Raw genomic sequence first — 115343 nt, 5'->3', positions numbered from 1 at the left:
CATTCCTCTTGACTGTAAGGGTCAATTTTACCAGAAACATCACCACTAAATCTATCATCAAATCTAGCACAGTGAAGCTTAAAAATACTGTGTCTTTCTCCATAATTAGGCAAGTCTACTTTATAAATGTAGTCAAATCTTCCTGCCCTAGTTAATTCTGGTGGTAGCCATTCTAAGCGGTTGACACTAGCAATTACAATTACATCACTGGTACGTTCTTGCATCCAAGTGAGTAACTGTCCTGCTAACCTTTTAGCTATATCATCATCTCCGGCAAATCCCTTATCAAAGTCATCAAAATAAATAACAACTTCATTCAAACAGTCTACTAAATTTAGTAATTGTTTTAGTCTTCTTTGAGCTTCATTACCATAGCTTCTCAAATTACCCCAATCTACTAAAATCAAGGGAACACCTAAAATCTGGGAACATACTTTAGCAGAATGTGATTTACCCGTACCTGGAGGACCTACCAGCATTATACCTTTAGGAACTTTGAGTTTGTAGGCTTTGGCAAGGGGGCTAAATAATCTTTTGAATTTCTTAAAAGCCTCCTGCATCAAATCTAATCCTCCCAAGGGAACTTGGGGAGTAGGAATAAACTCAATTCCATAAAGTCTGTTGAGCAAATTAATTTTATATTGGAGTAGTTGTTTAGCTATTGTTTCTGCACTTTTATCATGAGAATGAATTGATTTTAGCCCTTTAATTAAGTCGGAAATATATAGTCCAATCCCGCTACGGACAATTGTAGTTTTATCCATTTCGCTCAAAGTTGATGGTAAAATTCCCTCTTCTTCCTCATTAAGACTTGTAGTAATTTCTGAGATATTAGGCAATTCTTGAGTAACTACAGGGATTTGAGCAGCAAGTTCTGGGTGTAAGTTAGCTTGAGAACCTAAAAGAATAGCGCATTTGATTTTACCAACAGTAGTTTGGGAGAAGGAAAGATTGAGCAACTTTGATTTCACCCATTCAGATATTAAGAAAAACTGCGTTTCTTGGGCTACATTAGCACTAATCCAAGGGTACAGATTCTCAATAATTAATACTCCTTCTCCCTGAAAACATTCCCAAAATTTCAAAATACTAAATTGGTTTTTTACTTCCTTTATTGGTCTCGGAGTATATTCATCAAAATCTTTAAAAGTTAGATGCACATTATCAAAGCATTCAATTTCCTTAATTATCTCTTGTCCTAAATTCCATAGATAGCACTTAATGCCTATTTTTGAGCAATACTGGCAAAGAGAGCGGAGCATTCGATATCTTTCTTGTACAGGAGATTCACAAATAATCACAGGCTCTCCTGTGGTGATGAAGTTAGTCAGTTTTGCTAAGAATAAGGATACCATATTATTATATCCACAAGCTTTTTATAGGATTAGTACCGCAGTGCGAAAGTCAAAATGAATACGGCATTGAGCTTTTCAGTTATCTGAAGTTCACTTGTGCCGTGCTGTACTAGATTTATACCAATTCTGTATGATTATTGAATCTTTGAAAATCCAGATTAGCCAAAAATTTGGCTGACATTGATGAGAGTTTAAGCATACTTACAGCGTACTTAGGAGGTACAAACTGAGAATCAAAACTCAAGCAGCAACGGTGTTTCACCTCCTGCCTTCTGCTGTAACAAGATTTAAATCTGATTTGTATAGCCAAATTCTAATGATAATTTGAGGTTTTAGCTAGGATTAAACTATGTAATTTCTTTCTATCAAATGATAGATGCAGAATGTAAATAAAAATAGATTAAGTTACAGATTTAGAGTAAGAAGAGTGTCTTTAAAATAGGATTATAATCAATACTTTTCTGATTAGTCCACAATTTACAAAAAGGCAGGAGTTAAGAGGCAGGGGGCAGAAGGTTATGAGTATCAATTAAAACTTTAGTTCTGGGTTTAAAGCCCAGTTTAAAGAAAGAATTATACCGAGGCGCGCAGCGCAAAGGAATTATAACTTTTCCCCCTTAATCAAAAGGTATTGGAAGTGTTGTTACTTATACGCAACAATGGTGACTAAATCAGTTCCAGTTTATCCTATTATTTTAATTCCCATCTTCGCTGATACTAAAAATCTCTCTCCTTGTATTAAACCGAATGGTAGTGGTAGCGTGACTGTGGGTGCTGCTGAAGAACGGTTTGGACAAGTGCTAAAATATTATTTTGGTGATTGGGTGCATTCCCAACAAGAAATGCTACCAAGTGGTCATGATCGTCCTTACACCGCAGATTTTGTAATTGTAGAGCCAACAAGTGAGCTATATCTTGATATTGAAGTGGATGAAAGCCATTGTTTTTCTACAGGAGAACCAACACATTTTATTGGCGATGATGATTATAGGAATAAGTGTTTTGTGGATGCTGGATGGGTAATAATTAGGTTTGCAGAGGAACAAGTAGTTAGTCAGCCACAACGCTGTTGTCGCTTTATTGGTAATGTGGTAGCAAAGTTAAGTGGAAATGAATCATTGAGTTACCAGTTTACAGATGTTCCACAACTGACTCCTGTTAAGCAATGGTCAAAGAGAGAAGCAACTTCGTTGAAAAAGAAGAAGTATCGCCAAGCCTACTTGTCAGCTACACCATAAAAATAGCACCGAAGATCACAATCCCCAAATATTCCTGGATCAACAAATGTGATCCATGGATCACAAAATGCAGTTGAAACCTCCGATAACACCTGCGTTCGATGTAAGAAAATCCTTCAAAAGGGTTAGAGGCTTGTAGGAAGAGAGACTGTATTCTCAATAATTAAGATTTATTGAGAATGACTGGAAAACCGGGCTAGATTAAAGTAAATTTTTATAACAGAATCTAAATTTATATTACGAATACTATTTGAATAAGCCGATTCAACTTCAGGGGGAATTCGTTGATGTCGCGCAGCTTGCTGACGGTGAGCGATCGCACCGCCTCCTATAATTTATTTTGCACGACTACTAGGAAAACTAAAAGATTTTTCCGAAATCAAACGATGCCACAGTTCAGGGCGAGGTTTAGAAAAAAACAACTTTAGCCCTGTATTTAAAATTAATCCTCCCAAGCAAGCAAATACAAAAACTTGCGCTTCTTCTCGGTAACTTCGCCACCAAAGTAATAAGACAGTAATACCTGCAACTATAACCACTGTACTAGGATTACCAAGATTTGTCAGAAACAGCATCAAATTATCTAAATTTGGATTGGCAAACTGATGTAGCCATAACAAAAAAGTAGTATCAAAAGCAAAAGTATCTCCCTCCAAAACCTCTTCAGCCAATTTTGCTAAAACAAAAAGAATGAGCAGACAACTAGCAAGTCCAACAATCCCAATTGTGGCAATTAAGGGAGCTAAACGAGGATGTATATAACGCAACCATAAATTATAAATTTGTCGAAGCATAATTTAATATTATTCATCGTTTATAAAAAATACCTAAGTTTAATAAGGCATCATTATTGTTATCTCTAGTTAATCTTGTCGCTCAATCGGTAGTAACGCTGGTTTTTTCTGTTTAAGGCTTAAGTAAATAACCAAACTCGTAATTATAGATAAAAAAAGCATACTAGTTCCAACTGTACCAAAACCAAAGCCTCCATTTGTATTAGGTTGAGATAGTAAATCGCCCAGAGATGCCCCTAGAGGACGAGTCAAGATGTAAGCTAACCAAAATGCTAAAATTGTATTCAACTGGAAGTAATAATAGGCGATAGCTATGATGGCAATTGCAGCGCCAAATATTAGTGTTGATTGTGTATAACCTAATTTCCAAAACTCTGCTAACAGGTCTCCTGTTGCAGTGCCTAAAGCAAATGTAAACAAAACAGCTACCCAATAGAAAAGCTCTCTTTTCATGGTATTGATGGAGTGCATGGCTAATGTTTTTTCATTTGAATACCAAAGCGCAAAAATTACTAATAAGCAAATGCTAAAAATCACAGTCGTTGTAACTAAACTTACTCCAAACTCATCTACTAATCTATCAGTAATGAGTGTGCCGACAATGCTTATTAAAACAACCACAAACCAAAAACTTGCTGGAACATAGCGTTTAATCTTAAATTGATTCAACAGTGCAATTAGTAAAATCGCACTCATAATATAGGATGTCATTCCTAAACCAAGATTCAAAGTTGCTGATAGAAAATCTGCGGCGGTTTCACCTACGGTGGTTGCTAAAACCTTAATAATCCAGAAGTTAATTGTCACTGCTGGAACTCTATTTAATATCTTTTGCATGATCTTTCTCTTTCTTTATTTGTCTGTAAAAGTGAGATTACATCACATCTTCAAATTAGCTGTATTCTCAAAAACTACTGAGTAATTATACTTTAGACGGTAAAAGTCAAGAAATAGTCAAGATTTGATTGAAACCGGAATTTTTTCTGAAAAAAGCATTTAAAATAGCTAAAATATTTAGTTAAATATCAATACCTTTGCCAATTTTTCAAATATAGGGCTGAAACCCAATAAAATCGTTACGATATCAATAGGGTTTCAGGTTTTTGGCAACGGTATTGAAATATATTTGATATTTAATTTATTAAACTCAACCCAAATCTTGACTATTTCTGAATTTTTATTATCTATTGTGAAAATATAAACCGAGAACTACAGGGATTTAATAAGTATGAAAACTTCAACAAAAATTATTTTAGCAGTAGCTTGTGTAGGTGCTTTAGGATTTGCTGGATTGTCGAGAGTTGTATCTGCGAAACAACCACAATCTTCAGTAGAAATTGCCAGTCAACATCATAATACTATCCAAGTTGCTGAAGCCAGTAATGGTGAAAAAAATGATGATGTACAAGACGCTGCAAAATTGCAACCACTAGCTAAAATTACAGCCAAACAAGCACAGCAAGCTGCTGAAGCTTCTGTGGGAGGTAAAGTAAAAAGTGTCAAACTGGAAAACGAAGATGGTAGTCTAATTTATGCTGTAGAAATTGGTCAGCAAGAAGTTACAGTTGATGCTGGCAATGGTAAAGTTCTTTATACTGAAGATGCCAATCAAAAAGATGAGAAAAATGAAGCTACTCATCCAAAAAGCAGTATTCAAGTTAAAGATAATGACCGCGAAACCAATGATGATGGTAAGTAATTAATAGTCAGGAAGTTGGTAAACGGACAATAAAACAACTACCAACTTCTAATTGACTGGTGACATTAATTAAGCCACCATGATTTTGAGCAATAGCAACAGCTATAGACAGTCCTAAACCAGAACCACCTGACCAATAAGAACGAGACTGATCTGCTCGCCAAAACCGCTCAAAAACCTTATCTATATCCTCTGGTGCAATTCCTACACCTGTATCTTTTACTTTAACGTAAATCTGGGAATTGACACGATTAGCTTGAATTTCTACTGTGCCTCCTAACGGTGTGTAATAGATGGCGTTTTCAACTAAATTAGTAAAGAGTCGCGTTAATTGGACTGAATCACCTATTAACTGAAGATTTCCCACTAATTGAGATGTAAAATTAATTTTTTTAGCTGCAAATTGGGGTTTATATAGTTGGATTAAATTCTCTAATATTGGTGTTATATTAATAATATCTGGATGCTGATTGGGAATTTTATCGGTGCGTGCCAATAATAGTAAATCTTCTGTTAGACGAGTCATTTGGTTAGTTGCACTGACTATCGCTTGAAACTTTTCTGCATCTTTGGGACTTATTTCTTCTGGATATTCTAGCGGTAACTCAGCATTAATTTTAATCGCCATTAATGGACTACGTAGTTCATGGGAAGCATCAGCCGTAAACTGTTTGAGTCTTTGAAAACTATCCTCAATTGGTTGCATTGCTTGACGAGTTAGAAAAATTCCGCTAATACTACTAAGAACTAACGTGATAATAATTCCACCACCCAATCCCCAATCTAGTTTTTCGAGAGTTTCATGAAATTCTTCTAAAGATTGACTCACCCTCACATATCCAACTACTTCACCATGATCATTTTTGATGATTGGTACAGTCACTGCTTGGATGGGAATTTTACCATTCTGAACTTGTATAATCTTGTTAGGTAAAAAAGGTAAGGTTAAGACAGTTTTTCCTTGTTGAGTAATCAAATTTCCTTGACTATCAAACCACTGTAATGCTTGATGATAAGCAATCAAGTCTTGGGGATGAAAGTCACTTTCAACTGCAAGATGACCTTTTTCAAACTCTACATTTGCAACCGCAACTTTGCCTATGGCTGTGAGTTTATCTGTTATTTGTGCAGTCAAACTGCGAGTAAAAGCAACTCGAACTGCGATTGCAAATATTCCTAAAAGAGATGCGAACACCAGCAAGTAAGACAACAATAAACGATATCGAATTTTTTGAAACACATTTTTACGGCTATCAAATTATTAGTTATTAGCTGATAACAATTTTATGTGAGTTTGCACATAAACCCTATCCAAGTTGAGAACTTGAGTTTTTTAAGAGGGAACAGGGAAGAGTATAGGATTTGCGAATCAAACCCGATCAAAAAAACTATGGGTTTCAAAGTAGACGTGGTTTAATTATGAAATCCATTAATTAATCAGTTTTTATCTGCTTTTATTTTCGGTCAATTCTTTTTTAAATCCTCTTCTATGTAACTTCATATTTATTTGGGATGACAGATTGTCTGCTGTACATATAAATCAGTATTCAAATGTTTATTTGAATTTTGATTATTTTACTTATGTCCTAGACGATAACCAATACCATAAACATTTTCAATCAAGTCCTCTGAACTTCCAGAAGCTCTAAGTTTATTCCGCAAATTTGTAATATGAGTTTTTATACTTCCTTCTCCTGAAGATTTGTCAAATTCCCAGAGTTTGTCAAGGATTGTCGAACGAGTCACAATTCGATTTGGATTTCTCAAAAAATATTCTAATATCATGTATTCTTTAGGAGTTAACGATAGCATACTCCCCGCATAAGTAACCTGTTGGGTTGTGGGATCTAGTTGTAAATCACCGTGAATTAAAATTGGTGCGCGAACATCTGGACTTCTTCGGGCTAAAGCCCTGATGCGGGCTGCTAACTCTTTTAATTCAAATGGCTTAACTAAGTAATCATCAGCACCAGCATCAAGTCCAATAATCTTATCGTCTGTTGTATCTCGTGCTGTCAGCATGAATATTATGACATTAGATGCAGCAGCACGTAACCGCTGACACAAAGTGATTCCATCTAATTTAGGCAGCATTAAATCCAATAAAATTAACTCATATAATCCTGACACAGACCATTCCCACCCCTCAATTCCATCGGTTGTTATATCTACAATATGGTGTTGTCGTTTTAAATACTCAGCTAAAGGTTTAGCAATGCGCTCGTCATCTTCAATTATCAAAATTCTCATAGACCCTACGCTTATGCTGCTAGTAGTTTTTACGAAAAATCGTCGTTTCCAACACGGTGATGCCTATTAAGTAGGTGAACAGAAAAATTTAAAGGTATGTAAAGAAAACTCAAACTCTTTCCCCCTGCTCCCATGCCTTATCCCAAGAAGAATTATTTACGTTCACCTACTTACCCAACCAGATTTACCACGCTGCTGTTAACGAAGATCCCTTGCTGGTGGGACATCAACCAAACGAACTTGATTCTCCTTAACTACTACCGTCAGCAGCGGCAAGGAACGCCTAGCCGGACCATGAACGACTTTACCCTGAAAATCGTATTGAGAACCATGACAAGGACAAATAAAGTGATTCTCCTGGGGATGCCACTTCACAGTACATCCTAAATGGGTACAAATCGGACGGATGGCGTACTCAGCAATTTTGGGTCCATCTTTAATGATCAAATAATCAACACTGCCATCTGGCAATCCCTTGACGGGAATGGGAATTCCGGGGGTAGCAGTTGTTAGCAATGTATTAACCTGAATCGCTTTGCCATTGATATCCAGTCCCTCAACTCCAGGAAGGTAATTTTGACAACGGGAATTGTAGGGGAACAATGAGCAAAGGGTTTCTAAGTCTACCTCACGACTTTGGCTGGCTTGGGGAAACAGATATCCAATGACTACTGAGGTGAAGCTACTTCCCACCATATAGAGCAAAAAATTCCGTCGCGTTTTTTTACCAGATGGAATTTTGCCATTACCAGGATTTGTTTCTTCCATAACGAGAGCAACACTATCTTCAATAAACTTTAATGCTACTGCCAAATCTCTCGAGACAACCAAATAATCCCCACCGGAAATTTGCCTCCGCCCCGCTTGCTTTGTCGCCCAAAAACAACAACTAAAGTTTAATAAAGCTATCGTTAACGGTTGACAGTACTCATATCAGGGTAGCGTTCGCCTGCTGCTATACCCTTGGGTGCTACACTTTCTAGGCGATTCAATTCTTCTGGGGTGAGAATAATCTCCACTGCGGCAACGTTTTCTTCTAAATAAGTCCGGCGCTTCGTACCAGGAATAGGAACAATATCTTCTCCTTGAGCCAAAAGCCATGCTAAAGCCAGTTGACTAGGAGTTACACCTTTTTCAGTAGCAATTACCTTCACCTGTTCCACTAATTGCAGATTCTTGTCGAAATTTTCACCTTGAAAGCGGGGAGATTTTCGGCGATAGTCATCAGCCGCAAGGTCATCAGGACTAGTGATTGCACCTGATAAAAAACCACGTCCTAGAGGACTGTAGGGAACAAACCCAATTCCCAACTCCCGCACAGTGGGTAAAATTTTATCCTCTGGGTCACGGTTCCAGAGCGAGTATTCTGTTTGCAATGCTGTAATTGGGTAAACAGCATTTGCACGACGAATTGTGGACGGAGCCGCTTCTGACATCCCAATGTAACGCACCTTACCCTGCTGCACTAATTCTGCCATTGCACCAATGGTGTCTTCAATCGGCACAGTGGGGTCAACCCGATGCTGATAGTAGAGGTCAATCACTTCCACCCCCAGCCGTTTTAAAGAAGCATCACAGCAGGAGTGGACATACTCTGGTTTACCGTTGACACCCAGAAAACTGCCATCTTCACCTCGCATATTGCCAAACTTTGTTGCCAGAATAACCTGCTCTCGGTGGTCTTTGATGGCTTTACCAACTAACTGCTCATTAGTAAATGGTCCATACATATCTGCGGTGTCGAGAAAATTAACCCCAAGTTCCAAAGCGCGGTGCAGGGTAGCTACTGCTTCTTGCTCATCACGTCCGCTATAGAACTCAGACATTCCCATACAACCAAGTCCCAGTGCTGAAACAAGCAATCCTTGTTTACCAAGTTTTCTAGTTTTCATCTTTCTTTCACGATATACTCCCCCCTCAGCGTAGCGGATGTGATGTGCATTTGCGTCGCTTTTAAGGTAGTGAAATACTGAACGAAAAAATGGGATTTTCAATAAGAGGTAAGGGTGTGAGGTGAACTCTAAACATCCGGAGCATAAATGCTATGAGCGCGGGAGTCAACCCACAAAGAAACACATACCGCCAAGATGTAGACGGATTTCCTGCTAACAACACACCCGCAATTTGTGAATTCACAAATGTGGCTAAAAATAAGCCCATCGGTGCGGAAGTATACAGCAATGCTCCAGCTTCAACACGCGATCGCTCTGGCATCACTTCTGCCACCATCGATGCACCAGCTGCCCATTCGCCGCCAATGCCTAAACTAGCAATAACGCGGAAAAACACTAAAACTTCCATATTTGGTGCAAAGGCACAAAAAAATGTCCCTAAGGCATAAAGTAACATTGTGATCAATAAAGTTTTTGTGCGTCCGATGCGATCGCACACATAGCCAAACCGATTAGCAAAATCGAGGTTAATAATCCTGTCCAGTATAGAGTCGCGGCTTTTGCTTCAACAGAGCCAATGGTCAATTTCAATAATGTCGGTACACAGTTCGGTGCTACATATTTAGCCGTTCTCCTGTTGCGTGGAGTGGAGCGGAGCGTCTCGTAGAGAAACCCCTCCAGGACGCTTGTACTCCGCCCCAGTTCAAGCTCCCCCGTAACCGCACGCACCAGATCGTTTTTGGTGCGTTAACCATATTGCACCGCCAAATTTATTCAAAATTCAAATGTCCACAAATTGTGGACATTTTGCCAACGAGCGAACGCCAAGTTAGACATGAAGTTCCCTGCATATCCACGGAAGGGTAGAATAAAATAAAAGCTTCCTGAAAGAGTCCTTCCAGGAAGCTAGATGTTAGTTGTTATGTGATGGTTATTTCTTTCATGGATATCACTAATGTTGAGGTTAGCCCGGTAGAAATTCTCCCTCCCTCCTCCAGTAAAGTTGTATCTCGTGATACTGCTCAACCTGTGACCGCCGAATTAGTAGAGTCGGTAATTCGTCAATATTATTACCGCACACCTGCTGTAGCAAATGATGAGGAGTTGATCTTGGCTTGGGCAGGGTCGCAAAATCGAGAACAAACTAAGCGAAAATACTATCGCTTTGGTCAAAAATTACTCGCTTGGTTGGAAAATCAAGGTGTACGGGATTTGAGATTAGTTCAGCCACCAAAGTTACTGGAATTTATCGCTAGTTGGGGTGAGGTTTCCCCTTATACTAAATCTAACCAGGTGCTAATGTTGCGATCTCTTTGGAGTTATGGGCATGGGGAGAATGTTGGCTATTTTTTACGGAATATCGCCAGTACCATAAATTACGATAATTTCAGTGACTTACCGAAGGCAGAGCGTTATCTCGAAGATTGGGAGATGGCGCAGTTGGCTGATGTTGCCCAGCGATTGGGGGAACAGCACTGGCTAGTTTTTTCTTTGCTTTTTTATAGTGGGATGCGGGTGGGTGAAGTGGGTCGGGTGACGGTTCCTGGTGATAAGCCGGGTCAACCCAAGGAAGATTATCCGGGTTTATATTGGCACAACTTTAAATGGCAGCCCGACCCGATACCGTCAGATAGGTATAGGGGATATTACACAATTAAGTTTCGGGGGAAGGGGGGGAAGTACCGGGAGATTGGTTTGGACCACCAGACTTCGCTGATATTTAAGAAGTACCGAGGGATGGCAGGTGAGAAGATGCCAGTGTTTCCGAATCTGTCACCTGACCCGAAAAAACGGGGTTTGCCATTGAGTGACCGAGCGATTAAAAGGTTAATTCAGGATATATCTTATGTGGCGAAGGTGAAGTTTTCTTGCCACTGGTTACGCCATTCCCACGCGTCGCGGGCGGTGGATAGTAAATCACTGTTTGAGGTGCAAGACCAGTTGGGGCATAGTAAGAGTGATACGACTAAGACCTATGTTCGTTCTAAAAAGGATGCGGGAACGGGGACTGTGTTGCCGAGGTTTTGAGAAGAAATGTGCGCCATGGCGCACAAAGAGGAAAAGGGGCAGGGAGCGGGGAGATGGATTGTTGATTATAGTTACTAGAATGCCTAATACTTGGTTGTAGGTTCTATAAAGTTCTCTACCTGTATCAACTTCTAAATAACCACATTTCACAGCAAAAGTAAGCCAAGTCTGAGTTTCTGCTGCTTCTGCTTCTACATCATTCAACTTAGCAATAAAAGCAGCCTCATAACGACGTTTTCTCCATGCTTCTGCCAGATTTGCACAGACAGACGGTGATGATCTACGAATTTGATCTGTCAATGAATACTTCTCTTCAACAGGAAACTTTTTAGATAATTCAAAAATTTTCATGGCAACATCTAAAGCCATTTTATATACTTCCAAGTCTTCATGACTTTTACTTTTAATAGGCTCTCTTTCCATTCCCCCTGCTCCCTGCCTTGCCATAACGACAATTTTTAACGCCTACCTACTTAAAACCCTTGTAGCAAACGTTGAATAGAAATTAAAATTTCTGGAAATGCTAACGGAGATATTTCACCTAAAGTCAAGGTTAATTCTTGGGAGTAATCACCATTTATTGGCTCTCTAAACACTTTTACTTGTTGATTCTTTAAATCTACTACCCAATATTCAGGAATTGATGCAGCAGCATAGGTTTTGCGTTTTACATCTAAATCTTTATTCAGGGTAGTTTTAGAATATTCGATTAACCAAAATATATTTTCAGGATAAGGATGGCGACTGCGATAAATAGCACGCTGTGGTTCAAAAGAGTGCTAAATCTGGTTCTGGTTCTGAATTACTTTCACCAATAGTAATAGGTTTTGCATCTCTTACCAATGCTTTTGAACCGAGTAATTCCCGCAAATACTCAGCAGAGTCAGTATTAATTTGTGCGTGTTCTGGTCCTTCCGGTGCCATGTTGATAATTTCTCCATTTAGTAGTTCAACCTGACGACTAGCTAAAAAGCCAATTTCAATCATGCGATGATAGTCGTCTAAACTCCATTTAGCAGTAGTAACTGTCATGGTGAGTTTTCCTTGCATCCAGGGTGATGATTTTCATTTTAAGCTCAAAATTCAATACAAAGATGAGATATTCTGACTAAGTAGGTAGGCTCAAATAAACCTAACTATGTAACGAAATGTAAAATGCTCGAAACCGTTGCGATTGCTTCACTTCGCTCCTTTCGCAATGACATAGTTATAAATTTTCCCACCCACCTACTTACTGAATCTTGAATTCTCTTTCTTTGATGAGGAATTTACATCTAATCTTCAGTTTTTCAACTTCTAGCTGAACCTTGATTGCTGAATGCAGAAGCTAAAAATTAAATCACAAAAAAATGTTGTTGTTTATTTTATAATAATATAATATCACAATCCTAAAGTTTAATTTAATCATGGTGTACCAAAAGCACTGGAAAGAATTAGCTAAAAACATTAAAGAAAAAGCTGATTGGTCTTGTCAAAAATGCGGTCGTGTTTGCTTACGTCCTGGTGAAAAACCACCTGACAATATTAAACCCCGTGCCTATAACCTGCAAGTGCATCACCACAATATGAATCCTGCCGATAACAGGGTTGAGAACCTGATCCCGGTCTGTTCTGGATGCCACCTTAATTATCATCGTGGTGGTAAGGGTAATGTTTCTGTTGGTCAATTATCTCTATTTGATCTGTCAAAATTTTAGATTTTATTCATTGGAGATGTAGATATTTTCTTGAAGAGAAATGGAAAAACAAGATACACAATTATTTATCTGTATTTATCTGCATCAAAAATAGTTAAACTAGGAAGAAATCCATAAAATTATTTTGACAGAAGGGTTTAACCTCCTCCTGTCAAAATAATTCTTAATTAGTTGGCAACACTGGTTATTTCTTGTTATTTAATCAGGATTTGTCTGATCAAAATACTCATGAACTCCCCAACATTACCAGTGGGTATAGGTTCACTCCAATCTCCAACATCTGCATAACCAATTACCTGTAAATGATGAATTGTACTGGTAACAGTTCTCTTTGAACCAATTAATAAATGCTTTAATGGTTCTCTGTTACTGGGTTGTTCTTTGACTACTGTGGTGTCATTAGCACTGGCGAGAAAATTTTGGATTTGTGTCATGATTGATTTACCTGTAAGGGTTAAGGCGATTTACCTACCTGTCAAGATTCACAAAGTGCAGCGTAGGTGTCGCCTTATTTTTATTTTATATGTAGATGTGTAAGTGTGTATATGGTGTTGCCCATAAATTTGTAAAGTGTGGAGGTATTGATGTGTGTATAGCCAGTGGTAAGACCAAGAAAAGCTGAGAAAGACAAATATGGTGAACCAAAGCAGAGGTATCAGATCATGCTAACTGAGACTGCTTCCACAGAACTTGATAGGGTATCCGAGAAATTAGGCATTACTAGAAGTGAGTTAGTTGAACAGGTAATTAGACAGGGTTTATTGGAATTAGTAAAAATAGATATAACAGAGGATTAATAGACTGTGAACAATTATTGTTAGCATTTGTTAGTAAAATACTAGCTAGTTACTAACCTCCTACTGCCGAACTGGATAATACAACCCATCTTCTGCCTGAAATTTCCAGCCCAACCCACTAGGATCTCGATTCCTAGACCAGCTGATAAATTCCTGTTCAGTTTTGGTCTCCCGTTCATTAATTAAACTCTGCGGTGTCATCCCCAATCTCTGTGCTAAATTTTCATTGGGGAAGGAGTTGATTTCTACAGCTTGTTGATACTGGTATGGATACGCTGAACTCCGAGGTCTAGAGTTACTGTATCTACCAGAAGCTATAGCCCGTTCAATCTTTTCTAAGTGCTTGGCAATAGTTTCTAGTTTAGTGGACAGCTGTTCGTCTTGCTGGCAAAGGTGTGTTTCCAGTTGCCCCAATTTCTCCTCCACCTCCTGTAACTCGGTGGTTGCTTCCAGTTTAGCACTGCTATCAAACTGCGAAATCAATTCCTGTAACCCTTGCAGTAACGCCGTTGTGTGACCATCACGGTGAATTTTTGAGAGTTTTTGTACTATAGGAATTAGTACATTAGGCACGCGGATCATTTGGCTGGGTGGGGTCTTGTTATTCATGGTGATATCAGTTGTGATATCAAGAATTTTATAATGAAAGTTTCTTTGCTGTGTCGGTTCGCAGACAAAGTGAAAATGTCGCAGACTAAATGAAAATTTGTTGCAGACAAAGTGAAAATGGGAGCTTGTAAAGTTCACTCAATTTTATATAAAGCAAGGAAGACTTTGGCAATCGGGGTAAGAAGGATTACCAGTATTGGATCAAAGAAAGTCATTGGGAAATTCCCTTCAATGAAAATGAACACCATGATCTGGTGGGAATCATAAATCGAACGAGACTATATCTATTTACTGGAGATTGACCCCAACGTCCAGTTCTACAAAGGCCAGCCCTTCAATTGTGGGTTCAGAAGATGTTGAGAATTTTTGAAATTAGCTATAAAACAATTGTATGGACTAAAAATAAGTCTCAAACTAATGAATCGAGATGCACTGGTAGTAGGAATTAATCAGTATCCTTTCTTAAAAGATACTCCAACAAGCAAAGCGAAACATCTTTTTACCCCTGCTAACGATGCCGAAGCGATCGCGCAACGTTTAGAAGAATATGGTGATTTTCGCGTGCGGCGACTGCCAGAAACGATTCAGGGTGAACAGCGTCGAGTCACATCTGATGGTTTGGTCAAATCTGAGACTTTAGAAGATGCGATCGTTCAGTTATTCAACCCAGTGGGCGAAAATATTCCAGAAACAGCGCTGTTATATTTTATTGGTCATGGTTTACGCAAAAATCGCGGCGGGATAACTGAAGGTTTTTTGGCTGCCAGCGATGTCGATCCGCGAAAAAATCAGTGGGGTGTTTCTTTGCGATGGTTGCGAGAACTGTTGCAAAAAAGTCCAGTCAAGCAGCAAATAGTTTGGCTAGATTGCTGTTACAGTGGTGAACTCTTCAATTTTGCCCAAGCAGATTTAGGGACATCACTACAAGAACAAACGCGGTTTTTTATTGCTGCATCGAGAGAATTTGAACTAGCTGAGGAAGATATTGATGGTAAGCATGGGGTATTTTCCAAAGCACTTTGGCAAGGATTAGATCCCAGACAACAGCCAGATGGTTTAGTTAACAATGACAAATTGATTGAGTATATTGCTCAAACCCTGAAAGATATTCCCCAACAGCCGATATGGTATAACCCCAATCAAGAAATTATTCTCACTGGTGAACAGGAAGATGTTCTGATCGATATCCCAGATGGAGTTTGTCCTTACAAAGGGTTACGCTTTTTTGAAGTTGCAGATGCTGATTATTTTTATGGGCGAGAACTATTAACCCAAAAGCTAATTCAAAGTATTCAAGTGGGGAAGGGAAATTTTTTAGCCGTATTGGGGGTATCGGGGAGTGGTAAATCTTCTCTGTTGCGGGCGGGGTTGATTTACCAATTACAGCAACAGCGGCGATTACCGGGAACAGAGGAATGGAAAATTCGGATTTTTACTCCCGGAGAACAACCTTTGATAAGTTTAGCGACGGCTTTTTTGGATGAGTCAGTCACAGATATCCAGCGTGCAGAACAGTTGAAAATAGCCGAAGATGCAATAAATGAAGGAGCAACAGGACTAGCAAGATTAATTAAAGCATCGCGATCGCCCCGCACTCTATTAATTGTCGATCAGTTTGAAGAGATTTTTACAGTGTGTCAAAATCCCAGCGATCGCCAGCAGTTTATCGCTAGTTTATTAGGGGCGCTGGAACATACAGCAGATAAATTCTGCCTCATATTTGCCATGCGTGATGATTTTTTAGGTAAGTGTGCGGCATATCATGAACTGGCTGATTTAATAGAAAGCAATTTAGTCATGGTAACTCCTATGTCTGTGGAAGAGTTACAGCGAGCAATTCGCGAACCAGCCGCAAAATTAGGGCGGAAGATTGAAGAGAATTTAATCAATGCTATTCTCCAAGATTTAGGAATTGCAGTAGAACAACCTACCCAAGAAGCCGAACCGGGAATGCTGCCTTTGTTGTCTTATACTTTAGAGCAGCTTTGGCAACGGCAAACATTAAATTGGTTGAAGCTAGACAGTTATCACCAATTAGGTGGGGTGCGAAAAACCCTAGAGAATTTGGCAGAACAAACTTACAAAAAATTTTCAGTTGAAGAACAAAAAATAGCAGACCTGATTTTTATTAATTTGACTCAGTTAGGGGAAGGGACACCAGATACGCGCAAGCAAGTTCCGCAGCGAGATTTAGTTTTTTTGAATAAATCGGCACAGTTGGTAGAGCAAGTAATTCAAAAACTGGCAGAGGAAAAGTTAATCGTCACGAGCGAACAACGCAGAGGTAAAGAGAAGGTGGCGGTAGTAGATGTGGCTCATGAAGCTTTGATTCGCCATTGGTCAAGGTTGCAAGAGTTGCTGGATAATAATCGAGAGGCGATTAGAACTGAGCGCAGAATTACGGCGGCGGCTGAGGAATGGCGAGATAAAGGGAAGGTTAATGGATATCTGCTTGTAGGGTTGAGGCTAGAGGAAGCTGAGGAGTTTTTGCAAGAGCAAGTTGATATTATACCGCTGTCAGGTTTGAGTTGTGAGTTAATAGAGGCTAGTCAGAAAGAGCGCGATCGCCTTAAAAAAGAAGAGAAAGAACGTATACAGCGAGAGTTAGAACAAGCAAGAAAAGCACGAAAATCTGCTCAGGTTACTATATTTACTGTAGTTGCTGCACTAATTGGTATCCTAATTTCTGGAACATTTGCTTGGCAGGAGCAGCAGCAGTCTTTAAAAACTATTGAAAAGGTTTCAATTAATAGTGATATAACTGCACCAGAGATTCTAATATACTTACCTAAAGTTCTTTTAATTGCAGACAATCGCCAGAATGAAAACATGGTAAATGGAATCCGAAATAAAGAAAAAATATTTGAATCAATCGCCTTATATCGGAAAGTTTTAACAGAAATTAATAAGCTACAAAGGCAGATTATAGAAACTCCGAAAATGTTTATAAATATTCAAAAAGATAAACTAAAAATTATAGAAATTAAAGCGAATGCCGAAAAATCTCTAATAAAAATACTTCATGAAGAACGATTACCCCATATTGAAGCTGACTTCAAAAAATATGGAGTAGGAAAACTCAAAAATAACTCTGAAGTAAGAGATTATGAAAACCAATATACAGAGGGTGCTCTGAGAACAACATATAAAATCATAGTACGTGAAACTGGAGCAGATTTAAATAATACTGGTTTAATAGAAAATCAAGAAGAAGCAGAGTTAATGCCTTGCGAAACTCTCAGAGAAATTGAAGCTTTATGGCGTAAATTAACAAACAATAAGTGTGGTTGGTATGGAGCAGAAAATAAATATGAAGAACCTGCCTGTGATGAACTTCAAAAAAATACTCTAACTTTTTTATTATTTGATTCTCCTGCTGAGATTGCAATTAGTCGTCTTGATGATTGTAAAATAGCTTCAAACCCAACACGTAACAACCCTTAGATTTGTAAAATTGCCTGAGACTTAAATTGGTAAGACAATGCAATGAAGAAAACATATCAACCCTATTGCCTCAACCGTACTGTTACAATAATACTTACTCCATTATGGATTCTGGTAATGGTTATTCAAAGTGGTGATGCCAGAATTCCTGATGCTGCCCTTATTACTAAAGTTGAGGGTAGAACTAATTCTCGAAGAGAATCTTTGCGTTTCAGGCGTGAAAATGAGCGTACACAACCTGTTGTAGCTGGAACAACGCGGCTGGAAAAGTATAGAGATGCACTGATAGTACCATCTGGCGAGCGCTTTGCTACGTTAAGTTTTATGTTTAGTAATAAACAGAAGGTTTTGGAACATGGAGGATTGATAGCAAGAACTGTCCCACAGCCTACTGTGGCTGAATATAAATTGCCATGTAGAGCTATGGGCGGTACTATTACTTTTGGTTGGCGGAAAGCAGATGACCGTTCCAGAGCCTGTGAGCATGGTGTACGAGTTGCAATAAGTAAAAATGCGAAAACCCTATTGCCTTCTTTAAACTTTTTTAGTTCTGTTAAATCATTAAACTTAGCTCAATCTTATCCTGAGTCAGTTTTATATTGTGGTGCTAGATCAAGATATAGTTCGCTGCTAACAGAATCAGGTGTTTTAGATGATAGCTGTCAGGAAGTTGTACAAAAGTGTGCAATATCAAGCCTTGGTGACGACTGCTTTCTTGTAAGTATGGGTGAGTGGAATATTGACGAGCCAGATTTAAATCTGTCTTTCGTCTGTACTCAAGGGCCTTTCAATCGCCAGACTAATGGCTCACTTATGGATACGTTATTGTCTGAGTTGACACAACAGGTTATATCTAAAAACTTAACTGGCTGTGCAGTAAATGTTTACACACCCCTAGAAGAAATCATAATACCAGGTAATGAACAAACCCTGATCCGAACAACTGATTCTGGTAGTGGCGTTATTGTCGATGTTTTACTTGGATCTGTCATTATTAGATCGATCAATGGGTTTCTGGGAATACCCATAAAAGCTGGACAAAGATATTCTTTCCCTAACAATACAACTACTTCCATAGACTCTAGGCAGATTGCGCGATCACAAGATGTTCAAAACTTCTTAGACCCCAAACAAACAATTTCTCCTAACCTTCCTCCGAAAGTTGCTGAAGATATGGCTGCCCAAATAGCTGACCACCGAATTGCCTTGGGTTTGCAACCAATAGCTCCACTATCAAGCTACTATCTACGAGTAATCAGTGGCAGTGGGTCAATTACCAGCAGCAACACTCCTGCCGTTTCTCTAGGAACCAGTGTCAATCGAGTTGTTGGAGGTTATAACCCATCTACTCGTGAACTCATACTAGATATTGCAGGTAGACAGGTAGGGATAGCTTTGGATGCTCTTTTGAATGAAAAAGTACCTATTAAATTCAAAGTCATTGGAGTAAAACCAAGAATAAGACAAGAACCAACTGTCTCACAATTTCCAAAGCTAGTACAAAACATTTTAGAAATATTAGAAGTTAAAGGCGAAGGAACATTAAGAAAGCAAGGCAATCAAATTCGAGGCAATTTTACTGTTCGAGGAAACTCCTTAGCAGGCCAATTTCTTATCAAAGACAACGATTCAGACTTTGAGGAGTCCTCTCCATCTAGGAAAGGGACAGGATTAGCAAGCGGTCAGTTTGTTCTTAATGTACAAATTGGTACTTCCGCTAATATACCTGTGAAACGTTTCTAACGTTCCTTGATAGAATTGGAAAAGATAATTAAAATATACAAACTTACTCTTTCTTCTCATCTCCCATTGGTAAATTACTGAAACTACGACTGGCTACATCTGTACTTAATCCCCAAAGTACCAATCCCAAGTAATCAGAAAAAGGGTCAGCGCCAAAAGTTGCACCCTTTTCTACATACAAAGCGCGAATTCCTACTACTGATAAGCCAAACAACAAAGCGAAAGATAAAAGTGGTCGGACAATCCAGAAAGTTGCTTCTGCTTGTAATTCACTGGATACTCCAGATAGAAAAATGAGCGATCGCCTCAACTGCACTACCCACATTGGCAAAACTGGTACTTTCCCAGCCTCAAATTGGATAGCACGGTTTACCGCAGCTACAGCTTCTCCAGCTTCTTGAGATGTTGCTGTCATCGTAGTATTAGGCTCATTGTCTGCACCCATCATTGTGTTACCCAACTTGATCGTTTCTGACTGTATTTCTTGTAGTAGAGTTTTAGCTTGCTCCAGTCTTTGCCCTTGTTCATCCGGCCACAATGCAATTAGCGATCGCGCTGCACCAATTTTTTGCAGTATCCCCTTCTCCCCCCAACCTTGGGATGCTCTTTTTTCTCTGTCAACTTTTGCTCCATTGTGCGTAAACTTCTCAAGCAGTTAAGACGGCCAGCGATCGCACCTAACTCTGCCTTAACCGTTTCCAAATCCATCTGATAAACTAACTTGCGGACTTGTTGCACCATTGGAGTGAGAATTTTCTCGTCTTCTGGGTCAGTTTCAGCAATCTCTCGTTGCAACTCATTCAATTTACCCAAAGCATCAGATTGGGGAATCCCCTTGGACTGCATATACTTCAGCAATCTGCCTAAAGCAATACCCACCAGTAAAACTAACAGTGGTAGAAAAGGCCCCGTACGCATACTTAAATCAATGGGAATTAACAGCCGTTCTTCCCTCCCCTCCAGAGTCAGATAAACTGCTCCTGTATAATGGTCAGGAGGAATATGCGATCGCTTCCAACTCAAAGGCAAACTGACAATCTTATTGGCAGCTAAGACTTGCGGGTTAGGTGCTACTACTTCTTTAGTAATTTGGTAGCCAGTTTTTTTACCCTCTAAAACTACCTCAGCACTACTAAGAGATACAGGTGCTAGCACTGGATTATCCAAAAGGAGTTGCCGTTGCTCCTGAAAAGCACTAGCTGGAAGTAAAAGATGAGCTAAACCACAATCGATACTGCACTGAACTAACTGAAGTTGTAGTTGTTTAGCACCTCCTAATGGCTCTACAGCTGGTTTAGCTTTTGCTATTACAGTTAAGGGAATGACCAATGCTTGCGATCGCTTTTGACCTGGTAACAGTAATTCAATCTCACCCTCATAGGTTCCAGGCAGTTGAACGCCATTCACCTTGACCTGAAAATCCTTTGGCACCTCAGCAGAAAGTAGAGACTTACTCGTCAACTCAACTTTTTCCCGACTAATTATTTCATCTCCTTCCTTACGTTTCAAATCCGAAGCTAGAAACGTAAAATTTGGGATATCACCATCAGCAGCAGTTAATCGCAGATTTCCAATGAAGTTATTTTCATTACCCAACCAAGCCGTTATTTTTAAAGGTTTATCCTTAGCATCTACTTGAATTCCTACCTTAGTCTGAGCTAAAGCCGAGGTAGGAAAAACCAGCAACATCAACAGAGTAGTAGCAGTAATCCAGCGTTTCATTATCAGTATTAAAATAAATCTATTAATGGGCAACAGCACAAGCTAAAGCAATTTCGTGAGGTGCATACAGAGAATATACTAAACCCAAGGGATTTAAATTATTCCGTAGTATTTCCCTCCGTACTGTTAGCATAGCTTGTCCCAAAGGTTCTCCCTGAAATAATTTTGTCAATAAGGCAAAGGCATAAGGTTCAGCAAACATTTCTGGAACTGGACACTCAGTACCAATCACACCACTAGCACCAGCTGCTCGAAAATCATTGATTAAGCTAATATAACTTTCTGGGTTGTAATCCCCTGTCGCGCAACCATTGAGTAATACTAATGGGTGATGAGGCCAATTTAGCTCGCAAGCATCCAGAAAGAGACTATCAATTTCTTGATTACTGAGTTTAAGATAAGGTCTGTTACTAGATTCATCTACCCCACCATGACAGTAAAAGTAAACCAAATCTAGTTTAGGACTATGTTCTGCCCAAATATACTCAAGCACAGAAGTTTCTTCAGCTATGAGAATTTCCACTTTACCAATCTGTTGAATTTTATCTAAATGGTCTTGCCATAAACTAAAATCACGCCACACATTAAAATTAATAGATAAAGTTTCCTCATTGGAAATTTGCCGTACTAATGTTAGAAATTGTGGTAGTTCATTAGTTGTCCAGGCAGGTAATTGCTCGATAGCATAACGATAACCCCAAAAAGCATGAGGGCAAACAATCTTAGTATCACTTTTTAAAGGACACCCAGTACAATCTAGATCATGCTCTAGAAAATGGTTGCAGATACCACGAACACTGCTAATAGTGGTAAGCTTGCGTTCATATAGCAATGCCCAAGGAATTGTTAAATTTCCTGAAACTGGATTAACTTGGATCACTGTACCAGGTTGCAAAACTGCTCGTAACTTTTCTCCCTGATCTTCTCCTAAAGTCTGACTTTTATTTTCCGGCAGTATGGCACGATAAAGGTTGCGTCCAGCACCTGCTAGTTTAGGCAACCAGGTATTTAGTAGTTCTATATCTCCCTGACTTTTCCACATATACCCCTCATCACTAGAGGCAAGTAACTTTAGTTGTAGACGAACTGCGGCGATCGCTTCCCCTAGTGCAGCAGGTTGTAAGATGGTATCATAGAAAGCAATCTCTTTATTGCCCTGAGTGCGATCGAGAAAGCGGAAATCAACACTACCATCACGCTGATCCCTTTCTACATTTACAGTTAGAACTCTTTCTGGTAATAATGCTAATTGCTGATTTGTGAGTAAGTTAGTAGTCGTAAAATTAATGTGAGCAGTTTGAGGTGGACGCAGAGATTCTGGAATTTCTGACCCAGCAGCAGCGATAATTAGGACTGTGATTTGCTTAGATTGGAGGAGATAGCCGCGATAGCACAACTCCACTTGGATATAACCGCGACCTTCAAGTAAATTAGGTTTGACAGTAAATTTGATGCTATTGGAAGCACCAATACGGGGTAAAGTTAACTGTTTTACGGGAGTATCTATACTGAAATCCTGTTCTTTAGCAGTCACAACTACATCAAGAGATAATGTTTCTTGGTCATGCCAAACTTGAGCTAAAACATCGTCAGGGAAAAGGGTTGAATCTGTATCTATGCCTTTTTTTTCTGGACTGATATCAACTAATAAAGTATAAACCTGTCCGTGAATCAGAGGTTCAATTGGTGGAATGATCGTGCGGTTACTAGGATTACCAAAGTAAGTATTAAAATAACGGTAATTTTGTATATAGTCAGAAAGAGGCTCTAAAACTGAACTTACTTGCTTAACTGTTTGGTCTTGGTTTTTAGTAGTCAGGATAGCACTAGTAAACTCAATAACCTGATTAGTTTGGCTATAAGTTATATTCTTGGGCTGACCATTAAAGGTTACAACTTCTCTGGTCTCTGCTTGAGAAAATTCTGCAACTAAATCATCAGAGCTAGGTAATAACTCTAGTGGTAACACACCTTCTAGGGCATCTAGTTTAGCTTTGTTAGATAGATAAAGATGATGCAACGTAGTATTTGCCTCAATCATCGTCATTAGTTCTTCTTCAGTAGAATCCCAGTAATCGGGGATAGCCAATTGTGCCCCTATACCTTGTAAAAGTTCCTGTTCGTCTCTGTTCAAAGGAACTTTCAGTTCTTTCAGAGCAAGCAACAGAGCTAGTAAAGTTTTAGTAATGGAAGAATTCATTCAGCTAGATATTTTGTATTATTGTATTAATATAGACATATTTTTTATGAAAAGAGAAGCACTGGTGGTAGGTATTAACCAATACCCATTTTTAAAGGATACGCCTAAAAGTAGAGCTAAACACCTGAAAACACCTGCTGCTGATGCAGAAGCAATAGGACAACTTCTAGAGCAATATGGAGAATTTCAGGTACAGAGACTACCTGTAATTAATCAAGCTGACAAGCTGCAAGTTAATCCGCAGGATCTCGTCAAATTAGAAGAATTGAAGCAGGCAATCACTGAATTATTTCACCCGCAAAGCCCTCATATACCCGATACAGCAGTGCTGTTTTTCGCAGGGCATGGTCTGCGGAGAAGTGGCGATGGAGTCACAGAGGGTTTTTTGGCAACAAGCGATACTCTTCCTAGTAGGGATAGGTGGGGTTTATCTCTTCAATGGTTGCGCCAAATATTACATAATAGTCCAGTACGGCAACAAATTGTTTGGCTCGATTGCTGTCACAGTGGTGAATTGCTGAATTTTGCTAAAACGGATTTAGGGGAGTATGAGAAGGGACGGAATAGATGTTTTATTGTTGCCTCAAGGGATTTCCAAGTTGCTTACCAACAAGCAGAAGGAGAGCATGGGGTTCTCAGTGGTGCTTTGCTGCAAGGACTTGACCCTACACTACAACCAGATAAATGGGTAACTAACTATACTCTAGTTGATTTTGTTAAACAGGCTTTAAAAGATGCCCCTCAGCATCCGGTTTGCACGAATTCAGGCGGTCAAATTATCCTGACGGGCGAACAGTCAATTAGTTCTAGTACTTGTCCTTACAAAGGATTAGCTTACTTTGACTTTAACGACGAAGATCCACAATATTTTTATGGTCGTACAGTTCTGACAAACCAGCTCTTAGAGCAAGTGCTGGAGAGTAATTTCCTGGCTGTGTTGGGCGCATCAGGAAGTGGGAAGTCTTCAGTTGTTAGAGCCGGACTACTGCATCAGCTAAAGCTAGGTGAAAAAATACCCGGTAGCGATCGCTGGAAAATCTATCCAGCGTTTACCCCAGGAGAACATCCACTCAAGAGCTTAGAGGAAGTAATTGCGGTAAAAGCTGATCAATTAGAGCCTATCATCAAGGCCGCAGCTGCTGAACGCGTGGTGCTGGTGGTAGATCAGTTTGAGGAAGTGTTTACCGAGTGTCGGGGCAGTAAAGATAAAGAGGATGAACGGCAGAGGTTTTTTGAATACCTGATGAGTGCGGTTAAGAACCTGGGCAATAAACTCTGCCTGGTGGTGGTGATGCGATCAGATTTTTTTGGCAAATGTACTGAACAAGAATATGCAGGATTAGTTCAACAGATCGAGCAGAATTTAGTAACAGTAATGCCAATGAGTAAGGGGGAGTTAAGGGAGGTGATTCTTAAACCTGCTGAAAAAGTGGGTCTGGAAGTTGAGCGTGAGTTAGTCGCTCAAATGGTAGATGATGTTGCAGGTTCTTCTGGCGATTTGCCCTTGTTACAGTACACGCTAACGGAACTATGGCAACACAAAACCCTGAATCGACTAGTGTTGTCAGAATATACCCGCTTGGGTGGGGTGAAGAAAGCACTGGAAAAGCACGCTAATCAGGTTTATCACTCCCTCAAAACTGATGAAGAAAAACTAGCAGTCAAGCGAATATTTCTATCTCTAACCTACCTTGGAGAAGGGGTTGAAGATACTCGTAAGCAAGTTCGTCAACATGACTTGGTAACTTCCCAACAATCCCAAGAGTTAGTAGACCAGGTGGTTAAGCATCTGGCAACAGCTAAGTTAGTCGTTACAACAGAGCAAGAAGTTAACGGAGAAAAAGTTGCAGTTGTTAACATTACCCACGAAGCTCTAATCCGAAATTGGGATTTGTTTAGTTTGTGGTTGAAAGAAAACCGAGAAGCTATGGTAACACAGCAACCAATTCAGGAAGCTGCTAAGGCATGGCGAGATAATAAAAAGCGTGGGGAATCTGCTTATTTACTGCAAGGTGCAAGATTAGTAGCAGCGAATAATTATATCAAGCAATACAGCAATAGTTTTCCTTTGTCGCTACTGGCTCAGGAATTTTTCCAGAAAAGTCTTAAACATAGACGAAATAACCGAATTCGTTTGCTTAGTACTATTACTGGAGTAATTGTGTCTTTATTAGGAGTAACTAGCTGGGCTTTGGTAGAAAGTGAAAAGTTTCAGTTAAGATCTGATATCACATCTTCAGAAATACTTTTGAACTCAGGGAAGGAGCTGGATGCACTAATGCAATCTATCAAAACAGGAAGGCGGCTTAAGCAACCTATTGGAGCAATTGTAACCAATTCTGAAATCCGAAATGAGGTTGCAATAACTCTTCTGAAAGCTATTACTGAAGTTAGAGAACAAAACCGTTTGCAAGGACATCGCGATCACGTAACTAGCGTCAACTTTAGCCCCAATGGAAAGGTAATTATAACAGCAAGTAAGGATGGAACAATAAAACTATGGAACTCTGAAGGAAAACTTGTTAAAAATTTAGAAAATTCTAATCTGTCTGTCCATAGCGTAGCCTTTAGTCCAGATAGCCAACTTATTGCTTCATCTCATACGGGAGATGTTGTGAAACTTTGGACATACGATGGAATTTTAATCAATACCATTGTTGATGAAGATATCCAGAATAGGCTGACCCAAAATGCGTTGTTTAGCCAAGTAAGCTTTAGTCCAAATGGACAAACTATTATACATGGGAAAAGTGACGGAAAAGTAGTTTTCTTGAGCCGAAGTGGTATTCGACTAAAGACGTTACGTGCACATACAAGTGCCATCAACGATATAAAATTTAGTCCGGATGGACAGATAATTGCTACGGCAAGTACAGACCGAACAGTTAAACTTTGGAGTCGTGATGGCAAGCTAATTAAGATAGTAGCATTTAGCGAATCTATTCCTGATATATCCGTCAATGGTGTTAATAGTGTCAGTTTTAGCCCAGATAGCCAGATAATGGTTGCCGCTGTAGGAAGAGCAGTAACCCTGTGGCAACGTGATGGAAAATTTATAAAAACCTTTATCCCTCCAAGCTTTAGCAAAAGTAATGGAGAAGTTCCTGCTAAAGGTGGCTACTTTGTGAGCGATGCAAAATTTAGTCCAGATGGAAAAACTATTGCTACTGCTAGTTGGGATGGTGAAATCAATCTCTGGAGTCGAAATGGTATCTGGATTAGAAACCTTAAAGGACACAGTTTTACTGTTAGCCAGGTCAGCTTCAGTCCTGATGGGAAAACATTAGCTTCTGCTAGTGCTGACACAACAGTGAAACTTTGGAATCTGGGCGAGCGAGGATTTACAACTCTCAAAGGACATACAAGTTCAGTTATTAGCGTAACATTTAGTCCAGATAGAAAGATGATTGCATCGCTTGGTACTGATAAGATTGTGAGACTTTGGAGTTCCGAGGGAAGACCACTCAAAGTTCTATCAATTCCTCAAAAGCCTACAGAGATAGTAGGAATAGGAGGATCTGTAAGGTTTAGCCCAGATGGTCAGACTCTTGCGGCTAGTATGGACAAAACAATAAGGCTTTGGAATCGTAGTGGAAAGTTTCTCAAGACTCTGGAATCTCAACCCACTCAATTTATATCTAATAACAAGATACCTGAGTCCTATAGTGTGAAATTTAATCGAGATGGAACTCTGATTGCCTCGGGAAATGGCTTAGGGCTAGTAGCCCTAAGAAACCAAGATGGTAGAGTTCTTAATTACTTCGCCGTAGGTAATGTTATAGTTAATGACTTAGCTTTTGGTCAAGATGATAAAACTCTAATTACATCTGGATCGCGGTTAGCTCCAGATACTCCGAATACGGTATTTATTGATCCCTATACTCTGAAACCTGCAAACATTGAACGTTTCATTCAAATCCTATCTTTAAATAAACCTTTAATCGAGTGCAATTCAATTTCACAGCAACAGCAGACAGACAAGAATATAAATATTATCTCTGTTTATCCTCTTGAAAAAACATCATCTCAATCGAAATGCTCCATTGCAGTTGCGTCATCGCAAACACATAAAGGTTCAATCTTTGATTTGAGTTTAAGTCCAAATGGTGAGAAAATCGCTTCAGCTAGTTCTGACAAAACTGTAAAAATTTGGAGCAAGAACGGTACGCTTCTTAAAACTCTAACTGACTATAGCGATCCTGTTCTAGGTGTTAGTTTTAGTCCAGATGGGAAAAAAGTTGTTACTGTAAATCCAGATGGAATTAAAATTTGGAATTTGTCAGGGAGATTATTAACTTCATTTGGAGGAAAGGAAAAAATTTCAGGCTTGGGTATTAGGTTAGGGGAAGATAATAAAACGAAAAGTTTGGTAGTTACAAAAATGTTTAAAAATGCACCTGCTTCAAGAGCAGGCGTAAAAAAAGGTGATCTGATTTTAGCAATTGATGGAAAGTCAACTGTAGGAATGAGTTCAGATGAAGGTACTAGTTTTATTCGAGGCGACTCAGGCTCACAAGTTATTTTAAAGGTTTCTCATCAGGGAAAACCTGCTGTTGATATTCCTATAATCCGACAGGAATTTGACAGAGCTATTCCGTACAGAAGTGTAAGTTTTAGCCCAGATTCTCAACTTATTGCTGTAGGTGGTAAAGATATCATTCAGATTTGGACTCCTAATGGAAATCTACTAAAAAGTTTTCAAGGGCATCAAGATTTAGTTACCAGTATAAGTTTTAGCCCAGATGGTCAACTCCTAGCTTCAGCTAGTTTTGATAAAACTGTTAAGCTCTGGAGTCGTGATGGCAAGTTAATCACTACCCTTAAAGGACATAGTAACCAGGTTAACGATGTGGCTTTTAGCCCAGATGGTCAACTCCTCACTTCAGCCAGTTCTGACAAAACCGTTAAACTCTGGAGTCGCGATGGCAAACTCCTTAAAACATTTGATGAAATTTCTTTCTTCCGTCGGTTTGATTTTGTTCCCCCACTGAACGGAGTCAACTTTAGCCCAGATGGTCAAATTATTGCTGCTTCTGGTAGAGATGGAAGTATAAAACTATGGAGCAAAGATGGAACTTTTTTGAAAACTATTCAAGATGGTTCTCTAGAAAATAGAGTAGACACTATAAGTGTAATGGCATATTCATCTGATATGAGTTTTAGTCCTGATGGGACTGTGATAGCTGCTACTGAGCATGACAATACCATAAAGCTTTATACGAAAGATGGTAAACTTCTGGCGAAGCTTCAAGACCATACTGGTCATGTCAACAGTGTAAGCTTCAGTCCCGATGGCCAATTGATTGCTACAGCAAGTACTGACAATACAGTAAAACTTTGGAATATTGATGGTACACTGCTCCAAACCCTTAGAGGACATAATGATGATGTTTATAGTGTAACTTTTAGTCCTAACAGTCAACTAATTGCTACCGCTAGTCGAGACAAAACCATTAAGCTCTGGAGTCGTAATGGTAGAGAAATCAAAACGCTATTGGGACAAGACTTTTTCTTTAATGTTAGTTTCAGTCCTGATGGGAAAAAACTAGCAACAGCTAGTAAGGATCAAACAGTAAAAATATGGACTCTGGATGTAGATATTTTGTTATCACAAGGTTGCTATTTTCTACACGACTACCTGAAGAATAACCCAAACATCAGGGAGAGCGATCGCCGTATATGCGATAGTATAAGCTCTTCTCATTCATAACTGTGGTTGAGAACTTGAGGGGGCGACAAGCAAGGTGAAACCATTATATGGAAAGGGTTTGAGGTGATAAACCCTCTAAAAAAAGTTGGTGCTTATTGACAATGATGTGAGGTTATTAAGCAGCTATCTAGAAGGTGCAGTTTGATGGTAAAAAAGAATGGTCTCGTCAAAATAACAAGACCAAATAAACAAATGTTACCATCATTTTATCAATAAATCCTCGAAAAATACCTGAATAATAGACAGTTAATCACCCTGAAAATGTTGGTGTGGGTGCTTCAAACACAGAAAGAAGTGAGAATAGAAAGATTAGCAGCTAATCTACCGTTACCAATACAAGAAAATAGCCGTCGTCGCCATATACAAAGATTTTTGAACTCTAAACAATTGAGTGTAGTACTGCTATGGTTTCCAATCATTACAGCAATTTTAGCAAGATTATTTAAACCGCTCTCCCAATTGGTAATTGCTATAGACAGAACGCAATGGAAAAACAATAATATTTTGATGGCAAGTGTCATTTATCAAAAAAGAGCGTTACCAATATATTGGTGTCTGCTAGATAAAGAAGGTTGCAGTAACTTCCAAGAACAACAAAAAGTATTACGTCCGGTAATCCGGTTATTGAAAAATTATCAATTAGTCATCATTGGCGATAGAGAATTTCATGGTGGTGAATTAAGGAAATGGTTACAATATCAGGGGTTGAAGTATATCTTCAGACAGAAAAAAGATACGACATTTCGAGAAAAAAGACACTCATTTCAACCTTTAAGTTCAATTCCAAGTTACCCTGGAGGTCGGAGATTTTATGAAAATATTCATCTCACACAGGAGAAAGGTTTTGGCAGTTGTAATTTAGCCGTTTATTGGAAACGAAAATATCGTGGTAAGCCTGAAATTGAACCTTGGTATTTATCAACCAATCTCACTGATATCTCCACGACTATCAAAATATATGGTCAACGTTTTGGGATTGAAGCTATGTTTAAAGACTGTAAAACTGGAGGTTATAATTTAGAAGGTTCTCAAGCTTCTCCCGATAGACTTGTCCGTTTAATTTTATTGATTGCTTTGGCAAGGACTTCTGCATGGTTACAAGGTCAAAAAACTCAATCTCAAAGACAACAATCTTATATTTGTCGGATGAGTGAAAACAAAAGAACCAGAAGAAGACATAGTGCTTTTTGGATAGGGCTATACCCGCATTTCTCACAAACAATGCGATCGCAATCTATCTAACCCTTATAGAGAAACGGTTTCGGGCATTTTTCACGGAGTTGATTTTTGATGCAGTGTGAAAACCCATAATCCATATTTTATAAGGGTTTGAAGATTTTGGTGAGAAAGCAGATACACCAGAAGTTCTCGCGGCTCTTGATGTAATTGAAGAATGTGATGGTAATTTAGAAGATGCAGCAGAAAGTATAGCAATTATAAATGGAATAGAAGTAAACAAAAGTTCTAGAAAAAATTTGTTAGAAATTTCAGCTCAAAAATTACTTAATTTTATCTCTGACGAAGAAATGGAGGAATTATTTACTGGTTTGTCAGCCGCTGGAGTTGCTTCTTTAGCATCTCTGGGTAATATTCCTGCGGCACTAGCAGTTCCAGTTTGTATCTATATTCTTAAAATAGGATTACACACATTTCGCAAGTCTCAAACTGAGCAAGAATATAAGCAACTAGATAAAAATGAAAGTCAAGAAAAATTGTTTTGAATGAGAATTTATCAAATCTATATAAACCCTATATTGCAGTCACAATCTCTGCAATGAGAGGCTGATATTGAGAACTTGAAAAGGGGCAAAAATCATCTGGATTATCAACGCTCATCTTACACAACAAGCGAAATTGCAACGGAGTTGAAGCTTTATTAACACGCTCTACCCGCACATCTAAGTTAGAATTTTGTCGAAGCAACTCAAAAACTTCTGCAAGCAAGTATCGCGGACAATAACCAATAATATAATGGTCTTTGGTATTTAAAATTAAAGCCTGAGAATCGTAGGAATTTTGGAACTCGTGAGCTAACCATAACTTTTCCCCAAATACAAGCTGATTAATCCGCTCAATGGCACTGCTTGGCAAATGTCGCAACCCATGCGAGAAAAAGTAAAGATGGTATTGTCCTTGTTCATCCACTTCTGGACAAGAAAAAACGGCGAGTGTATCTGTTTCTCGTTCGCCACCACTGCGGGCTAAAATTGTAATTGGGTCATTTTCATCATTCGTAATATTGAGCCATTCAATAAAACTTGAATAATCGGGACGCGATCGCGACATTAACCGATTAGCAAATACTGGAAATAACTGAGTTGATGTATAGATTTCATCTAAGCGTGGAAAAGACGACAAAGCTTTAAAAGCAGATTTCTCTTCAGCCTCTTTTACACCTTGGGTATAGACAAATTGATAGATACCTTGGTCAAATGTTAACCGACCAATGGGGAACCAAAAGCGACTAATAGGGTCTTGCCAAGCTAGAAATAATGTTTTCGTTGTCTTCAAGATAGTGTTTCCCTCAAGGTAAGTAGCCTGTGTTTGTTGATTTCCAGAATGGACTGAGCAAAATTACTTGCGTCGGGAGAGATGCGCGAGCGGTTAATGCGATTAAAAATCTCTAAAATATTTGCTTTGGAAATATTTTCAAGTTGCACCAACCACACACAAGCTGCTTCGGGATAGCGATTAGCAACGAGTGAGAACACATCAAAAGTTTTAAGAGTCTTTCTATCCCACATTCCGCAGATGTGACCCAGATAATTGATATTTTTGAAAAACCCCCGACAGAAAAATTTTCTTGACCTCATTTTCTGCTTGAATTTAACTATGAACTATTTCTATTGCTTTCATCTCTGGTTCTATTTCTAATTTATTCTCTCCTGTTTCTTGCTTGGTTTCATCTATTTCTTCGATCTCTTTTTTGTATTCTCCTTCTACACTCATTGAAGTCCCATCTAAATGAATACTATTCATTTCTACTTGGAATTTATGGGCTGCTTTTATCGCTACTGCTGTAAATATTTTTGTTGTTCCTACTTGATGATACTTGTCTAGTTCTCTTCCTAGTTTGTCATCATTTAGATGCTCTGCTAATACTCCTTCTCCTATTAGATGTTCTGTTGCTTTTCCTACAAAATATTCTTCAAATAGATATAATGGGGCGCTTAAAAACCCTAATCCATTCAATATCATTGCTTTCATGACTTGTCCCGGTGTGAGAATTTCTTTTATCCCACATTCCGCACTTCAAAAAGTAGCATAAGTAAACTACATTAAGAGTCAATTAAAACTTATGATTTTTAGAATCAAGTATCAATGAAAAATAAAATTACGAACGCAAGGAATTAAGCTTTTATTGGGTTTAAAAAGCTATTGCAACAACAATATTTAATTTGATGTGTGAATCAATTATCAAAAAATTAACCGATAAAACCGTAAAACCAGAGAAAAAACTAAGATAATAAATAATATTTTTGACAAGCAGTAGGTAGGAATTGCAAGATATGACAATGGGAATCCGTTAAATTAAGAATTCCTTGAACTCCTTGTATCATTAGAAGATGAATACCTTGAAAGCATTGAAATACCCACCTTAATGTGGGAGATTCTGTTGGTTTATTCAGTTGATTTTTAACTGTTGCTTTTTGTGCCTTCAATGACATTCTTAGTTGTCTTTGCCCTAAATTATAAACTAAGAGACATAGTGCCATTAACATCATCATTGTCTCGACTCTTTCGGGATTTTTCACAAACAGACTATCAGCGAAAAACAACGGGTCTTTGATAAATCTAAATCCTCTTTCTGTGGATTGTTGTTCTTTGTATATTTTGAGGATTTCTACTGGTTCTAACTCTTGAGTATCCAAAATATTGGTTGCTAAAATAAATCTGCCACAAGAGTTTTGTTGTTGTGTAATTAAATCCTGATTTTCTCTTAATTTACATCTCACTTTATAGACTACTGTTTTTCCTTTATTTAACGTCTCGGTAATTTCCCAGTCTGACATTTGATGTAAGGATTCAGGTGGTGGGGTATTGACAAGTGTGATATGGGAGGCAGAAGATAGCAATTATGGAAAAAGACCTGCCCCCAAAACTAGACAGTGAGACATTGAGACAGTTGGCAACAGAACAACTGGTAGAGATAATTATTGGGCAGGCAAAAGCGATAGAGCAGTTGAAAGCCAGAGTTATAGAACTAGAACAGGAAATAAAGAAACTCAAGGTCAGTAGAGATTTAGATAGCACAATATCATCAAAACCACCGTCAGGAGACATCCTCAAAAAAACCGAGAACAAACAAGAAGAGAAAGCACAACAGAGGGAGACACCAAAACGGAAACCAGGAGGACAACCAGGGCATCCGGGAAAAACGAGAAAGGGGTTCGGGAGAGTAGATAGGTTTGAGATCCTACGACCACAAGCGTGTGGATGCTGTGGTCAGAGGGAATTGTTTGGTGAACCAATAAAAATCGAAACACAACAAGTAGCACAGTTGGTGGAGAGGCCAATTGAAATAGTAGAATATCGAAGATATAGCTGTATTTGCAGTGAATGTGGGGAAAAACAAACAGCAGACTGGTCTCCAGAGATAGTACCAGGGCAAGATATAGGAATCAGACTGCAAGCTTTTTTAGGATGGCTAAATAATTACGGGCATTTACCATATCAAAAACAACAAGAACTGTTGTGGGAACTGGGTCAAATAGAAATTGGGGTGGGAACATTAGTAGCTACGCATGAACGAATAGATGGTGCAGTGGCTCAAAGTATTGATAGCCTCAAACATTGGATAAAACAAACCCAGCCCAATATCCATGCGGATGAAACACCCTGGGTAGTCAAAGGGGTGAAAGAATGGTTATGGATCTTTGCCAATACTGACTTCGCTCTATTTCATGCAGCTGATACCCGTTCTCGTGCTGAATTAGAATCTATCCTGGGTTCAAGCTATGAGGGTGTACTCAGTTCTGATGATTTTAGTGCCTATAATGGTTATAAGGTCATTGCTCAACAGAAATGTCAAGCACATTTACGCCGTCACTTCAAGAAACTAATCAAGATTCCTGGCTTAAATAACCAAGAAATTGGGACAAAATTCATCGACCTGATAGATGAAGGTTTTAAAAACTACGCTTTATTCCAACAAACCCAAAACCTTGATGAATTCTTGAGTTGGGCATCCGAGTTTAAACCAAAAGTGGAATCTGCTATTCATTCATGGTTTGATAAAGCTGGAGGGGAAGCCGGTAAACTTTTACGCTCCTTGCGGAACAAAGCTCATCAGTGGTGGTATTTTTTAGACCACCCGGACATACCGCCTGATAATAATTTAGCTGAACGAACGTTACGTTTAGCAGTCACAAAACGAAAAGTTAGTGGCGGTTCTCGTTCTATGGAGCGGTTTCAAGATACTGCTAATTTGTTGACGGTTATTCAAACTTGTCGTCGTCAAGGACTTTCTGTGATTGAGTTTTTTGACCAAGCTATTAAAGCAATGGTTAACCCTGTTGTGCCTGCCCCTTCTTTAATTCCTCAAATTTAGACCTGAATCCTTACCATTTGATGATATTTTAATTTGGCTGTTATTTCTGTGATTTTCAATTCAGCTAAAGATTTATCGGCAAATTCCTCCTGTTCTAATTTAGCTACTTGTTTGTTAGCCTTTAAGAACTCTTCTTGGATTTTTTTGGCTAGTTTATTTAAGTCTGCTTTTTTTCTCTCGACACTTTCTACCAATAACCATCTTTGCTCTATTCCTGCATAAGATACTTTTTCTTCAAGATAGCTATATCCTTTGATTTCACTGGCTTTCAGTTCTTTACTTATAAAGGCTTTCACTAAGTTTTTGGCTTTCTTAATGGATAACGGTACTCGACTTATCCATTTCATGTTCAACATTAATTTTAAATTATTTTCGCTATATAATGCACTGTCAGCTACCATGATACTTTCAAAATCTATTTGCTTGGAATATTCTACTAATATGTGAGCGAATACTGCTTTATCTGATTCGTTTCCTGATGCTCCTCTGAAGAATAATGGTATATCTCCATCACTACTTACTATTAAATCTAATATACATTGCTTTAAATCGGGTCTATGGTCACGAGAATATCCTTGTGTGATTATAATCGGATTTTCTCGGTTTATTCCTAGTTCTTGCTCTAGATTATTCAGGCTATTTTTATAATCTCCATGTAAATGTAATGAGGTTGAGTCTAAATGGGAATATCTCGTTCTAATTTCGTATTTCTTTACCACTTCCAAGGCAATTATCAGAAATAATTTTGTTAATCCATATTTATATAGCTTATCCATGACTCTGCCTATTTTATCGTCATTTAAGTCTTCTGCTTTTATTCCTGCTCCTATTAAATTTTCTATGGCTTTATCTTTAAAAAATTCTGGGAATAAATATAATGGTCTTGATACAAATCCTAGTCCATTGAGAATAATTGCTTTGACTATTTCTCCTGTGTTTACTTTTTCTCTACTATCTATTGACAATATCTCATTGATTTTTTCTACTATTCCTATCTCATCTATTATTCCTGCTATTATTCCTAAATGATCTATGTTTTTACTTTCCAACTCTTCTTTTTGGCTATTCATATTATGAAGGCATTTTTATTTAATTCAGCTCCATTTTCTCATTTTTTTTCCTGAATTTATTACCAATGCCTTATGAATTTCAATTTAGTAGCTCAATGGAACTTAATGTCTATATTTTTACTATATTAATTACGTATTTACTACAAAATGTATCCGTTACTTATACTACTTGTATTTGTACTACAAATTGAAGTGCGGAATGTGGGTTTTATTTTTATTCCCACCATTTTATTCACCTCTTCTACCAATTCCATCTCATCTATTATTCCCGCTACTATTCCTAAATGGTCTATATTTAGAGTTTGCATCGCAACTTGAGCCTCTTTCATGGTTTTTAACCTCTCTATTTGACGCTTATTATTTTAACAAATAAAAGCCCGAAATCTTTGCTAGGCAATCTTTTCAGGCTTTTATTTCTCTCAATTTTTAATTCCTAATTTTGCTTTCGTATCTGCGGAATGTGGGTTCTATTATCAACACTGCCATAAAACGCTGAGAAACATTTGTTTGCATAAGCCTCAACTGAGCGTTTCTGTCTTTGAGAGTCAGAGAGGTCGCGTCCTAAACTTGAAGCATGGTCGTAAGTAGGTGCTAGGTGTTCCGTTTCTTCTGAAGTCGATGCTGTTTTCATTCGGACAATCCCCCAGTTTTCGTGATGGCGATCGCCGTTACCAATCCACGCATCTAGCAGAAGATAGCCAACAAACACATCTACTGCTGTTTAGATACCAAAGGGCGGTGTCCAATCAATGGGTAAATTTACAGATTCGCCTGCGATCGCCCTCAGCACTACATCTATTGTATGTTGAGAAACGCCGTAAGTCTCAAATGCCGGGTAGTTCGGCACAATTGAGGAAAGAAGCTCGTTACCATGAACAAGCGTCCCCCCTTGTGTTAAAAAGTTGGGTGAGACTACACCGCGATCGCCTTCCCAAGTTGAAGCCAATTCATAAACAGCATGGGGAAGTCCCAATAGTTCGCATAATTCTGATGCGACTTTTTCTGCCCAGTCTTCCCCCAGGTTTTCTCGGCTTTGCTTATAAAGACAACAACCAAGTTCTTCGTGGTAAAACCAAAACTTATATTTGCTACCTAAAGTTTCATTTGAGGACGCTTCATAAGCTTTTTGTGTAACAAGTAAAATTGGAAATTCCCAGGTCATAAATTGAAGATATCGCAGGCTACCATCTGAAAAAAATAATGCTACATTTTCCTATCTAACCGGGTCAAAGAGTTTTACTTCCGCTTGATACGCAATCCTTAAACCAAATCATTAAGCCTCTGTAAAAACTCTCCCCACCCACAACCAGCAAAATCTGACCTCTCGTAAAACTGACAATAACCTCTCACTGGCGAATAAATCGATAGCCCTTTCACACGTTCAAATCTCACCCCTGAAGTCACATTTGCCAAAATTAACTGCGGCTCAACTTCAACAATCATCAAGTCTATCACTTCATCAATAACCTGGGTTAATTCATCACTATCCCCAGCATATTTATCCCGTAAAACTTTCAAAAAGTCATACAAATCTACAAAGTCACTATCCTTAAAACGCACCGCTTTACGTTGAGCATGATACAGCGCTTTCTCAGTATAAATATCTTCTTCTACCACCAATTGACGTAAAACAGCCGCCAATCTTCCCAAAGCCTCAGCTAGTTTCTCAACCATTCTCAAATTTGTAGCTGATTGAGTAATTTGAGTGACACTGCCCCGCGATTCTCCCTCATAGTAACGCCCGTACTCCTGTACAATTAACTTTGCCAATACTTCCGATGTCATTTCTGGATGGGCGGTTAAATTCTGCAAAATTGCTGTATAGGGATAACCTGTTAGGGGTTCTACCTCTTGGGATGCAACCATATAATTAGCATTTGTTCGCAACTGGTAAGCCACTTCCACCATGCCCATTAAACAGGCATCCATGCCAATTAAGCTAACTTTTTTACCCGTAATCGCTTCTGCTTCCTGAAAAGCCTGCTGAAGTTTGGCATTATCCAGGAAGTCTAAAGACGAATCATCAAAAGCGATCGCCCGCGAATCTTCATCATCTAGTTGCAGCACTTCCGTAATTGAGGAAAGGAAGAAAGCACGAGACAATTGCCGATGATTTCGGGTAAGCGATCGCACTTCATCCTGACTCGCTTGAATTTCCACACCACGCAATCGCGCAAAAGCATAGATGTCATCTTCTTTCCAACCAGTACCGTGATTCCACAAAATCACCGCGTAGTTTTCTGCGGGATAATTTTCAATTCCCCAAACAATAAAATCCCGTAATGCACGAGGATCGCCCGTATTCTGCTCTGGGATATTCTCAATTTGCCTGGGTTCTTCTGAAGGGCGGATATATATACGGTATGTGTGTTCGCGGTCAGATAAAGTATCAAACTGCACCAAAACAGCCACATCTGGAGTAGACCCCACAGCTTCCATCTCTGCAATGTCTTGATAGCCTTGCGCCTCCATCGGAGCCATCAGGCGTTTACCTTGAAGTTGCTCGAAAACCTTGCCGTTGTCTCCGGCCATGTAGACCATCATAGTCCAGCGACGATTATTTTGAGTCATGTTTCAACATTCTGCATTTAGAGTTCTTCTTTTTATACAAATCTCTCGCTGCGATTACCGCAAATTCCACAAACTATTAGTTGATGATTTTGCTTTTGAGTTCGGTAAGTAGTTCCTCTGCTTGGTTAACGTTGCGGCTATTAATAGCGGCTTTCAAGTTGTCTAAAGTTTCTAACAGTGGATTGTCAGATGTTTTATCTTGATTAATCACACGTTGCAGTCGGATTATTTCTTCTTCTAACTGAAAAATCCGATTGGTAACAGCGTCTTCATTTTCATGCACTTTCGCTTCTTCAAGTTTCTGGTCTACCTCTTGTTGAGTCAAGCGATAAAAGCGGTCAAATGTCTTCTCTACAGGTTGTCCATCGGTGGTGATATCTTCCGCCAAAACATGGAGAATGCCATCATGGTCAACTTTGAACATACAATTAACCCGAACTTCCCCAGCCGGACGAGTAGTTGCTAGGTTAAGAACCACTTCACCAATAAATTCATTGTCCCCTGCAACTGGTCGTTCACCTTGATAAATGCGGAAGCGGATACTTTCTTGTCCGTCGCGCTGAGTAGTAAAAGCTGGGAACCCTTGCGCCACTTGGTAACTGGTATCGGTTCATTGGCACAAATAATCGCATCCATCTTGCTGTTAGCTAACTCAATTCCCAAAGACAAGGGTGTTATGTCCCAGAGTTTCACCTCCTCCCGAAGATAACCACATAATCTTGCCCCCTGAACCGCCGCACCTCTAGCTACAGCTTCATCTGGATTTACAGAGTCGTTGATTGTCCAACCGTAGCGATCGCGCAGTGCTTCCTTAATAGCGGGTAATCTGGTTTGTCCACCAACTAACAATACTTGATCGATGTCTGAGGCTTCTAACTTTGCTTCTTTCAAAGTTGCATCGCAGATATCTAAGGTGCGGTTGATAAAAGGTTGCACAAGTTTTTCTAACTCAATACGAGTTAATGTTGCTTCTAGCCCCAAATACTGTTTTTTTACAGCAAAAAGATTTGGAATGCTAATTTGATACTCTGTGGCTTGAGTCAGGGCAATTTTGGCAATTTCTGCTGTTTTTCTGAATTGGGAACGCAAGCTATTATCTTCTGCAATAGGTAAATCTACATCATGCTGCTGCTTGAACGCTTTCTTCATCCAACTCATAATTGCTAAATCTAAATCATCGCCACCTAAATGGGTATCGCCACTGGTAGCCTTTACCCGAAACAAACCATGTTCAATTCTCAGAATTGAGATATCGAATGTACCACCACCCAAGTCATAAACCGCGACTGTTTGGGGTTCTGTACCCAAGCCAAACGCTAAGGCCGCAGCCGTTGGTTCATTAATTATTCGACGAACCCGTAACCCAGCTAATTCTCCGGCTTCTTTCGTAGCCTGACGCTGAGATTCACTAAAATAAGCTGGAACAGTAATGACAGCTTGGGATATTGTTTTACCCAAAGTTGCTTCAGCATCTTCTTTCAGCTTACGCAGTACTTCGGCAGAAATCTGTGGAGGTGTAAAAATTTCTTCACCAATACGAACAGCAACTTTGCTCTGCTGCATTTCTGCAATAGTGTAAGTAACTTGGGTTTGGTCGATGCGTACCCGTTCGTCACGAAAGGTACAGCCCATGAAGCGTTTTACAGAGTAGATGACTTGACTGGGGTGAGTGGTGATGAAACCCAAGGCTGATTTACCAACAATGGGTTGATTTGTTTGGCTATCGAACATCACAACAGAGGGAGTGAGGCGATCGCCTTCTGAGTTGGACAAAACTCTCGCCTGTCCTGTGTCTGGTTCCCAAATTGCGATCGCTGAATTGGTTGTCCCTAAATCAATCCCTAAAATATCTACCTCACTCACCGTCTACTCCCCTTTCAATTTTAGATTTTTTAATATGTGTAGCAACTTAAACCAGAAGGTGTACCTACCCATAATTTAGTCTCTTTATCTTTACCAGTGCTGATGGTAAGTGCTATAACTCGATTTGCCCCTAACCCACTATTATGGATGTTAAATTCGTTGATTTTCCAGCTATTAGCCTGACTTAGCAGACAAAATAATCCTCTATCTGTCCCAACCCATAAACTGCTATTGTTCCTATCCCATACCAAGGCTGTTATGACTCGGTTCTCAAGCTCAGGTATTGGTTCCCAGTTGTCAATATTGCCTATGTATAATCCCTGACTTGTACCCACCCAAACCTGTTCGGACTCATCTTTATTAATTGCTAGTAGCGATCGCACATCTGCACTGCCTAAGTTACCAGTAATTGGAGTCAGTCGTTTTGTATCAGCTTTATATAACAACAATCCTGCCGAAGTACCTAGCCAAACATGGTCTGTGACAGATTGGGCAATTGCTTGCAGCCATCCCCTCACAGGCAGTTCATTGTTAGAAATTAGTTGTACCCAAGCTGAATCTTTGTACTGATAAAGACCATCTAACCCAATTGCCCAGTAGCGATCGCTTCCAGCAGTTAGGGTTAAAATTGGCTCAGAAATATTGGGCGCGGTTCGCAGGTCGTTCTGCTGTTTTAAGCTATGTAAACCACTACTCCAACTCGCAACCCAAACAGTTTCTTGGTCTTGGCTGGTGATGATAGCGCGGATATCTTGACTAGCAAGTTGTCCATAGCGCCGCCAACTTTCGGTAAATAAGTCATAACGAAATAAACCCTGTGCTGTTCCAATCCATAAAATAGAACGGTCTGCAAATTGCTGCACTGACAGTGCTTGCACTAAACTGCTGAAAGTGGGTGGAGATTTTTCGCGGGAAGCTAACCCAATGACATCGGGGGGATTGTCCGTTAAGTGCAAAAGTATTTGTTTGTTCTCTCCACGCAATAGTCCATCATGAGTGCCAATCCATACTTGATTATCACTACCTGCTAGCAAGCTGGTAATATGTGCATTAAATCGATTTCCTGTCAAGGGTTTCCAAGCTGTTTCTGTTGCTAAACCCACCTGTCCGCCACAGGTTGCCCAAACTCCTTGCGGATGGGGAGCTAGGGCAGTAACTTCACCAGGATATGTAGTATCAATTTTGTGCGATTTGTTCGTTGTTAGGTCAATGCGTACCAGTCCGCGAAAAGTTCCCAACCACAGGTTTTCACCTTGACGAGCTAGCGTGAGAACATCCGGTTGCACGCTGTCGCTAGTACGTATCCAACTAGCATTTTTGTAATTATAAACGCCTTGAGCATTGCACAGCCAAATATCATTTTCGTTGGCAATTGCGATCGCTCTTGGAGGAAACCCAGCAGAAGGTAATTCGATAGAGGGTTTGCGGTCTGGAGTGTTGATAGCATAAATACCGCTAGCAGTTCCAGCCCAAAGTTTACCAGTAGAGTCCAAGGTCAAACAACTTACCTTTACCTCGCCCAGGATGCGGTAAGGTCGCCAAGTATCATTTTTTAGATAATAAATTCCAAATTGTTCGTGAGCAGCCCAAACTTGACCCATACCATCTACGGCAACTGCTAATACTGAGTTACCTGGCAAACCATGTTCGCTGGCGTATCTCACAAATCGATTTAATTCCAGCTTCCAGTGCAGTATCCCTCCTCCAGTCGCCAACCATAAATTTTCTTGTGTCAGGTCAAAAGCTAAAGAGCGAACATGGCGCTGACTTGCCAAGTTACTCCATTCTAAAAAGGCTTTATCGCTAGGTTGTTCCTGTTGCGGTGCAGTATCAGCAATGGGGATGGGCAAATCTTCTCCCCCTACTGGCACTGGTAAATCAAGTTGGTAGTCTTTACTACTCATAATTTGTTAAGTAGGTCGGCGCAAATAAACCGTACTGGCTAGGGTCGTCATTTGTCATTTGTCATTTGTCATTTGTCATTTGTAAGGGTTTGGGGCATATTTACGTTTTGTAATATAGTTCTGTTTATTCCTATCGACTTACTTAGTGCTGGTGATGCGTCCCCACTCCTCTTTTAATTTGTCTAACTCAGCTTGTAATTCGTAATTTTGGTCTTGCTGCTGTTCGATACATTGATTGAGAAAATTATGCCAGTGTTCTTGACTTTTTTGCTGTTGCTGCCAAAGTCCGTAACGTGCATCTTTATACAAACGTTCTGTTGCTTGCTTTAAATTTTGTAGCTGTCGGTTTAACGCTCCCTCCCAAATCTTCAGACGTTGGTATTGCTGTGTCAAGTTTTCTTGGGAGTTACGAGTTATCCAAACTACTCCCCAAGGTAATTCTTCTAAAACATCAGCTAAACTGGCAGTAGCGTCACTGCATAAACCTTGGAGATTAGCGAGCAATTCTGCATCCTCAACGTTGACATCAGGATCTAATAATCGAAAAATATGCTCCAGTAGCATATCTTTATCAATCGCTTCTGGATCTTTTTGGCTAACTTCTGTTGTTTGTTCTTCCTGGTAGAGAAAATTATCGGTGGCGACATCTTGCTGTTGGGTGTCGTCTTCATCCTGAGTGAAACGTTGAATTTGGCTGCGAAGAGAGGCAATTTCTGCTTGTAAGCGCATTGACTGGCGACGTAATGTACCAACTACCGCCTGAAATTCGTTGTAAGCTGCTGTGAGATTTGTTTCTAGTGGTGCAATTGTTTCCCGTGCAGTAGTAATTGAGGAGCGCAGTTGTTGCAGTTGCGTCAGTAACCTCTCTAATTCTGCTTGAGTTATTGCTGAGGTTGATGCAGGATTTTTCATTAATTATAAAATACCCTTAAGAGGGTTTTTAGCTTTACGCTCTTTATCTTGCCCGTATAACCATAAACCTGTACAAGTGCCGAATGAAATCAACAAAATCAATAGAGTATATTGCCAAGAGAAGAAACGTAAAAGAAATATAGTTGCAAAACTAACCAAAATAGGAAACCAACAGAATAAAGGTAAAGTGAAAATAGTCAAAAAACGGAAATAATTTTGATTATCTTTCTGTCCGTACCAAGACAATTTTCCAATACTCAACAACACACCTGTGAAAATCCCAAATCTAACCCCAACCATAGCAACAGTACTAGCTCCAGCCACAACTCTAGCCAAAATTAAAGTCCCAATCATAGCCATAGCCATAACCCAAATCCAAGATACACGTCTAAAAAAAGCCCCAACCGCAAGCACAAAGACAGCCACAGATCCAATCAGAGCCACAGTACTAGCCCCAGCGACAGTACCAACCAGAGCACCAGCCTCAGTCATAGCCACAGCCCCAGCCGCCAAAATTAAAGTCCTACCCTGAGTTACCCCCCCAAACAAACCCCCAAACCCAACCCCAAAGACAGGCAAGCTCATAACCATAGCCACAGTAGTAGCCCCAGCAGCCCTAGTTACAATCCCAACCCCAGCCAAAATAAAAATTCCAGTCACAGCCCAAATTGAAGCCATACCAAAACTCACCTTCCCAAGCAAAGCCCCAATCCAAACTGCAAAAACAGGCACGCTCACAACCGTAGCTACAATACCAGTCCCAGATCCAGCCCCAGTTAACAATAAATTTCCAGCTACAATCCCAACCACAGCCTCAGTTGCTATGATGTTATTAAAATTTTTGTCAATATTTGAATTGCTCGGATTACTACTTAATAACTGATAAAGGTCACGTTGAAATGTCAATAATCCAAATAATCCAAACTTGATAAAGTATTTGGGGTTTTGCAATGAAGATACCCAGAACCCAAATAATATATATAATGCCATTCCAATTAATAAATTGATCCAAAAATTATGCTCTTTTAAAATTATTGTATTCATTGCAATGATGCAAAATGAAATGAATAAAAATATCGACGACAGAACTAAAAGATGGTGCCAGCTTGTAATAAACTGATATTTTGAATCTAAAAAATGATAACGCCAGTCATTGCGTTCTAAAGGACGATAACTATTACTTAAACAACGGAGTAAATCACGCTGTAAATTACATTCAAGAGATGAGAAAAGAGTTTTCCAACGCTCACTATTACTAATAGCATTAAGTAAGTTAAAAGGAATTTCAAAATTAATCTGCTCTATTTCTTGTTTAAACTCTTTTAATTTTTCCCAATCCAGCTCATCTTGAAATTCAATCGCACATAGAGGAATGACTATTCTCGGATCAAGTGACTTATGCTCGGCAATCTCATCAGCAGAACATTTGGCAATTAACCAAGCTGTTCTTGCCATATCTTCCCTTTCCTCCACAAGAGGAAAATGAACAGCAATCCAGTCCCAATCACTATAGCGAAATTGCTCATAAGATTTAGGCATAATTCTTAATCAAGAGAATAGGTTTGTTTCTTAGTGAGTTCTGTTAAATATAAAGCTGCTTTTCGTGCGAGCTTAGAATTAGGATGCTTCTGTATCTCTTTCAAAATTTCAGCCGCATAAGGTGTACCAATCTCTACTAAATCTCGCATAGCGGATTCATCGCCTTTTTCTGCTAAAGATTGTAACTGAGATGCAGCTAAATCTCCCATGCGAATTAAGGCTTGACGAGCTTCAGGAAAGTTTTGTTGTTGGTAAGATTGAAACAATATTTCTGCTGCTTGAGGTAAATTTGTCCTTGATAAAGCACTAACAGCAGCCTTTTTCAATTGTGAATTAGAAGAAGTTTTTAATGTTGATTCTAAAAATTCAAACATAGCCCTTCCCCTTTGACGAGAACCTGCTGCTGCTACTGCACCAAAAGCAATGGCTAAATTTTCATCATTATTCACTTTTTCTAATTGTTGTTTAAAGTTATTAATAATCTCATCTGCTAATCTCTGCTCTACTTGTTGAGCATCTGCTATACACTCGAAAGCTGTTACTGAATCTTGTTGATAAACAGCCTGAATTATATTTGTAGCGTCATTAGCTAAACCACTCCAAAGTTTAACTACTTCTCTCCAAGTTACTTGATCTATTTTAAATTTTTTTACTAACTCATCTCCTCTATCTAATAAAGCAGCCGCAGCAAAAAATTCTTGTAGAGTTAAATGAGCAAATTGGTAACGTTCACCGTCATCTATCTTGAGTAATAAATTACTACGTTGTTCAATCTCTTCTAAAATTGCTTGAGCTTCTTCTGAATTTATGTTTAATGAAGGTAGCACTTGTTTAATCTGTGTTAATACTGTTGAATAGTCTAAGCTACGACGATCTCGTGTACTTTGAGTGGCATTATCTTGAATAAACAAGGCTAAAGATTGTAAAATTCGACGCTTACTCGTTCCTCTATATTGATTTTGCTTATTCTTCGCATTATCCCAGAATTCTAATAAAATATCAGTTGATTTTTGATAAAATTCTGCGCGTGAATGGGGTAAAATAAAAGGAGTATCTGTATAAAGATAAGCGATAATCGTTAATAGCAAAGGATTACGAGCCAAAGACATAATCTGAGGACGCTCTCGTAAAGTCTGCATTAGTTGGTCAATAGATTTTTCCGGAGACATTTTATTTTTCCATGCCTCTAAGAAGCGACGTATCTGTTGGTCGCTAAAATCAATAATATCTAATGTTTTATCAATATCTTGTGCAAATTCATTATTATAAACTGCGGTTCGGCAAGTAATAACTACTCGACATTTATTATATTTATCTAATAAATCTTTTATTTCTTTAATTACTTGAGAACGTACATTACTATTAACTTCATCTAAACCGTCTAAAAATAATATCAAGGTTCCATTCTCTAACCCTTGAGCGACAAAACGCTGGGAATTAGGAAAGTTATCTCTCGCAAAAGCCTCAACTAATTGATTTTGTAAATATTCTTGGTTTAAATTGGAATTATTGAGACGATGTAATTCCAGTAGTACAGGTACATTCTTAGATAAATCCTTATCTAATTTTTCATCAGCCCAGGATAAAATTAAATATTTTAACAAGATTGACTTACCCGCCCCAGGAATACCTCTAATTAATAAGCGTTTGTACTCAATAATTGCTTTTTGAGCAATTATTGCATCTTTATCTGATGTTCCACTAACTTTGAGAGGGACAAAAATTTCTCTCAGTTTTAAAGGTTTGTTTGGTCTAAAAGAAATGTTGAGGGTTTGATGCTTGCTAATTAATGCCTGTTTATAGCGTTGAAGTGACCAAGATGAGAAAATAGAAAGCCCAGAAATCTTTTGATAAACAAAATTTACTACTGACTCGATTAAGTTAGTAAAATATTTTTGTAATGTGTCTTTTAAAATAAATGAAATAAAGAGTATAACTGCTGCTCCCCATCCTAACCCCCAAAACATATTACTTTTAATTTTTTCAAATAGATCATTGTCTTTTTTTTCTTTCTGTTTGGTATACTCATCCTCGTAAATTTTGGCAATCTCTGGGGCTGATAATTCGACCGAGTTTTTTCCGTATAGGTTTATAATTAATCCTGTATCCATTGATTTATCATTTTTAACATGACGCTCTGCATAGCCTTTAATATCTTGTATTAAAGTTGCTTTAGCTTTTACATCTTGTGTTTTTACATTTGGTGTTAATGTTGGTGTAGGAGTTTGGCTGAAAACTGAACCAACGAAAGTTAAAACAAAAAAGATAGTAAAAATTAGTAGCTTTAATTTGTAGCGATAAGTTAGATTAAAAGGATTTTTCATACATTAGTTTTGCTTTACCAATATTTAGCATAGTGTTACAATTTGCAATACTATTTATAACTATCTGCCGTTGTTATACGTAATTTACTGAACCAAGCGATAACCTGCCGGACTATAAACCCCATAAGCCAACCCCAACGGATTATTAAACTTCTTCAAAAAATACCACCTCGTCGCCCGTAATGCCTCCCCAATACTCATAATCTTAACCATTTTCTCCCCACTGACTTCATCCTCCACTACCATCCCCCGCAGAAAAAACTCATAAAACACCTTCGCAAACGCCGCCGCAAACATATCCGGTACAGGACAAGCTGTAGCAATCACCGCCGCCGCTCCATGCTGAATAAACACCTTTGGTAAATTGAAAGTCCTGCGTAACTCATCCGCACCCCCAGCCGACTGACAAGCATTAAGAAACACTAACGGCTGACAGAGAAATTTCCCCTGTCGCAACAAAAATTTGTAAGTTTCCAACTCTAGCACCAAGCCATTTTCTGTAATCTCCTCATCTTTAATAAAAGAAATCAGCAGCTTATCACCTAGTTTACTTTCCTTACAATGGCAAGCAAAATGTAACATATTGTGGCTAGCTTTGTAAAGATATTTGAGTAAATCATCACCCAAGGGTTCGCATGATTTCCCATTAGTCAAATTGCAAGCTGTCCCCAGTAAAGTAAAGCGGTCTTTTGCTGTCACTCTCACCAATCTTTCAATTTCTGGTCTTTCTTTTTTATGAGCATGAAGTAATCTGTGATGCAAGCAAAATAACATATCAGAAGGTTGTGCTTGCTCCAAAACATAATCTGCGATATCTTTTTCTGGGTTGAGAATCCGAGCCGGGGTGTAGCGCAGTCCCCAAAACATCTCAGGATTTCCCTGTTCGTAGTCTTCCTCACTACCCTCAAACAAAACCTCCCAAGGAAAGGGCATAACTTCAGAAACAAAGGTGGGAGCTACATTTTCATTTAGGCGACTAGTGAGGATTTTATTTGGTCTATCTTCACCAAAAAATGCTTGATAAGCAGTCCGTCCCCATTCAGCTAATTTGATTAAATATTGATTGCACAAACCCGCGTCTAATGCGAGGCTTTTTTCTTTATTAACAGTTATTCTTAAAGCATCAAAACAATCTAAAATTTCTTCTGTCAGCACTTCCAAAACTTTATTATCAGGTTTAGGAAAGCTCCACCGACCAATTGAGTAGTAATCTTTGTCGATGATAATTTCTAAGCAAGAACTAGCCAAATTTACACCAACTGGACTGCCAATTCCTCTCATTGCGCCTCACCATCCTGCTTAACAATATTCAGTGCAAAACGCAAATTGTGAACAGGTTCTATCCCGTCCTCAAAGTAAACCTGAACTAACACTGACCGACTTTCCATTTCAGCAGGGACAGTAAGCGTAAACCAACCTAAATAATCTCCGGTAGCTGTGCGTGTCATAAGTATTGAATCACCAGGAGTAACCTGCAATCCGGACGTGACGATAAAAACACGTAAATCATCAAAACTTAAATCTTCAGCCACCTCCATTAAACGATTCTCGTACCATACAGGAGGGGTACGGCGCAGGCTAACGCGAAACCTTACTGTGCTTCCTGGGGATACTGGGTCGTCAATTTCTTGACCTATAGGTTCCACAACCGCATAGCCCTGTCCCTGCACAGGTCGGTAAGGACGCGCCATTGGGTCGCCAAATAATACAGAAGCCAGCCAGTCCAAGGATTCCGGTACAACGGTTTTAGCCAATCTACGAGCCGTTTGGAACGCCACACCCAAAGTTTGCCCTGCCCAAATGCTGTTATAAAAAGCACTAACAAAAGCTGTTTCCACATTTGGTTGCACCGCCCAGAGGGAACCAACAAAGGCGCTACAACCTGCTCTGACAAAGGTAGAAGCCCAGGTTTGCTCTAATGCTGTTAATTCCGGTTGTCCTGCATTTAGATAACTCAAAGATACAAGAGGATGATTGCGACGCAGACTCAGCTTGGCTGGTTGCACCTCACGCTCAATATCCTGAATATCGCTACTGCTATTCACCCGCACTGGCGCATCCTGGCGGTTTGTTGTGTCCACAGATTGACCATAGCGAATTAAATGCAAGCCACGTATTGATTCAAACAAAGTAATATCATTCAATATACCAGCTTGCATGGAAATTGGCGGCGGTGCGCCTGATGAGTGCAAAAGCTCAGTCCAAAGTTCAGGTTGTTCCACACTGGCATAATGGGCAACATTTACCGCACCCACAGGAAACTCATAGGGTCGTGCTTTTTCTAACTCCCAAAGCCATCGCCCAATAATAAAGCGATCGCCTAAAAATTTCTGCCCATCATGCAACAGTTCCCAAGGAAACCAACCATCCTGGTCAGCTAATATCAGTAAAGTGAAAGGGTGGTTAAAGCTGGCTATGGTGCGAAAAGTATTTTGCAGTTCTTCTGGAAGTAAGGATTGAAACAGGTACTGACCCAGGGAAACAAGGCGAGAACGGAAATCTTGAGGGAGGCTACTTGCTGCTTCCTCAAGGATAGTTTTTAATAATGAGTGCGATCGCTCGACCCAAGTAGTAGATAAAGACTGTGAATTGTAGTCAACGTCATCCGCAAATAGCAAGCGTGATTGATAGCTATCGATGTGATAATTGAAAGTACACGCGGAGATATCTGCGTTCCAAGTAGTATGCACTTGGAAAATTATATCTGGTTGAGGAGCGGGACGCGATCGGGCAGCAACAAGGGAGCGTAGTTCTGTTTCTTCAAATGCGGTAACTTCTACTTCAGTTTCGAGCGTTGTTTTGTAGGTTTCACCGCAGTAAAGTTCTGCTGTGATTTTGCTTTTACCTGAACGCAGGGCGGTAAGATTGAAAGTTGCAGTTTGGGTTATGTTAATGGTGTCAGAAAGGGGTAAGCTTGTGGTGTTATCACCGTTAAATTGAAAGCCGGGAGCAGTAAGGATAATGTTTAGTTCATTGCCAATTGCTTCGTTACTTGAGATTGTTAGTATATAAGAATTACTGGAGTCGGTAAGAGGTGGATTCAGATAAAAAGTTACTTCAATATCTAAACCAATTGATGCTATTTTTGGAGATACATTGAGCAATAATAAGTAGTGTAAATCTTGAGAAAGAGTCTCTGCTTGTCGCCAAGCCAGATCGTTTAAAGGTGGCAATACATTTGTTTCATATGTTTCATATATTGCTAAGTAAATCCAAGGTAGTTCTAACAAAGAGGGTTGTTTAACGCTGGTGATAAAAAATTGAAGATTTCCTAGTGAGTGGGAATTATATTCGCGGATTAGGTCTTTGACGTTTACAAAATATTTTTGCAGAACATACGAGTTATATTCATGCCAACGAAAATTAGGTATACCTTTGTAATAACTCCACCTTGTACCTTCAACTTGAATGTCACAGAAAGTATCTGCTTTGTGAAGACAAATAGCAATGTGGTTAACTTTATAGCAATTATTTTTTAAAAATTTTAGCCAGTATTGTAACCTATTTCTCCAAACTAGAAAAGAAGGAAAACTATCTATTACAGTTTTGCTTTCTATAAAATTTGGATGCACTAAATCACGATGAGGAGGTATTAACAGAAGAATCGCTTGGCTTTCTCTAATTTGTTGTTCTATTTTCTGCCACTCTGTGGGTAATTGTTGCTTCCGATCACTAATAAAAAACAATTCACTAGGAATGTCTATCCAATGAGTGTTGATTTGTTTTAAACCTATCGGCAATTGAATATTAATTTGCAGTCTTTCTAAGTTCATATTTGCTGTATCTGCTATTTCTCCAAGATTAAAGTCAGAAAGTTTTGCTACAACTTCTGTATCATTAACTGATAGATTCATCGCCGATTTACTAGCCAATGCCATAAGCATACTAGTTTTACCAACACGGCGATCCCCAATGACAACAATACTCATGTAAAACCTCTAATTAGAAAATTTTCTAAAAGTAACAATTAGAATTATTAGTTTTTTGATTACAATTACCTGTATGATTTTGATGACGTAATTTAGAGTAAGCTGCTTATGAGGTATCTAAAACGACCAACGTATACCTTGGCGTGCAATTCTGATAGCGTTTATACCTGGATGCGATCGCTTCTTCATATCTTCCAGATTTAATGTTTGTGTTACCGCGTTCAAAGTACAGTTCAGGGTCATCATCTACTAATTCTTGCCAATCAAGCTCCAATTTTTGACTTTTTTCTAGAAAAACTGAACTTTGAATGGGTTGGCAACTCAAAAATCTTGTCACAGTCGCTAAAGATAGCCCTAACTCTTCAGCAATATCTTCTTGATATGCATATCCACTAGGTCTCAAAGCTAACTTGAGAGTTTCAATCGATTTTTGGCTAACTTTGAGCGATCGCCGCGCCATATTCGCTAAAGGTTGGGTTATTGAGTCGCAATTGAGATTATTCTAATCATTTTCTAATTTCCTGTCTTATTTGCCACTATAAATCTTCAAAATCTTCCTCGGTAACGCCTCTTGCATCGCTAAAATGGGAGTTTAAGCAAACAAGTCTGATACTAAGAAGGTGGACAAAATGATAGCAAGCACTAGAACAACAGGTAAAAATTTAACAATTCCCCAAGTGGGTATGCTTGCTGCCGTCCAAAACCGCCGTGCTTTGGTTGCTAAGGTAAGCTTTACTCAAACCACCCTCTTGGTGCTGTTTATTATCTATTCACAGTGTATACTGAAAAACCTTTTTTAGAACATCCCCGACTTTTCAAACAACCTCTTAACAAATACTAATCTATGTGCTAAATAGGGGATCTCCCACGGACTGTAATTTTAGTATTGGAGTAGAAATTGAACTTAGGAATAATTAATCGAAACAAAATACATCAAAAAGCCTACGATTTTACATCAAATGATAGTTTCTAAATGGGGAAATAACCTGTAAAAATACAACTAACACATTTCATAAACTTGCAAATTTAATTTGCAGGTAGTTAATCATAGTTAAATTTAGATAAAAAGCTTTTTATCTTTTTCATTACTTACCAGAATGTCTTCAATATTGAAGCAAATCATTGCTTAATTTATGACTAGAAAAAGGAAGCACCCCATCGTGAATGAAAATGAACAGATACCAGCAAATGAAGAAACCACAGAAAATCAACAGTTAGAAACAACTGAACAAACAGGAAGAATAGTAATTATCACAGGAGATAAAGGAGGTGTAGGTAAATCCACATTTGCAAGAGGATTACTGCATTTATATATCAACAAACAGTTAAAGTATTTAGCTTATGACTCAGATCATCGCAATGCCCAATTGTATAGACATTACGACTCAGCACAACCTGGAGTGAAGCTACTTGATATTTTTACAAGAGGTGGTGCAGATGACTTACTAATAGACTTAGAAAAAGAACTGCCCCCATTGGTATTAGTAGATTTACCCGCCCAGTCAGGTCTGTTTTTTGAGAATTTTGAGAAAGATTTGGGTGTATTTAATGCTGTCAAAGGCTTAGGATACAGAGTGACTATGGTAAGTGTACTATCTAGGGTAAAAGACTCAGTGAATATATTACGAATTCTTCACAAATACTGTGGAGATCGTGTTGATTATGTAGTTGTAAAAAATCTGTTTCACGGTGAAGCTGATAAGTTTGAACGCTATGACAGTTCTGATACTCGCACTAAACTTTTAGATGCTGGTGCGGTAGAAATCAAAATGCCTGATTTGTTTTTCAAACCCTATGACTATATTGATGAAAAAAACTTAACTTTTAGTGAAGTTCTAGAAGATCAACAAGCCAACATTGTCATTAAATCTCGTGTTTCAGCTTGGTTGAAAGAATTTGAGCAAAGCGTGTTGAATGCTAATGAATTATTGGGGATAAAAGAAAATGCAGTCATCACAGATCAAGCCGCATAGCCAAAATAATCCAGGAATTATCCCCCATCCTAAACGACTAGTAATGACGGTTGGTGATGCTAGAGTAGGTAAGTCAACAACAGCACGTTTGTTGATAGAAATTTATCTAGAATCACAATTAAATCTCAGAGTTTATTACAGTGGTAATCGCAATAAGTTATATGCTTATCAGCTATTATTACCTATTGCTCAATTGCCCTTAACACAAGGTGGTGCAGACCAATTATTAATTGATTTAGAGAGTTTTTCTGATGTGCAAGTAGCTCTGAGTGATTTACCTGGACAAAGTTTTGAAGAATTCCGACAATTTGCACAAGAAGTCATGCTTTGGGATGCGATTGCTCAATTAGGTTATCGTATCACCTTTGTGCATCCAATTTCTTATCGGAGAGATTGTACAGATTATCTACAAGAGATTTTTAATTGTTATGGAAATAAAGCAGACTACATCATTATCAAAAATCTGTATTTTGGTGACGAATTTTCTTACTATGATGGTTCTGATATCCAACAGCGTATCCAAGCAAGTGGAAACAATGAGTTATATTTGGGCAAGTTATGGAAAGATACTTATGAATTATTAGAATCTCTGGATTCACCTTATAACTATGGTATCCAAAATTCTGAAATAGATTCTATGAACCGTTCTCGTGTTTTTAATTGGATGGAAGAATTTAGTGAGCAAATTAAGAATAATAAACATATTGGGGAATTATTAGGTTTATTGAACATTACACCAGCAGTGGATTTACAAAATCAATTAAATAGCGATTTTTAAGCTTTATTATAAATATTCAAAATCAGGAATAAGTGGAAATAAAATTATGCGTAGAAAAATCATAATTTAGAACAATTTTAGGATTTCTAACCAATTAATATGAAGCTGCATATAAGTAATCGGACAAAATTAATTACACAAACATCTGGACTAAAATTTTTGACTGATAGAGAATTGCTAAATAACCAATATGTAATTAATTCTGTCCATTTCAGCACAATAAAAAACTGACATATAGGAATCAGGTTTGATTACTATATCATCTCTATCAAGAAACATAAAAAAAGGCACATAAACTTATGAACACCTCTGTAGAAGCTTCTTTAGATACAACATTAGCAGGACAATCAGATCATTTTAAACAAAAAGTTCTCGATGTAGTGAGACGTTCTGGTATCAATCCTAAAGACCCATTGTTTTTGGTATTAAGTTCCCTAGGTAAATTTGAGGTCTTAATGGAAGACATTCCCGGTAAACTTAATACTGTAGTCGAGGGTTGGACAACAGAAATAGATGACAAACTCGATAAAGCATCAAGTGTAGCCATTGTTCAACAAAAAAGTGCGATCGCCAAGGCAGCATCAACCTTGTTGAGTAAAACCGAGCAAAAAAAATCTAGATCCGTCTTTAGTCCTTTAATAGCCACTGTCCTGGTATTATCTGGTGTGTTTGGTGTTGTTGTGCTGGCTGGTAATCTATTTTCTATTTGGAGAGGTAGAGGGTTAACAGAACCAGTTCGCTTGACTGTAGAAGAACAAGAAACTTTGAATTGGGCTAAGTCAAAAGACGGAGAATTTGCTCGTCAAATTATGAAATGGAACGATTTTGATTTGAGTGTTTGTCGAGCCAAAAAAGCTCAATTAAAAGGCAGATGTATGATTTGGGTTGTGAATAATGACGAGCGACAACGTTATCTAGATCAATTAAATCAAAAATCAAAATCAAGCCGTTAAACTGATTTGATTCGTTTCATCACTATCTATCAGTCCCTCTACAATTGCTTTAGTAGCAGCTTGAGCGCGGTTTTGACAATCGAGTTTAGTTAGAATACGATGGACATGAGACCTCACAGTACCTACACTCAAAAAAAGTTTGTTAGCAATTTGATTGTTTCTATCACCAATAGCAATCATTTGCAAAATCTCTAATTCCCTAGAACTAAGCGAATATTGTCGGCAAACTCGTTTTATTTTCAGACTGGGAGTAACGACTACTGGTTGAGGTTGCAAATTTTGAATTAATATTTTAGCGACCGCAGAATCTAACCAATGTTCTCCTTTGTGTGTCACATAAATAGCTTCTGCTAACTTTTCTTTAGCTATCATCCTCGTACAATATGAATCTGCCCCTGCTGCAAAAGCTTCTTTGACAAAGATTTCCGTAGATTGACCATTGAATATGACTATTTTAGTGATTGGTGATACTTGTTTAATCTGTTTTACAACTTCAAGACCACTATCATCTGGGAGATGCAGATTAACAAGAGCTATGTGTGGAGCATGAGTTTCTATTAGTTTTAGTCCTTCTGATGCTGTTTCAGCTTCCGCACAAATATCAATACTCTCCTCTTCCGAAAGTAACATTCTAATACCATACCGAGTCAGATCATGGTCATCGATAATAACTGTTTTGATCATCTGATTTACCTCCTATTTAGGTTGGATTATCTGATTTTTCAAAATTATTAGTGATGATCTTGAAAAATGGTAACTGATGACGGAGTTCAATTGCATACAATACAGAATCAAAGCAGATGGCACAGAAAGTCTTGTACTGAAATATAAATCTTATTCTATGCCATGCCGCATCATATCTTGCATCCAAATAAGAACTGCTTATTTGCCAGTTTATGAAACGGCAAATTTAATCTTCTAATAATTATTCAATAATTTATTTCTGACTGTGATTCAGATCACAATCGAAACAACTGATTCTTATTTATTGTATATAGATGTTGTAGTTAATTTGTATTAAAATACACAAGGTTCAAAGGTTTAAATATTTAAAAAGCAGCAGAATGAGAATTATATACTACAAACAGCTAATAACTAGACTTTTAAATGAGTATCTATTGTCTATAAACTTTGCTTAATAAGACTTTTAACGATTCTTGGTCCGTATCCTTATCAAAATTAGCTTTGAGCCATTTGATTTTATTTATAGTAATGTATATTACTTAAGTGACAGGGCTTTTGAACACTTTTTATACCATATAACTTCAAGATCATGTTAGAAGATAAATTTTTTTTTACTCAGTTACAAAAACTGATTCACTATTCAAGTGAACGCTAGTATCGAATTTATATATGTTTTTATACCTTTTGATAGGGTTGCAATTAGAAAAGCTAGGTATATTATATTTATTATTCATGCTGTTTTTGCTGCTAAGAAATTGGCACTTTTAGATATTACATCCAAAATATCTGCTGGTTCAAGCAGAGTAATTTGTGCCAAGACTTCCTCCTTAATCTCATCAACAGGACGATTTTTTAAATTTCTCGCATGATTCAATGGGCTATTTTCCCAACATTCACGGTAGCTAGATAGAGATATATGACCATCCAAATACTGTTGCTTAGAAAAGCTAGGTATATTATATTTATTATTCATGCTGTTTTTGCTGCTAAGAAATTGGCACTTTTAGATATTACATCCAAAATATCTGCTGGTTCAAGCAGAGTAATTTGTGCCAAGACTTCCTCCTTAATCTCATCAACAGGACGATTTTTTAAATTTCTCGCATGATTCAATGGGCTATTTTCCCAACATTCACGGTAGCTAGATAGAGATATATGACCATCCAAATACTGTTGCAGCGATTCGCTATCTCCACCACTCACCCTTGCCAGACGAAAGAAGTTTTTAGAGTCAGCTTCAGGAACCACTTTCGCTTTTAACCATCTATACACAGTTGTAGAATCAACACCAATTCTTTCAGCTAATCTTTTTTGAGTCCAGCCTTCCTGTAATAACTGTTCAATTAATTGAGCTAGTCGTTTTTGCCGTTCCTGCATAGTAGAAAACCTGGTTCTACCAGTTATAAAATTTACTTATTATCCCACTTTATATTTATCTGATCACGTTGGCGATTTCAAATAATTGATATGTAGTCCCTAAGTTGGGTTTGAAGTAGCTACTGCATAAGGTTTTTAGATTTATGTAGTACATTCGCCAACAGGTGCTTATCCTGATACAAACGTTTAGCAAGGCTCAAAGTGGATGAGACTTACTAATTTATTTTATTTACTAATTTAAGACTAAACCTCTTTCCTTTACAAGAGTTTGAGGAAAATAATCACAGAAGTGCTTACCACAAACCAATAAAAATTTTGGATCACATTGGCATCCTATTGTTAAGAAATTATAAGTAGCTATGCAAACCTACCCTGCATTGTGCAAATATTTTTATAGCAGGATGCAAAGTCACATAATGTACTTTTAAAAAGCATCCGTCAAAAAACAAGGTGTCATTACTCCAAAAACAAAGTTATGACGTACACGACGGAATCTAGGCAAAATCCTGTGAATGGAGGGGGAAACCAAACCAGGTTATCTTCTGATTCTAGCGTATTTGAGGATACAAGGAATCTTCCCCTTGAAAACAAAAGTGATCCAATGGAGTTAAAGACTGACTCTGAACAAAATCAAGCTGATAGTCAAAACTTATCAAAAATAGAAACTCAGTTAAATGAGGCTGAAGCTTTAGAATTAGGTAGGTTAGAAGGGAGAATTGAAAAGGGTTTAAGAGCTTTTTGGGAAATAGGGGAGTCTTTGGATCTAATTCGAGATCAACGACTTTATCGCCAAAACTATAAAACCTTTGAGGAATATTGCCTTAACCGTTGGGAAATGTCCCGAAGGTCTGCTTATCGCTTGATACAAGCTGCATTGGTTTATGAAAATGTGATCCATAAATCACAAAGTTTTGTAAATGTGACCCATGGATCACAAAATCAAATTCTGCCTACGAACGAACGCCAAATAAGACCCTTAGTAACACTACCCCCAGAAAAACAACGCGAAGCTTGGGCTAAAGCAGTTTCTACAGCCCCTAGTGGAAAAGTTACAGCTGGTCACGTCGCCCAAGTAGCCAGGGAGTACCATCGTGAGAACTCAGCGAATAAATTGGGGAAAAAGCACTCTTTTGAACAACAACACCAATCAACTGATAATTCTGAGCAATCATTAAACCGTAGTTGCTGGAATTGCCGTCATTCTAGTCAAGAGTTGATAAAAGATGATCAGCAAAGTTTTTATTGCGATCGCTTGGGTAAGTTAAGTTTTGTTGAGAAAGATGGCAACGAAAGGGGTGCAGAATGTGAATACTGGACTTATCGCTTTGGAGAATCATCTGAAGTCAGAAATAATTTAGTCCCGTTACGAGAAACTTTCAACCTCACTTTACAACTGCCAGCACACTTACAACCATTAATACAAGATGCTGCTAAAAAGTCAGATTTAGCAGTAATGGAATGGGTAACAAAACTTGTGGAAGAGGCAATTTCCAAAAAAAATGCTCCTCAAAATAGAGATATTCACCAAAATTTTATAGATATTACAGTTTCAGAAGTTGCCTGATATTCAAAAAAATGCTCTTATACAGGGAGACATGAAAAAAGAGCGCAAGGTGGAGAAATTTTTCCTCTTCTGTACACCCCGCCCCTCTAATTCTTCTGTTTAAAATGCCGTGTCAGGCATTAGGATTTGTAAAGGAAGTGCTATTTTCACACCACTAATTTTTAAAGTTGTAATGTTGACCGTGAAAGACCCACCTACCGATTTTCAACTTCCTCCGCACAACGAAGCGGCTTTAGAGGGACTTAGGGAAGCAAAAAACGTTGATTCCGCTGTTGCTCTAGCAGCTAGTGGTTCAGCAATTGCTACAAGCACAATCAACCCCACTGGCTGGTTGCTTTTTGGCTTGGCTTACAAGCCATTGGTCAGGGTGGAAAAGATTGCGCGACTAGAAAAATTAACAACCGTACTGTTGGAGGAGTTTAAAAGCAAAGGAATACAAGTTTTTCCAGTCATTCAGATTGAAGACAAAAACCCTATTGACTTGTTTATCAGGTTTCCACGTAAAACTCACTTGTTTATCTCTATTCGTTCACGGGGAGATAGAGAGGTTGTTTACAACGAAACCAGAGAAGCTTTGCAAATTAGAAGAAAAGATAAGCATGGCCTAAAAGTATGGACACCCTGCCCTCTAGTTGAGTTGGCAGATTATGAAAAGTGGCTTGACAAAAATAGAGCCTTATTTGGGATGTCCTCCCGTGAAGCTCAAAAGACTCCCACAGCCAAAGTTCTTGTTTTATGGACTCCTACCAAAGCAGTGGAAAGTCACAAAGACCATCTTTATACTGAAGTAGGAAATATGAAAATTCTAGCTCTTAGGAGAAAAGGCACTGCGTTTGTGATCCAAAAAGAAGAAGTAACCGAGTTTATTACAGCTTGGTTAGCAAAGTACGAATAGATTAAAATGCGAAAACCTCACGTCCCGGTGGGACAACAAGGTTTTCAAAGTAGATTCCATCATGGAATTGGAGCGGGGTATTGGGTTGACAAGCCTAATTTAAATATCCCTGTTAGTAATCTTATCTCAAAAAAGTTGAGATGTAAAACCAGAAGAACACTGATTTTACAAATAAATAAGATTTACGCAAAAATAGTGTGTATTCATTATTGCTGCCGCCGTCGGTAAGCATAGCCATCACAATATCAAACGGATATTTTTTTATACGTTGTGCGTAAGTCCTAATAAAAAAAACGATTCAGAAAAATTATCTACTTATATTTCTGAATTTCGTCTAAAAGATTACTAACACGGGATAACTCCAATAGCTCCAATTCCTCCAACACAATTACTGGAGGATTGGCTATCATGTCACAGCAAGAATTTAACAACTTATCTACAGCGCAACAATCAACAGAGTCACAGCATTTTGATAACCAAGCTGAACCAAAAAATTTAGCCGATAAACAGAATCAATTTACCGCTGAGATCAAAAAAGAACTAGAACCCCAACAACAAATAGATCAACAGCAACGTCAACAGGCTCAATTTACACCACGGTTACAACCAGAGCCTATCCAAAACGAAAGAATCAAATTCACGTTTAACCCCACTGGTAAAGATAAAAACTGGGACTTTCGGAAACTAGCAGCCAACTTCCAAGACAGAACAGGCACTATTTGGGATGTGATTAGACACGTAGGAGCAGGACACGCCCTATGTGCTGGGTTACTTGGTAGTCAATGGCGGAGTAAAGCCAATATTATTGGTTCTCAATGGTTATTACTAGATATTGACAACTCACAAACATGGACAGATGCAAATGGTAATCCATTAGATGAAAATGGTAGACCAATCAAGATCAATAGAACTTGGGTAGACATTAACGGTAACGTCATTGAAAAATCAGATGGTAGACAAGCCAAGAAAATCTACCAACATCAGCTAAATTTAGACGAAGCAATAGAACACCCATTCATCAAACAATATTGCGCGTTAATCTACACCACAGCCAGCCACCAACCAAACTGGGACAAATTCCGACTGGTATTCGTATTACCCGAATATGTTCAAGATGCAGATACAGTAGAAGTATTGACGCGCTACTTAATGAAGCATTTACCACATGACCCAGCTTGTAAAGATGCTTCACGGGTATTTTATGGCAATACCAAAGCCACATTCCCCTTAATTCAACCTCATGTCACACTACCCCAATCTTGGATAGATGAAGCTGTCACCACCGCTTACCAAGAAAAAATCGAGTACGAGAAACGCATAGCTGAAATTACAGCCCGTCGGATACAGTTTCAAGATCGTGCAAAAGCTAACAACTGGGATATTGATCAGCTAATTCAACAAGCATTAACTTATATTCCCACACGCAGTCCTGGTAGTAACAACTATAAAGAGTGCATAGATGTATTAATGGCACTAAATTCTCATTATGGTGCTGTAGATGCGGAAATTATCGGAGAACAGTGGAGTCCATCAATTAAAGGAACGAGTTGGAATATTCGAGACAAAATTAGGAGCTTTCGCAGTCGTTCTGGTATTTCCATTGGTACGCTATTTTACATCGCTAAACAATATGGGTTTAGATTTCCAAAAGTTGAAGGTACAACTTTCAATAGTAATTACCAGGATGAAGAGTATAACAAATACCAAACAAAAAGATTCAACAATTACCGAAAAGAAGAATTAAACAATTACCAAAGTTCTGTATTCCCAGATTACCAACAAGAAGAGTTAAACAATTATCAAAGGGAGATATTTGAAGATTACCGCAGAAAACACTCCAGTAATAACCTACACCCCACCGTAACAGATCCCACAATCAGCAAACAAGAATGGCAAGCTAAATACGGTATAAAGAGAGACTTTCAAGAGTTTTTGCAAACTTTAATCACTGTTACTAATAAAGCCAAACAGTTTATAGGTAACGTAGTTTACCAACCAAAACCAACCATACTTTTACCAAACAACAACCTAGATGTTGATATCTGGTTTGAACCGAACAATCGCACCCAGACCTACCTAGATGCTGCCAAGTACGGTAAAAAATTCATCTTAGATTTATCACACGCTGGTGCTGGTAAATCTCACACAGTTGGTGAATTTATGCCAGAACAGTTGGGAGTCAATACACTTTTCTACCTCAGCAATGAACACCGTAATCCTACTGTAGCAACTATTGAACAGTGGACAGATCTACCAGTGCGCCACAACGGATTAGTGGCAGATGGTAACAAACTTACACCATTGGGCAACCCACAAATACACTGGCCTCAACTGGGGGAAGAACCGAACATTGAAGGAACTTGTCCTCTCACAGCTTTTTTTAATGCTCTTGCAACTAAAGGATACAAAAAAGAAACATCCGCAGAAGCCAGTCTTAATCCTATCTGCAATGGCTGTAAACTCAGGGCTAATTGTGCGGGTAGAGATGCTGCTGGTAATGTACTTCCGAAAGTCAAGGGTGCTACCTTCCGACGTGATAGAAGGGATACACTAGCATCTAAGCAGATTCGTGCCAATATCAACTCTTTACCCCAAGCTACAGATATTATTAATATGAAGTCAGGTGCTTTTGTTGACGAAGCTTCTAGACAACTACAACCAGTTGATTTTATTAAAGTTAGTTTACGAGATTTTGACTCTTCAATGATGGAGGTGCAAACTAAATTACCGACAGTGTATGACAAAATCAGAGGTTTAGTTCTACCACTGCGGGTACTGCTAACTGGTGAGATCCCCCCTGTTGAGGAAACATATCATGGGTATAATGATGAGCTAATCCGGGCTTTATTAGGGGAAATTCCCACAGACTTACCAGAAATCATTGCTGAACTGGAGACTATTGCTCCAGATATCGAGGAATTGGTACAGCAGGCTGATAGTATTACATTGGATGGGGTTGATAAGAGCGATCGCGAAAATATAAACAGAAAAACCTTAAAGTTTATCCGTAGTCACCTCAATAAACAAGCTGCCCAAGAGACTTACAGGAATATTGACAGTTTACCTGTGAGATGGTTAATTCCCCTTCTAGAAGTGATTGGAGACATCGAACCAGGGGCTTTACGGGTTAAAAACAAACATTTAATTATTGCTACTAAAAACAGCCGTCAAGTTGATGTTCTCAAAGCTTTTGACTTTGTTTTCTTGATGGACGCTACTGCTAACCGTGACAATGTGGCTATGCAGTTGGGGATTAATCCAGAGGAAATACTGGTGATTTCGGAAATTCCACCTGATTACAGTAATCTGACTATTCACCAAATTACGGGCTTTGGATTACTGGGTAAAGAGCGTGGTAACAAATTAAAAGAACGAATTGCGGCATTGCGAAAGGAATTAAATCAGCGTCATGATGGCAATATTGCTTACATAGACCATTTAGCATATAAAAACAAGGGTGATGGACATTGGTTTGCTGATAATCGTGGCAGTAATGCCTATCAAGATAATCAAGCTCTTTGTAGTTTTGGTACTCCCTATCAAGATATTGGCGCGTCTGGTCAAGTTTATATAACTTTAACAGGAGATAGAAGTGTTAGTAAAGAAAATAAGGCTTTTCAAGATGTAATTAACCATTTGGTTCAGACTGAAGTTGTTCAGTGTGCAGGTAGAACTAGAGCTAATCGCAGAATGGAGGAGGTTACTTTTTATGTGGTTAGTGACAAAGATTTATCCTATTTAGCGGACTACTATCCTAATGCTAGGTTTATTAAATCTGATGCTTTTGATATCTGTCCAGAAGCAGGAACGGAAATCCAGCAAACACGCAAGGGCATATTAACAGGTTTCAAGTTGCTGGTAGCAGATGGGGTGACAGATTGGCAGAAAGTTACTCAAGAGGTGCTAGGTAAAGCTGCTGGTATTTCTCAAGAATGGTTAAGTCAGGTTGCTAAGAAGTATTTTGGGGGGTGGAATAGCTTTAGAGAATTATTACTACTCCTATATAACTCTCTATATAGGGTTAGTAATAATTCTCTGGAGGTTTTGACTAAGGAGCAACAGTGGTTTATTGATGAGTATTTACCTCTGTTGCAGCAGGATAGGGCAGCTGGTTATGAATCTGCGGATTTGGTGATTGAACATTTGATTATCTTTAGTGAACATCTTGGTTGGCAAGGGTTTTCTAGGGCTGTGAATGCAGCTACGATGGAAATTAAAGCTTTTTTAGTGGATTGTTTGATCTCTGTTTTGCCTAAGGAGGTTCATGATGAGATTAAGCGCAATTTGGTTTTGTACTTGGCTAAGGTAGAACCTGAATATTGAGTATATACCTAAAAAAGCTGATTTTTTATAGTTGGAGTCAAGCAATTCAATATTGCGATATGGCTTGCTGCTTTTTTTACAAGTAGGAGCAATTTCTTTTTGTTAAGAAAAATACATTGCAGCACGACGGGCTGTTTTAAAAATGCTTTGAAGAAGGAGTCAGGATCAATCAGCCGAGGATTCAGACCTGCGACTGATTAAAGACCACCAAATCTGCGATTTGGTGGGGTCTTAAACCGGGTTATTCATCCGCCACTCGAACAGAATACCCAACTGAATTCTGTTCGATAAAGTGTCTTCCCCAATATACTGATAGTTATAAGCACAGTCTTATTTTGCATCTTTTCAAACAACTGCTTGAATGTAGATTTTAACATTGGTTCAATAATTGTTGTTTTGCGTTAGAATCAAACTAATAAATCTATGCAAACAGTATTAAAATTCAAGTTTAATTTGTATGTTCCAAAATAGTTATTCCGACACTGTTGCTCAATTGTTTAGTTATCAAGAAGGGGCAAAGAAATTATCTCCAGATAAATGGCCTAACTATGAGGAATTAGGTATTACTGCTGAACATATTCCTGAGTTGATCCGTTTAGCAACTGATGAAGATTTCTACACCATACATCATAACGAGCTTTTATATTATGAAAGTGGTTTATTGGAATATGCACCAATTCATGCAATACGTATATTAGGAAAATTCCGAGTAGAAGCAGCAATTGAGCCGTTAATTAGCTTATTATCCAAACTTGATGACTTTGATTTTAATAATGAAGTATTGTTCATTTTGGATGAAGAATTAAAAAATGTTTTGAGTCTGATTGGTTTACCTGTAATTCCGGCACTTTCTACTTATATTGCTGATGATTCTCATGGGGAATTTCCTCGGATTACAGCTATGTTAACTATTAAAACTATTGCCTCTATCTATCCAGAGTCTTACCAGCATTGTGTTACTTCTTTATCTCAATATCTAGAATCTTTTAAAGACAATGATTATGAGTTTAACGGTCATATTATCTGGGTGCTTTCTGACATGAATGCAATAGATTGTTTACCTTTAATAGAACGAGCTTTTCAAGCAGGGTGTGTTGATGAGGATGTGATAGGAAATTATGATGATGTGCTTGTCAAATTTGGTTTAAAGGATATCACAGATATCTCTCCTAAAACCATAAAAACGACAGGTATGGATAACCCCATATCTTTAAATTTTACTACTTCCTCTAAATTTAAACAACTTGAGAAACTGAATAAAGCACAGCAAAAGAGAGAAGCTAGAAGAAAGCGAAATTTAAACTAATTGGGAAAATAAGTGATTTAGATAGCATACGAAGTAAGGTAGAATCGAAAATAATAAGGTAATACAAATGGCTTATAGTGATTTTACATTGAGTAAATTTAAAAAGAACTTCCATATTCATATTGATGAAGAAATGGATTTATTTGCTAATATTGAACCTATCCAAATAAGTGAACAACTTAAAAATAGTTTAGAAGAAACTACTGAATTGGCATTAGCAATTAATACTGAAAAAGCACGTTCTGAAATGATTATTACTCCTATTTTATTAGAGGTAAGACGTAGGGCTAATTCTCAGATTAGTTTATTTTCAGGAAGCGATTTTAATGTTGATGTTGAGAAAGGTTTAAATGGTTATTGTGATTTTTTAATTAGTCGTTCTAAGGAACAGTTAACAATTAACGCACCTGTAATGATTATTGTAGAAGCAAAGAATGAAAATATTAAAGGTGGTTTAGGACAATGTATGGCAGCAATGTTAGCAGCACAGTTGTTTAATGAACAGGAAGGTAATGAAATTAAAACTATTTATGGGGCTGTTACTACCGGAGATATTTGGAAGTTCTTGAAGTTGGAAAGAACTAATGTATTTATTGATTTGAATAATTATTATATTAAGGAATTAAACAAGATTTTGGGCATTTTGTGTCAAGGAATTCAGGGTTAAAATTTGACCTCATTTATCACTGTGTTCCCAGCAATTAATCTAAAATAACGGAAATGTTTTATAATAGGATGAAGACAATAATTTTGTTGAGGTAAAAAATATGACGCAAACTCCATCGGAAAGAATTGTCAGACGTGGGAGAGTGTTTCCTGAAATCCAATGGACCCAAGAACAGAAAGCTCAAGATAGAGCTAGAAGACAGGCATTTTATGAGCGTTGTTGGGTAATTTTTGAACGGTTAAAGCCAGAAATACTAGATAAATACTCTGGTTGGTACATTGCTATTGAACCTGATAGCGGTGATTATTTTATTGATCAGGATCAAGAGGTAGCAAGTAAAATGGCCAGAGAAAAGTATCCTCATGTTATTCATCATATTTTTGGCATTAATGAAACAGGAGTTAGTGGCAGAATATGATTGAGGGAAGATTTGGAGATAAAGGTCAAATTTATTTTGAAATTGATTTAATCGGTGGGGATAATTTCAGTTTTCCTGTAGAAACAATGTTAGATACAGGATTTACTGAATATTTAGCTATGAATAAACAAGATGTACAAAGTCTCGATTGGTCTTTTTTACGGCAGAATAAATTAAGAACTGCTCAAGGAGAAAGTGATTTTGATGTTTATAACGGTAGGGTAATCATAGATGGTCAAGAGTGCGAAGTTCCTGTATTTGCTGGAGATGAAATACAGGAAATTTTACTGGGTTCTCGGTGGCTGAAATTATGTATCTTAGCCGCTAATTATCGTGAAAATAAGGTTAATTTAGAATTAATTTAATTATTTGCTGTATGTTCACTCATTTAAAACCTGCAAGATTTAATTAGGGCTTGCTGAAAGAAAGTAAAAGCGTTGATAGATAAAGGTTTTGCCAAAATTAAATAGGAGTCCTATATGTTAAATTACAATATATTACATTGTTTACCTTCTTCAGCAGAATTACCAGATTCAGACGATACCCCAGTGGATAACGAACTACAAATTTTAATTCCCAACTTATTATTAGCCATCCTAGTCAATATTTGGCAAAAGCGAGATGACTGGTTTTTTGGTATTAATATGGGAGTTTATTATGCAGGAAGTAAACCTGCCATAGTCCCAGATGCTTTTTTAAGTTTGGGAGTGGAACGCTTTGTTGGTGAAAATGGACGTTCTAGTTATGTACTTTGGGAAGAAGACGGTATTCCCCCAATTTTAGCCTTAGAAATTGTTTCTCAAACTTACAATTACGAATATGAGCAAAAGAAATTAGATTATGCAGAATTAGGCATTTTATATTATGTCATTTCTGCCCCTACACGCCTATGTCGGAAACGTCAACGTTTAGAAGTTTACCGCTTAGTTAATGGTGAATATATTCTGCAACCAGGGGATAAAATTTGGATGCCAGAAGTAGGTTTAGGTATTGGTAGGGAACAAGGAACTTATCAAGGTAGAACCAGGGAATGGTTATATTGGTATGACGAAAATGGTAATAGATATTCTACCCAAGAGGAAGAATTGCAAGCTCTTTTAGCTAGGTTACAAGCAAGGGGAATTGATCCAAATACATTGTAAATTCTTAAAACTCTTTATTAATCAAGGTTTTGGATTTATTGATTAAGTCATAAAATCTATTACTCTCCTAACTCTTGTTCTTTTTTAAGTAATTGATTACTTTGATTATACTCCATTATCGCTATCAGTTTAAATTTTTCTATTTCCGCCTCTGTTAATTGATTTGTAGTAACTTGAAAATGAGCATAATTTGTTTTCCTAACAGCATTTAAAGCAACCTCGGTTTCAGAATATAAATGTTGCTTTCTTTTCAGTATTAAAATTTGCTCCTCTGTCGCGGTAATTTGTAGTGAAGCAGTAAATTCATCTGATTGATAAATCCTAATTTCTCCATCTTCACTATCTTCTACTAAACTTCCTTCGCTCATTAACCTTGCCATTATCAGAGGAATAACATATAATATAATGTCTTTGTCATATATTTCTGTTTTGTTTTCTTCTTGTTCATCTTCCAAAACTATAATCGAATCATAATTGATTTGAGTGAAATTATCTTGTCCATATTCCGTTGTTTTATTTCCAGTTAAATCATCTACGAACATTACTGCTGATTCAGGAACAAACTCTGGATTTTCGACCTGTATTTCGTCTGGTTCAAATTCTATTAAAATAGATTCTTCTACTGTTTTTCCAGAATTGAGACTAGCAATAATAGATGCCAGGGTTTTGATAGCATCGTTTTGTTCTTCAATACTTACTATTTCTGTTGATGGAATTGATTCTAATTCATCGTAACCAACATATTCGAGAAGTTGGCTGAACATATAAGCAGTTTTAGCAGGGGAAATATCGGGTGATATTTTGGTTGATTCTTCAGTGAGTATAGTTAAAGGATTAGTTGTCATAAATTTATGCCAATGAATTGAATAAAAACTAATTTGATTAAATATTAAACTTGAAGATACTGATTTTTGACTGATGCCAAAGATTGATTGATGTTATTGTTAATTTCCTCAAATACATCAATAACTTCAGCCGATATTTGACTCTGATTAATTTGTCCTAATTTAATATCCAGTAAAACAGTTCCATCTTTTTTTATAATCGTTAAATCTTTATGAGAGTTATTGATTGAAATTAAGTATTCTTTACCTTGTACTATAACGTTTCCATTATCTTGAGGAATGCCAAATACATCTCCCATTCGTTGAGAAATTTGGGTAAGACGATTGATAGAATGTAATTCTTGGAAGTCATTATTCATTGCTAAGACTGCTTTTTCTGTTAATTCCGCACCTGATTTAAATTCACTACCAACCTCTGCAATTCGCTGAATATATTCTGCTGACTTACCCAACTTTTGTGCAGTCAAATACCAAGTTCTTAATTTTTCTAATGTTGTTTCTTGATCCTGAATAGTTTTATCAGCAACTATCTCTTTTTGAACAATGTTGGATGAGGAAATGGGTGTAGAGTTAGGCAACTTTAGCCCATGAGATGACATCACAGATGATGGCTGTGTAGGTACTGGGGAAGATATTTCTGAAGCTGTTGGTGTAATAGATTCTGGTTTTTGATTGGTAAGCGTAGTATCTTGTTCTAGTTTGAGTGCGCGTGTGTACCCATCATTGACAGCTTCTAGCTTATATCCTTGTGTTTCTAAATATTGTTTTACCAGTTGGTCAGTACCAGCAGCATTACCCACTACAAAAGAACTTTTGGAAGCGATCGCTTGATCAATTAACGGTACATAATGTTTATTGAAAGTTTCCAGAATTTGTTGTTGAGTAACACCCCTCCAAGGACCAGAACCTGAAACCATAATTGTGTCATTAGCTGAGTACACACCTGTATTTGCGCGATCGCTCCAAGCTTGTTGATAATTGCGAGTGCTAGAGGGTGTTTCAGGTGGTGCAGATGACATACCAATGAATTGAGTAGCTACTTCAGCCATTGCCACATCCTTTTGCATATGTGTTGCTACAGCAGTATTCAGGGGTTGGAGATTAGTAAGTGGGTTGGAAGTTTTGGGGGAAGTAGCAATTTCTTGGCCAGAATCTGGTGTAACTAATGACTGTTCAAGTTTTGCATTTGGGAAAGGTAGGATTTTACCGTTGACATAATCTCCCAGCGGTTCCATGTTCAGTCCCCACACTTCCGGTTTATCCCTAAAAGTGGTGAGTTCTCGACTGCTGTGTTTTTCCATTGCTGCCCATTGTTGCTGGTATGCTGTATCTGCAATCATTTCTGGGGTGATGCGGTATTGTTTACCTACTCGAAAGGCAACTTGTTGGGAACTAGATTTAGCGATGGCGCAACGCCCGCCGGAAGCGATTGCGCTTCGCGCACTGCCGGAGGCAATCGCAATATCCCCCTCCTTAAAGCCATAAGCTTTATACGGTTCATAAGTCCTGGTTGTGTGACATCTACCATATCCGCGCATAGCTTCAATAGTAGTGCTGACGGGTAAAGGATTGGTTTCACCGTGCATTTTTAGAGGAAACACCATTTGCACAGGTTTACCCGAAATCACAACATCCTTTTCTTTATGTTTAGATACGATAGTGGCATTAGGTACAGTTTCAGCAATGATTGTTTGTACCGTTTTCCAAGTTTCTTCTTTCTCTTGTTCTGTTTTACCTCCAGCTAATCCCGAACCTAATCGCTCTGGAATATAAATAGCTAGATTGTTATTAGTAGCATACTGATTTACTTGATTAAGTCCTTGTTTTAATGCTTCAAAATTAGTTTGTCTGACACTAGTACCATAATTATACTGACCAGCTACATTTGCTACTATTAGTTCACCTGCTTTTGATGACGACACTTGTACAAACTGCACATCTCCTAATTGCCAATTTTCTTTTTTCAAATATTCTTGTTTAACTATTGGCCACTTTTGGGCATTGCCGCAGCTAGTCCTGCCCCCATTTTCTTCTGACAATTTACTTGCTGTACAATTATTCCTGTTTGTATTTCCAGAATGTCTTGTTTAATAGTATTATTAACAAGTAATACCTGAGCTACTGCGGATATTGGTTGCTGATTTTCAGAAATTAAAATTGTTTCTTCGGGTGTAACTGTAACAGGAATTGTTGTTGTAATTGATTCCTGAAATTTATCTATTTGTTCACCTACTATATATGGTCTATTAGGAAGAGAAATAAGACGTTGATTGTAAGCACTATTTGTCCCATCAGCACTTAATATTTCTCCAAACTTTGCCTTCAAAGCATCGAAATCATCATTATTAATTGTATTGCTAACCAAGTAAAATACAGACATACCTTTTTTAGTCTCTAGCGGTACATCCTGTCGAGGTAAAATATTAAATTCGATATTTTTAGATTGCAACCAATTTTGTACTAATTCTGTTTTATGGTTATCTACCGTCATTCCTATTAAACCAAGTACCTGATCTTCCTTAGCAGAAAATAAGATTGTGCGACGTTCTTTGATTTTATCAAGTAACAAACCACTGTTTTCCAGCATCATCTCTTGTTTCGTTACTGTATTTAATTGGGAATTATCTTGAAAAGCTTGAGATTCCTTTGTCCAAATTTGGGGATATTGTACTGTGCTGGGTTCAATATTAATAAAAGTGTGAGAAAAATTACTTTGTAATGTACAATTTACAGAACCTTTTTGACCATGTTTAAGCACTCCCAAATTTTGCAGTGCTTCCTTATCTTTTTTATAGTGAAGAATTCCTAATAATTCTCCATTTAGAAAAACAGCATCCCTATTTTTACTGGTTGGTACTTCTAAACTAACGCTTTTATATTCTTCTCCCGTAAAAACGTGACCTTTAAAATCATAAACATTAATTTTATTGATTTTTAATAAATTGCCATGAGGTGATTCAGCAATAATAAAACCACCTTCATTTTGACTATCACCAATAGATTTTAATTTAAGTTGTAGCGGATTCCCATTCGCTAAATAATTTATTTTTCTTAATTCTTGAATTGAATCATTATCCAATTCTCCTAATGTTTGACCAGCTAATTTAATTTTAGCTGTGTCAATAGGAACTGGTACATTACCAATAGTGAGTGTGACTTGTTCATTATTGAAAGTCTTACCTGCATGAGAAAATTTACTAATTTCTCTGATAGTAATGTTGATTGGTGGTTGTGATGGTAAATTAATAGTTGCCGTAGCTGTATAAGATTCACCTGGTTTAATATATGCTTGTGCCTGAGTACCAATTGCTAACTTGCCTGTTCTTTGTTCCAAAACAGCAAATTCTTTGTATTTTTCATCATCATCTTTAACAAATACCAATCTAGAATTATGTCTTTCATGTCCTAGAGGATAGCGACTGGCTTGTATTTCTATCGAATATTTTTCTTGAGGATTCCATTCTTTACCAACAAAATTATCTCCTTCCTTACCAATTCCTAATACTTTAAGTTGTGAAAATTGTAATTTATCTAATTGGCTAACTATTTCCTTGCCAAAAGTTGCAAATACAAAGTTAGAAACTTTCTTACGAGAGTTCAAACTTGAATTATCTCCTTGTTCTAATTCATCTTGTCGAGAAGCTGATATATTCCATGTTGCGGCTGCGGCTGGTAATTTTTGGTCTTCAGGAATTAAATTATAGAAATTTTCAGCAACAGCATAAGCTTCTTGAAACAGTAATTTTATTTGACTTTCTCTCAGTTCAGGTTTCAGTTCAACTAATGTTGCTCCCTGAGTTATCATTCCTGGTTTAAGTTTATAGTCAATTACAGATTGTTGACTAACTGTTCCTAGTTTGCAATATTTAGGTTCTCCATTTTCCGTTTCTCCATCAATTTGCGCTATTGCTAACAAAGTATGGGGACGTTGCAAAGACCGATATTTTTCTGGAATTTCTTCTAAACGAATATTGAGTGTAGAACCTTTCCAAATTCCTGGATGTTCGTAGCGAGTGAGATTAGTGATGGTAATTTCTGTACCATTGCTTGTTTTGACAACAGCATAAGGTCCTTGTTCAGTTTCTCGACGTTTATTCAATCTGGTAGCTACATTGAATTTATCATCAAATTCTTGTTTGGTTAATATAGCCTGAAATTTTTGTTGAGGAGTAAATTCTACACCTTTAAATAAATCTTGAAATTGGATAATAGGACGTGATTCTAAATGAGATGCTTCAAAGTATTTATTAACTTGGTTTATTAGTAACTCTACTGGTGAATAGCCAGTAGTAGTAATACCTTCCTTCAAGTAAGCAGATGAAGATTTTTTATCTTTAATATAATTAACATCTCGATAAAGATAGCGTTTATTTTCAGCTATTACTTCCATATCAGGCTTTTTGGCACTTTTAAATAAATCCACCGCAATTTGATTTTGGAAACAAGCTGCTTCAATCATTTGTCGGTACATATTGCGATTAATTGCCATTGCTTGTTCTATCACTTGAGAATTTCTATCTTGAACAGATGCAAGTTTGAGAAATTCCTGCATTTGTTCTCTGTATTCTTCCCTTATGACTTGAGGATGGTTTTGATTATTTTCTAAATTGATTAATTTTTTATAATGACTACCAACTTGGTCTAAATATTCTGTTTGTTGTTGAGAATTTCCATAGGTAATTAAAATTTCTATTTCTGATTCTAAAGCTTCTAATGCTGTTACATGATTATTGATAATACCAACACTGATACCGTCACTGATATGAATAGCGATTTCTTCAAATTCAGGTTGTGTACCATCTTCTCTGTAAAAAGATTGCTTTTTCAATTTGACTGTGGGAGCATAAGCATTTTCACGCAGGTTTCTGTATTCAGCTTCGGCGGTAAAATTAGGATATTTACTGGCTAATTCCACACCAATACAGTCACCATCAAAGTCTCGACCTTGACGTTCTGATTCGGTTTCTATGGGGTCTAATTCTTCGGTTTCAATACCTTGTGCTTTTAGGGATTCAATCCTAGCTTGAATGCGTTTGTGGTCTTCATCATTGACCACGATAATTCCTGCCAAGGGGTTGCCATCTGGTCCTAAGTAATCTTCAATATGTTTGTTGACGGAAACGCATAAACCATTAGCATTGAGGAAGGGGGAGCGAAAGTTGAGAATTTTTTCCCCCTCAGCTATCCAAGGCACAGAAATCTCACCATTTTTAAGTTCTTTGGAGGGAATAATCATTCCCCGGTCAAAGGTGAGGACACGACCAAGGGCAATATCTCGCCATTCATTTTGTACAAACCGACTAAGTTCTTGTTTAACTTTCTCAGTTTCTAATAGTTGGTTATGGCCAAGTAAGTCTGCTTTGATAATTTTGTACATTAACAAGTCATCTTGTTCAGATTTACCATCTTCTTCCGGTAAATCATCTGTATATAAATTTTCATCTATCTTAGGGTCATCAGTAGATAATTCCCCTCTCTTATTTACTAATTGTTCAGTTTTTTGCTGTTCAATAAAAGCTTTACGCTTTTCGTATTTTTCGCAATATAACTGTGCTACTTTTCTAGGGTCTTGTTGAATTTCTGCAAGTTCTTGGGCTTGCTTTTCTAATTCTTCTGCAAAGTCTTTGATACCTTGGGGGAAAGAAGCCAGTAGTTGAGAAATGGCAGTTTTACCTTTTTGGGACTGTGATTTTTCACCTAACCAAATCGTTTGATTGTATAAACCTGGTTTGATTTGGGGTTTTATGGGTGTAGATGGGTTATCTTTATCCGTTCCCTTGAAGCTAGATATGGGGATAATGAGGTCAATATTAGGTTTATTTCTATAATCTGCGTATTCTATTTGAGATAAGTTTTGAGGTCTTAGTGTTCCTTTACCAAAACGAAATTTACTGTCATCTCCATCTCTTTCTCTCCAACCAAAGCGGTGTTGAATGACAGCGTAACTTTGATTCTTTTCTTTATTACTTTTGGTTATTTGGTGGTATAGTTGGGTTGAAATCTGCCCGTAGCAATCTCCAACCAATTTCCAAGCATCTTCATTATCTAGAATTCCTCCGTTTTCTCCAGTGGTATCATCTACCACAAGAATGTTTAGCCTTTCATGTATAGCATTTTGGCAAGAACCTAAAAATATAGAACCGTAAGCACCTCTGTCTTTACGATCTGGACATAATTTTTCAATTACTTCTAAACATTCTTGTGATCCATAAAGTAATCGTGTTTTGGATGACAATAGCAAAATTTGATTATCTGGATGGTTCTTTAGGTCTTCTCCTGTTGTATGTTCATCCATTTGACCAAAGGAGAACTCTTTATCAGGTAAGAAAAACTCCAGTAGGGTGTTATCTAATTTCTCAGTTAGAATTGAGTTTAAATTCTGAGTATCTCCATCAGTGTGTAACCATTGGTTTAATTTTGTGTCAAAGTGTTTGAATATGAGTGTCATATTATAATTTGTTTGTATCTGTGGATGTAAAACGAGGATTTTACTATGTCAAAGCTAAATCGTTGGCTGTATTTGAATAGAAAAAAGGTTAATACAGACGGAAATTTGAACCCAGATTATATAAATGAAAGATTAACCAAAGGTATTAATCAAGAGACAATTGATGATTATGCTTTGACTCTTAAGGCAGAATATGAACGATTGAAATTATTAGATGAAACAGAACCTGAACCTTGGATAAATTACACTGCTTATGACTTTTTCACAGAAGAAGAGAAGCAGCAATTTAATGGTGATGGTTCACTGAAACCGGAGTATGTAAAATATGCTCATAGTATTGGTATTAGCGTTCAATCGCTGGAAGAAATGGAACGTCGTAAAAAAAATGAAGTTGACAATTACAATAAATTGTCTGCTCGATATGCTGAACAGGGCATCAATTTTGGTGAACAGCAGATGCAAGCAAGAATTACTGATAACAAAACCTATTTACAACGCAGGGAGCAGATGGAAATAGATTTGCGTAATTTCGAGGATGTTGATACTCTGCCCTTTGATCAAGACACACGATATTGAAACAAACTGAAATTAGTAACTTAGACATCACAGATAACTACTAATAGTTCCCTCAAATTAGATTCTAAAAGTTACTTCAGTGATGGTGCTAGTGAAAAAAAGTAGAATTGGAGGTAGGTTTTATTTTGTGTTTTATATCATTTGATATAAATCTGAAGCATTGCTGATAAAACCATAAAGTTACTCCAATTCTCCTTTATTTTCTGGTTCTTGCTGCTGCTTGTGATTCAATATCAACTCTTTGAGTCTCTTCAGTATTATTAAATCTTCGGATGTCAAACCTTTGTCTTTGCTTTCAGCACCATCATGGAGGGGAATTTCTGCAATTTCTTCTCCACTTTTGCGTCGCAGTTTGAGAATATCTCTCTCTAGTTCAAGGTCGTAGTATTTTCCTGAATATGTTTCAGGTTGCCCTGCTTGCTGCCAGAACAGGCGGATAATGGGGTTGATGCTGTTAGCGTAGTTTTTTGGTTTAGTACCCTGCTGGTGTGTGATCAGGGATGGTATTACATCACCTACGAGGCTGGAAGTTTGGCTATTTCCGTCTACAGAAATTGTACTTCTAGGCTCACTGTCAAGAGCATTTTTTGAAGACTTTCCTGAAGCGATTGCCTTTGGCAATGCGCTCCGCGCAATCGCTTGATTACCTTCGTTGCTATTTGTATTAACTAACGGTGCAGTAGTATCTTGATGAGCTTTTGTTTGTACGTTGTCTGTTGTGAGTGAAGCGATAGTCTCCGGTATTGCACTACTTTCTGAACCAGTTTCCTGTCCATGCGTAGTTTTATCAGTATTCGCTAATGCTATTTCGGTCTCTGGGGACAATGCTGCCATCATTGTTTCTACAGCAAGTGCTGACATTTCAACCTGTTTTTGACCACGACAGGAATGTATTGCAGGTAAGTCTCGTTCAGGGTTGTAAGATACGCCTCGTTTTTTCTGAAGCCCTGGAAAGCTATATGCTGAACCTAATTTATACCCACCAATTTTGACATCATTCATTTCAAAAGCGATCGCTTCTTTAAACAACCCCCCGGTACTAAACTGAGGATGAACCACAACACCTTGTTGCTGAAGTCTTTGTATCAATTGGGTAACAGTTGGTTGGTCTTTCGTAGCTGCATCAATGATGTCTGCTAACAGTTGGGTAATAGGGGGTTGATTGGAAGAGTGATGTTTCTGTTTTTGGGTTTGAGAATGGCGATCGCTAACCGTTGTTTTAAACCCACTCTCCTTTTGAACTGTTTGAGCTACTCTGTCACTGCTACAAGATACCTCCTCTAAACCGTACTCTTTTTCCAATTGTCGTAATATCACCTCACTGCGGCGATAATCCCAGGAATCTGGTACAACTGAGCCATTCATACGGATACGTGAAGCAATGATATGAATGTGTTCGTGATTGGTGTCATGGTGACGGGCAACAACGTACTGGCTTTGATTTAATTCATCTCCCAAGAATTTCATGGACTTGAGCCAATGCTGGGCAATTTCTGTGTATTGCTTATCCTCTAAATGTTCATGATATTCCCCTTTGTTATGGGATACATCGCGGTGAGGAATAGAAAGAATGACATGAGCGCAAGCACGTTGGAGATTGGGGCGAAATCTTCTGGCTGCACCAAACTCTCTGGTTAGTTGTATGGGTGTAGTCCCACCCATATTGCTGTCAAGCATGGTAGCTTTTTCCTTCCCCAGTACATATTTTAGGGTGGAGCGAAAGCTGTGATTTTTAAACTGTTTGCCAATCAAGGGGGACTCCTCTCAGCAATGTCTACGACGGGTTATGTAGGGGTTAGCTAAATACTTTGTTGGGATAGTGATTTGGGAAAATGTGGTGAATTTTGGAGCGTTCGCTGAAAGTGGGCGTTCCGCTATCACCTCTGGTAGTGCGTGAAGCACAATCATCTCCGTCATGTCTTTGACCAATCAAATAATTTCTTCTGATTCATCAACTTTCACCCCGCATTCCAGCAATTGCATTTGTGTTTCCTTGATGGATGTACGCAGGGATTCTACTAAGTTTTGTAGCTGCTCAACATCAAAAGTTACTGCTTGTCCTGTTTTTGATGCGTTAGTTGCTGCTGTAGCTATCTGGTTAAGATTCACCCCAATAGCATTTAATTCTGTGTACAACTTCCAATTTAACTCAGGGGGAGGGGGCAATTCTACAACACGCCGTCGAAATGCAGCACGTCGAATAAATTCTGTGATACTCACTCTGCCTTCTTTTGCTTTTTGTTTAAGTTGCTCGTACTCATCAGCAGCAAAACGAACTGAAAGCCTAATTGTTCTGATAACTCCATCAGTTCTCTGAGTTTTTTTTGGCATGATGATTATTTCCAAAAAAACTGTTTCATCTCAAAAATGCGGCGAAAATACTATTTTGAGTGGTTGATTCCGAGTATAACGCATGCACAAAACATGGCTTGCGTCTCACCGGGAATTAAGGCAAACACAATTAAGGTATAATTTATAACATATAATTATACCTTTCAAACCTTTCTACTGTAGGTATTTCAAGGTTATTTACTTAGTATGTAAATTAATATACAAATGTATAGTCCTTACTGAAAATTGGCTAGGATTGGCTAGGATTGGTTGCTTTTTTGCCACCTAAAAAGTTTATTTAGTTAATTTGTACTATTAAATTATCCATCAAGTGGCTGGGATTGGCTAGGATTGGCTAGGATTGGTTGGGATTGGCTAGACTTACTAAAATAAGTATTATTACTCGTGATAACAGAAGTACACAATAATACTTTTGTAACCTAATTGTTTTCCATTATGGTCTAAAATTTTTTGTGTTTTAATTTGTTTATTTGTTTTTAAGAGTGTTTGCATAGAAATAGTAATCAAGTTATATCAAAAATTATATCTGTTTTATACTTTTTGTTAGTTTTATATTCATACCTGAATGCTGCAATATAGTTTTTATTATTTATTATATTTTGTGATACCAGATACCTTACCTCTATCAATATTGGATATTAATTAGGGTCTAAAAAACATAAAAGATAAATGGAATGACTATTATGGCAGAGCAAAAATTTATAACCAAGAGACTTAGATTTCAATTTCGAGAAAATACCCTAGACGGAATATTGTTGAATTATTTGGTCAATTATCCCCATAAAAATTTTGATGAATTAGTATGGAAAGCAGCTCGAATATGTTTTTTGCCATTAGCTTATGTCAACGTAAATGGAGTTGATGATAATTTATTGAAGGAAGTAACTTTATCATCATTGTTTGATTGTTTAAATCATTGGAATTATATTCAAATAAAGTTAAATTTTAATTTACCCTTGTCTCAAATAATTCTTCAAAGTATGGACAGTTTTAATAACGCTTTGATTACAAACGATTCTGTAATAAAACAGAATTATGTTAGTTATCAAAACCCAATAGAACAAATAGTTACTAATAACACAACAGTTCCCCAATCTCCAGAAACTGAGCTACACGATGACTTTTGGGATGAAGATGTAGAGGTACAGATGGAATTAACTGATGAACAAAAGGCTGTCAGACAGGATATTCGTTCATTATTTGGATAAGCACTATAACTAAATAATTTAGCTACTTTCTGAATTCATACTTAACAAAATTCAATCACAAAAAATATATTTCAGTTAATTGGTGGAAAAGTGAGTAATAAAATGACTAAAACTACAAATAGTGTAACCCCGGATTTAATGCTGGCTATAGATTTAGGTGGTTCTCAAACTAAAGCAATTGGAAGTGTATCTCATAAAAATGACTTTCCCACTTTGCTGTGTATGGAACCAGAAATAGCAGATGTATCAGTTGCATCAGTAGAAAACTATGAAAAAACTAAATCAGGTGAAACAGATCCAGAGAATACCTGCTGGGTGGGTATTGGTGAGGAATATTATGCTATTGGTTTCCTAGCAAGAAAAAAATATGGCGGTAACTCCTTACTCAAGCAGTTGAAAGAAGAAAATGCAGTACAAAAAATCTGTGGTGTTTTGTGGGTGGTTAGTCAAAAATTGAAACTGATGAACAAATTCACAGTTTCACTTGCTGTTTTATTACCACCTTCAGAATATCAAGATAAGGAGCGTCTTGAATCTAAATTAAAACAGGCACTAAAACGTTTTAATACACCTACTGGTGAAATCAGGATCAAGTTGATAGACTTGAACGTTGTCCCCGAAGGAGTTGGTATTTATCTACATAGACGTACTATTTTGGGAACAAAGATTAGGAATTGTAATCTTGCGGTAGTAATGTTGGGATATCGCAATGCTTCTGTACAGATATCTAATAAAGGTGCAGTAACTCCAGGAGTATCAAATACCTTTGGGATGTCATGGATGTTGGATGATTTTGTTAGACGTTGTAGTGGTTTATCGAAAGATGATCCACATCTGATAGCTGCGGTGGTAGCAGCAGGATCTGAATGTAAGTCGGAAGTTTTAGCTGCTTTATCACGACGTAAAAGTGAAGCTGAGATTTTAGCAGAAGCTCAAGATATGTCTTTTGCTTTCAAACTTAGTCGAGATGAATATTTTCGGGCATTAGTGCGCTGGTTATTACAAGAAATACCCCGTGATATTAATGAGATGATTTTGTGTGGTGGGACTGCGGAATATCTTAAACCAGAATTAGAGGCACATTACAGCAATGTTAAATTGATCTGGAATGGTGGTATAGAGATTCCCCCAGCATTAGATAAAGTAGGAATGGGTATGCGATTAGCAGATGTATGGGCTTTGTATCAAGTATTGTTTGGTAGTGCGAGTTTAACTACTAAAAATAGTAATACTACAACTAATAATTCTGGTTCTACTGTTTCAGGGAACAAGGTTGTTAACCTGCCTTCACCAAAGCCAAAGGGCTTTTTAGAAATGCCAGATAGACTTTAAATTTGTTAATGAAGTCGAGTTTTTGTAGCTGGTAGTTTATTTTGATGATTAAACCTTTAAAAAATCAAGAGAGGGGATTGCCTATGGCAGTGTGCTACGCGCAATCGCCTGAGACAAATCCTCCCTTTTTTCTGCTAGTCCTCTATGGAATTTGGTTTATTTTGTAACCATTGTTCTAGATCAGCTATCGTTGAGAAATCTAAAAGTGCTTCCCCCAGTAATTCTAACTGTTCAACAGATAGTTGATGAATTTGCTCAATTAAGGTAGATGCAATTACACCAAATCGCCGATTAAGTTGTCGTATAACTAATCGTTCTTCACCTATTAGTTCACCGCGTTCCATAGCCAGTTTTTCTGTTGGGCTAACTAAGGGCATTTTTCTTTCCTCCTCCAAACGTTTAATTTTAGTGATTAATCCTTCTTGCAAATGCTTAGGTAAAGTCATCATTGTATCAATGATTTTGAATAGCTTAACGATTTTTTCTTTCGTTAACCCTCGCTCGTAAAGTTCTCGAATTAACTTCCATTTCCATGCTTCCCGTTCAGTAAGATTACTGGTTGTGGCTTTAGTCTTCAAGTGCGCCATCGTGATGATAGCAAAGGGATTGTTACTAGATTCTAGCTCATTCCAACGCGATTCGTAATCAAGGAGTTTAGCAATGGGAAATTTAACGTGAGTTTCACCATTTCCAATAGAATAATGATAACAATCAGGTCGCCAATTTCGTCTATTATCACCTAAAATTGCTAGACTAAGTACCTTGTTGTGGTAAAGATCAAAAGCGCGGTAGTGGTAGATAAACATTCGTTCTGCAAAATCAACCTCATAATGACTTTGAACTTCAACGTGAATCAAAATCCATATCTGTTGTTTGTCTAACAACCAAACTTTATAAAGTTTATCCGCAATCCGTTTTTCTGTTTCCGATGAAGCTGTAATCTCTTGGAGTTCTTTGTCTAGAGGTTGAGGGGATTTTTTCCAATCAATTAATTCATGGATTTGAGGAAAGAAAAAGAATAAGAAGCTTTCAAAATATTCATTTAATGCTTCTTTCCATGATTCATCATAGTTAGCTGTTAATTCAGTCATTTTTTTAGTAGATGAGCATGATTAAAAAAATATTATATACAGATTTTGCTCTGTTTATAATTTTTTTACAATAAATATGATTTAGGAAATGCTTTAACTTTCAAGACTATTGAAGATTGTTCCACAACGCTGGCACATAAAAGAATTATCCCACTTTTTATAAATTTTAGGGTATTTACGTGAGTATAAAATGTTTTTTCTTACTGCCCAGAATAGATAAATTGGGAAAACTACAAACATTAACAATTCAATCATAAATAATGCTTTAAAAACAGTAAATACTATAATACCTATCCAGGTAATAAAAATGGTTTTAAGAATTAATATAATATTTGATTTTGGTTTTTCTGGTGGTGCTGCTATCTTGCCAAGTGATGTAGTATTAGTTTGATTTTTATAAGCAGCAGCAGATTTTGAACCTATAGAACCTCTGATTGTGCTAGTGCTATGAGTGACATTTTCTTGATAAATTAGGGATAATTTACGAGAGTTATCACTTTGGCATTTAGGGCAAATAATTAGCATAGTTATCCAGATGATATTTACACCAGGTTGTATTTTGAACAATTACATTTTCGATGCTGGTTTCCCATCATTGAGTGGTATTAACCAGATTTGATAATGCTATAAATTTATTCAGGTTGTATGATTTTATTCCTGGAGTGACTTTAATTTTTGAATACGCAAATCTAATATTTCTAGTATAGACAGAACAAATATTATTGTCAATGAAAAGAGCTATTCTCCCCTGCTCTATGAGTTTGTAATGATTCAATTATTTAGGGAAAGTTAAAGGTTAATTCTTTATTCTCCTTTTTTCTTTCCCTGTAATAGTAAAACCTGACTAGGATTGATACCTAAACCATCGGTTAAGATTTAAAAATGCCATAATTTAGGTTTTTGGATTTTTGACATATTCTCCAAAGATGATTTAGACAGTGAGTGATCATCTTTGTTTATTCACGCAGCAGCTTTTTGAGGTGATTTGCGTTTGGGTGTAGAAGTAGTTTTTGGAGTAGGAGTAGTATTATTCTTTTTTGGTCTTCCTCTACGTTTTGGTTCTGATTTAATTTCTTTTGCAGGTGGTAAAAGTTTTAGTGTAGGAACAGGAAAAGGAATAGTTTCGCTTTTCATGGTTTCGTCAGATGAAATATCACTTTCTAATTCCATGTTCCAAGGGTCAGGTAATGGTTGAACAATAATTGGTTTATTGACTTTAGGAATTGATATTGATATGTTGTCTGGTGTAACTGATGTTGTAGCTTGTATTAATTGAAAAATCCCAGCAATAAAATCTAGAAACATCGCTACAAAGAAAGTAACACAGATAGCTTCTATCATTAAATTAAGTACAGATTGCATGATTATCTCCTGAAACACAGTGATTTTTAATTTTCATGATTTTCACAAATGTTTCGCGTAGCGATATATCAATATTTTCACTGTATTAAAACAGGATTTATATGTCGTTATTTGGGCTTTTTTGATGTATATGTAAGACTCAATACTGTCCAGTTAATTTTTGTAATTACTGTCTTGAATGTCAAGCCATCACTACACAATTTCATTTTTTGAGATCAACTAATAAATATTGATTTAAAACTAGATTAATATGAAACTGCATAGAATAATTGTAGCTTGCTTCCCGTAGGATACGCGGATGCACGCAGATAAACGCGGATAAAAACAGGTAAATCAACGGATTTCAGAATTATGTGCAACCTCACATAAAATTGATCTAAGACTAGATAAAAGTTGAGGTGAAATATAAAAGAAAAATGTGTAAGTTTATTTTTATTTAACAACGGAAAATTATCCCATACTTGATATAATTGAACCGTAAAGTACACAAAAAAAAGAGAATTTCAGAGAGTTTTGGGTGTGGCTGCATTTATTTTTTCAAAATTGGGATGCTCTCAATTTACCTGAAAATGCTGTATGTAATGTTTTTGAAGTATTCATTATCTAACTTAAAAAATAAAAAATAGGTACTGAGGAAGTAGTTCCCCAGTACCTATTTGTGAATTCATCAAAAACTCTAGCAGTAATCTTAAAACAGAGTTAGTTGCACACCTGCTACCTTCTTTATACTGCTAGGAAAATCATGAATTTTGCTAATTGTGCTAGATGCAGAAGCTTGATAATCAATAGGTTTAATAGTCTTGACTACCTGAGAAATATCACTAATCCATTCGATATCTTCCGTGCTGCGACTAAACAATTTATCTACTATTCCTGGGTGAATATGGCATTCTTGAATACACCTTTCATCATTTAGCCAGAAATCATCATCACTGTCTTCACCATTCTCATCATTAGAAGATAATTCTGATGTATCCAAAGCAGCTTCATCTTCTTGTAAAATAGCATCAATTTCCTGCAATCGTCTGGAGACATCATCAATCCTTTCTGAATGTGCAAAAGATTGTCCTACAAGAGATTCCAATCTTGCTTTTTCACCCTTTGCATTTTCAAATTCTTCCTGCAATCTTGGTAGATATTCCGGTAATGAATCTATCATAGTATCAAGACTGATTAAAGGATGAGAACGTTGAAACTCAAGACTTCCTTTTTTGTTGTCAATAACCCAGGGGAAATAATACTCATTTCCACAACATTTGATGTAAACACCTAACTTACTATTACTAGGACGATAATAAGCATACACATCAAAACCTCGGTAATTAGCAACCTTCCTTGTAGAAGTATATTGATTCTGAAAAATCTCTTTGCACTCCAGCGATATTCGTCTAGAAATTTGCGCTGCTTTTATTTCCTTCAAAACTGGCTTGATTATTTTCAAATCTTCCTGAAGCCAGTCAATCTTGCGTTCTAAATCTTGAATTTTGCGATTCCAGTTATCTATATTCCAACCCAAACTAAAGTGTTGTCTTTGATGACTCCTTTGACGAATGAGTAGAGAATTCAACTCACTACGCAAATTAGACTCCTCAATTAACAAAGAATTTCCGGTAGCCATTGACTTAATTTGAGCATAGGAATAAATTCCCTGATCACAATCTTCAACATTATCCAAATCCTCACCATTGAGGAATTTAGCAGTCATTTCCTGCTTCCATTGCAAAGTTTGCCATCTGAGAGCATCTAGACGTTCAGTAATATACCTAAATATCCACACAAAAGGTAGGGTAAAACCCATAAATTCCCCATTTCCTTGTCTAACACCTCTGCCCTCACGTTGAGTTAGGTCAGAAGGTCGCCAAGGGGCATCTAGGTGGTGTATAGCCCATAATCCGCGACGGTGGACATTGCAACCAGTACCTAATTTCTTTGTGCTTCCCAGTAGAATACGCACCTGACCAGAATCAATTAACTCAAACAATTTAGTCCGTTTAGATTTGTTAAAATCATGGACAAACGCAATTTGTGATTCTGGAATTCCTAATGCTATAAACAGCATTTTTAAATACAAATAGGTGCTGTATTTATCTAGTTTAGGAATACTTGCATCACAGAATATTAATTGAGTTCCCTTGACAGTATTCGTCAGTTTCCAAATTTGCCAACTATTCCAAACACACTCATGCAACTTACTGATATCTGCTTCTTTGGTTTCCCCCAATAAGCGCATAGTTAAAGCAGCTTTTGTGAGATCCGTCGTTACCTTCAGCATATTATCAATGCTGGGTGCAACTTGCCGAGTGTAAATTTTCTCAGACCTTTTGAGAGCTTCCCTAAGAAATTGTAACTGTGCTGGAGATGGGTCTACAACAACATCAATAAACTTAGGTTTTGGACGTTTTAAAACATCACCAATGTTATCATTTGTGCGGAGGTCAACAAACTGATCCATTAGCCCTCGGAGAGCTTGGATATTGCAGAAACTCTTAAACCGAGTTACTACTTTATATTTACCACTAGCAGTAACTTCAGCAGAGGAAGTAGGTTCTGCAAATTGACTAGCCCATTCATCGAAAGTTTCTATTCCCAATTCTCGTAATTTGGGAAGTTGAAACATCCGCATCCAATTAAATAATTCTGCCATAGTATTGGACAGAATTGTGCCAGTTGCACCAATTACCTTTCCTGTGAATTGGGAACAAGTTTCTGTGAGCATATCTCCCAGAATATGTAGAATCTTCATGTAGGTATCACTAGCACGTTGACTCCAATTTTTGGGAATACCTCTAATGTTGTACATCTTGGTAATAATCGAGAGATTCTTAAATTCATGAACCTCATCTATTACCAACATATCTGTCAAATCATCAAAGTCAATGTGATTGTCTTTTCTTGTTGATGTTGTTACCTTGTTGATTTTATATTCTAGGCTTTTTAACGCCTTCTTTAGCTGTTTAGTGGTAATTCTGTCATTTAACTCGTTTCTCAAGAAAGCTTGGAGAATTTCTTTTTCTTGATTGTGAAATGCTAATTGATAATTTTCCGATAACGCTAAACTGAAGAATTGGGAATGAGTAATGATAGTGCAATCAAAATCCCCTGTTTGAATGGCAGCAGTGAAGATTTTTCTCCCTTCGGCATCTAGCTTTTCAGGAACTAATAAGTTTGCCATTGGATAGAGATATCTAAAACTCTCTTCAATTTGCTTTTCAGTGCCATTCAAAACAACTAACATTGGCTTATTAGCTAATCCTAACCTTCGACATTCCATAATAGATCCAATCATCGTATATGTTTTACCAAGTCCTACATCATGGGCTAGAAAAGTGGCATTTTCTTCAAGGATTCTAGAAACACCATCTAATTGCCAATAGTTTAATTGCACATCAGGATTACTACCTGGAAGCTGGAGGTAACTACCATTATATTTTCGGGCAGAGAAAACATTAATTTGTGTGTTGTAATATGTATATAGTTCCACACATCTTTGTTGATTTTCCCAAATCCAATTTCTAAAAGCAAATTTGATTAATTCTAATTTAGCTCTAGCTTCTTCTGTTGCTTCATTAGATGCTAGAGTATTAATGGTATCCTTGCTTTCGTAAATAATGATTCTGGGGTCTTGACGATTTAATCCTTTTTCCAAAAGTTTGGCACTATCTAGGTAACTCGTACCATATTCTGTAATATCGTCAGAATTTCCCCCTATTGTCCAAAAAGATGTACTAGATGAAGTAATGTGAGATATTGTGATTTTGATTTTCAATATCTCTTTCGCAAACTGCTGGTAAATTCCTGGTTTAATCCAGTTTGTACCCAACATTATGTGAATCTTCTTGTTCAAGATTTTATCTTTTTGGGAATCTGTGAGAGAATTCCAATCAATATTTGATGTTTCTAGACAAGCAAGTTTGATATCTTCTGTAGCATCTGGAAGCATTGGTAACGGTTGAACTGCTTTAAGTGCTTCTATGTTTTTTGCTAAATTAGCAGCAATCGCTTCTTGCAGTTTTCTGTAAACGTTACCAGATAAATATTGAGCCGCGAGTTCCCATTTCTTGTTACTTGGATTGTAAAAGATGAGATTATCAGCATCGAGTTCTTGAATAATTTCCTCTTGACTCAGATTGCTAATTTCTGAGATATAATCCAAATCTAAGCAACCTTTGATATTCAGAGAATGTGTCAAGGCATCTTGGGCTGAATTGACTTTTGTGGGAGCAGAATATGAACGACAGACTCGTTTAGAGAAAATATCGGCTAATTTGTAATTACTCTTTTCTAGAGTTCTTACTAAATAATAGTTTGGGTCTTTTCCCAGATGTATTAGGTTGTGCTTGCTATTGATTCTGCCCCATTTGCGAATGAATGAATTATAGGTATTTTTAAGTTCTTGTTGAATTTGTATTAATTCCTCATCATTTACTGTTTGTTGGGCATTGATGACTTTTATTAAACAGCTACGTAACTGCCAAAAATCTTCAATTCGATTTCTTTCTACTGTTTCTACTAAAACTAAATGACTTTTCGCTCTTTGATAAATTTGGTTTTCATGAATACAAAAAGCCATTTCTTTAATATGTTGCAATTCAGGGGGAACTAAGAGTAGTTCTTCAGTTTCTTTTCTAGGAGAGTAGTTAACATTTAGAGGTATTTTACACAGTGCTTCAGATAAATCTCTACCATCATCTAAGAGAGCAAAACCTTCACCGTACAGTTTATTAATGCTTGGTGTGCCTAGTAAGTGATGTACATGAGGATAGATTCTCTGTTGTAAATGTGTGTATTGGGGAGATTTTTGCAGTTGGTCTTGATAATATTTATCAAAACTTCTGCCTTGAAATTCACTCAAGAAATATTCGTTGAGATGAGCTTTAGTTTTTTCACCTTCATTACCCCAATCTTGAGGAACAATTTGCACTTCTTGAGTATTCATCCATTTTGATGTGTTAGAATGGCGAGGATTTTTGACTTTTTGAAAGATTAGCAGAATGGGGCTAACTTGAGTTCTAGCAAGGGTGTTAAATACTCCACTAGGAAGTCTCACAGCCGTGACCAGTTCTAGTTTTTGTCCTAACCAAGTTCGGAAGCTGTGAGAACTGGGAGCATCTAAAGTGTAGGTAGAAGTAATGACTGCAATTAACCCTTCTTCTCTCACTAAGTCAGCAGATTTAGCCAGAAAATAGTTATGGATGCTGACTCCGAGAAAGTTATATTTTGAGTCATTTACTCCATAGTCACCAAAAGGAAAATTCCCACATACCAAATCAAAATATTCTTCTGGGAAGCTGACTTGTTCAAATCCCTGATTATAGATTTGAGCTTCGGGATATAAATGTTTGGCTATGGTAGCGGGTGTTTTATCTAATTCAATTCCAAATAGTTTTGAGTTGCAGCGTATATCTTCTGGCATGAGTCCAAAGAATAAACCAGTACCGCAAGCTGGTTCTAAGATCCTGCCTCCTGTAAATCCTATACGTGATAGCATTTCCCAAATACTACGGATAATTTTTGGTTCTGTATAATGGGCATTTAATATGCTACTGGCAGCGTTATTAAATTCATTTTGTTCCAGTAAAGTTAGCAATTCTTTTTGTGCTTTAGCAACCCATCTGGTTTGTGGATTTAAGCTAAATATTTCAGGTAAACAACCCCATCCGTTGAATTTGGCTAATGTTTGTAGTTGTTCTTGAGTGGGAGTGGTGTTTAAATTTTGCAGGGTAATAATTGCCTGTTTGTTGTTTTCCCATTTTTGTTGGGGTGTGACTTTTAATTCTGATTCTATTGTTGAATTGATTGTAAACATATACCATTGCCAAAAAATAGTTTTGGTAATGGGCGCATAGCGCAAAGTTACAATTTAAATATGTTATAGATATTCGCATTCAAGTGAAGTATGGGCAGTAATAATTAAACGCAGATGGACGCAGATGGACGCAGATAAACGCAGATAATTTTGTACTTCATTAGACTAGAAAATGCTATATGTGCATCTTTAAAATAAAATGATATCAGAGAAAAAATATAGCTTACATTCATTAGTAAGCCATATTATTTATAAATAATTTGTGAATATTTATGGTTGAAAAAATTACATTAACAGGTTGAAAAACTTGAGAATTTGAATGTTGAACAGTATTAAATATGCCTCCAAAAGTTCTTACTAATTGTTTTTAAGCTGACAAGTTTCCTGTTATTACCAGATTCTGCTGTATTTTCACCTTGAAGAGATTCAGTTGCCAACAAAGAGTTCAGTAGTGATAGTTGGTGGTCTACATCTCCTACATGACGGTATATTAAGGAGGGGATTATTTTCATGCCCAAAGGTGTAGGGACAATTTTGAGATATTGGTTTAATGTCTCTAAATAATTGCTATTGGCAAATTGTCTTTCAGCTACATAAGGACGTAATATTTCTAGTAATTGGATAGCTCTTTTGATTTCCGAAGAATCAGAAGTATGATCAATTTGAGGCTGGCTTTCTCGGTAGCCTTTCATTTTCTTTTCAGCAACGAGATTGTGAAATTTAGAAACTGCTTGTTGAAAATTACCACAAGAATGAACTTTCTGCTGACATTTGTATCCTACTCGACCCCACTCAACAGTTAAATTTTCTTGTTCAACTTTGGCACTCCAGAATTTATTACTGTTCTGAGCAGCATCTACGAATACTAAATATATTTCCATAATCAGTACAGCATTTCATGGTAGTAATCCGCTAAAAACTCGAATTAACATTTAGCGGTGTAGTGATATATAATTTACCTGCGATCGCTTCTTTGGATATGCTTACGATGAGTAAAGCAATGAATTACCTACTCACCATAAATGGTTAGTGCAGTGACAAGAGCGATAGCAAATATGACTGTATCCCTTGCCTGTTAATTGGTACGGAATTTAGAAGTACGAAGACTTCTCTTGGAAACCTGCACAGAACTAGAAGCTGGTCGTGCTACCTTTGACCAAGACTGCATCCGCCCAACAGCAGCAGCATCTTGAACAGCTAAAGGTGTAATATTTTGCTGGCAATTTTCTAAGTCAGCTAGTGTTACCTGCTGCGGTCTTTCTTCATCAAAAGCTAGTAGTGCAGCTTCTGATGCCAGAGTTTCTAATTCAGCGCCACTAAACTTGATGGTAGTAGCAGCGATCGCTTCCAGATACTCTTGGGGAACTTTTATACCGTATCTTTCTAGATGAATCTTGAGAATTTGACAACGTTCTGGTTCTGTGGGTAGGTCAACAAAGAAATTCTCATCAAACCGCCCTTTGCGCTTGAACTCAATTGGTAAAGCCGTTGGGTCATTACAGGTTGCTACTACAAACACCCCTGCTGTACATTCAGACATGAAAGTGAGGATATTTCCTAAAATTCTTTGTGAAACCCCAGAAGTATCGCCATTAGCGGAAAGTGCCTTCTCAACTTCATCAATCCAAAGGACACAGGGAGCGATCGCTTCTGCTGTACTGAGTGCGCGGCGGACATTGCCTTCAGATTCTCCCACCAGACTACCTAGCATTGAGGCAATGTCTAGTTGCAACAATGGAAGATTAAGGATAGTTGCAATGTTCTTGGCTACTATTGATTTACCTGTCCCCGGTGGTCCCGCTAGTAGTACCCCTTTAGGTTGGGGTAAATTGAGCGATCGCGCTTCTTGGGAAAACAACCGACGACGGCGTTGCAGCCAATCCCGCAGTAAATCTAAACCGCCAAAAGGTATTTTTGTTGGTTTGCCCAATTCAATACCCATTTGAGCCAATAGCCGGGTTTTGTATTCGACAACCAAGGAAATGACTGTAGCATCAATCACAATGCCTTGAGAAGTTAGGCGTTCTTTCACAGTCAACCTCAGAAAGTCGCTAATTTCTTCCAGTGTCAAGCCTAATGCTGCTCTTGCTAAGGTTTCTTTATCTTCAGTGGTCAGAGAAACTGTGAATTGTACCTCTTGCTCACTGGCAGATTCTTGCAAATACAGCAAATATGATTCTAAGTGGTCTTGAATTTGCTCAATGCTGGGTAAAGGAACTTCGCAGCAAGGAATTAGCCTCAGTAAAGATTCATGCAGTTGAATGTTTTGACCCAGAAGTACAATGCGCTTTTCTGTAGGTTTGAGACGATGATACAAGTTTTTGACTCTGGTGAGAACTTCCCAACTCAATTGCAGTGAGTTTTTACCGACAAAAGGGTGAACATCTCCCAGAATGAAAACCCCATTTCCCTCAAAATTGTTGATGTACTCGAATACATATATCAAAGGGTCTATGTGAGGAGGCTTTTTATAAGTTTCAATTGATTTGAATACCAGTCCACCGTCATCAGCAATTAGACATTGCTCTAAACTGGATACTCCTAAATTCCAGAAATATAGAGGACTGTTAAGTTTTTCCATGACTTCAGTAGTTAGCCACTGAATAATGGTTGCTTCTTCAGGAGATAGAACTTCTAAAGCCACGATGGGTATTTGAGAATCAATGGTGGTAATTAGGTTTGATAGTTTCATGGTTTTTAATTTTGCTCATGCTAAAGATGGGGGAATTTTGTTTTTCCCCCGGTGAAAATTTATTGGTGTATTCGGTGTTGATGGGTATTAGTGCTACGAAGCTGTTGCTGGGATTCGGGCTTGTAAATGCGATCGCCCTGTACCATCCCCAAAGCTTCCTCAAAAGGTTGAGTTGCTTCCAGACAGGACAATCCCTCAAATCCTTCGGCTTCTATTTTTACTTCACCTGTACCAGTGTCAAAATGTATCAATATTGCCCGTTCCATAAATTATCTCCGTACTTGTTGGGTTTGTTGATGTGCTGAGAATGCAAGACGCAAGGTATGTACCTGACCCGTGGTTTCTTCTGTGATGGTGCATTCTCCTAGCCGTTCTTGTAACTCTGCTGCTTTAGCGCGAACCATGTTTTTACCGTAGGCTTCCATGAGGGTATGAGAAAAGAAGTTTTCTCCCAGTCGGGGTACGGTTTCATAGGCATCGTGGATGATTTGATAGAGCCTTGCTTCTTGATCCCACAGAAACCCGATATCTGCGCGGGCATTTAAAGTAGAACCAGGGACAACAATCTCTGCGCTTTTGCCTTCAGAGTCGTCGTAATAACCTTTGAGCAATTGTGGTTTTTCATGAACTTGGACGGTAAGCTGCAAATCTTGTAGAGCATCAACTAAACATTCACGATTAGTTAATTTTGTGGTGACAGTTGAGAAATGTGACATCTTAGTTACTGTGAATTGGGAAATTAATACTGATAAACAGGAAAGCAAACAGTTGCTATTACTTCCGCTCTTAATTGCGTAGCAAGTGTATGAGGTGTATTATTCTCATCTACACCTCACACCTCGTTTTTGCTCAACGATGATATAAATACTTGACTATTTTTTTCAGCGAAGTTTGAGAGACATAGCAGTAGCTTTGCTTAACCCCATGCCTTCATCGCTTGTTAATCGCTGAAGATGACGTTGTTCATCCAGAAGTTTGGAGTAAATTTCATCCATTTTCCCCTGTAATTGAGAACGCCCTTGTGAATCAAGCCTTTTGGCATCTACTGAAGCGTTTTCAAGAATGTCTTCTAGATGAGTCATCATTTGTCCAAGACTGCTTCCTGCCTCAAAACTGGCGTTACCCAAAAGCATTTGGACTTTCTTGAAATGACGTTCCATTTTCTTTTTGAAGTTAACTGGTTTGCGTCCAGGTTCCCAGTTGCTCAAATCTTCGAGTAATTGCGCTGCTAGTTGTTCACCACCGGCGATCGCTGATTCTCTGAGTGTTTGTTCTAGATTTCTGTCATAATGTTCGATAAATCGAGTGATTTGCCCTAAGCATTCAGCTTGTTGTTCTGACAATTGCTCGCTAATAGCAGGAATAATCACAGGACGACCAATTATTACTTGTAAATAGTCTTCTAGTTCCTCTAAACAGGGAAAAGCTTTTACTAAGTTTTGCTTAACTTCTTGTTGTTGTTCTACAGATAACTGCCAAGCATTCAGTGAGAGGAATTTATCAATTCGTTCTTGATAATCTGTATAACCTTCGTCATACTCTTCTCTTAGTTGAGTTCGTAAAGTAGGGGCAATATTATCTCGAATTTCGATTAATTGACTCCACACTATGGGTGCTAGGTCTACAGAACAAATCCAATCACCATTGTCATAATTCATCCATTCTTGGACTGATGCAATTTCTTGTCTAAGTTTGTTTGCAGCTTCATCTAGAGCTTTGAAAACTTTGATACCTTTTAAACCAACTTCTGAAGTTGTAACTTTTACTAAGTCTGATTCTTGCTCATTTTGAGATGATTTAAGAACATCTGCCCATTTTGGAGCATTGCTTTTAGTTGTTTTCTTTAACTGAATCTTGAACCGGATGCGTGTTTTGTTTAGTTTGGAGAAGTTGTATCTTTCAATAACAGCGTTTTGGAGGAAGGTTTCGCTTGAGTTGGGAATGACTGCTTGTAGCATATTGTTTTGGAAGTCATATTATTTGCTCACTTTCAAAAAAGCGTTAGCTTCCAACTGATAGCTACACGAATTTGTTCCCAAAATTGTGATTTCAAGTTTGAAATTGCCGCAACGGCAAGGTGATGGTTGAAATCATATAAAATTGTGATTTCAAGTTTGAGTTTTCTAGTCTCAAGCTGTTTGTCAACTGCTCTCAATTATTATTTTTTCCCTGGATTACTTCTTCAATCTCTGCCAGTTTCTTGCGAAGGACTTCCTGAAACTCCATTAATTGAGACACTTCAACTTTCTTCAGCGCGTCCCCAGACACTTTATACAAAGAGCGTGTTGCCGTAGTCATTGGTTTAACTTGTTTTTCGATTTTTTCAGCGTCGGTACTTTGTAAAGCGATCGCCTCAGTTACTAATTGCCGGGTTTTTTGTACAGATAATTTTTCTGTTAACACCTGTTGGGTAACGTTGATTCTGATTTCTTCTGATTCTGATTCTGGCACTCCTAGATTTTTGGTTGAAAGTTTTTGTAACGCTATGGCATGAACACCTTTAAGACCAGAAGACCTGATTGCTGCTTTCAAGTCTTCAGCTAAAGAAAGCATGGGAAAAATATTGGCATCAATAGAAGCGGGATTGAGTTGTAAATCTAAAAGTACAGTGAAAATTGCCGCTTCGCGTTGATCTAAGTCCAAAACAGCTAAACCTTGTTGTTGTTCTTCCGGTGTTACCGTAATCAGTCCAACAACAGAATTCATTCGTTTTTGTGCATTCAACCGGCGTACTACCGTTGAGAGAATACGGGGAATATCTTGAGGTTCTAAACCAGTATTTATTGCCAACTCCCGCACAATGGCTTCAGCTTTATCTAGAGGATTGAGGTCTTCCCGATGTAAAGAAGTAATTAAAGCTTTACGGTGCAAAGCATCAGGTTCAGGAATAATCACAGCTTGCAGATTTTCCCAACCCAAGTTTTTAGCACTACGCCAACGTCGTTCGCCATCAAAGATAACTAAATGTTCCCGTTGAATTAAAATAATTGGTTCTAGTTGTCCATCTGATACCAGGGAACGAGACATAGACTCAATACTTTCTGATAAAAATGTTTGTCTCGGTTGCTCTGGGTTGGCTTGAATTTTTTCTAAAGAAATAGATTGGATACCTGATTGTGACTGAAGTTGCGCCCTAAGAGTTTGTAGCTGTGTTTCTAACTCACTTGATCCTTGAGAGCGGAGTTCTTCGATTTCGGCTTTGAGACGTTGAATTTCTGCCTCAGCTTCTGATAACTGTTGGGATTGCTTTGCGCCTGAAAAATAGTTGGTGAGGTCAGGAGATTTACGAGTGGTCATAAATTAGCACAGATTTAATTTGCACATTGAAACGATGATTGAGCAGGGGAGAGGATTTAAAACTTGTAGCCAAAATCAAAAAGGTACAACTTTTGGGTGTGACAGATTAGTTAAACTTTCACGCTTTCTTTACTCTTGCTGCCAATCAAAGCGGCTAATTTTGAGGCAATTTCTTTAAAGTCATCTTTTGCTGGATGACTGGGACGGTGAATAGGTAATGGTAATCCTTGTCCACTGGCGTTAACAAATTCAGCACTATCCCGAATTTCTGGAAAAGCATGGATATTCATTTGCTCTAACTGAGATGGCAATGCAGCTAACATTTGTCTATGGGCTGCACGTCGAGCATCATATTGGTTGGGAACAAAGCCGAGAATTTCTGGTGTGGGTTTTAAGCGTAAGTGCTTGCAATGGTAATAATACCATTCCAGTAAATGAGCCGCTCCCTGAATTGATTTGGGTTCTAGCTGGACGGGAATAATTATGTGCGTACTGGCTGTCAGCGCCATTAAAGGTAAGGGACCCAGGGTGGCTGGACAATCAAAGATGATTAAATCATGTTCCAGAGGATAGTCAGTTAGGCGATCGCCTAATAAGTAAGCTCCTCTTTTGTGTAAAACTAATTCATCTGCTGTTTGAGTCAGAACCATACCACCCTGACAAATAACTACTTTATCCGTGTGTTCACTCCAGCATGGTGTCAACGGCCAGTTACCATCAAAATCATCTTTGAGGACAGCAGCTAAAGTATGTTCTGGTTCTGGTTGATTTAATCCACAAAATAGCGTCAGTGACCCTTGCGGATCGAGGTCAAACAGTGCTACGTTATACCTGCGTTTTGCCAGAGCATGAGCTAAATGGACAGAAAGGGTTGTCTTACCACTTCCTCCGGCATTACTTATTACAGCTAATCTAATTTGCATGACTATTTTTTTGATGTTATGTGAGTATCATATATCGGATTTTCTACATCATATATTGATATATGATTTAAGAAAGTATTAGAGTCATTGGGTAATAACCCTTAAAATTCTTTAATTTCTTTCTCGGAAAGCATTTCAGCGATTTTTACCATCTATTTCCTAACAAGTCTAATATTTATTCATTTGCATCATATATCAATATATGAGAATTAACCGAATCTTGGAACAGAAATTTTCTCTGTTGCTGTTACCTGTAGACTATTGCTTAAATTATGGGTTAAAACAATACTGTAGCCAAAAAAGGAGTATAAAAAGAGGGCTGATGTAGTAGAGTTATAGTCTTCCACAACGACAACTCGAAAGCCACATACAGCCCATGTTTGACATACTAGCACTGTTGCAATGCCTACTACCAGAAATAAAAGTGACGACGATGCGGCAGTTAAGCCAGATCATCACGGCCATGTTAGCCATGAGCGGGCGAGTCACAATGTTGGGAATATCGCGTTGGACGCTTAGTGGTGGTAGTTATCGGACGGTAATCAGATTTTTTCGTACAGTCATACCGTGGACAACGGTGTTCTGGGTGTTTTTTCGGCGGCATTTGTTCTGCCCAAATGATGTTTATTTGTTGGCAGGAGACGAAGTAGTAATAAGCAAAGCCGGGAAAAAAACCTATGGATTAGATAGGTTCTTTTCCAGTCTAATAAGTAAACCAATATTGGGACTATCTTTCTTTACATTATCATTAGTAAGTGTTCAACAAAGACACTCATTTCCGATTCAGATAGAACAGGTAATAAAAAGCGATGTAGAAAAAAGTAGTGTCTCGCCAAGTCCAGAAGTAAAACCTCAAGAAAAACGTGGACGGGGACGACCAAAAGGAAGTAAAAACAAAAATAAAAAGGAGGTGACTTTTACACCTGAATTGCTAAGAATTAAGAAGATGATTAATGAGCTATTTAAGTTAATAGCTAACTTTATTCCCCTCACTTACTTGGTCGTAGATGGTCACTTTGGGAACAATAATGCTTTGCAGATGGCTAGGCAGGTAAAGTTACACATAATTTCCAAGTTACGTCACGATTCGGCATTATATATACCTTACCACAATCCTGACCCTAATCATCGTTCCCGTCGTAAATACGGAGAGAAGTTGGACTGGCGTAATATTCCTGGGGCATATTTGCGTCAAAGTAGTCTTGAAGAAGATATTAAAACTGATACTTATCAAGCTACTCTACTGCACAAAGAATTTGGCCAACCACTGAATGTAGTTATTTTGGTGAAAACCAATCTCAAAACTAATGCTCGCAGTCACGTAATTCTGTTTTCTAGTGACTTAACTTTATCATCTGAAAAAATAATTGACTACTATAAGTTGCGCTTCCAAATCGAATTTAATTTCCGAGATGCCAAACAGTTTTGGGGATTGGAAGATTTTATGAACAGAGGTCAAACTGCTGTGACTAATGCTGTTAATCTTTCTTTTTTTATGGTCAATTTGTCTCATTATCTTCTAGCTCAGTTTCGTGAAGATAATCCCGGTGCTGGCATTGTTGATCTTCAGGCTTATTGTCGGGGTTTTCGATATGTTCGGGAAATATTAAAAATGCTTCCGCAACAGCCTGAGCCTATTTTATTATCCCAGATTTTTGCCAAGCTTACCTCTCTTGGTCGTATTCACAATGCTTCTACAGCCGTTGAACCCTCGTAATTTGGCTACAGTATTGTTAAAAAAATAACAGTTCCTACATCTATCATTGAAGTCATAGCCTAGCACTGATAAGTGAAAAAAATTATCTGCCCACAGAAAAAAAATACCTCTGGCAAAGTAGCCAGAAGTAAGATCATTAAAAGGGAATGTGAGAAATATCAGTATTCCGAGAATGTCCGTTTTGAGAAGCTGTAGCTACACCAGCACCAACTAGCTGTTGAGTATTTTCCTGTGGTGTGGGTGGTTGAACTACAGGAGTAACAGTTGGTGTATGAGTGCGATTACCAGCAGTAGTGCAGATGAAGTTGCGAATGACTAAGGTAGTTTTCTTTTCCTTATATCCCTTACCGCTATCTACCACGTTAAGATCCAGATAGCCGATAGCAATACCAGTGGCATTAATTCCAGATTCAGCTATAGAAACTGCTGCTGCTCCCTTGGTTCTGTAAGGAATGGTGTCTTCTACTACTCCATCTTTTGAATAGTACGAGAAAGTACATTCACCATAGACAATCTTGACTCCTTGACTATCAAAAGCTTCATCAATAGTGAGCAGTCGAATGGTTTGGGTTGATTTAATCATGGTTTATCCTTGTGATGAAATTTTTAATGGTTCATAAAAATTGCGCTTTGCGCTTTTTACCCAAAACATCCCACAGACAAAAGAGATGCTGCGGGATGTATTTGACTTGCTAGAAATTGGCGTTAATTATGGAGTCTTCGTCTTCACCAGTTTCATTGGAGTCTTTGCGTTGAGCAGAACTGATGAGTTCTAAATTGTTGACACGAATGATTGGTTTTTGTCTGGGTTCGTTGGTGTTTTTATCTGTCCATCTGTCAAAGACTATTTCACCAGTGATCCCAATAGTCGAACCTTTTTGAACCCAGTCTGCTGCGACTTGAGCGATATTTCCCCAAAGTTCTAAATCAAACCAAAGCGGAGTTTCACTTCTGTAGGGAGGTTTAACAGCAAGGGTCAAGGATGTTTTCATTGCACCTGACTCGAAGTAGCGTATCTCAGGTGTTTGACCAACGCGACCAACTAAATCAACTTTATTGATATACTGCTGAGTCATAATATTTTCCTTGGGTAATCAATTTTTTCACGGTATTAGCGCGATAGCGCATTCTCGGTTATGCAGCCAAATGAATGATTTGATGCTAATTCAGTGCTGGGATTGGATACAGCCCAGTATCAAACTTGATTGCGCCTAGCGCATTGATTACTGGTTGTATTGGGGGAAACCTGCGTAAAGAAAATAACCCCAAATCTGCTAGAGATTTGAGGCTGATGACTATTACACAATTTGTTCTTTGGTGGCTAAACCATTCAGTTTGGTTACTAATTTTTCCTCTTTCATGCGAGAGAAACCAGGGACTTTGTGCAATTTGGCTAACTCTTTTAGTCTTTTTAAAGTTAGGGTTTGTAAATCTTCCAAACTTGCTAATTCTGGAGAATCGGGAATATTTGTTACTTCTGAGGAAGAGTCATCAGGTGTAGGAGAATCAGTTGAATTGGTGATAATTTCTGCTGAGTTTTCAGAAATAATATCTTTACTGTCACCAGTATGACTTTCATCTGGCGGAGAAGTAGATTCATATGATTCTGGTAGAGCGATCGCATCTTTTACTGAGTTATTCTCAATCTCTTCGTTTACGGTAGGTGCTGTATTAGCACCATTTTCACCAGAAGTATCATCTGGTGGTGTAATAGATTCAGGTGATGTTTGAGCGATCGCATCTTTTACTGAGTTATCCTCAATCTCTTCGTTTAGGGTAGGTACTGTATTAGCACCATCTTCACTAGAAGTATCATCTGTTGAGGAAATAGATTCAGATGATGTTGCTGGGGCGATCGCATCTACTACTGAATTATCCTCAATCTCTTCGTTTACAGTAGGTACTGTATTAGCACCATCTTCACTAGGAGTATCATCTAGTGGTGTAATAGATTCAGATGATGTTTGAGCGATCGCATCTACTACTGAGTTATTCTCAATCTCTTCGTTGAGGGTAGGTACTGTATTAGCACTATCTTCACTATGAGTATCATTTGTTGAGGAAGTGCTTTCAGTGGGTGAAGTAATTGCATCATTACTGCTGAGGTGAGGCGTTTCAGTATCCTCGCTTGTGTCACCAAGAATTTGCTCGATACTGGCTACAGTGGGTTCTTTTAAAACAGTGATTCTGTGGAAATTTCCCACTTTCCTAACGGAGATTCTTGCCCCAGCCGTGCGGAGTTTTGTTGTCAAGTCGTTGAGCAGGAGAAATGCTACATCCAATTGACGGTAATTATTGATAATGGCACTCATGGTTTTTTGTTTGATTTAGTTCACCACAAGAGCGCATAGCGCAATCCTTTCATCCAAAAACGTTTTTGGTAACTTTTCTGATGTTTAGACAGATTGCGTTGAAAATGTAGTTTTTGGTATTAGTCAGGAAATAGTAAAACTTCCCATACCAATCGGGGAGAGGCCATTTTTAACAGAGAGTTTTTGGCATTTTCCAGTTTCAACAACCAATTTTCATCACTGAGAAATTCCTTCCAGCAATGTTGCAGGTAATCTATCAGCCACAGTTGTTGATGAAAATCTAATTGCACTTCAATATCTTTGGCAATACTTAACGCTGTTAACAGATTGCTAGGTGGTTGAATTAGTTGTTGCAAAATTGATTGTGGGATAGATTGGAGTTGATCATAATGAGCGATCGCTACCCCTGGAGAACCACCCGCAAACTGTATAACATTTGGGTGATTGAGAATTTCAGAACGTCCCACATTTTCTAAAACTGTGGTCATTTGGGCGTTGTTTAGTCGCTGGAAAGGAATCAGTTGACAACGGCTGGTAATTGTAGCCAGTAACCTTTGGGGTTGGGATGAAATGAGGATAATTGTGCCGGATATTGGCTCTTCCAAAGTTTTCAGCAGCGCATTAGCAGCAGTGGGTGGCATTCTTTCAGCATTTTCTACCACGACAATTTTGTAAGGTGCAATTAGAGGAGAGGTAGCCAGAAATTGGGTAATTTCTCGAATCTGCTCAATTCTAATTTGGGATGGAGATTTTCGCTGTACCCCAGAAGCTGCTATTTCACTTTCACTTAACAACTGTTTTTGGTGTAGATATGTTGGTTCAACCCATAAAATATCAGGACAGTTAGCTAGGTTTTGGATGTTGAAAATTTCAGCGATAAAGCATTTAGCAGCTAAACATTTTCCTACTCCGTCTGCTCCAGCAAATAAATAAGCAGGGACAATTCGCTGCTGTGTAATTGCACCTTTGAGTAAGGAGACTGCTAAATTTTGACCAATGATTTTAGATAATTGCCAGTTTTCTTGAGTTGGGGGTATAGAATCGGAATCTATATTTTGAGAGGGTTCACAAACAGAAAGGTCTTCTGTGATCTGAAGTAGATTAAGTTGGTTCATTTTTTTAAGTTTGGAAATTGTTGATTAGACATCTCCAGAAATTTGATAACCTTCCAACAGCAGCAGGATTTTAGGTTGAATTTCAGAGATGTCTAGGCAAGGGTTATAAAATGTGTTTCTTGAAAGTTTACCTATTTGTGGTAAGTTTCATAAGAAGGTGTTTTTTTTCCACCGTTGCGCCAGTCAGATTGACTCTGTTGCTGAGAATCTAAATGTTGTTCATTTGTAACTGTAACGTTAAGGTTGGAACGTTCATGAGCTTGATTGGTAGGTTGAGTTAAGCAAGAATTGCTTGACTTATCAAGTAGCATCATCGCTAACAAAATTAAACCAAAAAACATTCCACAGATGGTGACATTTGGATTGCCATTTTGAACCCCCTTGAATAAATGCCCCAGTTGCTTAAGGTAACGAAACAAATTATTTTGTGGTGACATGATAAGTGCTTTCCTTTTTAAGAAATAAACATCAGGAAAACTGAGTTAGCTTTAACGATGTTTCCCATATCTTCATGATGCGCTTGCTGTAAGAATTTCTTGGCTCGGACTTTAGCTCAGAATATGGTTCTTTTTACAGTGAGCTAAACGATGAGTTATTATTGAAATAAAGTAACTTTCCAACTGGATATAGAGATGGCAAAAACGCTCAAAGCCTCGGAAGAAGGTCTAAAAAAAATTCACCAAGCAAGGCAAAATAAGGGTTGGAACAAGCAAGAGGATGCGTGGTTTCAATTTGCTAACTCTTCAAAAGCTACTCTAAAGCGGTTTTTGCGGAGGGAACCAATTAGTAGTGATGTATTTGTTGCTTTTTGTAAAACAGTCGGGATAGACAACTGGGAAACTATTGTTGATAACACCCCAACCCTCCAGAAAGATTCCAGACCAGAATTTTTTGTCTATGATGATGCTTGGGTAGGTCGAGAGCAGTTACTTAACAAACTAAGTACAAAGCTTCGCGGGTCGTGTCGTCTTTTGCTAATCCTGGGACTCACGGGCATCGGTAAAACTGCCTTGGCAGAAAAATTGGCAGTAGAAATACAAGACTGGTTCGGTAGTAACTGGAAGAACGGGTTCAAGCGAGCTAATTGTTACTACCCAGAGAAATCTATAGACTTTGCCAGTGTTGCTGCTAGGTGGCTAGAGGAGTGGGGAGAGAAAGTTTCACCAGAGGATAATAAACCAGAAAGATTGTTGCAGAGGTTAGTAAAACACCTGCGTGAAAATCAGGTATTAATTTTGATTGATTCTCTGGAGACACTGCTGACAGGAAATGAAGAAGACGGCTGGGGTGATTTTGTAGACGAGTGGTGGGAAAAATTCTTTTTGAGCTTATTGTCAGCAGAATCTTGCCTAAGTCGGTTAATTGTGACTTCACAAGATTTGCCAATTAAGTTGGTAGACTATCGGTACAAAAATTTCTCGTATCGCCAAGTTTTATATGGGTTGGACGAAGCAGAGCAGGAGGTGTTGTTTGAGATAACAGGGCTAGATGTCAGCCAGGAGTCACCAGATCGTCCTCTACTAATGCGACTTGGGAAAGCTTACAAGGGTCATCCTCTAGTTTTACGAGTGATGATTGGGGAAATTTGTGCGTCTTTTGATAGGAGTGTCCAAGCCTACTGGAATGATATCAGCAGCAATATAGAAGAGGTAGAAAAGGCTTTAGCGGAAGCAGAGGCGGATGCTAGTAAAATTGAGGGAGCAGACGACGATTGGAAATTACACAAGCTGACCACAGCAGTACAATTACAGGTCAACAAGCAACGATTACAAAGTGTCTTTGAGCGTTTGGAAAGTCAGGTGAAGGATGCCTATATCTTGATTTGTGCTGCTTCTGTATATCGTATTCCCGTACAAGAAGAAGGGTGGTTGATGCAGTTAGAAGCTTTATTAAGCTGTGTAGAGAAGTCAGATTGTAGTGAGAATAAGAAAAGACAAAAACAAGCTTTAGAAGATTTATTGAATCGTTTTTTAGCTGAAGAATCAGTTAATCACAATAATAAGCGAGTTTTAGGACAACATAATTTAGTTCGTAGTGTTGCTTTAGAGAGTTATAGAAATTTAATACAAAAGTTAAAAAATGAGGTGCAGTCAGCATGACAAATAATTCTAAAACATCAAGTCAATTATTGTTTGAACAGTTAGATATTAGTTGGGATAAAATTACTATTGAACAGCTAGCTCACTACACGGCAATAAAATATTTTTTAACCGTTGAAGATGAACCAGCATCTAATGCTACTAATTTAGAAAAGGTAAATCGATACCTAGAATCATTTCATCATTTAAGTGATATACAAGATTGGGATAGAGCATTTGAAATTGCAACTTATTCTTTTCATTTTTATCAAGAGAAAAGCTTATCTCAACATCTTTTAAATTGGGGATATTATCAAATAAATATCGATTTATGGATGCGTTTCTTGGATATTTCAAGCTCCATGCCAATAAAATATTCTCCGATAGCTATGTCTAACATAGCTTCAGCTTTAAATTGTATGGGTAGATATTCAGCAGCAATCGAATACTGGCAAAACTATTTTCAATATTGTGAAATAAATAATAAATGGCAAAGCTATTTTAAGAATGTGAGTGACTCTGATGCCAAAATACAGGAAGCTATAGGTTTGTATGGTTTAGGGAACGTATATCAAAATTTATATGACCACTCACAGGCGATTAATTATTATGAAAAAGCTCTGAGTATTGCAAAAGAGTATAAGTATCGCGAGCTAGAAGGTGACTGTTATAACTCATTGGGTATCTCTGAGCATGATTTTGGTAATTTTTCAGAGGCAATTAGTAATCATAAAAAAAGTCTACTAATTAGTCGTGAATTTAACAATCGTGAAAAGGAAGCAGCTTCCTTACTACGTTTAGGTATTACTCATCGATATATGGGTGAATATCATAAGACAATTGAATATTGCCAACAATCCTTAGATATTTCACGTGAAATTAGTTTTCGACGTGGGGAGGGAGAAGCTTCGGGTCATTTAGGCAGAGCTTATGAATGTCTAGGTGAATTACCAAAAGCAATCGAACTTTTTCAAAAAGATTTTGATATTGCCCATGAAATTGGTAATTATCAAGGTGAAATGAGATCTCTACAAAATATGATTAGAGCGTGTGATAGTCAGCGTAATTACTATCGAAGCCAAGAATATGCTCGTCAATGCTTAAAGATTGTCCGTACAACTAACGTACCCGGAGAAGAAGAACCACTCTTAAAATATTTGATTGATGTTCATAAGTTTCTGAATGAACATTCACAGGCGATTGATTGTTATCAACAGCTTTTAAACATTGCTCGTTCAGCTAGTAACAGTGATAAAGAGCAAGAGATACTAATAAATTTGATTGTTTATTGTCAAAAGAATAAAATGTATGAACAGGCAAATGAATATGCTCAACAATTTTGGAGTCTTTTCTCTATAATTAAGACTAATAATGCTTATAATGTCCAGGATTTTGATTTATATAATACTATCGGTAATAACTTTTTTTTAACAGAAAACCATACCCTAGCAGAAAAGTTTTATCAATTAGCACTAACTGTTGCTTACGAGACGAATCATCTCAAGGGAGAAGGAGAGGTTAAGGGAAATCTAGGTAGTATTGCTATAACTCTTGGCAATTATGAGCAAGCGATTAGCTATCATCAAGAAAGTGTAAGAATTGCTCAAAAGATAAGTAATAGTGCTTCGGAAGCTATTGCTTTAAGTAATATTGGAAATTGCTATTTTCGTCTTAAGCAATATACAGAAGCCCTAGATTACCAAAATCAAGCTATAGCTCTTTTTCGCAACACTGAAGATCATATAGGAGAAGGTAATACACTAATAAATATTGCAAATATTCAGAAAGAGTTAAAAAATTATTTAGAAGCATTAGAAACTAGTCAATCCGCTCTTAAAATTTTCAGGAAATTTAAGAATACAGTATCAGAAGTGTCGGAAGTTAAAACTTTACTAACCTTGACAGATATATGTTTGATGTTAGGAAGAGTAAATGAAGCTATTGAGTATAACAATCAAGCATTAGAACTTGCACACACATTGGAAATTGCTTTATTTATTAATATATGTGAAGAGCGACAAGAGGTAATAGAGAGATATAGAAAGAGTATGGATAACTCAGAAGTTTAATGATGCTACTTTTTGAAGTACGGAATGTGGGTTTTAGCTCCTCTAGAGGGAACAAACATCGCTTGAGCAAGGATTTCCAACTCAATTTTGATACCAGTAGGTAAAGCATTTTGCAGCTTTTCAAATATCAGCAGAGGTTCAGAGTGGGAGAAAAACACACCATCAGTATCACTTTCAACCTGGATACCTCCCGCTTTTTCAATCACATCAATCATGAAACGCAGAATCCGTCTACCATAAGCTGTAACCAGTGCAGCAGCTTCCATATCATTAAAACCAACACCAGAAGTCCCATAAAAGCCAAACAACGAGTTGATTAACACTTTGAGAGCAGCTTCAGCTTGTTTAGCAGCTAAATCTCCAGCTTTTCCTAATTCTTTGAGTCTGAGTCGTTCCCTGGTGAGATAATCGAGAATACTTAAACCGAATCGTTGTGTATCCTTGCGCGAGCAAATCCCATATTTAAGCATAATGCTGGGATACAGAGAGCATAAATAAACGGACTAATCTGTAGTTTATGTGAACCAAACCACTCAAAACATGAGTAAACGTTATCTAGGTCATAACACCTTGGGATTCGCTAGTCCCCTGCCATGTTGCTACTTATTAAACAATCCGCAAGGATAGTGTATTTAGCATAACAAGCTCAGATAACAAGGTTGAAGCAAACATTACCCTGAAAAGGTGAAATTTAAATGTCTAATTTTGTTCTAGTTCTTGATACCAACAAGAAACCACTTACTCCAATCCATCCAGGAGATGCACGTTTTTTATTAAATCAACAAAAAGCTGCTGTATTTAGAAGATTTCCATTTACCATAATTTTGAAACAACCTAAATCTGACGTTTCAACTCAACCGATTGAATTAAAAATAGATCCAGGCAGTAAAACTACAGGTTTTGCGTTAGTTCAAAATAATAAAGTCATCTGGGGTATGGAATTACAACACAGAGGTTTAGCTATTAAAGAAAGCCTAGAAACTCGAAAAGGAGTAAGGAGAGGAAGACGTTCTAGACATACTCGTTATCGTCAAGCTAGATTTCTTAACCGTACTAAACCTAAAGGTTGGTTAGCACCTTCTTTAAGCCATAGAGTTTTAACTATTAACACTTGGGTCAAAAGATTATGTAATTTTGCCCCAATAACTGACATAGTTCAAGAGCTTGCTAGGTTTGACCTACAGCAGCTAGAAAACCCGGAGATATCAGGCTTAGAGTATCAACAGGGAGAGTTACAAGGGTATGAAGTCCGTGAATATCTTTTGAATAAATGGAATAGAAAATGTGCATACTGTACGGCTGAAAATGTCCCTTTACAAGTTGAGCATATTAAACCAAAAGCCAAAGGAGGAACTAATAGAATTTCTAATTTGTGTCTAGCTTGTGAGAAATGCAATATCAAAAAAGGTACTCAAGATATTGAGAAGTTTTTAGTGAAAAAGCCTGAGTTGTTGAAGCAAATTTTATCCCAAGCCAAGTCTCCACTAAAAGATGCGTCTGCTGTAAATTCAACGAGATGGGCTTTATTTAATAAGTTAAAAGAAACTGGATTACCTGTAACAACAGGTTCAGGAGGTTTAACTAAGTTTAATAGAACTCGTTTAGGATTGCCTAAAACTCATTGGATTGATGCTGCTTGTGTAGGGAAAGTTGAAACTCTCACAATACTTACAACAAAAATTTTAACAGTAAAAAGCACGGGGCATGGTTGCAGAAGATTCTGTAGGATCAATAAATTTGGTTTTCCTTGCACCGAGCCTAAAAAAATATTCACTCATGTTTCTACAGGAGATTTTGTTAAGGTTACTTTGCACAAAGATCGTAAAAACATAACTTCTGGAAGGTATGTAAGTCGTGTTAAAACTCCCACAAAAAACGGATGTGAGATTGTTATCAATGGTTTTAGAGTTGAATTTTCAACAATGAAAGATATTACTAAGGTTCATTGTAGTGACGGATATAGCTACAGCTACATTTGACTACGGAAAACTACAATTTTATGAGATTAAATGAAGAGACTGGAAACATCAATTTTTGAAAATTGACATTTATTATCTTTTCATCTCCGGGTAAGGCTATTTCCATAAATGAATCTTCAAAAATCAGATCAGATTGCTATACCAATTCATAGAATGTTATCGAGAAGAGGATAACTGTTGTACCGTTTCCACCCAAACAGGAGCTTTCTTTCCATTAACTGGGATTAATAAATTCCAATGTTCTTGCAAAGATTCAACACTCATATTTGGTAACTTATGTTGCGCCCAAATAATAGCATCAGCAGGTGTCTTCCAGTTCATCCAAGGTGGATTTTCAGAAATTGAAACGAATTGATTGGAATTGCTGGAATTAACAGAATTAGCAGCAGGTAGTAAACCCAAAATACCAATCTCTAACCATAACTGTGGTTGAGTAGATAATTTTATCTGCACTTCACATTGTCTTAAGTGTTGCTGCCCTGCTAAAATAGTTGTAGTCTCCCAATCTTTAGTTATTTGACACAATTGTTGCCAAGTATCTTCAGTTAGCATCACCATTTCCTTACTGTCAGGAGATGTTTTAGCAATCAACATATCTCGATAAAAGCTGGTGAGATTTTGCAGAATTACTAAAGGTTCTTTACCCCACTCCAACAAATTGCGAATAATATGAATTACAGAATCACTATCATTTTCAGCAATTCTTTCTATCATTGTTAGCAGTTCATACTCAGGCACATTTCCTACCATTTCCCATACCCAATTTTGGTCAATGGTGATATTTAGTAAACTCAATTGATCCAGTAAACATTGACTATCCCGCAAACAACCAGAAGAAATTTGTGCAATCAAACGTAATGCTTCTGGAGTAATATCAATTAATTCCTCATTCACAATTTGGTTGAGGTGTTGTATCATATCCTCAACACCAATTCTTTTAAAATCGAACCTTTGACAACGAGAAATAATCGTCGCAGGAACTTTGTGAATTTCTGTGGTGCAGAGGATAAACACTACATTCTTTGGTGGTTCTTCCAAAGTTTTGAGTAAAGCTTGAAATCCTTGTGAACTGAGGCTATGCACTTCATCTAAAACAAACACCTTGTAGCGGCTATTGACAGGTACAATGTGGGTGCGGTCAATAATTTGTCTGATATTTTCAACACCAGAGTTACTAGCAGCATCTATTTCTACCACATCCAGGGATAAACCTTTGGAGATGCTGGTACAGGAATTGCACAGTCCGCAGGGTGTGGGAGTAGGAAAATCACCATGTTGACAATTGAGAGATTTAGCAAAAATGCGTGCGCTGGAAGTCTTACCTGTACCTCTGGGACCAGTGAATAGGTACGCCGGGGCAATTCTTTGAGATGTGATAGCATTGGTGAGAGTAGTTGCGATCGCTCTTTGACCAACAAGTTCAGCAAAGGACTGGGGACGATATTTCAGGTGAAATGGTTGGTATGTCATGTTTTTCCAAACTAGATAAGTTGAATTTCCCCAAGCTCATGTATTAGTAATAAACTTGGGGTGTGAGTAATTTTTGGTTTGGTTGTTAAAACAGATTTGAGATAACAAACCACAGAGTAATCAGGGTTGAACAGATATTTTGTGTAACTTTTGACTGACAAATATTGATAGTTGTTTAGCTAAATCTAAACCATTGCAATTTTTATTCAGTCTATCTATGCAGCAGTAACTTTCTTTTTTCTTGTTCTAGGTTTAGGATTAGAATTAGCAGAATTTCGAGAATCAGGTTTGGTTTCTGCTGTGTTTTTCTGTAGAGAAGAATCTGTTTTTATCACATTATTTTTATCCTTGACAGCTTCTTCCGTTCCTCCGGCTTCAGTAGCTATATGTATTTCTTCATTGACCTCAGTTGTTGAGGAAATATTTTCTGTACCGATAACTTCTTCATTATCTGAAGCATCCTCATTCATAGCTGTGTTATTATTACCAACAAGTTGAATTGGCATTACCAGAATTAGTTGATTGAGAATGCCATCCACAGGAGTAATAATTACAGGAGTTATGGATTGATTGATATTAATTAATACCTCATTTGTAGGTAAGAATTTGAGAGCTTGTTCCAGATATTTGATATTAAAACCCATGACTAATTGTTGTTGATAATCATCTTGGGTTTTAATATTTAAAGATTCCACAGCACCACCTACATCTGAAGCTTCTGTAGATAAAGTTGCTTGTTGATATTGGTAGTCACAGGTAATTTTGACAATTTTATTCTTTTGGTCAGCTACAATTCCCACTCGTTTTAAGGCATTATCAAACATTTTTCTGTCAACAGTAAATTGATGTTGGAACTGTTGCGGAATTAGAGATGAATATTTGGGATAATCTCCTTCTAATAATTTGGTGGTAACTTGGATATTTGGTAATGCAAACACCGCAATTCCATTATGAATGCTAATAATACATTCGCTGTTATCTCCTACACTAGCTAAAATCTTTTGTAATTCAGTTAGTGTTGGCTGAGGAATTGTAATTTCTACTGTATTTGACTCAGCTTTACTTTGTGCATTTTCTGTTAATTGTGCATCTGTTTCTATTGTTCCATAAACAACTGCTAACCGATGTCCATCTGTTGCTGCTGCTTCCCAACTACTTTTAGAAAACTGGAAATGAACTCCAGCTAAAACTTGTTTATTTTCATCATGACTAGCAGCAAATAATGTTGCTTCTAATGCTTGTAACAACTTAATTGCTGGTAGTGTAATATTCTTTCCTTCAATTTCCGGTAATGATGGAAATTCTTGAGGACTAATCGTTTGAATTCGACATTTACCAGAGGAGTGAGTAATAATGGCAGCATTATCTACAATTTCTAGAGTAATATCTTGTTTGGGAAGACTAGAAATTACTTGGCTGAATAATTTAGCGGGTAAAGCAACCTTACCTTCTAGTTCTATTCTAGATTTGCATTGAACTCGAATTCCTAAACTCAAATCAAAAGCAGTCACTAAAATTTGTTGTTCGTGCTTATCCGCAACCAACAATATATTGTTGAGAATGGGATGATGAGGTTTGTTAGGTACAGCGTAACTAACCATAGCAAGGGTATCAGTGAGGTGTTTTTGAGAAATTGTAAATTTCATGGTTGTATGTTATTTGATGTCAGAAATAATGAAACAAGAGATGCTTAATTTGCCACTAAATACCTTTATTCATTCTGTAATTTGTATACAGGAAATTTATTTCCTATCATTCATGTTTGGTGAATTACAATCAATCGCTAAACCTCATGAATATAAAGGGTGTTAGCTTTTTATTGCAGATGAAATTTTCAATTGTCTAACTGGTTACGGTTTTTAATTATCTGCTTTGTTTGAAGTGGTAATTGATGACAAATCATTTTGTAAAGCTGAAAAACCCTTAATTAACATAATTAGGGTAGACAGTATGCCTACCCTACAAGCGTTTGAGTTCTATGGAATATGCAAGTTAAATGTTCAACAACTAAATAAACGAAAAATGTTTGTTTATGAACCTACTTCTATTGTGTGAGATTTACCATTATTACTTGGAGAAATTGCTATGAGACTATGAGTATTTAACTGTTCAATCTCATTTGTGATTTGTTGTTGTCGTTGTTGAGAAAGAGACTGATAAATCTGTTGCAGAATTTTGATAGTTTCTCGCACTTGATGAAGACAATCAGTATTAAAATTTATTGTTACTGTTTCTCCATCTGCAAAAAATGAACAGGATTGATTATTACCATTGTTATATGAACTGACATAAGTTTCTTTGGTAATAGTGGCTGTGAATGAATGGGATAGTTTCATGTTTTGATAGAGATTGTGCAATTTTAGCAAAGAAGTATGATGAGATGATTGAAAACGAAGGCGTTTTATGTACACAACCTTTCTGTTGATATCCACCTCTATTAAATTAGAAAAGCCATCTAAAATAGAGATTGCACTTTCTGATTAAAATCATCAAATACTTAGCGCGTAGCGCATAATAAATTAGTTGCTTTTGTTTCAAATGTTTATTATTGGAACTAATTTTATTGATTGTGAAGTTGGGTTTGTTGGTTTATATCAAGTTCAGCTATTTGAACAATTAACTCTGTTGGTACATTCCAACATTTACATTCCCAATTTTGAGTTAATCGTTCTGCTTTTCTGACATAAATATCGGAATTGCTTGTATTTTCAATCAGCCATTGTTTGAATTCAAGTGCTTTTTCTTCAGTTTCAAAACCGAAGTAGGTGACTTTTCTTTGTCCCAAAGGACTGGTGATAGTGGCAACTCTGGGTGAAAGAATATTCATAGTCCATCCACTAGCACTAAGTTGTATTCTAGTAATGTTGAGCATTGATTTTGTTTGTGGTAATTAAAATTCAATTTTTGGAACAGGTTTTAGATATTTGGTAGTAACGTTTTTTAACTTACAAATATTTCTTAATGCCAAATTAATATGAAGCTGCATAGAATTTATTTTGTAAGTGATAAGCTAAAGTGCAGTTACATTTAATAATGCAAAAACGTTAAATTTTTGGAGTCGGAGTATCTTGCTTACTTCTGTTATGTAAATTAATTTTCTCCCTTGAATAAATTCAAGGGAGAAGCGCGTCAGCGAAAATGATTTGATGCTGTATTATTAAACTGACATTAAACGATTTAGTGGAATTATTTATTTATCGGTAAATTTTTGCAGACAATCTACACAGGTGTATAGTGAACGAGAAGAACCTGTAGTATTATGGAAATAGGTTGCAAATTTTCTCAAACCTCCAGTTAATGTTAATGCCAGCAAATACTCTGCTGCAATAACACCTACCTGTTGATTAACAAATAAACTTTGGCGGTTTTGGGCTTGAATTTCAGAACATGATAAAGGTGTTGAATTTAATTCTTCAGGTAATGGTGTTAATAGTTCTGGATGTTGTTGAGAAGGACTGGGGAGATTGATACAGAAGTTGGTTTTTTGAAGATTATCAAAAGCAGCTTCTAAGGTAAATTGGTTAGTAGAACCAAGTACCACCTGTCCAGAACTCGAATTAGCATGATTACCACAATCTAACCACCAAATTTGTGGTGGAGAACCTGAGTAGTTTTGGTCTAAGCAATTGCTAATTTCAGCACGCGCAGCAGCATTATCTACGCAACCGATAATAACTGTTAACTTGCGCCATTTATTTGATATAATCTTTTTGGTGAATGGTTTAGCGATCGCACTAATCTGTACTCCCAATGCTAAACTGTATCTAGCTGCTAGAACTTCCGCTTTGTGTAACCCAATCTCTGAGTGTTGAAAATTCTGTCGGGGAATGTTTTTAGGTTCAATGATATCCGGGTCTACAACTATACAAGAAGCTGTTTTATTGCTGTTTGCTTCAATTTCCAGCATCAGTCTAGCAACCGACGGAATTAAAAAACCCCCTGTCCCACCAGCACCAACAACTATAAACTCGACGTGATTATATGCAAGAAGCATAAGCGGGACAGAATGAGCAAAAGATAGGTCTAATTTCATCATGGTGTAATATCTATATTGGATGTTAAACAGCTTGGTAACTCAAATACCCAATTAGCAGGGATGTGCCAAAAGTGGCTGTATGTACCCAATCGCACGCAGATATGGGGATTAGTGAAAATCTCACCCAAAACAGCGAAAATTCTGAACTTTCCAGCTTCTTCCTCGTCGTCAGTTGCAGAAAATTGTGCGCTCATGCTGTGGTGACTGTGTACCTCAATCATCGCATTTTGATATGATAAGCTGGTTGCCTCTACTGGAGTTACACTGGTAAATGTAGCAATTTGTTCTGGGGTATGCAGATGCCATTTTCCGTCTGTAAAGCAGAGATAGAAGAGTATTTCTTTATGTCCCGCATTTCGGGCTAACTGTAAAATTTCCAATGTTAATCTATCGGAAACTAAGGGATATTGCAGGTGAAAGTACGGTGTGAGATGGGGTAAACCGCGAATACTGCATTGGTTGATAGGAAAGCACGCAGATAGTCCTTGACGTGCAGCACGGACAAACACTCCGTTCCCAGCTACCCAGTATTCCATCATTTTGCCTGTTATCGGTGGTAAGTTGGTGCTAGTGGCAAATTGATAATTGATGAGTGCAGGTATAGTCATGAGATAATCTCTTCAATTGCAGTGGTGATGGTTTTGTTACCCCAAGGAACTAAATCCCGTGTGGTGTATCTTTTAGACTTGTTGTTGTGTAGTTGTTGTAAATGCGATAGCACATCTTCAGGATGTGATTTAGATTTACCTTGCACAAAATCTTGATTGAAAGGACTATGCCAAAATAATTGCCATACCTGCATGATATTTTCAGGGAAACAATGGAGAACAGAATTTTCACCAAAACAGATAGAACCGTTCTCCATCACGTTTGGTAATGGAGCATAAAATAGAGGAGAATTTTGGTGGAATTTCTTAATAGCCCAAATCCAATATTGACGATTACATCCAGCAAATATTAACCCCGGCATAGGTATTTTAAAAGTTGTATTTTCCAAAGAGATGTAATAACGTTGCGGTGGATAAAACTGCACCAACCATTCTCCTTTATGGCATCTTCCCCACCTCACGGTATTTGGTGGTAAATAACCTGAATCAATAGGTTCAGCAGCAAATGCTTCTCTCAATGCAGCAGGAGCAATAAATTTGTAATTTGTTGTTTCTCCTTCTTTGTAAATTAAAAGGTATTGACCTGGCAGAAATAGCAAATGTGCTAGTGTTTCCGCATGAGTAGTTTGGCTAATAATTGAATGTGAAATATCACCGATGTTGAGTTGAGGTAAAATGTTAGTTAATACCGTGCTTTGTTCCATAATTTAATCACCTGTTTTCTATGGTTAATAGAAGATTCAATCCATTCGGAAAACTCCGTCATTTTCTGGCAATACCCTAAGGATAATTGCCATTGTTCGGCTAAATATTTCAGCACTTCCTGTTCCCAATCAAATGAGACATATTCTTCATGGGTTACATTTAACCAAATACATTCTGTACTGTGGTCAATGATGGATATGACATCATAAAGTAGAGACAATGGTGATGTTGTTTGTTGACAAAGTAATGAAAGCTTGTCCCAATTGATTTTATCCACTGTCACCAATTTATGAGGAATGAATCCAAAGCAAGAATTCCAATCTTCTTGAGGATGTCCATAACCTATAAGTGACAAGAGAAATTGTTCTGCAAAGCTGAGTTCTTCTAAACTTATTTCCCACCAATCTGTGTTTTGGGAGTAAACGGGAATTTCTGTGTATCTTTCTGTGCATTCCCGAAAATCTTCGTGGTAATCTATGGGAAATAACCACTCATTTACCAGTTCCAAAAACTCAATTTCTAAGTCACTGTAAACACTGGGATGTGAATGTTGTCTCAAGGGAGTTTTTGAGGATAACCATTCATTAGGGAACAGTTCTTTGTAGAGACTGAGGTAATTAATTTGTTCGCTGAGTTCTTCTAAATACCAAATTCCCTCTTGCACAGTTTGGGGAATCTGGTATTTTTTTAAAGACTCAGCAGCCAATTGATATTGAGACTGCATTAGAAGCCGAGAATTGGTATTTGTGAATGTATAGGAGGAGATTTTTTGAGAATATTTAAACTCTTGTCTAATTCAGTTTGCCATTCTCTCCCAGTGGTAATTGCTGTTTCCAATTCATCTTGTAATAACAGCAGATTTTCGATATTCAGATGACCTTGAATTTCTAACATTTTGATTTGCCAGCTTAATAGTAAAGCCGGGTTCAATTGATGTTCGCTGGTAATTAGGGTTTGGAGGATATCACCTAAACCTTTAGTACCTGCTTTCTTGACCATACGAATTTGGGTAATTCCCTCTTTATCCGTTCGCGTAATTTCTGCATGAGCAATTTCTGGGTAAAATGGTGTCAAGGCATTGCGGAGAGTTTCGTCAGTAGCTGCAATTTCATCAGCTATGGGTATTTCTTGACCTTCAATCATCAAAATGTAAGGCATATTAAAACAGTGTTAATTGATTAGAGGGTTTAGTTTTGTGAGTATTGGTTGGTGGTAAATCAGGAGGATTGACAATTTTGTTATTCTCTGATTGGTTGACAGATATTTTTTGTTTTTGAGCTTCTTTTTGTTGAGATTGTTCTGCTATTTGTGGTAAAATAGCTTTTAGTTTCGTGAGAACTTCAGCTATTACTGGATATTGTTCGATTTCATGCAGTGTACTAACTTGCATGACTGGTGGTTGTTCCTTGATTCCAGCCGTGATTAATACCTGCCGTAAATCGTTTGTAGTAGCTGGTAAAATTTGGATGCCTAAGATGATAGTGTTGCTATCAAAATCAAATCTATCTTCTTTTTCAGATGCCACGTTAACAACATCAGTTTCTGTGAATGAGGTAGTGACATCAGTATCGTTATCATCAGTTTCTACATCTTCATCCACAATTTGTTGAGTTTCAATTTTTGACATAATTAATAGTTAGGAAAGATTAGCTAAACGGTGTAAAATCTGCATATTTATACCCCATTTTCGGAAAGATTGCCATTTGTATTCGCACTCCCCTGGTGTGTATTTAGCTGATAGCTGACTCCATTCTTCCCAAGCACAAAATAGGGTAGGATTGACTGATTTCAAAGCCATTCCCACCTTGATCCAGGAATCATATTTATCTGCAAAGCGAGGATGAATTATTTCTAGTAGTAGCAGTGCTGTTTCTGTATCCGCACCTGTAAATTCTGGATTTGTTGGTAAGGTATTACTGTTTTTGTGGTAGTCTCTTTTTGGTGGTTTCGCACGTTTGGTCATCTGTTCAATTATCCAAGATGGTGCGATCGCAATTTCAACTTGGTCAGGACGACAACCACTCAGCCAACGATAATAACCGGTTAGTGGATGAATACTGGGGGGAAGTATTGATGGTAGTTTAGTACCTCTAAATTCTAAAACTTCACCGGGGGAGGTGGTGATTTTGCGGGATTTGAGTTGAGGATGATTGTTACCTGGCAATTTCAGTAAGTATTGCGCCCTTCCTGGTCGCCCTGATGTAAATGCAACTGTGGTGGGTAGTGGTTGATGTGCGATAATTGCTGCATAGGCGCTGTATCCATCACAGTCTATGGCGATTAAAAATTCCTGGGAGTTTTGACCGCAAAGGAGACCTATACCTGTGGGGGTTACTTTGTAAAAACCGTGACGGCGGTTTCTGACTGGTACTTTTTCATATTGCTGGAGTTGGTTCAGCAA

General features: G+C 37.7%; 95 protein-coding genes and 6 pseudogenes (1 of these 101 running past the window's edge). 30 read left to right on the top strand and 71 right to left on the bottom strand.

Annotated features, from left to right (window positions below; genetic code table 11):
• A protein-coding gene (locus AC012T_RS27610; RefSeq protein ID WP_487067208.1) for an AAA family ATPase crosses the window boundary here: on the bottom strand, window positions 1-1355 show its 5' portion. It extends 313 nt beyond the left edge of the window; 1355 of the gene's 1668 nt are visible here — the first part of the coding sequence; its start codon is at window positions 1353-1355; its stop codon lies beyond the left edge, outside the window.
• A 659-nt stretch (window positions 1356-2014) separates the two neighbouring features.
• On the opposite strand from AC012T_RS27610, the gene AC012T_RS27605 reads away from it, so the two are divergent.
• A complete protein-coding gene (locus tag AC012T_RS27605; protein ID WP_487067206.1) occupies window positions 2015-2593 on the top strand; it encodes a hypothetical protein in 579 nt (192 codons plus the stop codon).
• A gap of 341 nt (window positions 2594-2934) precedes the next feature.
• On the opposite strand, the pseudogene AC012T_RS27600 reads toward AC012T_RS27605, so the two are convergent.
• Both AC012T_RS27600 and AC012T_RS27595 read right to left on the bottom strand, forming a co-directional pair.
• Window positions 2935-3387: pseudogene (locus AC012T_RS27600) on the bottom strand (phosphatase PAP2 family protein); the annotation flags it as partial.
• A gap of 69 nt (window positions 3388-3456) precedes the next feature.
• Complete coding sequence (locus tag AC012T_RS27595; protein ID WP_487067204.1) at window positions 3457-4224, bottom strand: COG4705 family protein; 768 nt, start codon at window positions 4222-4224, stop codon at window positions 3457-3459.
• Between the two features lie 391 nt (window positions 4225-4615).
• Between AC012T_RS27595 and AC012T_RS27590 the strand changes: the two genes are divergently transcribed.
• Window positions 4616-5086, top strand: coding sequence for a PepSY domain-containing protein (locus AC012T_RS27590; RefSeq protein ID WP_487067202.1), 471 nt, complete (start codon window positions 4616-4618; stop codon window positions 5084-5086).
• A 7-nt stretch (window positions 5087-5093) separates the two neighbouring features.
• Here the strand turns inward: AC012T_RS27590 and AC012T_RS27585 are convergent, their stop codons facing one another.
• The 6 genes from AC012T_RS27585 to AC012T_RS27560 form a co-directional block, all read right to left on the bottom strand.
• Window positions 5094-6326, bottom strand: coding sequence for a sensor histidine kinase (locus tag AC012T_RS27585; protein ID WP_487067200.1), 1233 nt, complete (start codon window positions 6324-6326; stop codon window positions 5094-5096).
• 335 nt (window positions 6327-6661) lie between these two features.
• The gene (locus tag AC012T_RS27580; RefSeq protein ID WP_487067198.1) at window positions 6662-7336 is read right to left on the bottom strand and encodes a response regulator transcription factor; all 675 of its coding nucleotides are present in this window, start codon (window positions 7334-7336) and stop codon (window positions 6662-6664) included.
• Window positions 7337-7534: 198 nt separating this feature from the next.
• Window positions 7535-8167 (bottom strand): Rieske 2Fe-2S domain-containing protein, encoded by a 633-nt coding sequence (locus AC012T_RS27575; RefSeq protein ID WP_487067196.1) that lies wholly within the window; start codon window positions 8165-8167, stop codon window positions 7535-7537.
• An 80-nt stretch (window positions 8168-8247) separates the two neighbouring features.
• Window positions 8248-9228, bottom strand: coding sequence for an aldo/keto reductase (locus AC012T_RS27570; protein ID WP_487067194.1), 981 nt, complete (start codon window positions 9226-9228; stop codon window positions 8248-8250).
• Between the two features lie 61 nt (window positions 9229-9289).
• Window positions 9290-9685, bottom strand: a complete 396-nt coding sequence (locus AC012T_RS27565) for an MFS transporter (RefSeq protein ID WP_487067192.1) — start codon at window positions 9683-9685, stop codon at window positions 9290-9292.
• Window positions 9686-9690: 5 nt separating this feature from the next.
• Window positions 9691-9813 (bottom strand): hypothetical protein, encoded by a 123-nt coding sequence (locus AC012T_RS27560; protein ID WP_487067190.1) that lies wholly within the window; start codon window positions 9811-9813, stop codon window positions 9691-9693.
• A gap of 357 nt (window positions 9814-10170) precedes the next feature.
• Here AC012T_RS27560 and AC012T_RS27555 point away from each other — a divergent pair, with 357 nt between their 5' ends.
• The gene (locus AC012T_RS27555; RefSeq protein WP_487067188.1) at window positions 10171-11256 is read left to right on the top strand and encodes a tyrosine-type recombinase/integrase; all 1086 of its coding nucleotides are present in this window, start codon (window positions 10171-10173) and stop codon (window positions 11254-11256) included.
• 48 nt (window positions 11257-11304) lie between these two features.
• Here the strand turns inward: AC012T_RS27555 and AC012T_RS27550 are convergent.
• The 3 genes and pseudogenes from AC012T_RS27550 to AC012T_RS27540 all read right to left on the bottom strand — a co-directional run.
• Window positions 11305-11679 (bottom strand): annotated as a pseudogene (locus AC012T_RS27550) (four helix bundle protein); the annotation flags it as partial.
• 50 nt (window positions 11680-11729) lie between these two features.
• The gene (locus AC012T_RS27545; RefSeq protein WP_487067435.1) at window positions 11730-11966 is read right to left on the bottom strand and encodes a Uma2 family endonuclease; all 237 of its coding nucleotides are present in this window, start codon (window positions 11964-11966) and stop codon (window positions 11730-11732) included.
• A 58-nt stretch (window positions 11967-12024) separates the two neighbouring features.
• On the bottom strand, window positions 12025-12288 hold the full coding sequence (locus AC012T_RS27540) for a Uma2 family endonuclease (protein ID WP_487067186.1): 264 nt from the start codon (window positions 12286-12288) through the stop codon (window positions 12025-12027).
• Between the two features lie 374 nt (window positions 12289-12662).
• Between AC012T_RS27540 and AC012T_RS27535 the strand changes: the two genes are divergently transcribed.
• On the top strand, window positions 12663-12953 hold the full coding sequence (locus tag AC012T_RS27535; protein WP_487067184.1) for an HNH endonuclease: 291 nt from the start codon (window positions 12663-12665) through the stop codon (window positions 12951-12953).
• Between the two features lie 194 nt (window positions 12954-13147).
• Here the strand turns inward: AC012T_RS27535 and AC012T_RS27530 are convergent, their stop codons facing one another.
• A complete protein-coding gene (locus AC012T_RS27530) occupies window positions 13148-13387 on the bottom strand; it encodes a hypothetical protein (RefSeq protein ID WP_487067182.1) in 240 nt (79 codons plus the stop codon).
• A gap of 228 nt (window positions 13388-13615) precedes the next feature.
• On the opposite strand from AC012T_RS27530, the gene AC012T_RS27525 reads away from it, so the two are divergent.
• On the top strand, window positions 13616-13750 hold the full coding sequence (locus AC012T_RS27525; protein ID WP_137666069.1) for a hypothetical protein: 135 nt from the start codon (window positions 13616-13618) through the stop codon (window positions 13748-13750).
• Between the two features lie 60 nt (window positions 13751-13810).
• Here the strand turns inward: AC012T_RS27525 and AC012T_RS27520 are convergent, their stop codons facing one another.
• Window positions 13811-14359, bottom strand: a complete 549-nt coding sequence (locus AC012T_RS27520; RefSeq protein WP_487067180.1) for a cyclic nucleotide-binding domain-containing protein — start codon at window positions 14357-14359, stop codon at window positions 13811-13813.
• Between the two features lie 417 nt (window positions 14360-14776).
• On the opposite strand from AC012T_RS27520, the gene AC012T_RS27515 reads away from it, so the two are divergent.
• Together AC012T_RS27515 and AC012T_RS27510 are read left to right on the top strand one after the other, a co-directional pair.
• Window positions 14777-17803 (top strand): nSTAND1 domain-containing NTPase, encoded by a 3027-nt coding sequence (locus tag AC012T_RS27515; RefSeq protein WP_487067178.1) that lies wholly within the window; start codon window positions 14777-14779, stop codon window positions 17801-17803.
• A gap of 42 nt (window positions 17804-17845) precedes the next feature.
• On the top strand, window positions 17846-19546 hold the full coding sequence (locus tag AC012T_RS27510) for a hypothetical protein (protein WP_487067176.1): 1701 nt from the start codon (window positions 17846-17848) through the stop codon (window positions 19544-19546).
• 43 nt (window positions 19547-19589) lie between these two features.
• On the opposite strand, the gene AC012T_RS27505 is transcribed toward AC012T_RS27510, so the two are convergent.
• The 3 genes from AC012T_RS27505 to AC012T_RS27495 are packed head-to-tail and all read right to left on the bottom strand — an operon-like array spanning window position 19590 to window position 23468.
• Window positions 19590-20084, bottom strand: coding sequence for a hypothetical protein (locus AC012T_RS27505; protein ID WP_487067174.1), 495 nt, complete (start codon window positions 20082-20084; stop codon window positions 19590-19592).
• A 5-nt stretch (window positions 20085-20089) separates the two neighbouring features.
• Window positions 20090-21268 carry a hypothetical protein gene (locus AC012T_RS27500; protein WP_487067172.1) on the bottom strand — a complete coding sequence of 393 codons (1179 nt, stop codon included), beginning with the start codon at window positions 21266-21268 and terminating at the stop codon, window positions 20090-20092.
• Between the two features lie 22 nt (window positions 21269-21290).
• Window positions 21291-23468: a CHAT domain-containing protein gene (locus AC012T_RS27495; protein ID WP_487067170.1), complete on the bottom strand. Its 2178-nt coding sequence runs from the start codon at window positions 23466-23468 to the stop codon at window positions 21291-21293.
• A gap of 46 nt (window positions 23469-23514) precedes the next feature.
• Between AC012T_RS27495 and AC012T_RS27490 the strand changes: the two genes are divergently transcribed.
• The 3 genes from AC012T_RS27490 to AC012T_RS27480 all read left to right on the top strand — a co-directional run bounded on the left by AC012T_RS27490 (window position 23515) and on the right by AC012T_RS27480 (window position 30899).
• Entirely contained in the window at window positions 23515-29178 is a 5664-nt protein-coding gene (locus AC012T_RS27490) for an nSTAND1 domain-containing NTPase (RefSeq protein ID WP_487067431.1), read from the top strand.
• Between the two features lie 273 nt (window positions 29179-29451).
• Window positions 29452-30420, top strand: coding sequence for an IS4 family transposase (locus tag AC012T_RS27485; RefSeq protein WP_487067429.1), 969 nt, complete (start codon window positions 29452-29454; stop codon window positions 30418-30420).
• Between the two features lie 233 nt (window positions 30421-30653).
• The gene (locus AC012T_RS27480; RefSeq protein ID WP_487067427.1) at window positions 30654-30899 is read left to right on the top strand and encodes a hypothetical protein; all 246 of its coding nucleotides are present in this window, start codon (window positions 30654-30656) and stop codon (window positions 30897-30899) included.
• Between the two features lie 28 nt (window positions 30900-30927).
• Here the strand turns inward: AC012T_RS27480 and AC012T_RS27475 are convergent, their stop codons facing one another.
• The 4 genes and pseudogenes from AC012T_RS27475 to AC012T_RS27460 all read right to left on the bottom strand — a co-directional run.
• Window positions 30928-31689 carry an HIRAN domain-containing protein gene (locus AC012T_RS27475; protein WP_487067425.1) on the bottom strand — a complete coding sequence of 254 codons (762 nt, stop codon included), beginning with the start codon at window positions 31687-31689 and terminating at the stop codon, window positions 30928-30930.
• The gene (locus AC012T_RS27470) at window positions 31686-31922 is read right to left on the bottom strand and encodes a hypothetical protein (protein WP_487067423.1); all 237 of its coding nucleotides are present in this window, start codon (window positions 31920-31922) and stop codon (window positions 31686-31688) included. Before AC012T_RS27470 ends, AC012T_RS27475 begins: the two co-directional genes overlap by 4 nt.
• 184 nt (window positions 31923-32106) lie before the next feature.
• Window positions 32107-32412 (bottom strand): annotated as a pseudogene (locus AC012T_RS27465) (DUF4277 domain-containing protein); the annotation flags it as partial.
• 224 nt (window positions 32413-32636) lie between these two features.
• Window positions 32637-33197: pseudogene (locus tag AC012T_RS27460) on the bottom strand (IS1634 family transposase); the annotation flags it as partial.
• Between the two features lie 59 nt (window positions 33198-33256).
• Here AC012T_RS27460 and tnpC point away from each other — a divergent pair.
• Window positions 33257-34729, top strand: a complete 1473-nt coding sequence (tnpC, locus tag AC012T_RS27455) for an IS66 family transposase (RefSeq protein ID WP_487067421.1) — start codon at window positions 33257-33259, stop codon at window positions 34727-34729.
• Here the strand turns inward: tnpC and AC012T_RS27450 are convergent.
• From AC012T_RS27450 to AC012T_RS27385, 14 genes and pseudogenes are all read right to left on the bottom strand, one after another.
• Window positions 34729-35799 (bottom strand): annotated as a pseudogene (locus AC012T_RS27450) (IS1634 family transposase); the annotation flags it as partial. The gene tnpC and the pseudogene AC012T_RS27450 sit on opposite strands and share 1 nt — an antisense overlap.
• A gap of 200 nt (window positions 35800-35999) precedes the next feature.
• Window positions 36000-36128, bottom strand: a pseudogene (locus AC012T_RS27445) (DUF4277 domain-containing protein); the annotation flags it as partial.
• Between the two features lie 104 nt (window positions 36129-36232).
• The gene (locus tag AC012T_RS27440; RefSeq protein ID WP_487067419.1) at window positions 36233-36508 is read right to left on the bottom strand and encodes a hypothetical protein; all 276 of its coding nucleotides are present in this window, start codon (window positions 36506-36508) and stop codon (window positions 36233-36235) included.
• A gap of 12 nt (window positions 36509-36520) precedes the next feature.
• A complete protein-coding gene (locus tag AC012T_RS27435; RefSeq protein WP_487067417.1) occupies window positions 36521-36961 on the bottom strand; it encodes a hypothetical protein in 441 nt (146 codons plus the stop codon).
• A 98-nt stretch (window positions 36962-37059) separates the two neighbouring features.
• Window positions 37060-38370: a clostripain-related cysteine peptidase gene (locus AC012T_RS27430; RefSeq protein ID WP_487067415.1), complete on the bottom strand. Its 1311-nt coding sequence runs from the start codon at window positions 38368-38370 to the stop codon at window positions 37060-37062.
• Window positions 38371-38446: 76 nt separating this feature from the next.
• Window positions 38447-38899 carry an Hsp70 family protein gene (locus tag AC012T_RS27425; protein WP_487067433.1) on the bottom strand — a complete coding sequence of 151 codons (453 nt, stop codon included), beginning with the start codon at window positions 38897-38899 and terminating at the stop codon, window positions 38447-38449.
• Window positions 38833-40233 (bottom strand): Hsp70 family protein, encoded by a 1401-nt coding sequence (locus tag AC012T_RS27420; RefSeq protein WP_487067413.1) that lies wholly within the window; start codon window positions 40231-40233, stop codon window positions 38833-38835. Before AC012T_RS27420 ends, AC012T_RS27425 begins: the two co-directional genes overlap by 67 nt.
• Window positions 40234-40262: 29 nt before the next feature.
• Window positions 40263-42137 carry a ligand-binding sensor domain-containing protein gene (locus AC012T_RS27415; protein ID WP_487067411.1) on the bottom strand — a complete coding sequence of 625 codons (1875 nt, stop codon included), beginning with the start codon at window positions 42135-42137 and terminating at the stop codon, window positions 40263-40265.
• 138 nt (window positions 42138-42275) lie between these two features.
• A complete protein-coding gene (locus AC012T_RS27410; RefSeq protein WP_487067409.1) occupies window positions 42276-43049 on the bottom strand; it encodes a hypothetical protein in 774 nt (257 codons plus the stop codon).
• 3 nt (window positions 43050-43052) lie between these two features.
• A complete protein-coding gene (locus tag AC012T_RS27405) occupies window positions 43053-44588 on the bottom strand; it encodes a hypothetical protein (protein WP_487067407.1) in 1536 nt (511 codons plus the stop codon).
• A gap of 5 nt (window positions 44589-44593) precedes the next feature.
• Window positions 44594-46912, bottom strand: a complete 2319-nt coding sequence (locus tag AC012T_RS27400) for an NACHT domain-containing protein (protein WP_487067405.1) — start codon at window positions 46910-46912, stop codon at window positions 44594-44596.
• A gap of 84 nt (window positions 46913-46996) precedes the next feature.
• Window positions 46997-48193 (bottom strand): CHAT domain-containing protein, encoded by a 1197-nt coding sequence (locus AC012T_RS27395; protein WP_487067403.1) that lies wholly within the window; start codon window positions 48191-48193, stop codon window positions 46997-46999.
• Window positions 48190-50841: a hypothetical protein gene (locus AC012T_RS27390; RefSeq protein ID WP_487067401.1), complete on the bottom strand. Its 2652-nt coding sequence runs from the start codon at window positions 50839-50841 to the stop codon at window positions 48190-48192. Before AC012T_RS27390 ends, AC012T_RS27395 begins: the two co-directional genes overlap by 4 nt.
• A 106-nt stretch (window positions 50842-50947) precedes the next feature.
• Window positions 50948-51301: a hypothetical protein gene (locus AC012T_RS27385; protein ID WP_487067399.1), complete on the bottom strand. Its 354-nt coding sequence runs from the start codon at window positions 51299-51301 to the stop codon at window positions 50948-50950.
• A 169-nt stretch (window positions 51302-51470) separates the two neighbouring features.
• On the opposite strand from AC012T_RS27385, the gene AC012T_RS27380 reads away from it, so the two are divergent.
• The 4 genes from AC012T_RS27380 to AC012T_RS27365 all read left to right on the top strand — a co-directional run bounded on the left by AC012T_RS27380 (window position 51471) and on the right by AC012T_RS27365 (window position 54545).
• Complete coding sequence (locus AC012T_RS27380) at window positions 51471-51641, top strand: hypothetical protein (protein WP_487067397.1); 171 nt, start codon at window positions 51471-51473, stop codon at window positions 51639-51641.
• 360 nt (window positions 51642-52001) lie between these two features.
• Window positions 52002-52814 carry a nucleotide-binding protein gene (locus AC012T_RS27375; RefSeq protein WP_487067395.1) on the top strand — a complete coding sequence of 271 codons (813 nt, stop codon included), beginning with the start codon at window positions 52002-52004 and terminating at the stop codon, window positions 52812-52814.
• The gene (locus tag AC012T_RS27370) at window positions 52786-53592 is read left to right on the top strand and encodes a hypothetical protein (RefSeq protein WP_487067393.1); all 807 of its coding nucleotides are present in this window, start codon (window positions 52786-52788) and stop codon (window positions 53590-53592) included. Before AC012T_RS27375 ends, AC012T_RS27370 begins: the two co-directional genes overlap by 29 nt.
• Window positions 53593-53891: 299 nt before the next feature.
• Window positions 53892-54545, top strand: a complete 654-nt coding sequence (locus tag AC012T_RS27365) for a DUF6753 family protein (RefSeq protein WP_487067391.1) — start codon at window positions 53892-53894, stop codon at window positions 54543-54545.
• Here AC012T_RS27365 and AC012T_RS27360 read toward each other — a convergent pair.
• The 3 genes from AC012T_RS27360 to AC012T_RS27350 form a co-directional block, all read right to left on the bottom strand.
• On the bottom strand, window positions 54534-55229 hold the full coding sequence (locus tag AC012T_RS27360; protein WP_487067389.1) for a response regulator transcription factor: 696 nt from the start codon (window positions 55227-55229) through the stop codon (window positions 54534-54536). The two genes, AC012T_RS27365 and AC012T_RS27360, sit on opposite strands and share 12 nt — an antisense overlap.
• Window positions 55230-55959: 730 nt before the next feature.
• Window positions 55960-56202: a hypothetical protein gene (locus AC012T_RS27355; RefSeq protein ID WP_487067387.1), complete on the bottom strand. Its 243-nt coding sequence runs from the start codon at window positions 56200-56202 to the stop codon at window positions 55960-55962.
• Window positions 56199-56606 carry a helix-turn-helix domain-containing protein gene (locus tag AC012T_RS27350; RefSeq protein ID WP_487067385.1) on the bottom strand — a complete coding sequence of 136 codons (408 nt, stop codon included), beginning with the start codon at window positions 56604-56606 and terminating at the stop codon, window positions 56199-56201. Before AC012T_RS27350 ends, AC012T_RS27355 begins: the two co-directional genes overlap by 4 nt.
• Before the next feature lie 475 nt (window positions 56607-57081).
• On the opposite strand from AC012T_RS27350, the gene AC012T_RS27345 reads away from it, so the two are divergent.
• The 8 genes from AC012T_RS27345 (at window position 57082) to AC012T_RS27310 (ending at window position 66921) form a co-directional block, all read left to right on the top strand.
• Window positions 57082-58170, top strand: coding sequence for a hypothetical protein (locus AC012T_RS27345; RefSeq protein WP_487067383.1), 1089 nt, complete (start codon window positions 57082-57084; stop codon window positions 58168-58170).
• Window positions 58171-58342: 172 nt separating this feature from the next.
• Entirely contained in the window at window positions 58343-59065 is a 723-nt protein-coding gene (locus tag AC012T_RS27340) for a hypothetical protein (RefSeq protein ID WP_487067381.1), read from the top strand.
• Between the two features lie 408 nt (window positions 59066-59473).
• Window positions 59474-63388, top strand: a complete 3915-nt coding sequence (locus tag AC012T_RS27335) for a PriCT-2 domain-containing protein (RefSeq protein ID WP_487067379.1) — start codon at window positions 59474-59476, stop codon at window positions 63386-63388.
• A 457-nt stretch (window positions 63389-63845) separates the two neighbouring features.
• On the top strand, window positions 63846-64694 hold the full coding sequence (locus AC012T_RS27330; RefSeq protein WP_487067377.1) for a hypothetical protein: 849 nt from the start codon (window positions 63846-63848) through the stop codon (window positions 64692-64694).
• Between the two features lie 67 nt (window positions 64695-64761).
• A complete protein-coding gene (locus AC012T_RS27325; protein WP_487067375.1) occupies window positions 64762-65361 on the top strand; it encodes a hypothetical protein in 600 nt (199 codons plus the stop codon).
• A 100-nt stretch (window positions 65362-65461) separates the two neighbouring features.
• Window positions 65462-65779 carry a hypothetical protein gene (locus tag AC012T_RS27320; RefSeq protein ID WP_487067373.1) on the top strand — a complete coding sequence of 106 codons (318 nt, stop codon included), beginning with the start codon at window positions 65462-65464 and terminating at the stop codon, window positions 65777-65779.
• Entirely contained in the window at window positions 65776-66144 is a 369-nt protein-coding gene (locus AC012T_RS27315) for an aspartyl protease (protein WP_487067371.1), read from the top strand. The genes AC012T_RS27320 and AC012T_RS27315 overlap by 4 nt, the downstream gene beginning before the upstream one ends.
• A 114-nt stretch (window positions 66145-66258) precedes the next feature.
• Window positions 66259-66921, top strand: coding sequence for a Uma2 family endonuclease (locus tag AC012T_RS27310; protein WP_487067369.1), 663 nt, complete (start codon window positions 66259-66261; stop codon window positions 66919-66921).
• A gap of 59 nt (window positions 66922-66980) precedes the next feature.
• On the opposite strand, the gene AC012T_RS27305 is transcribed toward AC012T_RS27310, so the two are convergent.
• From AC012T_RS27305 to AC012T_RS27295, 3 genes are read right to left on the bottom strand one after another with little or no spacing between them, the layout of a single operon-like run.
• Window positions 66981-67766 (bottom strand): hypothetical protein, encoded by a 786-nt coding sequence (locus AC012T_RS27305; protein ID WP_487067367.1) that lies wholly within the window; start codon window positions 67764-67766, stop codon window positions 66981-66983.
• 44 nt (window positions 67767-67810) lie between these two features.
• Window positions 67811-69805 carry a hypothetical protein gene (locus AC012T_RS27300; protein ID WP_487067365.1) on the bottom strand — a complete coding sequence of 665 codons (1995 nt, stop codon included), beginning with the start codon at window positions 69803-69805 and terminating at the stop codon, window positions 67811-67813.
• Complete coding sequence (locus AC012T_RS27295) at window positions 69748-74214, bottom strand: hypothetical protein (protein WP_487067363.1); 4467 nt, start codon at window positions 74212-74214, stop codon at window positions 69748-69750. Before AC012T_RS27295 ends, AC012T_RS27300 begins: the two co-directional genes overlap by 58 nt.
• Window positions 74215-74259: 45 nt before the next feature.
• Between AC012T_RS27295 and AC012T_RS27290 the strand changes: the two genes are divergently transcribed.
• Window positions 74260-74790: a hypothetical protein gene (locus AC012T_RS27290; protein ID WP_487067361.1), complete on the top strand. Its 531-nt coding sequence runs from the start codon at window positions 74260-74262 to the stop codon at window positions 74788-74790.
• 180 nt (window positions 74791-74970) lie between these two features.
• On the opposite strand, the gene AC012T_RS27285 is transcribed toward AC012T_RS27290, so the two are convergent.
• Both AC012T_RS27285 and AC012T_RS27280 read right to left on the bottom strand, forming a co-directional pair.
• The gene (locus tag AC012T_RS27285) at window positions 74971-76467 is read right to left on the bottom strand and encodes a relaxase/mobilization nuclease domain-containing protein (protein WP_487067359.1); all 1497 of its coding nucleotides are present in this window, start codon (window positions 76465-76467) and stop codon (window positions 74971-74973) included.
• A 252-nt stretch (window positions 76468-76719) separates the two neighbouring features.
• Window positions 76720-77121 (bottom strand): plasmid mobilization protein, encoded by a 402-nt coding sequence (locus AC012T_RS27280; protein ID WP_487067357.1) that lies wholly within the window; start codon window positions 77119-77121, stop codon window positions 76720-76722.
• A 704-nt stretch (window positions 77122-77825) separates the two neighbouring features.
• Between AC012T_RS27280 and AC012T_RS27275 the strand changes: the two genes are divergently transcribed.
• Window positions 77826-78350 (top strand): hypothetical protein, encoded by a 525-nt coding sequence (locus AC012T_RS27275; protein WP_487067355.1) that lies wholly within the window; start codon window positions 77826-77828, stop codon window positions 78348-78350.
• 102 nt (window positions 78351-78452) lie between these two features.
• The gene (locus AC012T_RS27270) at window positions 78453-79682 is read left to right on the top strand and encodes a ParM/StbA family protein (protein WP_487067353.1); all 1230 of its coding nucleotides are present in this window, start codon (window positions 78453-78455) and stop codon (window positions 79680-79682) included.
• Between the two features lie 134 nt (window positions 79683-79816).
• Here the strand turns inward: AC012T_RS27270 and AC012T_RS27265 are convergent, their stop codons facing one another.
• The 11 genes from AC012T_RS27265 to AC012T_RS27215 form a co-directional block, all read right to left on the bottom strand.
• Window positions 79817-80773 (bottom strand): DUF4351 domain-containing protein, encoded by a 957-nt coding sequence (locus AC012T_RS27265; protein WP_487067351.1) that lies wholly within the window; start codon window positions 80771-80773, stop codon window positions 79817-79819.
• 93 nt (window positions 80774-80866) lie between these two features.
• Window positions 80867-81298, bottom strand: a complete 432-nt coding sequence (locus AC012T_RS27260) for a hypothetical protein (RefSeq protein WP_487067349.1) — start codon at window positions 81296-81298, stop codon at window positions 80867-80869.
• Between the two features lie 435 nt (window positions 81299-81733).
• Window positions 81734-82135: a DNA-binding protein gene (locus AC012T_RS27255; protein ID WP_487067347.1), complete on the bottom strand. Its 402-nt coding sequence runs from the start codon at window positions 82133-82135 to the stop codon at window positions 81734-81736.
• A 688-nt stretch (window positions 82136-82823) separates the two neighbouring features.
• Entirely contained in the window at window positions 82824-87941 is a 5118-nt protein-coding gene (locus AC012T_RS27250; RefSeq protein ID WP_487067345.1) for a DEAD/DEAH box helicase family protein, read from the bottom strand.
• 332 nt (window positions 87942-88273) lie between these two features.
• Window positions 88274-88822, bottom strand: a complete 549-nt coding sequence (locus AC012T_RS27245; protein ID WP_487067343.1) for a WGR domain-containing protein — start codon at window positions 88820-88822, stop codon at window positions 88274-88276.
• Between the two features lie 194 nt (window positions 88823-89016).
• Entirely contained in the window at window positions 89017-90633 is a 1617-nt protein-coding gene (locus AC012T_RS27240; protein ID WP_487067341.1) for an AAA family ATPase, read from the bottom strand.
• A gap of 59 nt (window positions 90634-90692) precedes the next feature.
• A complete protein-coding gene (locus AC012T_RS27235) occupies window positions 90693-90899 on the bottom strand; it encodes a DUF2997 domain-containing protein (protein ID WP_487067339.1) in 207 nt (68 codons plus the stop codon).
• 3 nt (window positions 90900-90902) lie between these two features.
• On the bottom strand, window positions 90903-91349 hold the full coding sequence (locus AC012T_RS27230) for a DUF1257 domain-containing protein (protein WP_487067337.1): 447 nt from the start codon (window positions 91347-91349) through the stop codon (window positions 90903-90905).
• 165 nt (window positions 91350-91514) lie between these two features.
• Window positions 91515-92591 (bottom strand): hypothetical protein, encoded by a 1077-nt coding sequence (locus AC012T_RS27225; protein WP_487067335.1) that lies wholly within the window; start codon window positions 92589-92591, stop codon window positions 91515-91517.
• 193 nt (window positions 92592-92784) lie between these two features.
• Entirely contained in the window at window positions 92785-93930 is a 1146-nt protein-coding gene (locus AC012T_RS27220) for a ParB/RepB/Spo0J family partition protein (protein WP_487067333.1), read from the bottom strand.
• Window positions 93931-94040: 110 nt separating this feature from the next.
• On the bottom strand, window positions 94041-94853 hold the full coding sequence (locus AC012T_RS27215) for a ParA family protein (protein WP_487067331.1): 813 nt from the start codon (window positions 94851-94853) through the stop codon (window positions 94041-94043).
• A gap of 376 nt (window positions 94854-95229) precedes the next feature.
• Between AC012T_RS27215 and AC012T_RS27210 the strand changes: the two genes are divergently transcribed.
• Window positions 95230-96570: a transposase gene (locus AC012T_RS27210; protein WP_487059178.1), complete on the top strand. Its 1341-nt coding sequence runs from the start codon at window positions 95230-95232 to the stop codon at window positions 96568-96570.
• Window positions 96571-96706: 136 nt separating this feature from the next.
• Here AC012T_RS27210 and AC012T_RS27205 read toward each other — a convergent pair whose 3' ends face one another.
• The 5 genes from AC012T_RS27205 to AC012T_RS27185 all read right to left on the bottom strand — a co-directional run bounded on the left by AC012T_RS27205 (window position 96707) and on the right by AC012T_RS27185 (window position 100434).
• Window positions 96707-97153, bottom strand: a complete 447-nt coding sequence (locus AC012T_RS27205; protein ID WP_487067329.1) for a hypothetical protein — start codon at window positions 97151-97153, stop codon at window positions 96707-96709.
• A 109-nt stretch (window positions 97154-97262) separates the two neighbouring features.
• On the bottom strand, window positions 97263-97646 hold the full coding sequence (gene ssb, locus AC012T_RS27200) for a single-stranded DNA-binding protein (protein ID WP_487067327.1): 384 nt from the start codon (window positions 97644-97646) through the stop codon (window positions 97263-97265).
• 222 nt (window positions 97647-97868) lie between these two features.
• The gene (locus AC012T_RS27195; protein ID WP_487067325.1) at window positions 97869-98882 is read right to left on the bottom strand and encodes a hypothetical protein; all 1014 of its coding nucleotides are present in this window, start codon (window positions 98880-98882) and stop codon (window positions 97869-97871) included.
• Between the two features lie 119 nt (window positions 98883-99001).
• Window positions 99002-99997, bottom strand: coding sequence for a DNA polymerase III subunit delta' (locus tag AC012T_RS27190; RefSeq protein ID WP_487067323.1), 996 nt, complete (start codon window positions 99995-99997; stop codon window positions 99002-99004).
• Between the two features lie 131 nt (window positions 99998-100128).
• Complete coding sequence (locus AC012T_RS27185; protein WP_487067321.1) at window positions 100129-100434, bottom strand: hypothetical protein; 306 nt, start codon at window positions 100432-100434, stop codon at window positions 100129-100131.
• A 195-nt stretch (window positions 100435-100629) separates the two neighbouring features.
• Here AC012T_RS27185 and AC012T_RS27180 point away from each other — a divergent pair, with 195 nt between their 5' ends.
• Both AC012T_RS27180 and AC012T_RS27175 read left to right on the top strand, forming a co-directional pair.
• On the top strand, window positions 100630-102096 hold the full coding sequence (locus AC012T_RS27180) for an AAA family ATPase (RefSeq protein ID WP_487067319.1): 1467 nt from the start codon (window positions 100630-100632) through the stop codon (window positions 102094-102096).
• Complete coding sequence (locus tag AC012T_RS27175; RefSeq protein WP_487067317.1) at window positions 102093-104144, top strand: tetratricopeptide repeat protein; 2052 nt, start codon at window positions 102093-102095, stop codon at window positions 104142-104144. The genes AC012T_RS27180 and AC012T_RS27175 overlap by 4 nt, the downstream gene beginning before the upstream one ends.
• Window positions 104145-104149: 5 nt before the next feature.
• Here the strand turns inward: AC012T_RS27175 and AC012T_RS27170 are convergent, their stop codons facing one another.
• Window positions 104150-104614 carry a DNA polymerase domain-containing protein gene (locus AC012T_RS27170; protein WP_487067315.1) on the bottom strand — a complete coding sequence of 155 codons (465 nt, stop codon included), beginning with the start codon at window positions 104612-104614 and terminating at the stop codon, window positions 104150-104152.
• A gap of 225 nt (window positions 104615-104839) precedes the next feature.
• On the opposite strand from AC012T_RS27170, the gene iscB reads away from it, so the two are divergent.
• On the top strand, window positions 104840-106123 hold the full coding sequence (gene iscB, locus AC012T_RS27165; protein ID WP_487067313.1) for an RNA-guided endonuclease IscB: 1284 nt from the start codon (window positions 104840-104842) through the stop codon (window positions 106121-106123).
• Window positions 106124-106279: 156 nt separating this feature from the next.
• Here the strand turns inward: iscB and AC012T_RS27160 are convergent, their stop codons facing one another.
• From AC012T_RS27160 to AC012T_RS27110, 11 genes are all read right to left on the bottom strand, one after another.
• Entirely contained in the window at window positions 106280-107593 is a 1314-nt protein-coding gene (locus AC012T_RS27160; RefSeq protein WP_487067311.1) for a DNA polymerase III subunit gamma/tau, read from the bottom strand.
• A 215-nt stretch (window positions 107594-107808) separates the two neighbouring features.
• Window positions 107809-109239: a DNA polymerase III subunit beta gene (gene dnaN, locus AC012T_RS27155; RefSeq protein WP_487067309.1), complete on the bottom strand. Its 1431-nt coding sequence runs from the start codon at window positions 109237-109239 to the stop codon at window positions 107809-107811.
• Between the two features lie 384 nt (window positions 109240-109623).
• Window positions 109624-109929, bottom strand: a complete 306-nt coding sequence (locus AC012T_RS27150; RefSeq protein ID WP_487067307.1) for a hypothetical protein — start codon at window positions 109927-109929, stop codon at window positions 109624-109626.
• A 224-nt stretch (window positions 109930-110153) separates the two neighbouring features.
• Window positions 110154-110465: a hypothetical protein gene (locus tag AC012T_RS27145; RefSeq protein WP_487067305.1), complete on the bottom strand. Its 312-nt coding sequence runs from the start codon at window positions 110463-110465 to the stop codon at window positions 110154-110156.
• A gap of 318 nt (window positions 110466-110783) precedes the next feature.
• A complete protein-coding gene (locus tag AC012T_RS27140) occupies window positions 110784-111629 on the bottom strand; it encodes a PRTRC system ThiF family protein (protein ID WP_487067303.1) in 846 nt (281 codons plus the stop codon).
• Window positions 111626-112237: a hypothetical protein gene (locus AC012T_RS27135; protein WP_487067301.1), complete on the bottom strand. Its 612-nt coding sequence runs from the start codon at window positions 112235-112237 to the stop codon at window positions 111626-111628. Before AC012T_RS27135 ends, AC012T_RS27140 begins: the two co-directional genes overlap by 4 nt.
• On the bottom strand, window positions 112234-112941 hold the full coding sequence (locus AC012T_RS27130) for a hypothetical protein (protein WP_487067299.1): 708 nt from the start codon (window positions 112939-112941) through the stop codon (window positions 112234-112236). Before AC012T_RS27130 ends, AC012T_RS27135 begins: the two co-directional genes overlap by 4 nt.
• The gene (locus AC012T_RS27125) at window positions 112920-113666 is read right to left on the bottom strand and encodes a hypothetical protein (protein WP_487067297.1); all 747 of its coding nucleotides are present in this window, start codon (window positions 113664-113666) and stop codon (window positions 112920-112922) included. The genes AC012T_RS27130 and AC012T_RS27125 overlap by 22 nt, the downstream gene beginning before the upstream one ends.
• Complete coding sequence (locus AC012T_RS27120; RefSeq protein ID WP_487067295.1) at window positions 113666-114100, bottom strand: hypothetical protein; 435 nt, start codon at window positions 114098-114100, stop codon at window positions 113666-113668. The genes AC012T_RS27125 and AC012T_RS27120 overlap by 1 nt, the downstream gene beginning before the upstream one ends.
• Before the next feature lies 1 nt (window position 114101).
• A complete protein-coding gene (locus tag AC012T_RS27115; protein WP_487067293.1) occupies window positions 114102-114569 on the bottom strand; it encodes a hypothetical protein in 468 nt (155 codons plus the stop codon).
• Between the two features lie 9 nt (window positions 114570-114578).
• Window positions 114579-115343, bottom strand: coding sequence for a PriCT-2 domain-containing protein (locus AC012T_RS27110; protein WP_487067291.1), 765 nt, complete (start codon window positions 115341-115343; stop codon window positions 114579-114581).

Source organism: Anabaena sp. EIM26, assembly GCF_057568715.1.
This window is presented reverse-complemented; position numbering and strand designations above follow the sequence as displayed.

Coding starts and splice junctions, on each gene's coding strand:
- AC012T_RS27590 (WP_487067202.1), top strand. CDS start 4,616: ATGAAAACTTCAACAAAAATTATTTTAGCAGTAGCTTGTGTAGGTGCT.
- AC012T_RS27275 (WP_487067355.1), top strand. CDS start 77,826: ATGGCAGAGCAAAAATTTATAACCAAGAGACTTAGATTTCAATTTCGA.
- AC012T_RS27195 (WP_487067325.1), bottom strand. CDS start 98,882: ATGAGTGCCATTATCAATAATTACCGTCAATTGGATGTAGCATTTCTC.
- AC012T_RS27325 (WP_487067375.1), top strand. CDS start 64,762: ATGGCTTATAGTGATTTTACATTGAGTAAATTTAAAAAGAACTTCCAT.
- AC012T_RS27175 (WP_487067317.1), top strand. CDS start 102,093: ATGACAAATAATTCTAAAACATCAAGTCAATTATTGTTTGAACAGTTA.
- AC012T_RS27315 (WP_487067371.1), top strand. CDS start 65,776: ATGATTGAGGGAAGATTTGGAGATAAAGGTCAAATTTATTTTGAAATT.
- AC012T_RS27360 (WP_487067389.1), bottom strand. CDS start 55,229: ATGATCAAAACAGTTATTATCGATGACCATGATCTGACTCGGTATGGT.
- AC012T_RS27320 (WP_487067373.1), top strand. CDS start 65,462: ATGACGCAAACTCCATCGGAAAGAATTGTCAGACGTGGGAGAGTGTTT.
- AC012T_RS27335 (WP_487067379.1), top strand. CDS start 59,474: ATGTCACAGCAAGAATTTAACAACTTATCTACAGCGCAACAATCAACA.
- AC012T_RS27430 (WP_487067415.1), bottom strand. CDS start 38,370: ATGACTCAAAATAATCGTCGCTGGACTATGATGGTCTACATGGCCGGA.
- AC012T_RS27510 (WP_487067176.1), top strand. CDS start 17,846: ATGAAGAAAACATATCAACCCTATTGCCTCAACCGTACTGTTACAATA.
- AC012T_RS27570 (WP_487067194.1), bottom strand. CDS start 9,228: ATGAAAACTAGAAAACTTGGTAAACAAGGATTGCTTGTTTCAGCACTG.
- AC012T_RS27605 (WP_487067206.1), top strand. CDS start 2,015: ATGGTGACTAAATCAGTTCCAGTTTATCCTATTATTTTAATTCCCATC.
- AC012T_RS27125 (WP_487067297.1), bottom strand. CDS start 113,666: ATGCAGTCTCAATATCAATTGGCTGCTGAGTCTTTAAAAAAATACCAG.
- tnpC (WP_487067421.1), top strand. CDS start 33,257: ATGGAAAAAGACCTGCCCCCAAAACTAGACAGTGAGACATTGAGACAG.
- AC012T_RS27410 (WP_487067409.1), bottom strand. CDS start 43,049: ATGAAAAATCCTGCATCAACCTCAGCAATAACTCAAGCAGAATTAGAG.
- AC012T_RS27435 (WP_487067417.1), bottom strand. CDS start 36,961: ATGACCTGGGAATTTCCAATTTTACTTGTTACACAAAAAGCTTATGAA.
- AC012T_RS27515 (WP_487067178.1), top strand. CDS start 14,777: ATGAATCGAGATGCACTGGTAGTAGGAATTAATCAGTATCCTTTCTTA.
- AC012T_RS27150 (WP_487067307.1), bottom strand. CDS start 109,929: ATGAAACTATCCCATTCATTCACAGCCACTATTACCAAAGAAACTTAT.
- AC012T_RS27290 (WP_487067361.1), top strand. CDS start 74,260: ATGTCAAAGCTAAATCGTTGGCTGTATTTGAATAGAAAAAAGGTTAAT.
- AC012T_RS27115 (WP_487067293.1), bottom strand. CDS start 114,569: ATGTCAAAAATTGAAACTCAACAAATTGTGGATGAAGATGTAGAAACT.
- AC012T_RS27305 (WP_487067367.1), bottom strand. CDS start 67,766: ATGACAACTAATCCTTTAACTATACTCACTGAAGAATCAACCAAAATA.
- AC012T_RS27230 (WP_487067337.1), bottom strand. CDS start 91,349: ATGTCACATTTCTCAACTGTCACCACAAAATTAACTAATCGTGAATGT.
- AC012T_RS27530 (WP_487067182.1), bottom strand. CDS start 13,387: ATGACACAAATCCAAAATTTTCTCGCCAGTGCTAATGACACCACAGTA.
- AC012T_RS27555 (WP_487067188.1), top strand. CDS start 10,171: ATGGATATCACTAATGTTGAGGTTAGCCCGGTAGAAATTCTCCCTCCC.
- AC012T_RS27365 (WP_487067391.1), top strand. CDS start 53,892: ATGAACACCTCTGTAGAAGCTTCTTTAGATACAACATTAGCAGGACAA.
- AC012T_RS27595 (WP_487067204.1), bottom strand. CDS start 4,224: ATGCAAAAGATATTAAATAGAGTTCCAGCAGTGACAATTAACTTCTGG.
- AC012T_RS27210 (WP_487059178.1), top strand. CDS start 95,230: ATGTTTGACATACTAGCACTGTTGCAATGCCTACTACCAGAAATAAAA.
- AC012T_RS27390 (WP_487067401.1), bottom strand. CDS start 50,841: ATGAGTATTGTTGTCATTGGGGATCGCCGTGTTGGTAAAACTAGTATG.
- AC012T_RS27520 (WP_487067180.1), bottom strand. CDS start 14,359: ATGAATAACAAGACCCCACCCAGCCAAATGATCCGCGTGCCTAATGTA.
- AC012T_RS27225 (WP_487067335.1), bottom strand. CDS start 92,591: ATGCTACAAGCAGTCATTCCCAACTCAAGCGAAACCTTCCTCCAAAAC.
- AC012T_RS27220 (WP_487067333.1), bottom strand. CDS start 93,930: ATGACCACTCGTAAATCTCCTGACCTCACCAACTATTTTTCAGGCGCA.
- AC012T_RS27400 (WP_487067405.1), bottom strand. CDS start 46,912: ATGAAAAATCCTTTTAATCTAACTTATCGCTACAAATTAAAGCTACTA.
- AC012T_RS27270 (WP_487067353.1), top strand. CDS start 78,453: ATGACTAAAACTACAAATAGTGTAACCCCGGATTTAATGCTGGCTATA.
- AC012T_RS27330 (WP_487067377.1), top strand. CDS start 63,846: ATGTTCCAAAATAGTTATTCCGACACTGTTGCTCAATTGTTTAGTTAT.
- AC012T_RS27285 (WP_487067359.1), bottom strand. CDS start 76,467: ATGCTTGACAGCAATATGGGTGGGACTACACCCATACAACTAACCAGA.
- AC012T_RS27500 (WP_487067172.1), bottom strand. CDS start 21,268: ATGAAACGCTGGATTACTGCTACTACTCTGTTGATGTTGCTGGTTTTT.
- AC012T_RS27245 (WP_487067343.1), bottom strand. CDS start 88,822: ATGGAAATATATTTAGTATTCGTAGATGCTGCTCAGAACAGTAATAAA.
- AC012T_RS27180 (WP_487067319.1), top strand. CDS start 100,630: ATGGCAAAAACGCTCAAAGCCTCGGAAGAAGGTCTAAAAAAAATTCAC.
- AC012T_RS27130 (WP_487067299.1), bottom strand. CDS start 112,941: ATGGAACAAAGCACGGTATTAACTAACATTTTACCTCAACTCAACATC.
- AC012T_RS27355 (WP_487067387.1), bottom strand. CDS start 56,202: ATGAATAATAAATATAATATACCTAGCTTTTCTAAGCAACAGTATTTG.
- AC012T_RS27350 (WP_487067385.1), bottom strand. CDS start 56,606: ATGCAGGAACGGCAAAAACGACTAGCTCAATTAATTGAACAGTTATTA.
- AC012T_RS27490 (WP_487067431.1), top strand. CDS start 23,515: ATGAAAAGAGAAGCACTGGTGGTAGGTATTAACCAATACCCATTTTTA.
- AC012T_RS27160 (WP_487067311.1), bottom strand. CDS start 107,593: ATGACATACCAACCATTTCACCTGAAATATCGTCCCCAGTCCTTTGCT.
- AC012T_RS27415 (WP_487067411.1), bottom strand. CDS start 42,137: ATGAGTAGTAAAGACTACCAACTTGATTTACCAGTGCCAGTAGGGGGA.
- AC012T_RS27405 (WP_487067407.1), bottom strand. CDS start 44,588: ATGCCTAAATCTTATGAGCAATTTCGCTATAGTGATTGGGACTGGATT.
- AC012T_RS27340 (WP_487067381.1), top strand. CDS start 58,343: ATGTTGACCGTGAAAGACCCACCTACCGATTTTCAACTTCCTCCGCAC.
- AC012T_RS27565 (WP_487067192.1), bottom strand. CDS start 9,685: ATGTTACTTTATGCCTTAGGGACATTTTTTTGTGCCTTTGCACCAAAT.
- AC012T_RS27120 (WP_487067295.1), bottom strand. CDS start 114,100: ATGCCTTACATTTTGATGATTGAAGGTCAAGAAATACCCATAGCTGAT.
- AC012T_RS27140 (WP_487067303.1), bottom strand. CDS start 111,629: ATGATGAAATTAGACCTATCTTTTGCTCATTCTGTCCCGCTTATGCTT.
- dnaN (WP_487067309.1), bottom strand. CDS start 109,239: ATGAAATTTACAATTTCTCAAAAACACCTCACTGATACCCTTGCTATG.
- AC012T_RS27385 (WP_487067399.1), bottom strand. CDS start 51,301: ATGGCGCGGCGATCGCTCAAAGTTAGCCAAAAATCGATTGAAACTCTC.
- AC012T_RS27250 (WP_487067345.1), bottom strand. CDS start 87,941: ATGTTTACAATCAATTCAACAATAGAATCAGAATTAAAAGTCACACCC.
- AC012T_RS27185 (WP_487067321.1), bottom strand. CDS start 100,434: ATGTCACCACAAAATAATTTGTTTCGTTACCTTAAGCAACTGGGGCAT.
- AC012T_RS27345 (WP_487067383.1), top strand. CDS start 57,082: ATGACGTACACGACGGAATCTAGGCAAAATCCTGTGAATGGAGGGGGA.
- AC012T_RS27145 (WP_487067305.1), bottom strand. CDS start 110,465: ATGCTCAACATTACTAGAATACAACTTAGTGCTAGTGGATGGACTATG.
- AC012T_RS27265 (WP_487067351.1), bottom strand. CDS start 80,773: ATGACTGAATTAACAGCTAACTATGATGAATCATGGAAAGAAGCATTA.
- AC012T_RS27525 (WP_137666069.1), top strand. CDS start 13,616: ATGCTAACTGAGACTGCTTCCACAGAACTTGATAGGGTATCCGAGAAA.
- AC012T_RS27235 (WP_487067339.1), bottom strand. CDS start 90,899: ATGGAACGGGCAATATTGATACATTTTGACACTGGTACAGGTGAAGTA.
- AC012T_RS27540 (WP_487067186.1), bottom strand. CDS start 12,288: ATGACAGTTACTACTGCTAAATGGAGTTTAGACGACTATCATCGCATG.
- AC012T_RS27580 (WP_487067198.1), bottom strand. CDS start 7,336: ATGAGAATTTTGATAATTGAAGATGACGAGCGCATTGCTAAACCTTTA.
- AC012T_RS27395 (WP_487067403.1), bottom strand. CDS start 48,193: ATGAGAGGAATTGGCAGTCCAGTTGGTGTAAATTTGGCTAGTTCTTGC.
- AC012T_RS27240 (WP_487067341.1), bottom strand. CDS start 90,633: ATGAAACTATCAAACCTAATTACCACCATTGATTCTCAAATACCCATC.
- AC012T_RS27280 (WP_487067357.1), bottom strand. CDS start 77,121: ATGCCAAAAAAAACTCAGAGAACTGATGGAGTTATCAGAACAATTAGG.
- AC012T_RS27205 (WP_487067329.1), bottom strand. CDS start 97,153: ATGATTAAATCAACCCAAACCATTCGACTGCTCACTATTGATGAAGCT.
- AC012T_RS27255 (WP_487067347.1), bottom strand. CDS start 82,135: ATGCAATCTGTACTTAATTTAATGATAGAAGCTATCTGTGTTACTTTC.
- ssb (WP_487067327.1), bottom strand. CDS start 97,646: ATGACTCAGCAGTATATCAATAAAGTTGATTTAGTTGGTCGCGTTGGT.
- AC012T_RS27190 (WP_487067323.1), bottom strand. CDS start 99,997: ATGAACCAACTTAATCTACTTCAGATCACAGAAGACCTTTCTGTTTGT.
- AC012T_RS27260 (WP_487067349.1), bottom strand. CDS start 81,298: ATGCTAATTATTTGCCCTAAATGCCAAAGTGATAACTCTCGTAAATTA.
- AC012T_RS27310 (WP_487067369.1), top strand. CDS start 66,259: ATGTTAAATTACAATATATTACATTGTTTACCTTCTTCAGCAGAATTA.
- AC012T_RS27495 (WP_487067170.1), bottom strand. CDS start 23,468: ATGAATTCTTCCATTACTAAAACTTTACTAGCTCTGTTGCTTGCTCTG.
- iscB (WP_487067313.1), top strand. CDS start 104,840: ATGTCTAATTTTGTTCTAGTTCTTGATACCAACAAGAAACCACTTACT.
- AC012T_RS27535 (WP_487067184.1), top strand. CDS start 12,663: ATGGTGTACCAAAAGCACTGGAAAGAATTAGCTAAAAACATTAAAGAA.
- AC012T_RS27170 (WP_487067315.1), bottom strand. CDS start 104,614: ATGCTTAAATATGGGATTTGCTCGCGCAAGGATACACAACGATTCGGT.
- AC012T_RS27135 (WP_487067301.1), bottom strand. CDS start 112,237: ATGACTATACCTGCACTCATCAATTATCAATTTGCCACTAGCACCAAC.
- AC012T_RS27295 (WP_487067363.1), bottom strand. CDS start 74,214: ATGACACTCATATTCAAACACTTTGACACAAAATTAAACCAATGGTTA.
- AC012T_RS27380 (WP_487067397.1), top strand. CDS start 51,471: ATGATAGCAAGCACTAGAACAACAGGTAAAAATTTAACAATTCCCCAA.
- AC012T_RS27215 (WP_487067331.1), bottom strand. CDS start 94,853: ATGCAAATTAGATTAGCTGTAATAAGTAATGCCGGAGGAAGTGGTAAG.
- AC012T_RS27470 (WP_487067423.1), bottom strand. CDS start 31,922: ATGTGGGATAGAAAGACTCTTAAAACTTTTGATGTGTTCTCACTCGTT.
- AC012T_RS27370 (WP_487067393.1), top strand. CDS start 52,786: ATGCAGTCATCACAGATCAAGCCGCATAGCCAAAATAATCCAGGAATT.